155 protein-coding genes, 5 tRNA genes and 4 pseudogenes (2 of these 164 running past the window's edge) are annotated in these 115,343 nt (G+C 26.3%); 58 read left to right on the top strand and 106 right to left on the bottom strand.

From position 1 onward, the window contains the following. The 7 genes from AACK86_RS01445 to AACK86_RS01415 form a co-directional block, all read right to left on the bottom strand. Positions 1-2,655, bottom strand: the 5' portion of a protein-coding gene (locus AACK86_RS01445; protein WP_338982184.1) for a DNA polymerase III subunit alpha. 393 nt of this gene lie to the left of the window's left edge; the window shows 2,655 of its 3,048 coding nt (coding positions 1-2,655); its start codon is at positions 2,653-2,655; its stop codon lies beyond the left edge, outside the window. After that, positions 2,656-3,828: a tRNA uracil 4-sulfurtransferase ThiI gene (gene thiI, locus AACK86_RS01440; RefSeq protein WP_338982183.1), complete on the bottom strand. Its 1,173-nt coding sequence runs from the start codon at positions 3,826-3,828 to the stop codon at positions 2,656-2,658. 22 nt (positions 3,829-3,850) lie between these two features. Next, positions 3,851-5,581: a septation ring formation regulator EzrA gene (locus AACK86_RS01435; RefSeq protein ID WP_338982182.1), complete on the bottom strand. Its 1,731-nt coding sequence runs from the start codon at positions 5,579-5,581 to the stop codon at positions 3,851-3,853. An 83-nt stretch (positions 5,582-5,664) separates the two neighbouring features. Then, positions 5,665-7,359 (bottom strand): ABC transporter permease, encoded by a 1,695-nt coding sequence (locus tag AACK86_RS01430; RefSeq protein WP_338982181.1) that lies wholly within the window; start codon positions 7,357-7,359, stop codon positions 5,665-5,667. A 14-nt stretch (positions 7,360-7,373) separates the two neighbouring features. Then, positions 7,374-8,285, bottom strand: a complete 912-nt coding sequence (locus tag AACK86_RS01425; protein WP_338982180.1) for an ABC transporter ATP-binding protein — start codon at positions 8,283-8,285, stop codon at positions 7,374-7,376. A gap of 157 nt (positions 8,286-8,442) precedes the next feature. Then, the gene (locus AACK86_RS01420; protein ID WP_338982179.1) at positions 8,443-9,585 is read right to left on the bottom strand and encodes a DEAD/DEAH box helicase; all 1,143 of its coding nucleotides are present in this window, start codon (positions 9,583-9,585) and stop codon (positions 8,443-8,445) included. Between the two features lie 364 nt (positions 9,586-9,949). Next, positions 9,950-10,090, bottom strand: coding sequence for a hypothetical protein (locus AACK86_RS01415; RefSeq protein ID WP_422398206.1), 141 nt, complete (start codon positions 10,088-10,090; stop codon positions 9,950-9,952). 85 nt (positions 10,091-10,175) lie between these two features. Between AACK86_RS01415 and AACK86_RS06840 the strand changes: the two genes are divergently transcribed. Beyond that, on the top strand, positions 10,176-10,367 hold the full coding sequence (locus AACK86_RS06840) for a hypothetical protein (RefSeq protein ID WP_422398205.1): 192 nt from the start codon (positions 10,176-10,178) through the stop codon (positions 10,365-10,367). Positions 10,368-10,612: 245 nt separating this feature from the next. After that, the gene (locus AACK86_RS06835; protein ID WP_422398306.1) at positions 10,613-11,005 is read left to right on the top strand and encodes a transposase family protein; all 393 of its coding nucleotides are present in this window, start codon (positions 10,613-10,615) and stop codon (positions 11,003-11,005) included. Between the two features lie 153 nt (positions 11,006-11,158). Here AACK86_RS06835 and AACK86_RS01405 read toward each other — a convergent pair whose 3' ends face one another. Together AACK86_RS01405 and AACK86_RS01400 are read right to left on the bottom strand one after the other, a co-directional pair. Further along, positions 11,159-11,932 (bottom strand): rolling circle replication-associated protein, encoded by a 774-nt coding sequence (locus AACK86_RS01405; RefSeq protein ID WP_338982178.1) that lies wholly within the window; start codon positions 11,930-11,932, stop codon positions 11,159-11,161. Positions 11,933-12,064: 132 nt separating this feature from the next. Beyond that, complete coding sequence (locus AACK86_RS01400) at positions 12,065-12,364, bottom strand: hypothetical protein (protein WP_338982177.1); 300 nt, start codon at positions 12,362-12,364, stop codon at positions 12,065-12,067. A 302-nt stretch (positions 12,365-12,666) separates the two neighbouring features. Here AACK86_RS01400 and AACK86_RS06830 point away from each other — a divergent pair, with 302 nt between their 5' ends. The 3 genes from AACK86_RS06830 to rpsD all read left to right on the top strand — a co-directional run bounded on the left by AACK86_RS06830 (position 12,667) and on the right by rpsD (position 14,587). Next, positions 12,667-12,990 (top strand): helix-turn-helix domain-containing protein, encoded by a 324-nt coding sequence (locus AACK86_RS06830; protein WP_422398262.1) that lies wholly within the window; start codon positions 12,667-12,669, stop codon positions 12,988-12,990. A 112-nt stretch (positions 12,991-13,102) separates the two neighbouring features. Continuing rightward, the gene (locus AACK86_RS06825; protein ID WP_422398317.1) at positions 13,103-13,495 is read left to right on the top strand and encodes a transposase; all 393 of its coding nucleotides are present in this window, start codon (positions 13,103-13,105) and stop codon (positions 13,493-13,495) included. Between the two features lie 477 nt (positions 13,496-13,972). After that, positions 13,973-14,587: a 30S ribosomal protein S4 gene (gene rpsD, locus AACK86_RS01390; RefSeq protein WP_338982176.1), complete on the top strand. Its 615-nt coding sequence runs from the start codon at positions 13,973-13,975 to the stop codon at positions 14,585-14,587. 76 nt (positions 14,588-14,663) lie between these two features. Here rpsD and AACK86_RS01385 read toward each other — a convergent pair whose 3' ends face one another. The 10 genes and pseudogenes from AACK86_RS01385 to AACK86_RS01345 form a co-directional block, all read right to left on the bottom strand. After that, positions 14,664-15,569, bottom strand: a complete 906-nt coding sequence (locus tag AACK86_RS01385) for an ankyrin repeat domain-containing protein (RefSeq protein ID WP_338982175.1) — start codon at positions 15,567-15,569, stop codon at positions 14,664-14,666. 15 nt (positions 15,570-15,584) lie between these two features. Continuing rightward, a pseudogene (locus tag AACK86_RS06820) lies at positions 15,585-15,695 on the bottom strand (hypothetical protein); the annotation flags it as partial. A gap of 54 nt (positions 15,696-15,749) precedes the next feature. Beyond that, a complete protein-coding gene (locus AACK86_RS01380) occupies positions 15,750-16,466 on the bottom strand; it encodes an ankyrin repeat domain-containing protein (RefSeq protein ID WP_338982174.1) in 717 nt (238 codons plus the stop codon). Then, positions 16,441-16,827 carry a hypothetical protein gene (locus AACK86_RS01375; RefSeq protein WP_338982173.1) on the bottom strand — a complete coding sequence of 129 codons (387 nt, stop codon included), beginning with the start codon at positions 16,825-16,827 and terminating at the stop codon, positions 16,441-16,443. Before AACK86_RS01375 ends, AACK86_RS01380 begins: the two co-directional genes overlap by 26 nt. 94 nt (positions 16,828-16,921) lie before the next feature. After that, entirely contained in the window at positions 16,922-17,179 is a 258-nt protein-coding gene (locus tag AACK86_RS01370; RefSeq protein WP_338982172.1) for a hypothetical protein, read from the bottom strand. Between the two features lie 260 nt (positions 17,180-17,439). Beyond that, positions 17,440-17,946 carry a hypothetical protein gene (locus AACK86_RS01365; protein ID WP_338982171.1) on the bottom strand — a complete coding sequence of 169 codons (507 nt, stop codon included), beginning with the start codon at positions 17,944-17,946 and terminating at the stop codon, positions 17,440-17,442. A gap of 198 nt (positions 17,947-18,144) precedes the next feature. After that, positions 18,145-18,414, bottom strand: a complete 270-nt coding sequence (locus AACK86_RS01360) for a hypothetical protein (RefSeq protein ID WP_338982170.1) — start codon at positions 18,412-18,414, stop codon at positions 18,145-18,147. A 335-nt stretch (positions 18,415-18,749) separates the two neighbouring features. After that, positions 18,750-19,997: a tyrosine--tRNA ligase gene (gene tyrS, locus AACK86_RS01355; protein WP_338982169.1), complete on the bottom strand. Its 1,248-nt coding sequence runs from the start codon at positions 19,995-19,997 to the stop codon at positions 18,750-18,752. 18 nt (positions 19,998-20,015) lie between these two features. Next, positions 20,016-20,654: a hypothetical protein gene (locus AACK86_RS01350; RefSeq protein WP_338982168.1), complete on the bottom strand. Its 639-nt coding sequence runs from the start codon at positions 20,652-20,654 to the stop codon at positions 20,016-20,018. Positions 20,655-20,710: 56 nt separating this feature from the next. After that, positions 20,711-21,763 (bottom strand): nicotinate phosphoribosyltransferase, encoded by a 1,053-nt coding sequence (locus AACK86_RS01345; protein WP_338982167.1) that lies wholly within the window; start codon positions 21,761-21,763, stop codon positions 20,711-20,713. A gap of 225 nt (positions 21,764-21,988) precedes the next feature. On the opposite strand from AACK86_RS01345, the gene AACK86_RS01340 reads away from it, so the two are divergent. Together AACK86_RS01340 and AACK86_RS01335 are read left to right on the top strand one after the other, a co-directional pair. Next, entirely contained in the window at positions 21,989-22,822 is an 834-nt protein-coding gene (locus AACK86_RS01340) for a DegV family protein (RefSeq protein WP_338982166.1), read from the top strand. An 11-nt stretch (positions 22,823-22,833) separates the two neighbouring features. Next, positions 22,834-23,694: a DegV family protein gene (locus AACK86_RS01335; protein ID WP_338982165.1), complete on the top strand. Its 861-nt coding sequence runs from the start codon at positions 22,834-22,836 to the stop codon at positions 23,692-23,694. A gap of 118 nt (positions 23,695-23,812) precedes the next feature. On the opposite strand, the gene AACK86_RS01330 is transcribed toward AACK86_RS01335, so the two are convergent. The 14 genes from AACK86_RS01330 to AACK86_RS01265 form a co-directional block, all read right to left on the bottom strand. Then, the gene (locus tag AACK86_RS01330; protein ID WP_338982164.1) at positions 23,813-25,552 is read right to left on the bottom strand and encodes a PTS transporter subunit EIIC; all 1,740 of its coding nucleotides are present in this window, start codon (positions 25,550-25,552) and stop codon (positions 23,813-23,815) included. Between the two features lie 28 nt (positions 25,553-25,580). Next, a complete protein-coding gene (locus AACK86_RS01325) occupies positions 25,581-26,378 on the bottom strand; it encodes a MurR/RpiR family transcriptional regulator (protein ID WP_338982163.1) in 798 nt (265 codons plus the stop codon). Positions 26,379-26,570: 192 nt separating this feature from the next. Then, positions 26,571-26,646, bottom strand: a tRNA-Trp gene (locus AACK86_RS01320). A gap of 65 nt (positions 26,647-26,711) precedes the next feature. Next, positions 26,712-27,164 (bottom strand): Fur family transcriptional regulator, encoded by a 453-nt coding sequence (locus AACK86_RS01315; RefSeq protein ID WP_338982162.1) that lies wholly within the window; start codon positions 27,162-27,164, stop codon positions 26,712-26,714. Between the two features lie 40 nt (positions 27,165-27,204). Continuing rightward, entirely contained in the window at positions 27,205-27,441 is a 237-nt protein-coding gene (locus tag AACK86_RS01310; RefSeq protein ID WP_338967767.1) for an acyl carrier protein, read from the bottom strand. An 18-nt stretch (positions 27,442-27,459) separates the two neighbouring features. Then, positions 27,460-28,887 (bottom strand): proline--tRNA ligase, encoded by a 1,428-nt coding sequence (gene proS / locus AACK86_RS01305; protein WP_338982161.1) that lies wholly within the window; start codon positions 28,885-28,887, stop codon positions 27,460-27,462. Next, a complete protein-coding gene (locus tag AACK86_RS01300) occupies positions 28,880-29,575 on the bottom strand; it encodes an acetyltransferase (RefSeq protein WP_338982160.1) in 696 nt (231 codons plus the stop codon). Before AACK86_RS01300 ends, proS begins: the two co-directional genes overlap by 8 nt. 15 nt (positions 29,576-29,590) lie before the next feature. Then, positions 29,591-31,111, bottom strand: a complete 1,521-nt coding sequence (cls, locus tag AACK86_RS01295) for a cardiolipin synthase (RefSeq protein WP_338982159.1) — start codon at positions 31,109-31,111, stop codon at positions 29,591-29,593. A 134-nt stretch (positions 31,112-31,245) separates the two neighbouring features. Then, positions 31,246-31,335: transfer RNA gene (locus AACK86_RS01290), tRNA-Ser, on the bottom strand. A gap of 67 nt (positions 31,336-31,402) precedes the next feature. Next, on the bottom strand, positions 31,403-31,990 hold the full coding sequence (gene tsaB, locus AACK86_RS01285; protein ID WP_338982158.1) for a tRNA (adenosine(37)-N6)-threonylcarbamoyltransferase complex dimerization subunit type 1 TsaB: 588 nt from the start codon (positions 31,988-31,990) through the stop codon (positions 31,403-31,405). Further along, positions 31,990-32,739, bottom strand: a complete 750-nt coding sequence (locus tag AACK86_RS01280; RefSeq protein ID WP_338982157.1) for a type III pantothenate kinase — start codon at positions 32,737-32,739, stop codon at positions 31,990-31,992. Before AACK86_RS01280 ends, tsaB begins: the two co-directional genes overlap by 1 nt. Before the next feature lie 15 nt (positions 32,740-32,754). Beyond that, entirely contained in the window at positions 32,755-33,330 is a 576-nt protein-coding gene (locus AACK86_RS01275; RefSeq protein WP_338982156.1) for a hypothetical protein, read from the bottom strand. Further along, entirely contained in the window at positions 33,317-33,796 is a 480-nt protein-coding gene (gene tsaE, locus AACK86_RS01270; protein WP_338982155.1) for a tRNA (adenosine(37)-N6)-threonylcarbamoyltransferase complex ATPase subunit type 1 TsaE, read from the bottom strand. The genes AACK86_RS01275 and tsaE overlap by 14 nt, the downstream gene beginning before the upstream one ends. 3 nt (positions 33,797-33,799) lie before the next feature. Beyond that, entirely contained in the window at positions 33,800-34,741 is a 942-nt protein-coding gene (locus AACK86_RS01265) for a bifunctional oligoribonuclease/PAP phosphatase NrnA (protein ID WP_338982154.1), read from the bottom strand. A 182-nt stretch (positions 34,742-34,923) separates the two neighbouring features. Between AACK86_RS01265 and AACK86_RS01260 the strand changes: the two genes are divergently transcribed. Further along, complete coding sequence (locus tag AACK86_RS01260; protein ID WP_338982153.1) at positions 34,924-35,202, top strand: hypothetical protein; 279 nt, start codon at positions 34,924-34,926, stop codon at positions 35,200-35,202. Between the two features lie 220 nt (positions 35,203-35,422). Here the strand turns inward: AACK86_RS01260 and AACK86_RS01255 are convergent, their stop codons facing one another. The 6 genes from AACK86_RS01255 to AACK86_RS01230 form a co-directional block, all read right to left on the bottom strand. After that, on the bottom strand, positions 35,423-35,653 hold the full coding sequence (locus tag AACK86_RS01255; protein WP_338982655.1) for a transposase family protein: 231 nt from the start codon (positions 35,651-35,653) through the stop codon (positions 35,423-35,425). 369 nt (positions 35,654-36,022) lie between these two features. Then, complete coding sequence (locus AACK86_RS01250) at positions 36,023-37,672, bottom strand: ABC transporter substrate-binding protein (RefSeq protein ID WP_338982152.1); 1,650 nt, start codon at positions 37,670-37,672, stop codon at positions 36,023-36,025. A 26-nt stretch (positions 37,673-37,698) separates the two neighbouring features. Further along, on the bottom strand, positions 37,699-38,709 hold the full coding sequence (locus AACK86_RS01245; RefSeq protein WP_338982151.1) for a carbohydrate ABC transporter permease: 1,011 nt from the start codon (positions 38,707-38,709) through the stop codon (positions 37,699-37,701). Positions 38,710-38,721: 12 nt separating this feature from the next. After that, positions 38,722-39,690 carry a sugar ABC transporter permease gene (locus AACK86_RS01240; protein ID WP_338982150.1) on the bottom strand — a complete coding sequence of 323 codons (969 nt, stop codon included), beginning with the start codon at positions 39,688-39,690 and terminating at the stop codon, positions 38,722-38,724. Then, complete coding sequence (locus AACK86_RS01235; protein ID WP_338982149.1) at positions 39,690-41,612, bottom strand: ATP-binding cassette domain-containing protein; 1,923 nt, start codon at positions 41,610-41,612, stop codon at positions 39,690-39,692. Before AACK86_RS01235 ends, AACK86_RS01240 begins: the two co-directional genes overlap by 1 nt. 164 nt (positions 41,613-41,776) lie before the next feature. Then, entirely contained in the window at positions 41,777-42,157 is a 381-nt protein-coding gene (locus tag AACK86_RS01230) for a hypothetical protein (protein ID WP_338982148.1), read from the bottom strand. A gap of 91 nt (positions 42,158-42,248) precedes the next feature. Between AACK86_RS01230 and AACK86_RS06815 the strand changes: the two genes are divergently transcribed. Beyond that, positions 42,249-42,470 carry a hypothetical protein gene (locus AACK86_RS06815; RefSeq protein WP_422398261.1) on the top strand — a complete coding sequence of 74 codons (222 nt, stop codon included), beginning with the start codon at positions 42,249-42,251 and terminating at the stop codon, positions 42,468-42,470. Positions 42,471-42,689: 219 nt separating this feature from the next. Next, a complete protein-coding gene (locus AACK86_RS06810; RefSeq protein WP_422398316.1) occupies positions 42,690-43,082 on the top strand; it encodes a transposase family protein in 393 nt (130 codons plus the stop codon). A 220-nt stretch (positions 43,083-43,302) separates the two neighbouring features. On the opposite strand, the gene AACK86_RS01220 is transcribed toward AACK86_RS06810, so the two are convergent. From AACK86_RS01220 to rplM, 12 genes are all read right to left on the bottom strand, one after another. Beyond that, the gene (locus tag AACK86_RS01220; RefSeq protein ID WP_338982147.1) at positions 43,303-43,701 is read right to left on the bottom strand and encodes a hypothetical protein; all 399 of its coding nucleotides are present in this window, start codon (positions 43,699-43,701) and stop codon (positions 43,303-43,305) included. A 249-nt stretch (positions 43,702-43,950) separates the two neighbouring features. After that, positions 43,951-44,343 (bottom strand): transposase family protein, encoded by a 393-nt coding sequence (locus AACK86_RS06805; RefSeq protein WP_422398315.1) that lies wholly within the window; start codon positions 44,341-44,343, stop codon positions 43,951-43,953. Continuing rightward, on the bottom strand, positions 44,328-44,780 hold the full coding sequence (locus tag AACK86_RS06800; RefSeq protein ID WP_338982632.1) for a transposase family protein: 453 nt from the start codon (positions 44,778-44,780) through the stop codon (positions 44,328-44,330). Before AACK86_RS06800 ends, AACK86_RS06805 begins: the two co-directional genes overlap by 16 nt. A gap of 145 nt (positions 44,781-44,925) precedes the next feature. Then, the gene (locus AACK86_RS01210; RefSeq protein WP_338982145.1) at positions 44,926-45,330 is read right to left on the bottom strand and encodes a hypothetical protein; all 405 of its coding nucleotides are present in this window, start codon (positions 45,328-45,330) and stop codon (positions 44,926-44,928) included. Positions 45,331-45,554: 224 nt separating this feature from the next. Then, positions 45,555-45,917: a ribosome hibernation-promoting factor, HPF/YfiA family gene (hpf, locus tag AACK86_RS01205; RefSeq protein WP_338982144.1), complete on the bottom strand. Its 363-nt coding sequence runs from the start codon at positions 45,915-45,917 to the stop codon at positions 45,555-45,557. Positions 45,918-46,403: 486 nt separating this feature from the next. After that, positions 46,404-47,153, bottom strand: a complete 750-nt coding sequence (locus tag AACK86_RS01200) for an IS5 family transposase (RefSeq protein ID WP_422398260.1) — start codon at positions 47,151-47,153, stop codon at positions 46,404-46,406. A gap of 100 nt (positions 47,154-47,253) precedes the next feature. Then, positions 47,254-47,571 carry a hypothetical protein gene (locus tag AACK86_RS01195; RefSeq protein WP_338982143.1) on the bottom strand — a complete coding sequence of 106 codons (318 nt, stop codon included), beginning with the start codon at positions 47,569-47,571 and terminating at the stop codon, positions 47,254-47,256. A 32-nt stretch (positions 47,572-47,603) separates the two neighbouring features. Continuing rightward, complete coding sequence (locus AACK86_RS01190; protein WP_338982142.1) at positions 47,604-48,653, bottom strand: YitT family protein; 1,050 nt, start codon at positions 48,651-48,653, stop codon at positions 47,604-47,606. 147 nt (positions 48,654-48,800) lie between these two features. Then, positions 48,801-48,876: transfer RNA gene (locus tag AACK86_RS01185), tRNA-Ala, on the bottom strand. A gap of 5 nt (positions 48,877-48,881) precedes the next feature. Further along, positions 48,882-48,958, bottom strand: a tRNA-Ile gene (locus tag AACK86_RS01180). Positions 48,959-48,997: 39 nt separating this feature from the next. Continuing rightward, positions 48,998-49,399, bottom strand: coding sequence for a 30S ribosomal protein S9 (gene rpsI, locus AACK86_RS01175; protein ID WP_338982141.1), 402 nt, complete (start codon positions 49,397-49,399; stop codon positions 48,998-49,000). A gap of 8 nt (positions 49,400-49,407) precedes the next feature. Continuing rightward, a complete protein-coding gene (rplM, locus tag AACK86_RS01170; RefSeq protein ID WP_338982140.1) occupies positions 49,408-49,854 on the bottom strand; it encodes a 50S ribosomal protein L13 in 447 nt (148 codons plus the stop codon). 157 nt (positions 49,855-50,011) lie between these two features. Here rplM and AACK86_RS06795 point away from each other — a divergent pair, with 157 nt between their 5' ends. The 3 genes from AACK86_RS06795 to AACK86_RS01160 all read left to right on the top strand — a co-directional run bounded on the left by AACK86_RS06795 (position 50,012) and on the right by AACK86_RS01160 (position 51,353). Then, a complete protein-coding gene (locus AACK86_RS06795) occupies positions 50,012-50,464 on the top strand; it encodes a transposase family protein (RefSeq protein ID WP_422398259.1) in 453 nt (150 codons plus the stop codon). Continuing rightward, positions 50,449-50,841 carry a transposase family protein gene (locus tag AACK86_RS06790; protein WP_422398314.1) on the top strand — a complete coding sequence of 131 codons (393 nt, stop codon included), beginning with the start codon at positions 50,449-50,451 and terminating at the stop codon, positions 50,839-50,841. Before AACK86_RS06795 ends, AACK86_RS06790 begins: the two co-directional genes overlap by 16 nt. A gap of 356 nt (positions 50,842-51,197) precedes the next feature. Further along, positions 51,198-51,353: a hypothetical protein gene (locus AACK86_RS01160; protein ID WP_338982138.1), complete on the top strand. Its 156-nt coding sequence runs from the start codon at positions 51,198-51,200 to the stop codon at positions 51,351-51,353. Positions 51,354-51,597: 244 nt separating this feature from the next. Here the strand turns inward: AACK86_RS01160 and AACK86_RS01155 are convergent, their stop codons facing one another. Further along, on the bottom strand, positions 51,598-51,744 hold the full coding sequence (locus AACK86_RS01155; RefSeq protein ID WP_338982137.1) for a hypothetical protein: 147 nt from the start codon (positions 51,742-51,744) through the stop codon (positions 51,598-51,600). A gap of 93 nt (positions 51,745-51,837) precedes the next feature. Between AACK86_RS01155 and AACK86_RS01150 the strand changes: the two genes are divergently transcribed. The 13 genes from AACK86_RS01150 to AACK86_RS01095 all read left to right on the top strand — a co-directional run bounded on the left by AACK86_RS01150 (position 51,838) and on the right by AACK86_RS01095 (position 62,876). Further along, positions 51,838-52,110: a hypothetical protein gene (locus AACK86_RS01150; RefSeq protein WP_338982136.1), complete on the top strand. Its 273-nt coding sequence runs from the start codon at positions 51,838-51,840 to the stop codon at positions 52,108-52,110. A 512-nt stretch (positions 52,111-52,622) separates the two neighbouring features. Then, on the top strand, positions 52,623-53,393 hold the full coding sequence (locus AACK86_RS01145; RefSeq protein ID WP_338982135.1) for a ParA family protein: 771 nt from the start codon (positions 52,623-52,625) through the stop codon (positions 53,391-53,393). A 2-nt stretch (positions 53,394-53,395) separates the two neighbouring features. Next, a complete protein-coding gene (locus tag AACK86_RS01140) occupies positions 53,396-53,656 on the top strand; it encodes a hypothetical protein (protein ID WP_338982134.1) in 261 nt (86 codons plus the stop codon). Beyond that, positions 53,643-53,945, top strand: coding sequence for a hypothetical protein (locus AACK86_RS01135; protein ID WP_338982133.1), 303 nt, complete (start codon positions 53,643-53,645; stop codon positions 53,943-53,945). Before AACK86_RS01140 ends, AACK86_RS01135 begins: the two co-directional genes overlap by 14 nt. 134 nt (positions 53,946-54,079) lie before the next feature. Continuing rightward, positions 54,080-54,982, top strand: a complete 903-nt coding sequence (locus AACK86_RS01130; protein WP_338982132.1) for a hypothetical protein — start codon at positions 54,080-54,082, stop codon at positions 54,980-54,982. 354 nt (positions 54,983-55,336) lie between these two features. Further along, on the top strand, positions 55,337-56,974 hold the full coding sequence (locus AACK86_RS01125) for an adhesin (RefSeq protein ID WP_338982131.1): 1,638 nt from the start codon (positions 55,337-55,339) through the stop codon (positions 56,972-56,974). A 72-nt stretch (positions 56,975-57,046) separates the two neighbouring features. Beyond that, positions 57,047-57,169 (top strand): hypothetical protein, encoded by a 123-nt coding sequence (locus AACK86_RS01120; protein ID WP_338982130.1) that lies wholly within the window; start codon positions 57,047-57,049, stop codon positions 57,167-57,169. A gap of 164 nt (positions 57,170-57,333) precedes the next feature. Next, positions 57,334-57,603, top strand: a complete 270-nt coding sequence (locus AACK86_RS01115; RefSeq protein WP_338982129.1) for an Mbov_0395 family pilin-like conjugal transfer protein — start codon at positions 57,334-57,336, stop codon at positions 57,601-57,603. A gap of 12 nt (positions 57,604-57,615) precedes the next feature. Further along, positions 57,616-60,993, top strand: coding sequence for a hypothetical protein (locus tag AACK86_RS01110; protein WP_338982128.1), 3,378 nt, complete (start codon positions 57,616-57,618; stop codon positions 60,991-60,993). A gap of 65 nt (positions 60,994-61,058) precedes the next feature. Further along, on the top strand, positions 61,059-61,511 hold the full coding sequence (locus AACK86_RS06785) for a transposase family protein (protein ID WP_338982632.1): 453 nt from the start codon (positions 61,059-61,061) through the stop codon (positions 61,509-61,511). Beyond that, a complete protein-coding gene (locus AACK86_RS06780) occupies positions 61,496-61,888 on the top strand; it encodes a transposase family protein (protein WP_422398306.1) in 393 nt (130 codons plus the stop codon). Before AACK86_RS06785 ends, AACK86_RS06780 begins: the two co-directional genes overlap by 16 nt. 182 nt (positions 61,889-62,070) lie before the next feature. Further along, positions 62,071-62,475 (top strand): hypothetical protein, encoded by a 405-nt coding sequence (locus tag AACK86_RS01100; RefSeq protein ID WP_338982127.1) that lies wholly within the window; start codon positions 62,071-62,073, stop codon positions 62,473-62,475. 251 nt (positions 62,476-62,726) lie between these two features. Then, positions 62,727-62,876, top strand: a complete 150-nt coding sequence (locus AACK86_RS01095; RefSeq protein ID WP_338982126.1) for a hypothetical protein — start codon at positions 62,727-62,729, stop codon at positions 62,874-62,876. 180 nt (positions 62,877-63,056) lie between these two features. Here AACK86_RS01095 and AACK86_RS06775 read toward each other — a convergent pair whose 3' ends face one another. Both AACK86_RS06775 and AACK86_RS06770 read right to left on the bottom strand, forming a co-directional pair. Then, positions 63,057-63,449, bottom strand: a complete 393-nt coding sequence (locus tag AACK86_RS06775) for a transposase family protein (RefSeq protein WP_338982644.1) — start codon at positions 63,447-63,449, stop codon at positions 63,057-63,059. After that, complete coding sequence (locus AACK86_RS06770; RefSeq protein WP_422398243.1) at positions 63,434-63,886, bottom strand: transposase family protein; 453 nt, start codon at positions 63,884-63,886, stop codon at positions 63,434-63,436. Before AACK86_RS06770 ends, AACK86_RS06775 begins: the two co-directional genes overlap by 16 nt. Before the next feature lie 99 nt (positions 63,887-63,985). Here AACK86_RS06770 and AACK86_RS01085 point away from each other — a divergent pair, with 99 nt between their 5' ends. The 5 genes from AACK86_RS01085 (at position 63,986) to AACK86_RS01065 (ending at position 67,793) form a co-directional block, all read left to right on the top strand. Further along, on the top strand, positions 63,986-65,251 hold the full coding sequence (locus AACK86_RS01085; protein WP_338982125.1) for a hypothetical protein: 1,266 nt from the start codon (positions 63,986-63,988) through the stop codon (positions 65,249-65,251). Beyond that, positions 65,169-65,792, top strand: coding sequence for a hypothetical protein (locus AACK86_RS01080; RefSeq protein WP_338982124.1), 624 nt, complete (start codon positions 65,169-65,171; stop codon positions 65,790-65,792). Before AACK86_RS01085 ends, AACK86_RS01080 begins: the two co-directional genes overlap by 83 nt. A 14-nt stretch (positions 65,793-65,806) precedes the next feature. Beyond that, positions 65,807-66,073 (top strand): Mbov_0395 family pilin-like conjugal transfer protein, encoded by a 267-nt coding sequence (locus AACK86_RS01075; protein WP_338982123.1) that lies wholly within the window; start codon positions 65,807-65,809, stop codon positions 66,071-66,073. 11 nt (positions 66,074-66,084) lie between these two features. Continuing rightward, positions 66,085-67,557 carry an Mbov_0396 family ICE element transmembrane protein gene (locus AACK86_RS01070; protein WP_338982122.1) on the top strand — a complete coding sequence of 491 codons (1,473 nt, stop codon included), beginning with the start codon at positions 66,085-66,087 and terminating at the stop codon, positions 67,555-67,557. An 80-nt stretch (positions 67,558-67,637) separates the two neighbouring features. Next, the gene (locus AACK86_RS01065; RefSeq protein ID WP_338982121.1) at positions 67,638-67,793 is read left to right on the top strand and encodes a hypothetical protein; all 156 of its coding nucleotides are present in this window, start codon (positions 67,638-67,640) and stop codon (positions 67,791-67,793) included. Between the two features lie 166 nt (positions 67,794-67,959). On the opposite strand, the gene AACK86_RS06765 is transcribed toward AACK86_RS01065, so the two are convergent. Both AACK86_RS06765 and AACK86_RS06760 read right to left on the bottom strand, forming a co-directional pair. Further along, the gene (locus AACK86_RS06765; RefSeq protein ID WP_422398306.1) at positions 67,960-68,352 is read right to left on the bottom strand and encodes a transposase family protein; all 393 of its coding nucleotides are present in this window, start codon (positions 68,350-68,352) and stop codon (positions 67,960-67,962) included. After that, positions 68,337-68,789 carry a transposase family protein gene (locus AACK86_RS06760; RefSeq protein ID WP_422398258.1) on the bottom strand — a complete coding sequence of 151 codons (453 nt, stop codon included), beginning with the start codon at positions 68,787-68,789 and terminating at the stop codon, positions 68,337-68,339. Before AACK86_RS06760 ends, AACK86_RS06765 begins: the two co-directional genes overlap by 16 nt. A gap of 629 nt (positions 68,790-69,418) precedes the next feature. Between AACK86_RS06760 and AACK86_RS01055 the strand changes: the two genes are divergently transcribed. Then, positions 69,419-69,649 (top strand): hypothetical protein, encoded by a 231-nt coding sequence (locus AACK86_RS01055; protein ID WP_338982119.1) that lies wholly within the window; start codon positions 69,419-69,421, stop codon positions 69,647-69,649. A gap of 153 nt (positions 69,650-69,802) precedes the next feature. Here AACK86_RS01055 and AACK86_RS01050 read toward each other — a convergent pair. Then, a protein-coding gene (locus AACK86_RS01050) for an IS5 family transposase (protein WP_338982118.1) occupies positions 69,803-70,632 on the bottom strand; the annotation gives its coding sequence in 2 pieces (ribosomal slippage) (positions 69,803-70,236 and positions 70,236-70,632; 831 coding nt in all). 124 nt (positions 70,633-70,756) lie between these two features. On the opposite strand from AACK86_RS01050, the gene AACK86_RS01045 reads away from it, so the two are divergent. Both AACK86_RS01045 and AACK86_RS01040 read left to right on the top strand, forming a co-directional pair. Continuing rightward, positions 70,757-72,595 carry a VirB4 family type IV secretion system protein gene (locus tag AACK86_RS01045; protein WP_338982117.1) on the top strand — a complete coding sequence of 613 codons (1,839 nt, stop codon included), beginning with the start codon at positions 70,757-70,759 and terminating at the stop codon, positions 72,593-72,595. A gap of 153 nt (positions 72,596-72,748) precedes the next feature. Next, positions 72,749-73,578: pseudogene (locus tag AACK86_RS01040) on the top strand (IS5 family transposase). A gap of 218 nt (positions 73,579-73,796) precedes the next feature. On the opposite strand, the gene AACK86_RS01035 reads toward AACK86_RS01040, so the two are convergent. The 7 genes from AACK86_RS01035 to AACK86_RS01010 all read right to left on the bottom strand — a co-directional run bounded on the left by AACK86_RS01035 (position 73,797) and on the right by AACK86_RS01010 (position 78,800). Further along, positions 73,797-74,132 (bottom strand): hypothetical protein, encoded by a 336-nt coding sequence (locus tag AACK86_RS01035; protein WP_338982115.1) that lies wholly within the window; start codon positions 74,130-74,132, stop codon positions 73,797-73,799. Positions 74,133-74,137: 5 nt separating this feature from the next. Then, positions 74,138-75,061 (bottom strand): energy-coupling factor transporter transmembrane protein EcfT, encoded by a 924-nt coding sequence (locus tag AACK86_RS01030; protein ID WP_338982114.1) that lies wholly within the window; start codon positions 75,059-75,061, stop codon positions 74,138-74,140. A gap of 13 nt (positions 75,062-75,074) precedes the next feature. Continuing rightward, positions 75,075-75,971: an energy-coupling factor transporter ATPase gene (locus AACK86_RS01025; protein WP_338982113.1), complete on the bottom strand. Its 897-nt coding sequence runs from the start codon at positions 75,969-75,971 to the stop codon at positions 75,075-75,077. Continuing rightward, positions 75,956-76,831 (bottom strand): energy-coupling factor transporter ATPase, encoded by an 876-nt coding sequence (locus AACK86_RS01020; RefSeq protein ID WP_338982112.1) that lies wholly within the window; start codon positions 76,829-76,831, stop codon positions 75,956-75,958. Before AACK86_RS01020 ends, AACK86_RS01025 begins: the two co-directional genes overlap by 16 nt. A gap of 456 nt (positions 76,832-77,287) precedes the next feature. Then, the gene (locus tag AACK86_RS06755) at positions 77,288-77,638 is read right to left on the bottom strand and encodes a transposase family protein (RefSeq protein WP_422398313.1); all 351 of its coding nucleotides are present in this window, start codon (positions 77,636-77,638) and stop codon (positions 77,288-77,290) included. Between the two features lie 26 nt (positions 77,639-77,664). Beyond that, a complete protein-coding gene (locus AACK86_RS06750; protein ID WP_422398257.1) occupies positions 77,665-78,117 on the bottom strand; it encodes a transposase family protein in 453 nt (150 codons plus the stop codon). A gap of 353 nt (positions 78,118-78,470) precedes the next feature. Further along, positions 78,471-78,800 (bottom strand): hypothetical protein, encoded by a 330-nt coding sequence (locus tag AACK86_RS01010; protein ID WP_338982111.1) that lies wholly within the window; start codon positions 78,798-78,800, stop codon positions 78,471-78,473. A gap of 389 nt (positions 78,801-79,189) precedes the next feature. Between AACK86_RS01010 and AACK86_RS06745 the strand changes: the two genes are divergently transcribed. Together AACK86_RS06745 and AACK86_RS06740 are read left to right on the top strand one after the other, a co-directional pair. Then, on the top strand, positions 79,190-79,642 hold the full coding sequence (locus AACK86_RS06745) for a transposase family protein (RefSeq protein WP_338982632.1): 453 nt from the start codon (positions 79,190-79,192) through the stop codon (positions 79,640-79,642). Then, positions 79,627-80,019 carry a transposase family protein gene (locus AACK86_RS06740; protein ID WP_422398306.1) on the top strand — a complete coding sequence of 131 codons (393 nt, stop codon included), beginning with the start codon at positions 79,627-79,629 and terminating at the stop codon, positions 80,017-80,019. The genes AACK86_RS06745 and AACK86_RS06740 overlap by 16 nt, the downstream gene beginning before the upstream one ends. A 401-nt stretch (positions 80,020-80,420) precedes the next feature. On the opposite strand, the gene rplQ is transcribed toward AACK86_RS06740, so the two are convergent. The 29 genes from rplQ to rpsJ form a co-directional block, all read right to left on the bottom strand. After that, positions 80,421-80,780 carry a 50S ribosomal protein L17 gene (rplQ, locus tag AACK86_RS01000; RefSeq protein WP_338968237.1) on the bottom strand — a complete coding sequence of 120 codons (360 nt, stop codon included), beginning with the start codon at positions 80,778-80,780 and terminating at the stop codon, positions 80,421-80,423. A gap of 15 nt (positions 80,781-80,795) precedes the next feature. Further along, complete coding sequence (locus AACK86_RS00995) at positions 80,796-81,746, bottom strand: DNA-directed RNA polymerase subunit alpha (RefSeq protein ID WP_338982110.1); 951 nt, start codon at positions 81,744-81,746, stop codon at positions 80,796-80,798. A gap of 3 nt (positions 81,747-81,749) precedes the next feature. Beyond that, positions 81,750-82,139, bottom strand: coding sequence for a 30S ribosomal protein S11 (gene rpsK / locus AACK86_RS00990; protein ID WP_338982109.1), 390 nt, complete (start codon positions 82,137-82,139; stop codon positions 81,750-81,752). 20 nt (positions 82,140-82,159) lie between these two features. Continuing rightward, positions 82,160-82,528: a 30S ribosomal protein S13 gene (gene rpsM, locus AACK86_RS00985; RefSeq protein ID WP_338982108.1), complete on the bottom strand. Its 369-nt coding sequence runs from the start codon at positions 82,526-82,528 to the stop codon at positions 82,160-82,162. Positions 82,529-82,544: 16 nt separating this feature from the next. Beyond that, positions 82,545-82,658 (bottom strand): 50S ribosomal protein L36, encoded by a 114-nt coding sequence (gene rpmJ / locus AACK86_RS00980; protein ID WP_215825765.1) that lies wholly within the window; start codon positions 82,656-82,658, stop codon positions 82,545-82,547. A gap of 26 nt (positions 82,659-82,684) precedes the next feature. Next, positions 82,685-82,918: a translation initiation factor IF-1 gene (infA, locus tag AACK86_RS00975; protein WP_338982107.1), complete on the bottom strand. Its 234-nt coding sequence runs from the start codon at positions 82,916-82,918 to the stop codon at positions 82,685-82,687. Further along, entirely contained in the window at positions 82,919-83,689 is a 771-nt protein-coding gene (gene map, locus AACK86_RS00970; protein ID WP_338982106.1) for a type I methionyl aminopeptidase, read from the bottom strand. A gap of 5 nt (positions 83,690-83,694) precedes the next feature. Beyond that, on the bottom strand, positions 83,695-84,336 hold the full coding sequence (locus AACK86_RS00965; RefSeq protein ID WP_338982105.1) for an adenylate kinase: 642 nt from the start codon (positions 84,334-84,336) through the stop codon (positions 83,695-83,697). 18 nt (positions 84,337-84,354) lie between these two features. Then, on the bottom strand, positions 84,355-85,734 hold the full coding sequence (gene secY / locus AACK86_RS00960) for a preprotein translocase subunit SecY (RefSeq protein WP_422398312.1): 1,380 nt from the start codon (positions 85,732-85,734) through the stop codon (positions 84,355-84,357). Then, on the bottom strand, positions 85,731-86,168 hold the full coding sequence (gene rplO / locus AACK86_RS00955; protein WP_338982103.1) for a 50S ribosomal protein L15: 438 nt from the start codon (positions 86,166-86,168) through the stop codon (positions 85,731-85,733). The genes secY and rplO overlap by 4 nt, the downstream gene beginning before the upstream one ends. Positions 86,169-86,170: 2 nt before the next feature. After that, on the bottom strand, positions 86,171-86,800 hold the full coding sequence (gene rpsE / locus AACK86_RS00950; protein ID WP_338982102.1) for a 30S ribosomal protein S5: 630 nt from the start codon (positions 86,798-86,800) through the stop codon (positions 86,171-86,173). 18 nt (positions 86,801-86,818) lie between these two features. Then, positions 86,819-87,175 carry a 50S ribosomal protein L18 gene (gene rplR / locus AACK86_RS00945; protein ID WP_422398256.1) on the bottom strand — a complete coding sequence of 119 codons (357 nt, stop codon included), beginning with the start codon at positions 87,173-87,175 and terminating at the stop codon, positions 86,819-86,821. 34 nt (positions 87,176-87,209) lie between these two features. Continuing rightward, positions 87,210-87,752: a 50S ribosomal protein L6 gene (gene rplF / locus AACK86_RS00940; RefSeq protein ID WP_338982101.1), complete on the bottom strand. Its 543-nt coding sequence runs from the start codon at positions 87,750-87,752 to the stop codon at positions 87,210-87,212. Between the two features lie 11 nt (positions 87,753-87,763). Beyond that, positions 87,764-88,165, bottom strand: a complete 402-nt coding sequence (rpsH, locus tag AACK86_RS00935) for a 30S ribosomal protein S8 (protein WP_338982100.1) — start codon at positions 88,163-88,165, stop codon at positions 87,764-87,766. A 17-nt stretch (positions 88,166-88,182) separates the two neighbouring features. Continuing rightward, positions 88,183-88,368 (bottom strand): type Z 30S ribosomal protein S14, encoded by a 186-nt coding sequence (locus tag AACK86_RS00930; protein WP_338968263.1) that lies wholly within the window; start codon positions 88,366-88,368, stop codon positions 88,183-88,185. 16 nt (positions 88,369-88,384) lie between these two features. Further along, positions 88,385-88,924, bottom strand: coding sequence for a 50S ribosomal protein L5 (rplE, locus tag AACK86_RS00925; protein WP_338982099.1), 540 nt, complete (start codon positions 88,922-88,924; stop codon positions 88,385-88,387). Positions 88,925-88,943: 19 nt separating this feature from the next. Beyond that, the gene (gene rplX, locus AACK86_RS00920) at positions 88,944-89,255 is read right to left on the bottom strand and encodes a 50S ribosomal protein L24 (RefSeq protein ID WP_338982098.1); all 312 of its coding nucleotides are present in this window, start codon (positions 89,253-89,255) and stop codon (positions 88,944-88,946) included. A gap of 1 nt (position 89,256) precedes the next feature. Next, complete coding sequence (gene rplN, locus AACK86_RS00915) at positions 89,257-89,625, bottom strand: 50S ribosomal protein L14 (protein ID WP_338968266.1); 369 nt, start codon at positions 89,623-89,625, stop codon at positions 89,257-89,259. A 17-nt stretch (positions 89,626-89,642) separates the two neighbouring features. Next, positions 89,643-89,906 carry a 30S ribosomal protein S17 gene (gene rpsQ, locus AACK86_RS00910; protein ID WP_338982097.1) on the bottom strand — a complete coding sequence of 88 codons (264 nt, stop codon included), beginning with the start codon at positions 89,904-89,906 and terminating at the stop codon, positions 89,643-89,645. Next, entirely contained in the window at positions 89,890-90,465 is a 576-nt protein-coding gene (gene rpmC, locus AACK86_RS00905; protein ID WP_338982096.1) for a 50S ribosomal protein L29, read from the bottom strand. Before rpmC ends, rpsQ begins: the two co-directional genes overlap by 17 nt. Continuing rightward, entirely contained in the window at positions 90,465-90,947 is a 483-nt protein-coding gene (gene rplP / locus AACK86_RS00900) for a 50S ribosomal protein L16 (protein ID WP_338982095.1), read from the bottom strand. The genes rpmC and rplP overlap by 1 nt, the downstream gene beginning before the upstream one ends. Positions 90,948-90,949: 2 nt before the next feature. Next, on the bottom strand, positions 90,950-91,627 hold the full coding sequence (rpsC, locus tag AACK86_RS00895) for a 30S ribosomal protein S3 (RefSeq protein ID WP_338982094.1): 678 nt from the start codon (positions 91,625-91,627) through the stop codon (positions 90,950-90,952). After that, the gene (rplV, locus tag AACK86_RS00890) at positions 91,627-91,974 is read right to left on the bottom strand and encodes a 50S ribosomal protein L22 (protein WP_338982093.1); all 348 of its coding nucleotides are present in this window, start codon (positions 91,972-91,974) and stop codon (positions 91,627-91,629) included. Before rplV ends, rpsC begins: the two co-directional genes overlap by 1 nt. A 15-nt stretch (positions 91,975-91,989) precedes the next feature. After that, positions 91,990-92,262: a 30S ribosomal protein S19 gene (gene rpsS, locus AACK86_RS00885; protein ID WP_215825748.1), complete on the bottom strand. Its 273-nt coding sequence runs from the start codon at positions 92,260-92,262 to the stop codon at positions 91,990-91,992. 30 nt (positions 92,263-92,292) lie between these two features. Continuing rightward, a complete protein-coding gene (gene rplB / locus AACK86_RS00880) occupies positions 92,293-93,129 on the bottom strand; it encodes a 50S ribosomal protein L2 (RefSeq protein ID WP_338982092.1) in 837 nt (278 codons plus the stop codon). 18 nt (positions 93,130-93,147) lie between these two features. Then, complete coding sequence (gene rplW / locus AACK86_RS00875; RefSeq protein WP_215825746.1) at positions 93,148-93,435, bottom strand: 50S ribosomal protein L23; 288 nt, start codon at positions 93,433-93,435, stop codon at positions 93,148-93,150. Next, positions 93,435-94,061, bottom strand: a complete 627-nt coding sequence (gene rplD / locus AACK86_RS00870) for a 50S ribosomal protein L4 (protein WP_338982091.1) — start codon at positions 94,059-94,061, stop codon at positions 93,435-93,437. Before rplD ends, rplW begins: the two co-directional genes overlap by 1 nt. A 19-nt stretch (positions 94,062-94,080) precedes the next feature. Then, entirely contained in the window at positions 94,081-94,788 is a 708-nt protein-coding gene (gene rplC, locus AACK86_RS00865; RefSeq protein ID WP_338982090.1) for a 50S ribosomal protein L3, read from the bottom strand. 77 nt (positions 94,789-94,865) lie between these two features. Further along, positions 94,866-95,183 carry a 30S ribosomal protein S10 gene (gene rpsJ / locus AACK86_RS00860; protein WP_338982089.1) on the bottom strand — a complete coding sequence of 106 codons (318 nt, stop codon included), beginning with the start codon at positions 95,181-95,183 and terminating at the stop codon, positions 94,866-94,868. A 345-nt stretch (positions 95,184-95,528) separates the two neighbouring features. Between rpsJ and AACK86_RS06735 the strand changes: the two genes are divergently transcribed. Together AACK86_RS06735 and AACK86_RS06730 are read left to right on the top strand one after the other, a co-directional pair. Continuing rightward, positions 95,529-95,981, top strand: coding sequence for a transposase family protein (locus tag AACK86_RS06735; protein ID WP_422398203.1), 453 nt, complete (start codon positions 95,529-95,531; stop codon positions 95,979-95,981). Beyond that, positions 95,966-96,358, top strand: coding sequence for a transposase family protein (locus tag AACK86_RS06730; protein ID WP_422398306.1), 393 nt, complete (start codon positions 95,966-95,968; stop codon positions 96,356-96,358). Before AACK86_RS06735 ends, AACK86_RS06730 begins: the two co-directional genes overlap by 16 nt. 323 nt (positions 96,359-96,681) lie before the next feature. Here AACK86_RS06730 and AACK86_RS00850 read toward each other — a convergent pair whose 3' ends face one another. The 3 genes and pseudogenes from AACK86_RS00850 to AACK86_RS00840 all read right to left on the bottom strand — a co-directional run bounded on the left by AACK86_RS00850 (position 96,682) and on the right by AACK86_RS00840 (position 99,037). Then, a complete protein-coding gene (locus AACK86_RS00850; RefSeq protein ID WP_338982088.1) occupies positions 96,682-96,999 on the bottom strand; it encodes a hypothetical protein in 318 nt (105 codons plus the stop codon). Positions 97,000-97,624: 625 nt separating this feature from the next. After that, positions 97,625-97,948 (bottom strand): transposase family protein, encoded by a 324-nt coding sequence (locus tag AACK86_RS00845; RefSeq protein WP_422398311.1) that lies wholly within the window; start codon positions 97,946-97,948, stop codon positions 97,625-97,627. 259 nt (positions 97,949-98,207) lie between these two features. Then, positions 98,208-99,037, bottom strand: a pseudogene (locus AACK86_RS00840) (IS5 family transposase). A 255-nt stretch (positions 99,038-99,292) separates the two neighbouring features. Here AACK86_RS00840 and AACK86_RS00835 point away from each other — a divergent pair. From AACK86_RS00835 to AACK86_RS00815, 5 genes are all read left to right on the top strand, one after another. Beyond that, complete coding sequence (locus AACK86_RS00835; RefSeq protein WP_338982087.1) at positions 99,293-99,835, top strand: hypothetical protein; 543 nt, start codon at positions 99,293-99,295, stop codon at positions 99,833-99,835. Between the two features lie 29 nt (positions 99,836-99,864). Then, positions 99,865-100,395 (top strand): hypothetical protein, encoded by a 531-nt coding sequence (locus AACK86_RS00830; RefSeq protein ID WP_338982086.1) that lies wholly within the window; start codon positions 99,865-99,867, stop codon positions 100,393-100,395. 37 nt (positions 100,396-100,432) lie between these two features. Further along, positions 100,433-100,876 (top strand): hypothetical protein, encoded by a 444-nt coding sequence (locus AACK86_RS00825; RefSeq protein WP_338982085.1) that lies wholly within the window; start codon positions 100,433-100,435, stop codon positions 100,874-100,876. A 128-nt stretch (positions 100,877-101,004) separates the two neighbouring features. After that, a tRNA-Trp gene (locus AACK86_RS00820) sits at positions 101,005-101,079 on the top strand. Between the two features lie 154 nt (positions 101,080-101,233). Continuing rightward, positions 101,234-101,929: a hypothetical protein gene (locus tag AACK86_RS00815; protein ID WP_338982084.1), complete on the top strand. Its 696-nt coding sequence runs from the start codon at positions 101,234-101,236 to the stop codon at positions 101,927-101,929. 349 nt (positions 101,930-102,278) lie between these two features. Here the strand turns inward: AACK86_RS00815 and AACK86_RS06725 are convergent, their stop codons facing one another. From AACK86_RS06725 to AACK86_RS06715, 3 genes are read right to left on the bottom strand one after another with little or no spacing between them, the layout of a single operon-like run. Further along, positions 102,279-102,407 carry a hypothetical protein gene (locus tag AACK86_RS06725; protein WP_422398255.1) on the bottom strand — a complete coding sequence of 43 codons (129 nt, stop codon included), beginning with the start codon at positions 102,405-102,407 and terminating at the stop codon, positions 102,279-102,281. Then, positions 102,349-102,672: a transposase family protein gene (locus AACK86_RS06720; protein ID WP_422398311.1), complete on the bottom strand. Its 324-nt coding sequence runs from the start codon at positions 102,670-102,672 to the stop codon at positions 102,349-102,351. Before AACK86_RS06720 ends, AACK86_RS06725 begins: the two co-directional genes overlap by 59 nt. Further along, positions 102,657-103,109 carry a transposase family protein gene (locus AACK86_RS06715; RefSeq protein ID WP_338982632.1) on the bottom strand — a complete coding sequence of 151 codons (453 nt, stop codon included), beginning with the start codon at positions 103,107-103,109 and terminating at the stop codon, positions 102,657-102,659. Before AACK86_RS06715 ends, AACK86_RS06720 begins: the two co-directional genes overlap by 16 nt. A gap of 372 nt (positions 103,110-103,481) precedes the next feature. Here AACK86_RS06715 and AACK86_RS00805 point away from each other — a divergent pair, with 372 nt between their 5' ends. From AACK86_RS00805 to AACK86_RS00770, 8 genes are all read left to right on the top strand, one after another. Beyond that, entirely contained in the window at positions 103,482-103,631 is a 150-nt protein-coding gene (locus AACK86_RS00805; protein WP_338982083.1) for a hypothetical protein, read from the top strand. A 385-nt stretch (positions 103,632-104,016) separates the two neighbouring features. Next, complete coding sequence (infC, locus tag AACK86_RS00800; protein WP_338982082.1) at positions 104,017-104,622, top strand: translation initiation factor IF-3; 606 nt, start codon at positions 104,017-104,019, stop codon at positions 104,620-104,622. Further along, positions 104,567-104,773, top strand: coding sequence for a 50S ribosomal protein L35 (rpmI, locus tag AACK86_RS00795; RefSeq protein ID WP_338982081.1), 207 nt, complete (start codon positions 104,567-104,569; stop codon positions 104,771-104,773). Before infC ends, rpmI begins: the two co-directional genes overlap by 56 nt. Before the next feature lie 15 nt (positions 104,774-104,788). Continuing rightward, positions 104,789-105,154 carry a 50S ribosomal protein L20 gene (rplT, locus tag AACK86_RS00790; protein ID WP_338982080.1) on the top strand — a complete coding sequence of 122 codons (366 nt, stop codon included), beginning with the start codon at positions 104,789-104,791 and terminating at the stop codon, positions 105,152-105,154. A gap of 120 nt (positions 105,155-105,274) precedes the next feature. Further along, the gene (locus tag AACK86_RS00785; protein ID WP_338982079.1) at positions 105,275-105,772 is read left to right on the top strand and encodes a dUTP diphosphatase; all 498 of its coding nucleotides are present in this window, start codon (positions 105,275-105,277) and stop codon (positions 105,770-105,772) included. A 13-nt stretch (positions 105,773-105,785) separates the two neighbouring features. Further along, positions 105,786-106,721 (top strand): hypothetical protein, encoded by a 936-nt coding sequence (locus tag AACK86_RS00780; RefSeq protein WP_338982078.1) that lies wholly within the window; start codon positions 105,786-105,788, stop codon positions 106,719-106,721. A 21-nt stretch (positions 106,722-106,742) separates the two neighbouring features. Further along, positions 106,743-107,423, top strand: a complete 681-nt coding sequence (locus tag AACK86_RS00775; protein ID WP_338982077.1) for a SprT family zinc-dependent metalloprotease — start codon at positions 106,743-106,745, stop codon at positions 107,421-107,423. A gap of 273 nt (positions 107,424-107,696) precedes the next feature. Continuing rightward, entirely contained in the window at positions 107,697-107,846 is a 150-nt protein-coding gene (locus AACK86_RS00770) for a hypothetical protein (protein ID WP_338982076.1), read from the top strand. A 33-nt stretch (positions 107,847-107,879) separates the two neighbouring features. Here the strand turns inward: AACK86_RS00770 and AACK86_RS00765 are convergent, their stop codons facing one another. Next, the gene (locus AACK86_RS00765; RefSeq protein ID WP_338982075.1) at positions 107,880-108,053 is read right to left on the bottom strand and encodes a hypothetical protein; all 174 of its coding nucleotides are present in this window, start codon (positions 108,051-108,053) and stop codon (positions 107,880-107,882) included. A gap of 37 nt (positions 108,054-108,090) precedes the next feature. On the opposite strand from AACK86_RS00765, the gene AACK86_RS00760 reads away from it, so the two are divergent. Beyond that, positions 108,091-109,443, top strand: coding sequence for a hypothetical protein (locus AACK86_RS00760; RefSeq protein WP_338982074.1), 1,353 nt, complete (start codon positions 108,091-108,093; stop codon positions 109,441-109,443). Between the two features lie 30 nt (positions 109,444-109,473). Next, positions 109,474-109,878, top strand: a complete 405-nt coding sequence (locus tag AACK86_RS00755) for a hypothetical protein (RefSeq protein ID WP_338982073.1) — start codon at positions 109,474-109,476, stop codon at positions 109,876-109,878. Between the two features lie 153 nt (positions 109,879-110,031). On the opposite strand, the gene AACK86_RS00750 is transcribed toward AACK86_RS00755, so the two are convergent. The 5 genes from AACK86_RS00750 to AACK86_RS00735 all read right to left on the bottom strand — a co-directional run bounded on the left by AACK86_RS00750 (position 110,032) and on the right by AACK86_RS00735 (position 111,928). Further along, positions 110,032-110,424: a transposase family protein gene (locus AACK86_RS00750; RefSeq protein WP_338982650.1), complete on the bottom strand. Its 393-nt coding sequence runs from the start codon at positions 110,422-110,424 to the stop codon at positions 110,032-110,034. Then, positions 110,409-110,543: a hypothetical protein gene (locus tag AACK86_RS00745; RefSeq protein WP_338982072.1), complete on the bottom strand. Its 135-nt coding sequence runs from the start codon at positions 110,541-110,543 to the stop codon at positions 110,409-110,411. Before AACK86_RS00745 ends, AACK86_RS00750 begins: the two co-directional genes overlap by 16 nt. 154 nt (positions 110,544-110,697) lie before the next feature. After that, complete coding sequence (locus AACK86_RS06710) at positions 110,698-111,090, bottom strand: transposase family protein (protein ID WP_338982644.1); 393 nt, start codon at positions 111,088-111,090, stop codon at positions 110,698-110,700. Beyond that, the gene (locus AACK86_RS06705) at positions 111,075-111,527 is read right to left on the bottom strand and encodes a transposase family protein (protein ID WP_338982632.1); all 453 of its coding nucleotides are present in this window, start codon (positions 111,525-111,527) and stop codon (positions 111,075-111,077) included. Before AACK86_RS06705 ends, AACK86_RS06710 begins: the two co-directional genes overlap by 16 nt. A 65-nt stretch (positions 111,528-111,592) precedes the next feature. After that, on the bottom strand, positions 111,593-111,928 hold the full coding sequence (locus AACK86_RS00735) for a transposase family protein (protein ID WP_338982071.1): 336 nt from the start codon (positions 111,926-111,928) through the stop codon (positions 111,593-111,595). 70 nt (positions 111,929-111,998) lie between these two features. Between AACK86_RS00735 and AACK86_RS00730 the strand changes: the two genes are divergently transcribed. From AACK86_RS00730 to AACK86_RS00715, 5 genes and pseudogenes are all read left to right on the top strand, one after another. Continuing rightward, positions 111,999-112,745, top strand: a complete 747-nt coding sequence (locus tag AACK86_RS00730) for a hypothetical protein (RefSeq protein ID WP_338982070.1) — start codon at positions 111,999-112,001, stop codon at positions 112,743-112,745. A 30-nt stretch (positions 112,746-112,775) separates the two neighbouring features. Then, positions 112,776-113,186, top strand: a complete 411-nt coding sequence (locus AACK86_RS00725) for a hypothetical protein (RefSeq protein ID WP_338982068.1) — start codon at positions 112,776-112,778, stop codon at positions 113,184-113,186. A gap of 19 nt (positions 113,187-113,205) precedes the next feature. After that, positions 113,206-113,658, top strand: coding sequence for a transposase family protein (locus AACK86_RS06700; protein ID WP_422398254.1), 453 nt, complete (start codon positions 113,206-113,208; stop codon positions 113,656-113,658). After that, positions 113,643-114,035 carry a transposase family protein gene (locus tag AACK86_RS06695; RefSeq protein ID WP_422398306.1) on the top strand — a complete coding sequence of 131 codons (393 nt, stop codon included), beginning with the start codon at positions 113,643-113,645 and terminating at the stop codon, positions 114,033-114,035. Before AACK86_RS06700 ends, AACK86_RS06695 begins: the two co-directional genes overlap by 16 nt. Before the next feature lie 166 nt (positions 114,036-114,201). Further along, positions 114,202-114,510 (top strand): annotated as a pseudogene (locus AACK86_RS00715) (transposase family protein); the annotation flags it as partial. Positions 114,511-114,977: 467 nt separating this feature from the next. Here the strand turns inward: AACK86_RS00715 and AACK86_RS00710 are convergent. After that, positions 114,978-115,343, bottom strand: partial view of a formate/nitrite transporter family protein gene (locus AACK86_RS00710; RefSeq protein WP_338982066.1) — the 3' portion only. It continues 573 nt past the right edge of the window; the window shows 366 of its 939 coding nt (coding positions 574-939); the start codon falls outside the window, past its right edge; the stop codon is at positions 114,978-114,980.

The following is a 115,343-nucleotide window of genomic DNA, read 5'->3' as shown; positions in this document are numbered from 1 at the left end:
TTCTTGTTTTAAACTAGGTATTGCTAGCAAATCATAATTTAGGGTGATATTATCATTCCTTGTTACCTGAATTAATTGTGCATAGCGAAAAGCTAGTGTCATATTTAATTTCATCGTTTTTCGTGAGATTTTAAATTCATCTAAAGCTCCCGCAGCAATTAATGCTTCTAATATGCTTATATTTAAACCTTTAAGCACCATTCTAGCCACAAAGGAGAAATAATCAGTATATTGTCCATTAGTTTCTCTTTCAACATATATTGCTTCATAAATTGCCATTCCCACTTGCTTAATTATCGTTAATGGCACTCTAATCATATGATTCTCAATAATAAAATTTTCTGTTGAAAAATTAACTGACGGTGGCAATATTTTTAGATGATATCTTTGACATTCTTTAAGATACTGTTCAACTTTATTAGCACTAGCAATCACACTAGTTAATAACGCACACATAAATTGTAATGCATAATTAACTTTCAAATAAGCCATTCAATAACCTAATAATGAATATGACACCGCATGACTCCGATTAAACCCATAACTAGCAAACTGATTAATATCATCATAAATTTGCTTAACAGTTTTTTCATCATAACCATTAGCAACACCTGAAGCAATAAATTCTTTACTTAATAAAGTCATCTCATTCTGATTTTTTTTACTAATTGCTCTTCTTAAAATATCAGCTTTTGCTAACGAAAAATTAGCAATTTTTTGGGCAATTAAAATAATTTGTTCTTGATAAACAATAATTCCATAAGTTGTTTTTAATATTGGTTCTAAATCAGGATGTAAATACCAAACCGCTTCTTGCTTTAATCTTCTTTTAATATATGTCTTAACATGTTCTTGCGGACCAGGACGAAATAATGAACTTGTAACAACAATATCTTCTAAACTTTTGGGTTGCATGGTTATTAAAATTTGTTGCATTCCTTTAGACTCTAACTGAAAAATCCCCGCCGTATATCCTTCACTTAATAATTGATATGTTTTACTATCATTTAAGGGTATTTTATCTAAACTAATCATCATTGATAAATTTTTATTAATTATATTAAGAATTTGCTTTAAAATTGTTAAATTTCTTAAACCTAAAAGATCCATTTTTAGTAATCCTAATGATTCTAAATGATTCATTGAATATTGCGTTAAATAGATATTATTATAACCTTTTTGAATTGGAACAATTTGCATTATTGGTAATTGTGATAAAACAACACCAGCCGCATGCGTTCCAAATTGTCGAGGTAAACCAATAATTTTTTTTGCTAATAAAAATAACTGTGGATATTGTGTCATATATACTTGTAAAATTTCAATTTTACTAACAGCTAATGATAAATCTAAATTTAAATCTAATGGCACGGCTTTACTGATTTTATCAATAATATCTAAAGGAATATTTAATACTCTTCCCATATCTTTAAGAGCAATTTTACAAGTAATGGTTTGAAAAGTAATAATTTGGGCGACATTATTTTTACCATATTTTTTAACTAAATATTTTATTACTTCTTCGCGCCGATCATCTTGAAAATCAATATCAATATCTGGCATTGATATTCTTTGCGGATTTAAAAATCTTTCAAAAATTAAATCATATTTTATTGGGTCAACAGTAGAAATTTGTAATAAAAATGCTACCAAACTACCTGCAACAGACCCTCTTCCCGGACCAACCATAATATTTTGCTCACGAGCATATTTAACATAATCATAAACAATAAGAAAATAATTAGCAAAACCCATTTCACAAATAATTGATAATTCATAAGATAATCGTTGTTGATAACGATAATCATTATTAATTTCCTTATTATTTTGTAATTGTTGTAAACATAAGTTTTGCAAATATTCATTGCTATTCACACCAATTGGTATCGGATATTGTAACATATTTTCTTTAATATTAAATTGTAATTGTAAATTAACATTATTAATTAACTGTTCCAAATTAGTTATTAATATTTGTTCATATTCACAATAAATATCAAATGATAATAAATAATGATAATTACTAAAATCATTAATGTTAGTTTCTGATAACGCTTTTTGTTCCTTAATAGCTTCAATTAACTGTAATGTTTGATTATCATCTGGTTGTAAATATTTCACTAAATTACAAGGAACAACTAATTGTTGCTTATCAATTCAATATTGAATATTACTAAAATTATCCTGATTAATTCCCATATATGTGCGAGCCTTTTTTTGAATTCTTGTTAAATATTCCGCTTGCATTGTTAAAGACATTGCTAAAGTATTTTGTGGTTTAAAAATAACAATAATCTCATTTAAATGTTCTAATAATTGTTCACAACTAATTGTTGAATTATTAGAAATAGCAATTATTGAAGAAATAAGACAAAGTTGTTCATAACCTTGCTGATTTTTAGCAATAACAATTAATTCTAATTTCAAATTACGAGCAACATCTAACACATCAATATCAATACCAATAATTGGTTTAATATTATATTTTTGACATTGTTCATAAAATCGTATTGCCCCAAACATTGTATTCTTATCAGTTAATGCTAAAACCGAAAGATTATTTTTAATTGCAAACTTAAAATAATCTTTTAACTTTAACGGTGAACTTAATAGTGAATACTCACTATGAACATTTAAATTAATAATTATTTTCACCTACTTTTTTTCAAGAAAATTAATTTCTTGTTTTATATTATTATTTTCAACTGTTAATGCTAAAATCTCTTCTCATAAAATGCTTTGTTCTTGTTTCTTAGCAATAGCAATTATTGGTTTAATTACTGGATTTTGAGGAACAAATAATGAACAACAATCTATAAAAGGAATAATTGATGTTTCATAAGTATTAATATTTTTAGCAATATTAATAATTTCATTTTTATCATAAGTAATTAATGGTCGCAAAATTACCATATCACTAACATCAGCAATAACTGATAAACTTTCAATTGTTTGTGATGCTACTTGTCCTAAAGAATCACCAGTTGCTAAAATTTTAATACGCAATTTTCTTCCTAAATAATTAGCAATGCGCATAAACATTCGGCGCATAATTGTAATCTGATACGATGGTTGTAAACTACTAAAATTGCATATATATAATTTTGAAGCAACATTACCGCCATAAACTCCTAAGGTTTTAACTAAATTAATAACTTTTTGTAATGATTCATTTTTAGTATATGGTGGAGTTATAAAATGTAAATAATGAACTTCCAATCCGCGTTTCATTAATAAATAAGCACTAACTGGTGAATCAATCCCACCACTCATAAGTAATAATACTTTTCCAGCAATACCAACAGGATAACCTTTTAATCCCGTAATTTTATTTAACATAATAAAAGCATTATCAATTTGAATTTCTAAATATATCGTTAATTGTGGATTTATTAAATCAACTTGACAATCTTTTTTATAATCTAAAATTAATCCAGCAATAACATTAATTATTTCTAACGAAGTACAATGAAATTTTTTATCAATCCGATTAACATCTAATTTAAATGATTTAAATTCTAAATTGCTAATCAATATCAAAATTTCCTTCTGAATAACATTTAAATCTTTAATAACTTGTTTAGAAAAAGAAAACGAAGTAATTCCAAAAGTATTTCTAATAATATTAGTAATTTGTTCAATTTCAATAAGATTAGTTTGATGTTCATTTAAATAAATCAACATCCGACTATGTGTTGCAACAATATTTAAATATTTAAATGCGATTAACTTAGCTTTTAAATTTTTTTCTAACTGATTAATAAATAAATACCGATTCTTACCTTTAGTTGATAATTCACCATAGCGAATTAAAATAGTATCATTCATTTTTAATTATTCCTACTCTCTATTACCTTTTTTGCAATCTTTTATGTAATCGTTGTTCATACGAATACTCTAATGCTTGTAATACTAACTGTAATGCATCTTCATAATTAGCACTGTTATAAATTAGTTGTGCACTTTTAATTTTATTATTAACACTATCATCAATAGCACAAAATTTATAACCATAGACAATTGCTCGTTGAATTAGTTGATCAATGATGGCAATATTTTTGATTTTACTATGTAATTTATAAATATTATCTTTTAATAAATATAACTTGCGTAATAACCGCTTTTGTTTTTGTAAATCATCACTAATACTAATTAATTCTTTAAGTTCCGAAAATGAGTTATAAACATCACTAATCCGGTCTTTGAAAGTATAAGCAATTTTTTGATAAGTAATTTTATTTAGCTTAGCATTTAATTGCATTAATAGGATTCCTAAATGTGAAAGTAACTGTTTTAATTGCTTTTCTTCTTCAGTTTTTTGCGTTATTAATTTGTATACTTGTTCTAAATAAACTTGAGTTTTTAAAGCATTTTCTAAAATTTTTACCTGTAATTTAACCAATTGATGATAAGCATTAGTTTTTGTTTGATTCATAATCACAATTAATTCATTCATTTGGGAACTTAAATTCTTAACTAATTTTTGACTATTATTAATTATTTCTTTTTCCATTGGCAAAAATAAATAAATAGTTTCAATTTGTAGTAATTCTTTTTTTAAATTTTCAAAACTATTTTCAATTAATTCAACTATTTTAATGGTTGGCTCATAGTAAGTTGAAAAAATTGTTTTTAAATCTTTTTCTTTCTGTGATTGATAATTAAAATTAGCTAGCAAAACGAGAATTTTTTCAACTCTGACTTGTCCCTTTTTATATTGTAAATTATCTAACAATTTTTTAACTTGTTGAACTTGAAGATTAACATCATCAAATAAATTCACAAACTGCTCTTGCAAAATAATATCATTGCCTTTATTCATATATAAAGTAGTCATTTGTTTTAATTGCTTGGGAATAACTTTATGTACAATCGTTAATAACTTCGGAATCTTATCTAAAATTTCTGTAAAGGAAATTAAACCAACAGCAATCTTATCAAGAATTTGATATGACTTCAAAAATACTCCTTTAGTTAATTCAATTTCAAAGTTATATAACATATTTTGTAAAACATTAACTAAATAATCTAATTTTTCAGGATTTATTGCCACATGAATTTGTAATTTAGTAGCATTATTAACTAACTGATTAAAAAAACTTTTATATAATGATGCCTGCTCGCGTTGAGTTAATTCAATTTTAAGAGCATTTTCATAATCTAATAATAAGTCGCGTGATTTTTTATTTAACTTATTAATTTTTGCTAATAATTGTTTTAACTTATATAAACTAAATTTCTTAATATCTTGCTGATCTTGTTTTAAAATTATTAATAATTCATTTATTAATGCTAATAGTTCTTGACTATGCTTTTCATAAAGAAAAGTTCAATATGGTAAAATTGTTTCAAATTCATGATGATAACTAGCAATTTCTGATAACCGATATAATCTTTGACGCAGTGGCAATAATTTAATTATTTCTAAACAATTAATGATTTTACCTTCTAAAAATTTTCTTTGATGCAAAATAAATAATAATATTTGTCATATGATAAGAGAAAATATTAACAGAAAAATTAAACCGGTTATTAATCAATGATATCAATTTCATTCTTTTAAACTAATAAATAATCTCATTATTTACAATCCTCGCATCTGCATTTCAGTTTTAATTATAACATAAATTTTATTACATAAAATGAAGCAACCCTATTGAAAACCTAAACAATATCTCGGCGTTTAATAACTAAAACTGAACTGATATTTAATAGCATTGCAAATATCCCATAACCAATAGCTACTGCTGTTGAATTTAAAATGTGATTAATCTTTTGAACTTCAATCCGTCCTTTATTATTTGTTATAATTTCAAAATCACGATATGAATTTAAATAATTTTTTTGTTTATCAAAATCAATATATGAATTACCTGTGGGGCTAAAAAAGAAATCATTAAATCCTAAAAATGTTGTTCACATTTGATTTCAATGTTCAAAAAGATTAAGAAAACTAATAATCCGATATGTCTTCATTAATGATTGATAATCATCCCAATTTTTATTTATTGATAATGATTGATTAGTTAATAATTTCAAATGACGAACTTTCACTAAAATATTATTATCTAATTCTTGAATTGCAAAATATACCTTATTACTAAACAAATCATTATATTTTTCAGATAATTTTTCATCAAATTCATAATTATAATTCTCTCTAAAAACAGTAAATGGCCCTCAATCAGACAGTTTTTTGCCGTTAACTTCAATATATGTTTTACTAGTAGTTGCATTATTTTTGTCAATATCTAATTCCATTAACGAAACATTTTTATCTTTAGTTAGTTCAACAACTTGTGGTGATAAATCATTATTAATAAGTTGTATTAGTTCATATTGATATTCATTACTAGCATCTAATTGTTCTAATGTTTTAAAATATGTTTTAAATTGAATATGCAATTCAACATCTTTATTCTTTACGTCCTTTGTAAGTTCTCCTGTTCATCGTGTAACACTACCCTTAGCAGTAAATGTCTTAATTTCATCAGTATATAAATCAAATTTTTTATACATTGCTCTTCTTTTATCATCAAGTTCTGTTAATCTTGCTGTAAGTTGTTCATATTCATATTCATTATAAAAATTAAAAATCTCGGTTACTAATTTAAAGTAGCGAATTTTAATATTAGTTTGGTTATTTTCAGGTTTTTTAACAGCATCATTAAATAAGATTATTTCTTTAATACTACTAATATCAAAACTGTCGGTACCAATATTAACTGTTTGTTTATTACTAATTTCTTTAATTAAAGAATATGGTAACCCACCTAATAAAAACATACTGCTAAAAACAACTAATATTAAAAAAACAATATTTGATGAAAATATTAAAGCTGTTAATATTGAACCTGCTAACACAACAAAACTAAGAAATAATGAGAAAAGCATTAATTTTGTTATCATATTTAAAAGGAAAATAAACTGGGCATGTTTATTACTAATAGCACTAATAACATAACCTAATAAAATAGTTATTCCTAAATTAATCGCAATAAATAAAAAAACTACAAATAATAAACTTAAATATTTAGAAAATAGTATTTTAAATCGTGAATAAGGTTTAGAAATTAATAACAAAAATGTTCCATCAGTTATTTCTTCACTAATAATTCGAACTACATTTAAAACGATAAAAAGAAATAATAATAAATTTAAAAATACTAAAATAATATATTGAAAATTTACTAAAAAATTATCATTATCATCTCCTAATTGAATAAAAAGAACTATTGTTGTTATTATAAGACTTAACAAAGTAATAATTTCAATTACTAATGTTAACAAGGAAACTAATATTTTTCTTAAAGCAAAATTAAAAATCGGTAAAAAATTATTACTTGATAAAATTTTCATATTTTATTCCTTTCTTACAAATTAAATTTTTCATTGGTTAAAGTATTATAAAAGAAATCTAAATCAATCGTATATGGCTCAATCCGATAAATAATTAGATTATATTCAATGGCATAAAGAAATATCTTATTAATTTCTAACGAATTTTTTAATTTAAAGAAAAGATCATTGCTTTCTTCTCTAAAAAAATAGTCAATATCATTATCTTTAAAAAATATCACCATAGCTTCATTATCCTCACATTCAATAACAAATGAATTTGTTAATTGAAAACCACTAATTGGTCCACTATATAATAAATTACCCCGATAAATAATTGAACATTCATCAATAACATCCTTAACTTCATTTAATAAATGAGTTGAAAAAAAGACTGTTTTACCTTGATTAACTAGTGTTCTTAAATAACCTAAAATTTGTTTTCTTGTTGTTGTATCTAAATTTGCTTCTGGTTCATCTAAAATTAAAATATCCGGATTATGAATAATTCCCTGAATTACCATCACTTTCTTTTTCATACCGCTAGAAAAATCATTCATATTTTTATTACGAAATTCTCAAATATTAAACTCTTCCATTAATGATTGTAATCTTTGTTTAATCTGATTATTTTTTAAACCATTCATTTTAGCTAGTGATTTTAAAAACCGATAAGTTGTAATATTACGAGGAAATTTAGTAAACTCAGGAACATACCCAATAGTTTGTTTTGCTAACGGTTTTTTAGCATCTTGACCATTGATATAAATTTTACCGCCATCATAATTAATACCCCCAATTAATGATTTAATCGTAACTGTTTTCCCACTACCACTAGCACCAATAATCGCATGCATCTTGCCACTACTAACTTTAAGTGAAATATCATTAAGCTTAAAATTATGATATTTTTTTATTAATCGTTCAATAATAATTGAAAATTTCATCCGTTTCTCCTTGTTTATAAAAAGTATTTAACTTTGCTAATAATTTTAATGAATTTTGATAATTTTTGCAAATTTAATATTTAATTCTAGTTTATTCAATAGTAAAAAACATCATTAGTTAAAATGATGTTCTTATGTAATATTCTTAAATTCAGTATTAAGTATTGTAAGGATTAATCTTAATGTTTAAAGTTTGTTCTAATCTTTTAATATCAATTAATTCTTTTTTATTATTTACTAATGTAATTGCAATTCCGGTTTCACCAGCGCGTCCTGTTCTTCCAATACGATGCACATAACTTTCTTGTTCATGAGGTAAATCATAATTAAAAATATAATCAATCCCATCAACATCAATTCCCCGTGCTGCTACATCAGTAGCAATTAACACTTGAACTTTATTAGTTCTAAAAGCATTCATTGCTTTATTTCTTTCACTTTGTCGCTTATCACCATTAATAACAGCTGACTTGATGCCATTTTCTCATAATATTTTAGAAATTCTTTCAGTATATGCTTTTGTATTAGAAAAAACAATACTTAAATTTGGTTGAATTTTCAAAAATAAATCCACTAACGCACGATCTTTACTTGTATTTCTTGTATTAATAAAATATTGCTTAATATTATTTAATTCAGCAGCATTTCTTTTAATACTTATTTGAACCGGACTATTTTGATAGTTATTAGCAACTTCTAAAACAGCACGATTCATTGTTGCTGAAAACAATAATGTTTGATACTTTAATGTAATGCTAGTAAATATTTTATCAATATCTTGTTTGAATCCCATTTTTAACATTTCATCAGCTTCATCTAAAACTACAGTTTGAATATCATTCAATCTTAAAGTTCTGCGTTGAATATGATCAACAATTCTTCCCGGTGTCCCAACAACAATATTACTATTTTTTAAACTATAAATTTGTCTTCGTAAATCCGAACCACCAAATAATGCTGTCGCATTAACTCCTTCTAAATAAAAAGCATATTTTCTTACTTGATCTAAAACTTGTAATGCTAACTCTCTTGTTGGACAAACAATCATTGCTTGTACTCTTCGTAGTTTTGGATTTAAATTATTTAAGATTGGTAATACGAATGCAGCGGTTTTTCCTGTTCCTGTATGACTTTTTCCAATAATATCATAATTTTCTAATGCTAACGGAATTGTTTTCTTTTGAATTTCAGTAGGGTTAACATAACCCGCCTTTAAAATTGCTCGCTTTAAGTTATTATTTAAATTTAAGTCATCAAAACTTATATTATCTTCCTTTAAATTTAATTCATTAAAACTCATATTTTTTCCTCCTTGAATATAGTTGCATAAATAAATGGTGTTATGACATTTTTTTATTGTCAATTCATCACATATCAGCACCTATAAAGCAAGGGAATTGTAATGTACAGTATTTTATTTAACAACGTAATTATTATAAACTATTTTATCCAATACTACAACTAATATTATAAATTACCTTAAATAAACTTGTAATAGACTTCTTGCATAACCTATTAAAAAAATTACAAATATTTGTAAAAAGACAGTAATAGAAAAATATAATTTTAATTAATTATGTCTTTTATCTAAAAAATTAATATTTTGCCACAACAAAAAATGAATTTATTATTTAAATTCTTTAATTTTAAATAAATCTTTTATGTTAAATTAATAATTGCAAATTATAAATTGAGGCAATTAAATTAAATCTTAAACCAAATCTTTTTCTACGATTACGATATTTTTCTGTCATAATTTTAAATTTTTTAAGAATAGCAAAAATATTTTCAATAATAATTCTCATTTTTGAAACTAGTCTATTAGACTTTTTGCGATACCTTTTTTATTAAAATATTCTTATAAAATATAATTTATGAGGATATCAAAATATGAACAATAATAAATTTAATACTCTTAATGATAAAGAATGGTTAAGATTAACAGGAATAAAAAAATCCACTTTTAATAAAATGTTAGATATTTTACAAGTAGCTGAAATAGAAAAATTTAAAAAAGGTGGTAAAACTAATAAATTATCACTAGAAAATAGATTATTGATGACTTTATCATATTGACGATAATATCAGACTTATTTTCATCTTGGTAAAAATTTCGGAATTAGTGAAGCTAATTGTTATCGGAATATCAAGTGAATTGAAGATATTTTAATTAAAAACTCTGATTTTCAACAACTTGCTGGTAAAAAAGCACTAATAAATGATTATTTTAATGATAAAACTATTATTATTGATGCTACCGAAACTCCAATCCAACGCCCAAAAAAAGACAAAAACAATCTTATTCTGGTAAAAAGAAAAAACACACCATTAAAACACAAGTAATTATCGAACAAGAAACCAGAAAAATTATTGCAACAAGTTTTTCACTTGGGAAAAAACATGATTATGCTTTATTTAAAGAATCAAAAATCCCAATTTTAAAAAATACCAAATTAATAGTTGATAGTGGTTATCAAGGAATACAAAAAATTCACAATAATGTTCTAATACCTACAAAGAAAACAAAGAAAAACCATTTAAATAAAGCACAAAAACAACATAATAGACTAGTTTCAAAAATGAGAATTATTATTGAAAATATTTTTGCTATTCTTAAAAAATTTAAAATTATGACAGAAAAATATCGTAATCGTAGAAAAAGATTTGGTTTAAGATTTAATTTAATTGCCTCAATTTATAATTTGCAATTATTAATTTAACATAAAAGATTTATTTAAAATTAAAGAATTTAAATAATAAATTCGTTTTTTGTTGTGGCAAAATATTAATTTTTTAGATAAAAGACATAATTAATTAAAATTATATTTTTCTATTACTGTCTTTTTACAAATATTTGTAATTTTTTTAATAGGTTATGCAAGAAATCTAATATTTTTAAATTCATAGATTGCTCCGCACATTTTGGTTTTAAAGTTATTAACTGTTGATTTTAAGTATTTTACAAATTCAGAATTTACAGTTCGATTAACAATATTATTCAAAGTATCGGTAAATACTTGTTTTCTAGTAATGGGATTTTGACAGTTATATGAGAATTGATACGCCTTGATATTTAAGTCATACTGGTTTAATGACTTTTCGTTCAGGACATTTTTAGTTATATATTTAGAGCAATATTTTACAACCATTTCATTAGTGTTTTCAAGAACTCTAATATTTTTATTAATTCCATAAGGTCAAAATTGTAATATAATTTTATGTGGTATTTTTTTGGTGATTAAAATATGAAAATGAATAACGCCTCGTTTCTGATATTCATAGGTATACAAATACTTAATATTTTTATTTTTAACTTTAAATCAGTATTTTAATTTTTTAAAAAATTTATTTAAATCACGCTTACATTTTCTAATATCAAATTCATTAACATCAGCATAAGTAAGAGTTAAGAATGTAAGTTTTTTGCAGTCTCAAAAATTATGATATGCCTTCCTAATAACATTAGATTTTGCACGAATATTGCTATTAAGCAGTTTTGTATCACAATTACCCTTATTTTTTAAACCGCTAGCATTACGAATATTTGCTTTGATGTGTTCTAAAGGCATAACAATATTGCGAATATATTGACCGTAATAAATGGTTTTCATATAAAAATCAGTCGGATTTTGAAGTTGTAAATTCATATTTTATACTCCAGTTTTAGATTTTCGCCAGTTGTGTTATTTAATCAAGTAATAGTCGGCTTCGCCGACTAACCCGCTAGCGGGCGGGGCATACGCCTTCCGCACCGCTTCGCAGACCGAAGTGATTATCAATTAACTGGACAAGTTTTTTTGATTTTTTGATAATTCAATTTTTTGCAAGTTAACTATTTTGGGGGTTTTTTCAAAAGTTAATTCGCAACTAAAAAATGATTTAACGTTTTCTTTTAACAGTTTATAAATTTCTTGTTGTTCTAGATTGTTATCATCAATTCATAAAGCCTTTTGTTCGCCGGTAGACTCAAATAAGTCATTTTCATAACGCAAAAATTCGGCAGAATAACCTGACATCATAGAGCCATCTTTATTTTTAAATATTTTTCTTTTTATACTAACTAATTTAACTTTAAACATTATTATCTAAATTCCTTTTACTTTTATTTTTTAAAATTTTTTTAATATGATTAATAAATTTTTTCTCACAAGCAACATGCAAATATCGTTTATCACTAAATAGATGTAAACACCAGCGACATATTTTATAATTTATCTTTCCTTTCAAAATTTAAAAACCCTTTTCATCGCAAGAATTACAGATTCCAACTGTATTTTTATTACCAATGACATAGCTTTCGCTGTCGCATTCAATAGACTTCTTGCGATACCTTTTTTATTAAAATATTCTTATAAAATATAATTTATGAGGATATCAAAATATGAACAATAATAAATTTAATACGCTTAATGATAAAGAATGGTTAAGATTAACAGGAATAAAAAAATCCATTTTTAATAAAATGTTAGATATTTTACAAGTAGCTGAAATAGAAAAATTTAAAAAAGGTGGTAAAACTAATAAATTATCACTAGAAAATAGATTATTGATGACTTTATCATATTGACGAGAATATCAGACTTATTTTCATCTTGGTAAAAATTTCGGAATTAGTGAAGCTAATTGTTATCGGAATATCAAGTGAATTGAAGATATTTTAATTAAAAACTCTGATTTTCAACAACTTGCTGGTAAAAAGCACTAATAAATGATTATTTTAATGATAAAACTATTATTATTGATGCTACCGAAACTCCAATCCAACGCCCAAAAAAAGACAAAAACAATCTTATTCTGGTAAAAAGAAAAAACACACCATTAAAACACAAGTAATTATCGAACAAGAAACCAGAAAAATTATTGCAACAAGTTTTTCACTTGGGAAAAAACATGATTATGCTTTATTTAAAGAATCAAAAATCCCAATTTTAAAAAATACCAAATTAATAGTTGATAGTGGTTATCAAGGAATAAAAAAAATTCACAATAATGTTCTAATACCTACAAAGAAAACAAAGAAAAACCATTTAAATAAAGCACAAAAACAACATAATAGACTAGTTTCAAAAATGAGAATTATTATTGAAAATATTTTTGCTATTCTTAAAAAATTTAAAATTATGACAGAAAAATATCGTAATCGTAGAAAAAGATTTGGTTTAAGATTTAATTTAATTGCCTCAATTTATAATTTGCAATTATTAATTTAACATAAAAGATTTATTTAAAATTAAAGAATTTAAATAATAAATTCATTTTTTGTTGTGGCAAAATATTAATTTTTTAGATAAAAGACATAATTAATTAAAATTATATTTTTCTATTACTGTCTTTTTACAAATATTTGTAATTTTTTTAATAGGTTATGCAAGAAGTCTAATACAAAATATTACTGCCAAAAGAAAACACCCCCTAAAAGTTTGTAGAAAACAAAATCTTGTCATATGTATATGGTTTCTACATTACCTTAAATAAACTTGTATTGACATTTAAGAAAGTAATTTATATAATAATTAAAGACAATTAAATCACAGCTTTTAAACATAATTAAGTTACAAATAGATTGCTTAATCTTTTACTTTAAGTAGTCTTTGCTGCGATGGCGAATAGTAATCTATCTTAATTAGAGTTTAATTTAAACTCACTGATTTTATAATGTCAAATATATTGATAAGGGAGTTTTTATTATGTCAAGATATACAGGAGCTATTTTTAGAATTGCAAGAAGAGTTGGATTTTCAATTTTAGAAACTGGAAAAGAATTTGCTAAAGGAAAAAAACGCACAACTGCTCCGGGACAACACGGAACAAGAAGAAGAAAATTATCTAACTATGGTTTACAACAACAAGAAAAACAAAAAGTAAGATATATGTATGGTTTAAATGAAAAACAATTTCGAAATACATTTTTAAAAGCTAAAAAAATGAGTGGTGTTACGGGAACTAACTTTTTAATTTTATTAGAATCTCGTTTAGATAACATTGTTTATCGCTTAGGTTTAGCAAGAACAAGAAGTGCAGCCCGCCAATTAGTTAATCATAGTCATATATTAGTAAATAATAAGAAAGTTAATATCCCTTCTTATCGTGTATCAATTAATGATAAGATTACAATTAAAGAAAATTATAAGAACAATCCAAAAATCTTAGAAGCAATTGAATTAAATGCTGGAACATTGGAATTTGTTAGTTTTGATCGCAAAAAAATTGTTGGAACTTACCTTCGTTATCCTGAAAGAAATGAATTAAATTCGGAAATTAATGAATCTTTAATTGTTGAATGATATAACCGTATTATTTAATAATAAATTAAGTATAATTAAAGATAAGTAAAAAGACTTAGAGTGATAATCCTCTAAGTCTTTTTAATATTTAAAGCTATAAAAGAGCTTCTCTTTCTCTATCATTTCTTTCTCTATCTTCTAACATCTGCTTTATTAAATCATCATTCTTTTTTTCGTTTTGGTTTTGTTCTGACATTTCTTCATCTATAAAAGTATATTCTGATAAATTTGGTAAAGGACAACTTGGTTCTGACTGGATATTTATTTGAGTATTACTATTCTTTGTAACACCTGATGTTCCTGCCTCGTCTAAATCTCTTTGTGAAATTTCATTAACTTTAAATCTCTTAGAATTTCTACTATCTGTTGCCACTTTTATTTTTTGCTTGTAACTTCTTTTATGATTAAATAAAACTTCTTGTTGCTGCTGAATATTTTTTTCCACTGAACAGATATTAGCATCATTTTTATTAATATTCTTATTAGCTTGTTCTCACAGCAAATTTCTTATTTCAAAATTATTAAAATATTCTCCAAGTTCAAATGGTGTGGCTTCATTTAATCCTCTAATATTAATATTAGCGTTTGCTTCTAAGAGAATAGTAGTTGTTATGACATCACTATTATAAACTGCTCAATGTAACGGCGTAAGACCACAATAATCTTGAACATTAATATTAGCACGATTTTCTAGTACTATCTTCACCATTTTAAAATCTTTGCCCATACTTGCTAAGTGTAATGGCGTATCAAGATTATTATTTCTAATATTGATATCAGCCCGATTTCTTAATAAAAATGTTGCTGTTGTAATCGCACCAGTAATTATTGCAATATGCAATGGCGCTCCAATATTATTAATAACATTAACATTAGCCCCTTCACTAATTAATAATTGCATTGCTGAAATATTATTTACAAATGTTGCTTCATGAATTGGCATACTCCCCATCGTATTAGTAGTATTTACATTAACACCTTGTTGAATTAACATTTTCATAAATGTTAATCCGGCAAAATTGCGACTTGAGATATGTAACGGGGCATTATTATCACTAAATAGAATATCTGGATTAGCACCCCTTTCAATAAATAATTCTGCTAATTCAAAGTCATTTTCATTTATTGCTAAATGTAGAGGCGTATCACCACTAGAAGTAGAACAATTAATATCAGCGCCCTACTGAATAAATAACTTAATCATTCTTAAATCATCATCAAGTAAAGCTAAATAAATTGGTGATTGATTTTCAGAATCTAGTATTGTCACATCAGCAGCATTGGTTACTAATAAATGGACCGCATCATAATTAGCACAACCCACAGCAATATTAAGGGCTGTCTCTTCATTATCATTTTGGGCATTAATATCAGTAGCATATGCTAATAAGCACCGAGCTAATGGTAAAACATTAGTGCTCCACATTGCAAGATGAAGTGGGGTTTCACTATTTTCATTTTGTAAATTAGGATTTGCACCATTTTCTAGTAAAAGTTGTACTAATAAAAGATTATCGTGATGGAGAGCAAGATGAAGTGGCAGATCCTCTTCAGATTCTTCATCAGGTAAATTTGAGTCAGCACCAGCTTCTAATAATAAACTAGTTAATACTAAATTATTATTATCAACAGCATTATAAAGGGCTGTCAGATTGCCATTATCTTGAACATCAACATTGGCACCATTGGCAAGTAATAATTCAGTTAATCTAATATTATTAGTAAGCGTAGCTAGATGAAGCGATGTTTCATTATTGGGTGTCTGAAAATTAACATTACTACTATCACATTGTAACAATAACTGTGTTAGCGGGACATTACCTTCTAAGATAGCAAAATGCAGTGGAATATATCCGCCTTCAACATCATTATTAGCATTTTCTCATAATTTTGACATAATTAAAATGGCTTTGCTCTTGAATTGATAATTCTATTGGCATTATAGCAATTCCTAAAATATTACTAAGATTTTCACTAACAAAAATAATTTGTGAATTTCTTGTTTGCTGATCAATATTTTCTCAATTATTAAAACAATTTTGTTGAAAAATTCGTAATTGATCTTGTAAAAATGCTAAATTAGTCGCATCAGCATATCTTTCTTGCATATGTTGTAAAGTTAACGGATTACTCAGTTGCTCTTCAATTTGTTGTAATTGCATATTTCTATTAGTATTTAGTTCTAATATTTGACATAAAAATTGCGGAATTCTTACTATAAACCCATTTATTTGCATTAAAAATATCTCATTATTCATCCTTAAAACTTCCTATTCATTTAGCTAATTTTGAATTATTATTCACTTATTTTGTTATATTGGTTTTTGATGATTCTGCTCTTTCTTTTCGTTTTTATTGTTTTTGATTGCTATCTATTCCTGAAATACAAAGTTTTTCTTGCGAACTTCAATGACCAAAATCAATGAAATCAATCTTAGAATCTCGCTTATTTTTCTTATCATTAGCACCGATTGGCACTTCTTGATAAACAGGTTGCATTAACTTTAAATTATCTTCCTGTTTAGAAAATAATTCTTCTTTAACTTTATTTTGATGCGATATTAATGGCATTATGTATAAACGACTCCTTGTTCCATTCACTGTAAACATTCAGCTTTTGAATAAATTGATGAATTAAGAAAACTCACATTTTTACTAGCAATGTAATCAGAGGTTTTACTTAAAAATTTAACTATTTGTTCAAACTCAGGTTCAAAAGATTTTTTTCAAGCATCAGTTAATAAAATTTAATAACTTTCAATTAATAAATGATTTCTATCAGGTCATCTTTGACAATATTTTTTGTCTTTCAATAACTTTAAACCTTCAAAAATTCTTTTACTATTAATTTCTTCACTTAAATTAATGCTTTAACTATTTTCTAAATTATTTATTAATTGAATAATTTCATCTTTTTCCCTATCATCCTTAGGTATATAGTAATGCTTTAAAAACAAATTTAATTTATTCGCTGTTGCCATTAAAAGTTCATTATCAGTTTTATGTGAATAATCTTTGTTTCAAATCTGATATAATTTTTTAATTTCATTTTTTCCTAATTCATTTAAATTACTGCCAATTTTTTCATTCTCAAAAAATAATTTAAAATTGTCTTCACTTTGATATTGTAAATATAATTTACTTAGTTTTTTACCAATACTTTCATATAAATTTGCATAATCAGAAACACTTTTAATATAATTATCAAATAGATTATCAATTTCATCTAAACTAACAACTTTTTTTAACTTAGACTGTGGGACTGCTCGGCGCTTATTAACAGGTTCTTTTGGAAAACAACTAACATTATTTTTAACAACTTTATTTTTTGTTACAACTGACAGAGAATCTTCTGATAATTTATTATTTGTTGTCAATAAAATTGATGGCGAATCATTTTTTATATCATTAGCAATACTTGCTTTAAGAAAATTATTATCGTTATTTAATTTAGTAAGTACCTCGGTATTTCTTAAAAATTCACATCCCTTTTCTTAGGTTCAATTTTGACCACTTTGTTTAAAAATTTTTTCTTTATAATCAAAATAATAATTCTTGTTAATAAAACTAGTAAACTATTTATTTAATTCCGCTAAAGAACCTAAATTATCAAAAAATTCATCAATATCTTTTTTATTATAAACAAAGCTATAATAAAATTCTTTGCTCTTAGCAACCGCTTGCGTAACAAAATTATAACTTGTTATCATTTCAAGTTTTTCTTTAAATTCTAAAATATTATTATTTTCAACTAAACTAACTAAATTATCAATATTTTTTTTAGAAATGTTAACATTACGATTTTTACTCATACAAGAAAGATAAACTAAAAGTTCAGGAAGCATATTATTATCCCCATTTTTAGTTTGTAAACATATCATTTTAAAAAAACTTCGCTTTTAATATAATATCGTCTTTAATATTTTCATTGATATCTTCCTTAATTTGATTAGTAATAACAGCTTTAATATCTTGTGGCATAATGCTCCTCCATTTTTAAGAAATTTTCTTTAAACAAATTACTAAAAAAATAAAGAAGCTTAATATTAAGTTTCTTTATTTTTTATTGCATAATACATTTCTAACTGCTAAATCTTATTTAAAATTATATACAAATTATGAAATAAAATATTTAAAAAAACAAGATAAATTTTTATGAAAAAACTTACTGTTTTAAAAATTAATGACTATTAACTTCAACAATATAATAATGTTGTTTACCTTTACGAATAAAAATTATCTTATCATATAGCAATTTATCTTTAGATAATAAATAGTTTTCATCATTAATAAGTTGCTCATTAACATAAATAGCATTACTCTTTAATAGTTCCCGAACTTGAGTTTTAGAACTACATACTTCAAGTAATAAAAGTAAATCAATAAGTTTATGTTCTTGACTAACAGTTATTCACGGAACAGCATTTTTCATTTGTTGAATTTCACTCATTTGTAACTGCATAACTTTTTGTGAAAATAATGCTTCACTAATATTAATCGCCACCATAACTTCTTGTTGGGAATGAACAAAAGCAACAATTTCTTTTGCTAATACCTTTTGGGCATATCTTTTAGCCTTATTAACATTATGTTTTGCCATTATTTGCAAAATATCATCTAATGATAACAAAGTTAATCATTTTAAAAGTTTTTCAACATCAGCATCATTTTGATTAACAAAAAACTGATACAAAATATATGGGGATGTTAAATTAGCGTCTAACCAAATTGTTCCTTGCTCAGTTTTTCCAAACTTAACACCATTACTTTGCGTTAATAATTCAATCGTTAACCCACTTGCTAAATGATTATCTTGCTCTTTTTTACGAATCAATTCAATTCCAGCAGTAATATTTCCCCATTGGTCACTACCACCAATTTGAACTAAACATTGATAATTCTTATATAAATACCAAAAATCATATGCTTGTAAAAGCATATAAGAAAATTCAGTATAAGAAATTCCTGTTGCAAGTCTTGTTTTAATTGATTCCTTATCAAGCATATAATTAATCGTAAACTCTTTCCCCAAATCTCTTAAATAATCAATTAAATTTAATTTTGATATTCAATCATCATTATTTAAAACTTTAATATTATGATCTAATAATTTATCTAATTGTAAAGCAAGCACATCACTATTTAATCTTACTGTTTTAGCATCTAATAATTTTCTTTCTTCAACTTTAAAACTTGGATCACCAATCATTGCCGTCGCCCCGCCAATAACAGCAAGCGGTTTAAAACCCGCTAATGAAAAGCGATATAATAAAACAATTTGTAATAAATGCCCCACATGCAATGATGTTGCTGTTGGATCAATACCACAATAAACACTAGCATTACTATTGTTAGCCTGTTTTATTTTTTCACTATTAGTAACTTGTTTTAAAAGTCCTCGGGCTTGCAATTCTTCTAAAAATTCCATTTCTTACCATTCTTTCTCTTATTTTTGTTTTTCATCAATTAAATTAACAATGCTCCGATTTTTTTCAGTAATTTGCTGTTGATCATAAAATTTACTAGCGCGTTGATGAATATCATTAAAACGATTAACATAACTTTGTGCCCGAATATAACTAGTATCATCATAATGTGCATCATTAGTTCCTAAATTAATACTGTTATCACTTTTTCGATTAATAAAATCAATTGGAATTGGATTAACATTTCTTGTCATATTTCTTCCTTCAACATATATTGAAAAATCTTGATATTTTTGAATTTTACGATTAATAATTTCTTGCTGAACATGCTCATTAACATATTCTTCAATTGAACTATAAGTCTTTGTTGTTCTAACTAATGATTGCGGTCTAATACTATAAATATTATTTACTAATGAAAAATCTTTTGGTTTATCACTAGCAATATTTTCTTTCTTAGCATTAGAACCTGTAATTGGTGAAATAATCTCTGTTGGTTCATAACCATATACTTGCTTTTGTTGCATTCAATTTCTTTGTTTACGACGATTTTCAGCAATTTTTGACTCTGCAATTTTTTGCTGATGACTATTTTCTTCATAAAGTTTTGATAATGGACCATTTAATCCATATTTAATTTTAAAATCATTAGTATTCATTATGACCCTCCTTTTAAAAGAAGCATGCGTTCTTTTAAATTATAACATAATCAAAATTAGATTTTTTGTACTAACTTATCATTTTCAATATTTTCACGACCAACTTTAGCAAAATTTTTATTATTTAATTGCACTAAATCACCAGTAAAATGAATATCAAACTTACCAATAGTCGCTCCCACACCATAAAAATCTACGGGGGTATTATCACTAACAAATCAACTAATTTTTGCTTTATCAAATCCAGAACTAACAATAATTTTTACATTATTAAAACCTTCATCATCCATTGCTTTTCTTAAAGCCTTAATTAAAATTGGATTTATACCCATAATATTTTCATTATAATATTTCCCTTGATTTTCTTTAACAGTAAAATATTTATCAACTAAACTAATGCTAGTATCAACCCGAACAGCACTAAGGCGATTTTGAAAATGACGACATACTTTTAAACTAGTATTAATAACATCATTATCAAAATCAACTAATGCTACTAACTTATCATTAGGAAATAATTCACTATAAGCTTCTAAAGATTTAATAATATCACCATTAAAACCATGAATTAAAGCGTGGGGCATTGTTCCAACCAATATTTCTTGATTATTTCATCATTCAGTTTGTGCTCGCGTAACTTGTGATTTAATACCAGCAATATATGCAGCATAACCATCACCTTGTTGATTAAGATAGTCATCATTACGATCAAACATAAAGATAAGTGGTTTATCATTACTAACTTTTAAAATCTCATTACAATTAGTAGCAACACTACTTCTTCTTGCTAAAATGCCATCAATAATTCCTTCTAAGTAACCAAATAAATGATAAGGACCGGTTATTTTTAAAACCGGAATATTAGCTTTAATAATATCACCATCATTTAAAGCATAAACAGATATTTTTTCTAATGGCGTTACAAATTCTTTCAATAATGCCACAACTTCATCAATACCACAAAGCATAACATTATCTTGTCTTTGAAAAAATTGCATCGTAACAATATTATTAGGAAAATACTTTTTAAGAATTTTTTGGGTTTTTAAAAAATAAATCGCACTGTAATAACCTTCTTTAATACGAACATCAAATTTAAATTTTGTCATTTAAATAGCCTCAAATCTCTTATATAATTATTAGTTTTAATATATTAATTTTACTACTTAATAAATATTGTAATATAGTTTTTAAGAAAATTTCTTTTTTGATTACAAATTTTGCTATTCTTATAACCAGATTATCCTTTATTATTTCTTTTCTTGAATAATATTATATCAAAGTTTATAATTGATTAATAAACAAAATAGAGATTTTTGTGAGGTGTAAAATTAATGAAGCAATACATTATCTTAGTGGACTCAGCAACTGGTTATGATGAAGAACAAGCAAAAGAACATAATCTAGCATTTGTCCCTTTAATGATAAATGTTAACAATAAAACTATTGCTGACAATAATAAAGAAATTACTATTGATAAATTTTATAAAATTTTAGAAACTGAGCTAATCAAAACCAGTCAAACGCCACCAGGAATTTTAAAAGAAAAATGAGATGAACTACTACAAGAATATGAACAAATTCTTTTCTTTCCGATTTCTTCCCATCTATCGGGACAATATCAAAGTGCAATATTACTAGCTCAAGATAATGCTTATAAAGACAAAGTATATATAATTGATAGCGAAGCAGTTGGCGACATTAATAAAGAAATGATTAACCGCGCCAAACTATTTTTGCAGGAACGACCTATTAATGAATTACAAGGTTTTATTGATGAACAGAAAACAAAATATTGTGCCTTCATTCTTCCGTATCAATTAGATACATTGGTTCGTGGGGGCAGAATTAGCAGTGCTGCTGCTACCCTAGCTAATTTATTGAAAATTAAACCAATACTAGAATTTAATGGTTTTATTGATAAATTTGATAAAACCAGAACATTTAAAAAAGCAATTAAAGAGGTTTTAAAAGAAATCAAAAAGCGCTATGGCAGTGCTGGAGAATTAACAATTATGCATTCATTATGTGATATGGAATTAAAAGAAGAAGTAATTAAAATCATTACTAAAGAAAAATTTACAATTAAGCATATGAATTTAATATCTAATGTTATTGCTGCTCACACTGGAAATAATACATTTGTACTCGTATATTGAATAAAGTAAAGGAGAAAAAAATGTCCAACACAAAAAAGAAAATTGCTATTATTGTTGACTCATCTAGCAACCTTGACCCTACAACCCTAAAAGAAAAGAATATTAATATCATTCCTTTATTAATAAGTTTTGAAGATAGAACTGAAATTGAAGATACCACTAGTGATATTAAAAAATCTAATTTTTATGTTCGTGTTAAAAATGGTGAATATACTAAAACTAGTCAATCATCACCAGGGAAACTAATGAGCTTATGGCGAAAACTATTAACTGAAGGAAATGATGAAATTATCTTTATTCCGATTGCTAAAGGATTATCTGGTCAATACCAAAATGCCTATATGCTATCACAAGAAAATGAATTTAAAAACCGCGTTCATATTATTGATACTAACGGCGCTGCTACATTTAATAGTACATTAGCAATTAAAGCTAGTGAAATTGTAGCTAATGGTGGCAACATTAATGATATTAATAAAATGGTAACCCAAGTTAAAAAAAATAGTTTAATTTATATTATCCCTGAAGATATCTCGCGACTTTCTAAAGGTGGCCGTGCCAAATCTGTTGTTGCTTCCCTAATAAGTTTAATCCGCGTTAAAGTCATTATTAAATTCGGTGAAATATCAGAAAAAAGTGGAATTGCCAGAACCTTAAACAACGCTATTGAAAGCGTAATCACAAAAATTAAAGAATTTATTAAAAATGAAAATTACATCTTAGAAATTCTTACATCACAATGTGATAAAAAAATCACCACAATTATTAACAAAATTATAACCAACCACCCTGAACTTAAAATCAAAAAAACATTCCTCCCTAACTGCTTTGTCAGTCACGCCGGTGTTAATTCAGTAGGAATTATTGTTGTTAAACAATAAATAAAATTAACAAAGAAAAAGGTAGCAACGCTACCTTTTTTATTTACATCACTAACAATAACAATAATGCCAAATTACCTTCTTTTAATGCTTTTAAAATAAAAACTATTTTCTATTTTTAAAGATTAGTTGCCAACAACACTTCTGATGATTGAACCATTTTTTTTAACTCATCAACAATAAATTGAGCATCATTGCCAACAACCAGTTGTAAATCCTTATCTGAAATCATTTTCGGATTAAGCTTATTAACAATTTTTCTTACTTTAAATCTGACTTTATTTAATTGTTCAATTTTTCCAGCATCAACATTTTTAACAACAATTCTTATCCTTGTAACACAATTATCAGCACTAATAATATTATCTTTACCTAAAATATGCAAAATTTCTTTCGCTAATAACTCATAAGAAGAAAATGGTAAACTATTATCCAAATTATCTATTTCACTAACATTTTCCTCGCGACCTAATGTCTTATAATTAAACTTCTTAATCAAATAACTAAAAGAAAAGTAATAAGCTCCCCCACTTAAAATACCAATTGGTAATATTCAAGCCGGATTTGCCAGCACTTGGGCAACACCTGACTCCCAAGTTATTTTAGCAATTTTCATTGATTGATAAAAACTTAAAACATAATCAATAAAACCAGCAGAAAAACCAAAACCAATCCGAATTCCTAAACCAACAGTAATTGCAGAAATAATGCCTGATAAGACAATATGAACAAAAAATAATACGGGGGCTGCATAAATAAAACTAAATTCTAACGGTTCAGTAATACCAGTTAAAAATGAAACGGACGCAGCTCCAAGTAATAATGCCATAACTTTTTTTCTTTGTTCAGGATGAGCACATTTAATGATCGCCAAGGCAGCAGCAGGTAATCCAAACATCATAATGGGGAAAAACCCACTTTGAAATAATCCAGCACCAACAACTAAATCATTACTAAGAAACGCAGGAATATCACCATTAATAACTGTTCCATTCTGTGAAGTAACAAAAGGGTGTTGTCAAAAAAAATAAATATTAAAAACACGCATTAAACCGCTAGCATTTAATGTTCTATTAAACATTGTATAAACACTAGCAACCCCTCATTGAATATTACGCGTTGAGTTGTCAAATTTTTCAGGAATAATAGTTTGCCCAAAACTTAAAAGTCCTAACTGAAGTCAAGGTCAAATTATTGCCACTAAAATAGCAACTGGTAAAGAAACTAAAATAACAACTAATGGTACAAATCTTCTTCCCGAAAAAAATGACAAAGCAGTTGGCAACTTAATGAATTGAAAACGATTATAACAAGTAGCTGCTAATATACCAGCAATAATGCCACTCAAAACCCCCATATCAATAGAATAAATAGCTTTATTTTCTTTAAGTTGATATAAAAGTTTTGATTTATTTTCTAAGTTAACATCTAATAAAATTGTTGAATAAACAATTTTTGGTAATATCGTCATTAGACCAATTAATATTGTATAAGCAAAAAAACCAATAAGAGCTGCTTCACCACGATTATCTTTAGCAAAACCAAAAGCCACGCCAATAGCAAAAAGAACAGAAAGATTATTAAAAGTACTGCTACCAATAACCTGCAATACTGAACCAATATATCAAATAACACCGTTCTCAGTAATTCCAAAATCTTTAGTCATCATTAATCCGCCCACACGACTCAATATTGCCGCGATAGGTAAAATAGCAATCGGAAACATTAATGATTTAGCAAGTTTTTGTAATCCTGAATTTGTTTTATTACGAAAATGCTTTAAAGTATTTTTTAGTTGAAAATTATTAGATGTTAGCTTAAATTTTTTAAAATTACTAAAAATATGTTTAAATTCCATTTAAATTTATTCCTACCTTTATTTTAATTTATAACTTAAAATTAATTATTTTTGCATACAAGAAATCTAATAATTGCATTAATAATTGCAATCTAATTGAAAAAACACTTCATAATTGTTCTTCTTCAGATTTAACTAAAAAGTAAGATTTAAAACTTTTAACTAATTTTGTTTCTTTGCTAAAAATACCAATTGAATAAGCTATATCTTTTACTTCTTCAATTATTTCACTAATTAAATTATTTGTACCACTTAATGATAGGCAAATAATAACATCATCGGCAGTAACTAATGGCAAGTACGAATAAATAACATTAATATCATTGTCACAAATAACATTTTTATTTACTCATCTTAATCTTTGTGCGAAAGAAATAGCGGGATAATATGAAATTCCAAAACCAAAAATAAAGATTGTTTTGGCATCAATAATTTTTTTAACAATTAAATCACTATCTTTATTAATAAAATCTAAATATAAGCAATTATTATCCTCATCTCTTACTTTCATATATTCATTAAAAAAATAGGTAACATTATCTTTCAATTGCAAATTAGCATTAACTTGTCGTCCTGAATTTTTAATTCTTTGATTAACAAGTTTTAATTGATACTTCAATTCAGTTCAACCACTTAGATTTAATTTTTGACAAAAGCGAATTATTGAACTAGAAGAAGTAAAACATGCATCGGCAACACTTGTTAATGTTCAGTCATCAATTTGTTCTAAGTTATTTAAAATAAATGTACCTATACTGGCATTAATAACACTGTCTTCATTAAATTTTATATGCTTTAACTTCTTAATAAAATCAAAATATTCCAAAATAGCCTCCTTATTTCATTTATATTGTCTCCCTGATAATTTTTTAATTATATCGCAAAAAACATTTCATCAGGTAAATTTTGGTAAAATTTCCAAAAAATGGAATATTCTTCATTAAGAATAACCATTTGTACGATGATTACCAATAATGGTTATTTTTATGTTGCTATCATCGTTAATAACTAATTTTATTGGCAGGGGTAGCAGGACTTGAACCCACAACACGCGGTTTTGAAGACCGCTGTTCTACCAATTGAACTATACCCCTACAATAAATATATTCTATCAAAGTTATTAAAAATGACAAAGTAAATTATAAAGAAATTTTAAAGATTACTTATTACCTTCTTGATTTTTTTCCTGACAAGATATACAAATTCCGTGTGCTTCCAATTTATAATGTACAGATTTAAAATCAGCATTTTGTAATTTTTCTTCTAATTTTTTCAAATTATCTTGAAAATCTTCATCACTTAAATGCATATCTTCACTAGGATGAATAACCTTATGACAAGTTTCACAAACTAAATGAACTAAGATAGGATTTGATAGTTCAAAAACAATATCTCGGCCATTAAAAACATTAAGATAAATTAATTCTTCTTGCAAAAACAAATCTAAAGTATTATAAACTGACATGAAATTAATATTTTTATGTTCATCATTTTCTTTTTTCAATTCTCTAATAATGCCATTAATATTCAGATGTTGTTTCTTTAATAATAATTTTAATATTGCTAATCTAATATTAGTTAAACGATGCCCTTTATTTTTTAATACTTGCATTAATTTCTCATAATCTCATTTCACAATTTTAACGCCCTTTTTAACTATTACTATTTACTACTTCTTCAATAATAATTATTAAATCCTGAACAGTATTAATATCACTTAACTTATTATCAGGAATCCGAAATTTATATTCTTCTTCTGCTAAAATAATTAAATCCATCAATTCTAAAGAGTCCAAACCTAAATTACGGAAATTAGTTTCTAATGATATTTTTACTTTAATACCCTTTTTTTCTTTCAATAATTTAGCAATTTCAGCTAATCAATTCATTTAAATTTTTCCTCCTTTTTAATATGCCCGTGCAAAGTAAAAATGACCTTTTGCTCTTTGATTACATTTAAAACATTTAGAATTTTCTTCAACTTGCTTTTCTAAATCTTGACAACGACTAACAGTACTAGTTAACTGTTTAATTTCTGCTTCACACTCAATACGATTACAAAATCAAGCACCAAAAAATCCCGTTTTTGTTTTTAATTGTTGTTCATATTCATTAAAACTATTAACAATAAATATTTGCGCTTCTAATCGCTTTAACGACTTTGCATATAAATCATTTTGCATTTGTTCCATATTAGTTTTCAAATATGATTCCACATCATTAATCTTAACCATTAATTTTGTTTTTGTGTCTCTTCGCATAATTAATACTTTATCAGTTTCTAACTCCCGAATCCCAATTTCAATGCGAAAACAAACTCCTTGAATTTCACTATTACTTAACTTATACCCCAATGACTTTAAAGAATTATTAATAACAACACGATATTTAGTTTTTAATTGTTGATAAATTCTATTAACTTGTTGTCTTACTTGTTCATCATCTTGAATCGGAATTATTCCTACTTGAATTGGTGCTACCATTGGTGGTAATACTACTCCGCTATTATCACTATGAGACATAATTAAAGCCCCAATAACTCTTGTTGACATCCCTCATGAAGTTTGATAACCATATTCTTCTTTATTATTAGCATTAGTAAACTTAATATCAAAATTTTTAGAAAAATTTTGGGCAAAATAATGACTAGTTGCTGATTGTAATGCTTGCCCATCTAACATTAATGCTTCTAAACTATATGTATCAACAGCACCCGCAAACTTTTCGTGAAGACTTTTTTTACCATTAAGAACAGCAATGGCTAAAACTTCTTTAAAAAATTTAACATATAAATTCATCATTTCTACCGTTCAATTTTGTGCTTCTTCCATATTATTATGAACACTATGACCTTCTTGCCACAAAAATTCTGTTGTTCTTAAAAAAGGTCTTGTTGTTTTTTCTCAACGAATAACATTCGCTCATTGATTATATTTTAATGGTAAGTCCTTATAACTAGAAATATTTTTTGAAAAATATGTGCCAAACAAAACTTCAGAAGTTGGTCTAATAACCAACGGTTCATCTAAATTTTTATCACCAACTTTGGTAACAATAGCACATTCAGGGGCAAAACCTTGAATATGTTCTTTCTCTTGATTTAATAAACTCTCAGGAATTAATAAAGGCATATAAACATCTTGAATTTCGGCTTCTAAAAATCTGATTTCTAAGTTTTTCACAATATTTTTTCAAATTGCATAACCATGCGGTTTTAAAATTGGTGCTCCCTTAACTACTCCATAATTAATTAGATTACCATTTACAATCAAATCAGTATATCATTGACTAAAATTTTCCTCCAACGATGTAATTTTATTAAGATTTTTATTCATTAACTTTTAACTCCTTTCCTTTAATTTCTTCAATAATACCTTTATCACCATAAAATATTTTAATATCAATTTGTTGATGAGAAACATATTGTTGTAATCTTTTGTATATTTCCATATTTTTAATTAAAATTGCTCTAATAGCATTAACACTAATTGGTTCATTAACGATAACTCGTTGCAAATTATTATTAAACTCTCAATCTTTTTTAGTATTTTCATATAATTTCACTAAATCAATGTAAAAAATTGCCACCGTAGTTAAATCAATCTTATTTTCTAAGCATCAACTTCAAAATTGATGACGACTACTAGTAGATAATTCTAATTCAAGATTATCATCTTTTTCTAAATATGTTCAAACAATATACTTTTCATTTTCTTTAAGTTTCTTAGATTTTACCGGTTTAATTCCTTGCTCTAAAATATAAAAAATATTAGCAATGGAACTATAAAAATAAAAATGATCAACCTTTTGTAATAATAATTGCTTAATAATTCTTTTAGTAGCATTTCGGGTTCATCCAAAATGAATATCAACTTTATTAACTGTTTGAACACTTTTTGAAAATAAATGTTTAAAAAAACCTCGTCTTTCTTTAACTTCGGGTTTTTTTTCTAAACTTACAGGAGAATCTTGTTTTTCTAACTGCTTAGCAATTTTTTTATTAATTTTTTTCGTTTTGTGCATTATTATTTTCCTTTCCTAAAATAAGGGATCAAAAATTTTAACAATTGGCAAAATCATTATCCGATAAAATCAGTTTTTTTTCTTTAACGGTGATGTCGTTAAAAGAATACTTCTTTCAATATCTCATAAATAATTCTTTTCTAGTTGCTTATTAGCATCACCATAAAGAATAACAATAGTTTGATGATCGTGATAAAGACTACGAAAATCTAAATTAGTTGATCCAATAATGACTAAATTATCATCAATTAATGCTGTTTTTGAATGATTAAAAATCTTACTCATTTCATAAATTTTTATCCCCGAATTAAATAATTCATCATAATATGAACGACTAATATCAAGAATAAAAAATTTATCAGTTTTTCCTGGCATTAATAATCGCACATCAACACCTGACTTAGCAGCATTTTTTAATGCAGTCACAATATCATCAGTCGGGATAAAATACGGCGTCGATAACCAAATACGACTTTTAGCACTAGAAATAACTTTAACATAAATATCCTTTTGAATCGTTTCATAAGTAGTGGGACCATCATCAATAACCTGAACAATATTAGTAGTTTTACCATCATATGGTTCATTTTTTAACAAGTTCTTATCAAACACTAGCGACTCGCCAGTTGTAAAATATCAATCCTGTAAAAATATTAACTCTAAACTACGAACAGCACTACCTTGCAAACGAACTTGACTATCGCGTCAAAAACCATATTTAGAACTTAAATGACAATAAGCATCACCAACATTAATGCCTCCCGTATAACCAATCTTGCCATCAATAATAACATCTTTACGATGATTACGATAATTATTACGACCACTAATAAAAGGTAAATTTATTGGTGAAAATCTTTTTAAATGAACACCAGCTCGCTTCAATTTCTGAATTGTATCATGATAAACCGTAAAAAAACTTCCAGCATGATCATAAATTAAGCGAATATTAACACCTTGATAAGTTTTTTTAATTAATAACTGTGTCAAATATTTTAAAACTTCACCATCATCTAAAATAAAATAATTAATATGAATATAATTTTCAGCACTTTCTAAGTCTTTAAATAATAACGAAAACTTTTCAATTCCATTAGTTATTAAATCAACTTTCGTATGATTATATAATGGTCTTTGTGATATATTAGTAGTTAAATGTAAAATACTTCGTTCTTCTTGAATTTGATTTTTTAAAAAGTTATTCGTATAATTAAAATCCTCTTTAGCATAAAAATCTTGATATTTTTTTAAATAAAACTTTTGTGCTTTAGTATAACGATAAGTTCGGCCAAAAATAATAAAGATTATAATACCAACAATTGGTAAAGCATACACAGCAATAATTCAAGAAATTTTTGTTCGTGCTGGTCGATTGGAAACAAAAATAATTAATGCTGTTAAAGTTCCAAATGAAATTGTTACGACACCAATAATTCATAATCAATCAATATATTTAGCAATAATAAAAATACAAGTCACCAATAAAAGTACTAAAAGAACAAAAGTAATTGCTAAACGCATTTTTTTATTTAACATTAATTTAATTCCACCTTATAAATAAAATATTGTTTTTTAAATATGTATTAATTTTATCTTAATATCACAAAAAACAACTTTACTTTACTTATTGTAAAGTTGTTAACAACAAATATCAAATTATTTAAAATTAATGGCGGAGCAGACGAGATTCGAACTCGTGCGCCAATTGCTTGACCTAACTCCTTAGCAGGGAGCCCTCTTAACCACTTGAGTACTGCTCCATAGTGATTAACACACATAAATAATTATATCTAAAATTTAAAAAAATAACATCCAAAATTTTTATTTTTATTCATAATGTTTTTTAAGATGTAATTCCTTTAAATATAATGGTTCTAAATCATCAACATTAGTTACTTTTTTACATAAATGTTTAATTTGTAAAAAATTTTCTACTACATCAACCCGATGATAATGTTCAATTAACTTAAATTTTTTTCATTCTTTTTTCAATAATAATAAATTATTTCTTGTAACCACTTGTTCCAAAACTATCGGATGAAAATTATCATAAACCGCAACAAAAAATTGATCAGTTTTAGCATTAATAACACTAATTGCCTGCTTGTTACCAACTTGCAATAATAAACTATTCGTAACAAAAACTTGCAATGTCTCATTAACAGCTTTCATTGTTTTCGCAATTGTAATCCCCACCCGAATTCCAGTATAACTTCCCGGACCAACAGTTAAATATAAACTATCAATATCAAATCAACTTAATTTATGATTAGTTAACATTTCATCTATTAAAACTGTTGCCTTCTCAGTGTGTTTTTGATGATTTCAAATTTGTAAACTATCTAATAAAACACGATCATCTTGTAAAATAATTACTAAATATCCATTTGTTGTATCTAAAAATAATGTTTTCATTATTTCTCACCTTCATTTAATGTTCATAAAATATTTAAACCAGTAAAAATTAAATCATTAATAAATTGATAATCTTGCAAAATATTTTTAACAAAAAAATAATTACCACCTAATATTATTACTACTGAATCTTTTAATTGTTTTTGATAAGTTTCCACAATACCTTTAATTGCCATCGCATGCCCATAAATAATACCAACGCTTAAACAATCTTTAGTATTCTTAGCAATCATTTCTGGTGGCAAAAATCAAGGATCTTTTTTCAATAAAGCTGCTTTTTCAATTAAAGCTTCACCACTTGTTAGTAATCCTGGCAATATTGCACCACCAATAAACGAATTATCTTTAATACACGAAATCGTTGTTGCTGTCCCCATATCAATAATAATTATATTACGATTTGGATAAACACTAACAGCCCCCACCGCTGCTGCTATTAAATCAGCACCTAAAGTAATAACATCATCTAAAACAAATTTTAAATTTGTTTTTAACACACTATCAACAAGCAAATAATTCCAACAATATTTTTCAACTAATAATTCAATTACCGAATTAAATTGTGGTTTAACACTACTAACAATACATCGTTGAATTTTTAATAAAAATTGTTCAAGAACTTCTTCCATACAAGAAAATAATTTATCAACATTAATATTACTAGATAATTGCTCATAAAATATTTTTTGATTTTCTTGATAAACGCCTAAATGAATTAAACTATTACCAATATCAACTAATAACTTCATAAATTTCCTCCTTTGCTAACCTATTTTATTAATAACCTTAACAATTGGTAAAATAACTAAAGTTGTAATCATAAGTTCTGGTAAATAATTTGTTGCTAATGCTAATCAACTAATATATTGCAACACATTAAGATCAGGAAAAAACGCATCTCCTAAAAAATAAATCATTGCTAAAGTTACCAAAGAATTAGTACTAATAACAAAAAATGATCAAATGATAATTGTTAATCAATAACGAAATTCAGAACGCAATACTAAAAATTGTAATATTATCCCTGAAACAATACCAACTAATAATCTTGGTACAATACTAAATAATGGATTTTGAAAAACTACTGCCAAAGGTCCACCCATAACAAATGATGCTAAAAAAGAACTTAGTCCTAATAATAATCCTGAGATAACACCAACAATAAATGGATTCCACTTTAAAATTTTAATTCAAATAATACTAATAATCATTACCACACAAGGAACTAAAGTAATACTAATAACACTAATTTGAATATAACCTAGAAATGGCGTAAAAGTAAATAATAGTAGTAAGGCTACACTAAGAGCTAAATAACTAATTGCCTTAACATTTAACATTTAAATCATTGTCCTGTAAAAATTTAATTACTTGCGTTGCAAGAAGACCCTTACCACTCAAATTAATTTCTCGGGTAGTATCATCAATTATCTTCCATTGTAAGATTAACGCATTATTAAAATCAATAATTTGTAAAACATTTTCATATCATTCAATAATATTTAAATTATTATTAAATGCTTCTTCATACATTTCTAAATCTTCATCATTATTTAAACGATAAGCATCCATATGAATTAATTTAAATGATTGTTTTGGAATTACATACTCATTCATAATAACAAATGTTGGCGAATTAACTACCGCTGAAATTTGCAAGGAATTTGCTAAATATCTTGTAAATGTTGTTTTCCCAACCGCCAATGCTCCTTGCAACAAAATAAAACCTGGCCTAGCATATTTAGCAATAATAGCTCCCAATGCTTCTGTTTGTGCCTCATTATGAGTTATAAACTGCAAATTCACCACTTATTTTGGTTCTCCTCTACTAATCACTTCATCTAAATCACTAATAATATTTTTAACATCATTAAAATCATTAATTCGTGCTCCTGCAGCAAAATTATGACCACCACCATTATATTTGCTAGCAACAGTATTAACAAAAAATTTATTTGATCGTAGTTCAACACGAATATTATGATTTTCATCCTCACAAAAAAATACTCAAATTGGTTTATTTTTAATATTAGCTAATAAATTAACCTTACTAGCAACAGTATTATGATTAATACCTAATTTCTTTAATGTTTTGTTATCAAATACTAAATATAAAACTCCCTTCGTTGAAGTTTGATAATTTTCATAAACAAAACTCATAAATTTTAAATCTTCTTCACTAACTTGATACATTTCACGATATAATTGATCTAAATCAAACCCTTTTGTTAATAAAAAACTAGCAAGACTAAATGTTCTGGCATTAGTTCGTGAATAAAGAAAACGACCACTATCAGTTACCATCCCATGATAAATAATTCTTGCTGCTAACGGCGTAACTTTTAAATTACATTCCTTAACTCATAAAGCAATCATTTCACTAGCTGAACCAAATTGTTCATCAACTCAAATAATATCACCATAAGGTTCAACATTGGGATGATGGTCAATCTTAATAATAGTTTTTGCTAATTTATATCGGTCATCATCAACTCGTGCTAAATTACCACAATCACCAATAATAACTAAACTATCTTTAAACTCATCATCACGAACTGTATCCATAGCCCCAATAAAGTTTAAATAATCACTATTCGTTCCCGCTGCTAGGACAATCTTATCAGGTCAATTAGTTTTAATTATTTCTTTTAAACCTAACTGCACACCATAAGCATCACCATCAGGAATAATATGACGAAGCAATATAATTCGGTTATGTTCCTTAATTAACTGCAAAATCTTATCTTTCATATTTTTACCTTCCTAAAATAACTTATTAAGGTAATTTTATAACAAATTCTCTTAATTTTAAAATAATAAATAATTTTAACATATTTTAATAAAATCATTGACTACTTAATTTTTATATTTCATAATGTAATTATTAAAAATTTAAAAATAAATCCATAATTTATTTATAGTGAGGTGTAAAAATGTATAAATCATTACAAATAGCAATAATGTTCTTATTTTCTTTTTCAACACCGTTATTACTTGCAAGTTGTAGTGGCAACAACATTAGTAATAAAATTGACCAAGAAACTGATAATCCAAATAAAAATGATTTAATTAGTAAAATTAAAGATAGCATTAATAACAAATTTCAAGATTTTAATGACAAAAATAATAATGTTTTTATCGCTGAAAAATTACATATCAGTGACACAAATATTCAAAAAATAATGAATCAATTAGTAAACGAAAAAAACTAACACTAACATTATTTTACCCACGAGCAACGATTTAAGTAAGCAATTATTAAATAGACTTCTTGCATAACCTATTAAAAAAATTACAAATATTTGTAAAAAGACAGTAATAGAAAAATATAATTTTAATTAATTATGTCTTTTATCTAAAAAATTAATATTTTGCCACAACAAAAAATGAATTTATTATTTAAATTCTTTAATTTTAAATAAATCTTTTATGTTAAATTAATAATTGCAAATTATAAATTGAGGCAATTAAATTAAATCTTAAACCAAATCTTTTTCTACGATTACGATATTTTTCTGTCATAATTTTAAATTTTTTAAGAATAGCAAAAATATTTTCAATAATAATTCTCATTTTTGAAACTAGTCTATTATGTTGTTTTTGTGCTTTATTTAAATGGTTTTTCTTTGTTTTCTTTGTAGGTATTAGAACATTATTGTGAATTTTTTGTATTCCTTGATAACCACTATCAACTATTAGTTTGGTATTTTTTAAAATTGAGATTTTTGATTCTTTAGACTTCTTGCGATACCTTTTTTATTAAAATATTCTTATAAAATATAATTTATGAGGATATCAAAATATGAAAAATAATAAATTTAATACTCTTAATGATAAAGAATGGTTAAGAGTAGATTAATATAAAATAATAAATAGTTTAAACCTATAACCCCCTTAATTAATAACCTTAATTTTATTATAGCATACAGAAATTTACTAGAATTATGTTTTACTATATTTTAATTTAAAAAAATGTAACTAAATATATTTAGTTACATTTTTAAAATATTTTAGTAAAAAATATCTAAAACCTTATTTTTCAATAATAAATTCATTAATCCCATCATCTTTGGTTTGCGTTTTAAGAATATTTAAAAATTCTTTCTCCGTTAATGGTCTTTCAGGATATGATGCATTTAACAAATCTTGATAAAAAATATTTAATGACTTTAACACCGTTTGACGAAATATTGCACCTCATTGCGTTAATGGTGGCGAAGCGGTTGTTATTTTCTTAACATTCATCAATTGTCATACTTGCGCAATAACCTGTAAATAAGATTCTGATGGAGCATCATGTAATTTTTGACCATAAGAAGAACCACTTTCATAGGAAGCTTTATTAATCGGCAAATATCCCGAATCAAAAGCATAAACTTCATTAGCTTCTTGTGATGTTACATATTTAATAAATGCTTCGGAAATTTTATCTTTAATCGGATCATTCATTTTAAACATCGCAATTCCTGGACCTTGTTGAATAGCATACTTACCACCTGTAGAAAATGGTAACGGTAGCGCTCAAATATCCTCAGGTTTAAGTCGCTTTCCCTGTAACAAAAACTGAACTCCTGATGTTGAACCAATACCGACTAAAGCTTTAGATTGATTAAACAAAGTACTAGAAAATGTCCCATATGCTGATGTTGCTGTTGGTACTTTAACATGCAATCCTGTATTACGCTTAATATAATTAAACGTACGATTAGCTAAATCTTTTAACTTTTGAAGACCGCTTAAATGTTTCTTCAATATTTCAAGAGAGTTTCCTTTTAAGTTTAAAACAAATTCACCACTACTATTTTCATAATAAAGAAATTCATTAGATTTTGCTTCAGAATTTAATACCTCATTATTAGCATATTGCGCATATAATCCATTAGGCAAATCATCCATCGCTACTGCATACACTTCATTAAGATTGCTTAAATTAGCTAAATTTTTTAATAAGTGACTAGTTACTTGCACTAAACTAAGATAACTACTTCAAGTAATAATTCCCGCTTTCATTGCTTCCAAAGAATTTCACTCTTTTAAAACATTAAGTTGGTCTCGAAATTCACTTCAATCAATACTTTTATTAACTTTTCATTGTCCATTCATTCCTTGATAATTACTTAAATTATCGCCAAGTGGTAATAACAAATTTGCTTGCGGGGTTAAACCCTCAATTTTAGCAAATACTTCTAACAATAATTTCTTATTAATAAACATTAAATCTAATGACTTTCCAATTGGAACTGTATATTGTTTACCCTTATACATTGTTTCTTGTCAATAAGAATCAATAATGCTTGGTTTATCAATACAAGGACTAAGATCGGGAATCTCAACATCAACTAACTGTTCTTGTAAAGTTTTAGAGTATTTAACAACCTCATCAGCATAACTAGTAAACAAATTAGGTAGCTTTCTCACACCATAATAACCAGCATTAACTTCCTTCTCAACACCATTATTTTGAACAAATTTTAAAATTATTTTGCGATGATCAAATTCCGAGTTATCAGCATTGACCTTATTAAAATTATTAATAACCTTTTCTAAAGCATTTCATTGAAATTGACCTTTTTTAAAATAAGTTGTCATAATGACATTTCGTTCAGGATGACTACAAGCAAAAGTTGTTAAAATCGCACCTAATCAAATTTTTGCTGTTAGCATTACCTTAATTTTTTTCATTAATTGTTATTCCTTCCTATTAATTCCTAGCCCTTAGTTCCACTACTATCTTTTGTAATACTATTAATAATGCGTTTCTTAGTAAGCAAATATAAAACAATCATTGGCAAAATAGAAATAACAGCAGATGCCATTTTTAAATGTTGTGGATCTCTTAGCGTACTTGGATTATTAGGTCCTGGTTCTGTTACTTGAATTAATTCTCATAATAACATTGGTAACGTTACTCATTTTGAATCAGCATCTAAAACTGTTACGGGTCATAATACTGCATTCCAACTAGCAATAAAAGATATTAATCCCGCTGTTCATAATACTGGTTGAACTAATGGCAACGCTACTTTTCAAAAGAATTTAAAAGTTGATAACCCATCAACCTTACTAGCACTAACAATTGATTTCGGAATCCCTTCAAATGCTTGGCGTAACATAAAAATTGTAAAAGCCGAAGCAATAAATGGAATTACTAATGCTTCTAAGGTATTATCTCATACAATCCGTAACATTAGCAAATACTGCCCAATCATAATCGCTTCCCCAGGAATCATTAATGTTGATAACAACAAAATAAATATTGCTTCGCGAAACTTTGTCCGATAATGCGCTAAAGCAAATCCCGCTAAAGCACAAATAAATAATTTCAATATTGTGGAAAGAAATGCTACTAAAAACGAATTAAATAAATACTTGCCAACATTAATTTGTGAATTTTCTAAAAGATATGTATACCACTTAAAAGTTCAAATTTCAGGTCATAATCCTTGTGGTTTTGTTGGATCTAAATCAGCATCAGTTTTAAATGAAGTAATAATCATTCAGTAAAATGGAAAAACAACAATAATAGCCATCACTAATAAAAATAAGAACCGAACTGCAATGCTAATTCATTTTTCTCAACCTTTATTTCCCGCAATTTGTTGTGTAAAATTAGTTTTGCGCACAACAGTTTGACGACTGACTCAAGTTTTAAATCACAAATCAATTTTATTGCAACGCATCTTTAACAATTCATTAATTTTCTTGCCCAAATTATTCATCAATAAAATCTCCTAACTATATTTTCTTGATAATTGTTTACTAATAATTCGCGTTACAATTGTAATTAATAAAATAATTATCATTAAGATTATTGAAGCTGCCGCAGCTTCATTGTAACTAGCATTCATTCGGCGTTGAAAAATTCAAAAAACAACTGTTTGAATCTGATAAGTAGATGCTTGAATATAATTAGCATATAATCCTAAAGGAAATATTTTAAACGAATCAATTAACCCAATAGTAAATAAGTAAATTAACATCGGAATAACTAAAGGTACTGTCACTTTAAATAACTGCTTACTTTTACGCATCCCATCAATAGCAGCAGCTTGATAATATTGATTATTTATTTTTAATAACGCTGTTGTTAACATAATGACATTAAAGGGTAATGATTTTCATATTCCATAAATAATTAAAACTCAAATCGCATAATTAGCATCATTTAATCAAGGTCGTTTTTCCAAACCAAAAAGCGCAAATAAAGTATTCATCACTCCTTCAGGACTAAAAATAAAAGCAAAAGTCATAGCAACAGCCATCGCACTAGTAACATATGGCAAAAAGAAAATACCTTGCAAAAAATTAAAAATTCGTTTTGACATAATGCTAGTTAATGACTTAGCAACTATTAATGAAATAATTAATGATAAAGGTACAACTGCTGTTGAATAAATTAAAGAATTTTTTAAAGCGATTTGAAATTCACGATTTTTTCATACTAATTCAAAATGTTTTCATGAAAATTTAAAAGCAATTTCCGGACCACCATTAACAGCTGTTCTAGCAACAATAAAAATTGCATAAAACATAAATATTCCTAATAATGCTAATGCGGGTGTTAATCAAATTAATGAAATAAGAGTACTATCGCGTTTTTGAGCACTATTAGGTTTTTTGTAATATCGCTTTAAATAATTAAAAAAATTTTGGGAATATTTTGTTTGTAAAGATTTTTCAATCAGTTTTTTACTAGCCATTAAATAACCTCCACTGTTAATTCAGTTTCTGGATCAAATAAAAAAATCGTCTTTTTAACAAAATTAATTTTTACCTTTTCACCGTGTTCATAAAACTTATCTTCATCCATATCATAAACTGCTTTAACATATTCATTATTTCTAATCTTAATAGTGACAAAGGCACTCCGACCTAATTCTTCAAACAAAGAAATTTCACCAATTAAAGGTTCTTTATTAACAACCTTAGCATTTAAGGCATCACTATTTAATTTTAAATCTTCAGGTCGAATCCCAATAGTAATATAACCAGATTTAGCTTTTATGGCTTTACCAATCTTAATTTCATCAATTCAAATATTATGTTGCTTATCAATTACGCCATTAAAAAAGTTCATTGTCGGATTACCAATAAATTGTGCAACAAATTTATTAACTGGTTGATTATAAACTTCATGTGGTGTTCCAACTTGTTGTAATACCCCTTGCTTCATAATATAAATATAATCAGATATTGACATTGCTTCTTCTTGATCATGCGTTACAAAAATTGCTGTCATTTGTGATTTTTGTTGAAAACGCCGAATTCACTCTCTTGTTGTTACTCGTAACTTGGCATCTAAATTAGATAACGGTTCATCCAACAATAAAATATCTGGAACTTTAACAATTGCTCTCGCAATTGCTACTCTTTGCTGTTGACCACCAGATAAATTACCTGGTCGTTTCTTTAATTGATTAGTAATTTCTACTTGCTGAGCAACAATATTAACACTCTTATTAACTTCTTTTCTAAATGAAGTTAATTGTTGTTTTAATGCTTGTAGTTCAGTATTTAACTGCTCAGCAGTTTTCATTGTTATTAATGCGGGTAACAACTGATAATATTCATTAGCAATTGCTGTTAAATTTATTAACATCTCATCATAAGCTGCTAATAAATTATTACCAATTTTCTTTTGATATTTATCAAGTCCCTTTTGTTCTTCTTTATCTCATAATTGCCGATGTTTCTTAAAAAAACTCACATACTTACTATGACTCAAACTATATTGTAAAGCATGATCTTTTTTTTGTTGTTGTTTAAAATTTTTAACTAATTCATTATATGCTTTTTGATGATCTTTCATTACTATTTTTAAAGCATTTAACTTGCTTTTAGCAGGATTTAAATAATTATATTTCATTTGCAATAAAAACTTATTAATTGCAAAATCAATTTCCCGAGTTTTAAAATTCTTATTTGTTGCTTTAAAACTACTTAAATTATTATTAATAGTTATTTTTAACTGTGAAATATTACGATAAATTAAATTTAAAAAATCACAATATTTAATATGAACCGCTAATCTTGACTGATCATATCACTGACTATGAATCCGATTACGAAGTGTTTCTAAATGCTTTTCATTATAAATTATTGCTGCTTCACGCTTATGAAATTTAAAAATACCTGCTAAATAATCAGCAATCATTTCATTAACTAACTTATCATAAGTTTCTAAATACTCCGAAAGTAATTTTGCAATCTGATCTTTAAATCCCTGTTTTTCAACATTTAAACCACTATCTTGCAAATCTTTAATTAATAACCGAATATTAGTATTACTGTTTCTAACAGTGCGTTTAAATTTTTTATCTTGATATAAAGGCAAAGCAATATTTTTAAAAACATTTAAATGCGGATATAAAGCATAATTTTGGAATATTAAACCAATATTACGATTTTGTGGTGACCGTTTGGTTACATCTTTGCCATTAAAAATAATTTGTCCCTGACTAACTTGTAATAATCCCGCAATGGCATAAAGAGTTGTTGATTTTCCACAACCAGACGGTCCTAACAAAGTAACTAATTGTCCTGTTTTCACATGCATATTAAAATTATTGACCGCTAATGTTTCACCATAATCAATACTAATATTTTTTAAAATAACACCCATTTAAAACTCCCTGAAATATTAATTTCTATAAGCAATTATATTAGAAAACACCAATTTTTAAAAGGATTTATAAAATTATTTTTAAAAAGAAAAATACACTTATATTTGTAAATTTATTTCAAAATTAATATGATTAAGATTTAAATATTAATAACGACTAAAATCTAACTTACTACTTTTTTAGTAAAATTATATTTAACAGTTTTGGATGCTGTTCCTTTTCCTTCTAATGCCTCAACAGTAATATCAACAGCGGCAGTAGTACCAGTTACATCAATTTCGCCAGGATCACTTATATCAATCTGGGCAATCGCTTCATTAATTTGCAATCCTATCTTAATGACTATATCATATACAATTATAGCGCCCAAGTCATGCGAAACTCACCATTTATCATCAACATCTTTTATTTCCACAGTATCTGGTAACGCATTAATACGAGCATCAATACTTTTTAAACTACAAGATACGGTCGGTATTATTGTCACCAATGTCATAGGTGTTAATGTTAAGGTTGCTAAAAATGATATAAAACTTTTTTTCATATTTAATTCTCCTTTGCATGTATTAGACTTCTTGCGATACCTTTTTTATTAAAATATTCTTATAAAATATAATTTATGAGGATATCAAAATATGAACAATAATAAATTTAATACTCTTAACGATAAAGAATGGTTAAGATTAACAGGAATAAAAAAATCCACTTTTAATAAAATGTTAGATATTTTACAAGTAGCTGAAATAGAAAAATTTAAAAAAGGTGGTAAAACTAATAAATTATCACTAGAAAATAGATTATTGATGACTTTATCATACATATTGACGAGAATATCAGACTTATTTTCATCTTGGTAAAAATTTCGGAATTAGTGAAGCTAATTGTTATCGCAATATCAAGTGAATTGAAGATATTTTAATTAAAAACTCTGATTTTCAACAACTTGCTGGTAAAAAAGCACTAATAAATGATTATTTTAATGATAAAACTATTATTATTGATGCTACCGAAACTCCAATCCAACGCCCAAAAAAAGACAAAAACAATCTTGTTCTGGTAAAAAGAAAAAACACACCATTAAAACACAAGTAATTATCGAACAAGAAACCAGAAAAATTATTGCAACAAGTTTTTCACTTGGGAAAAAACATGATTATGCTTTATTTAAAGAATCAAAAATCCCAATTTTAAAAAATACCAAATTAATAGTTGATAGTGGTTATCAAGGAATACAAAAAATTCACAATAATGTTCTAACACCTACAAAGAAAACAAAGAAAAACCATTTAAATAAAGCACAAAAACAACATAATAGACTAGTTTCAAAAATGAGAATTATTATTGAAAATATTTTTGCTATTCTTAAAAAATTTAAAATTATGACAGAAAAATATCGTAATCGTAGAAAAAGATTTGGTTTAAGATTTAATTTAATTGCCTCAATTTATAATTTGCAATTATTAATTTAACATAAAAGATTTATTTAAAATTAAAGAATTTAAATAATAAATTCATTTTTTGTTGTGGCAAAATATTAATTTTTTAGATAAAAGACATAATTAATTAAAATTATATTTTTCTATTACTGTCTTTTTACAAATATTTGTAATTTTTTTAATAGGTTATGCAAGAAGTCTATTGTTATATAAGTTATATTACTGGGAAATCACTAATTTTACAAGATATTAGTTAAAAAAATTGTTTATCTGCTTTCCTTGTAAAAATATATTTAACTTCTTTTTTTGCTTTCCCTTTATTTGGCATTGCTCGCACAGTAATCGTTAACTCCACATCATTATGGGATGTATCAAACGGAGAACTTTCATCAAAGTTTAAATTAGTTTTGGCTTCATTTAAATCCATTCCAAGTTTTTCCATCAAATCCATAACAACATACAATTGCAAACCAAAAGAATTTCACTTAGACTGAGGAATATCTTTAATTTCCACAGTATCAGGTAAACTACTAATCTGACTATCTAAACTTCCTGACTTTTTCATCTCAGTACTACTACAACTTACTAAGGGCATCACAATAATTATTGGTGTTAATGTCAAACTTGCTAAAAACGGTATAAGTCACTTCATAAAAAATTAATCCCTCTTTCCAAGTTTTGTTATATAAATATTTTACTAATAAATATTAGTTTTTCAAGGAATTTAATTAATAGACTTCTTGCATAACCTATTAAAAAAATTACAAATATTTGTAAAAAGACAGTAATAGAAAAATATAATTTTAATTAATTATGTCTTTTATCTAAAAAATTAATATTTTGCCACAACAAAAAATGAATTTATTATTTAAATTCTTTAATTTTAAATAAATCTTTTATGTTAAATTAATAATTGCAAATTATAAATTGAGGCAATTAAATTAAATCTTAAACCAAATCTTTTTCTACGATTACGATATTTTTCTGTCATAATTTTAAATTTTTTAAGAATAGCAAAAATATTTTCAATAATAATTCTCATTTTTGAAACTAGTCTATTATGTTGTTTTTGTGCTTTATTTAAATGGTTTTTCTTTGTTTTCTTTGTAGGTGTTAGAACATTATTGTGAATTTTTTGTATTCCTTGATAACCACTATCAACTATTAATTTGGTATTTTTTAAAATTGGGATTTTTGATTCTTTAAATAAAGCATAATCATGTTTTTCCCCAAGTGAAAAACTTGTTGCAATAATTTTTCTGGTTTCTTGTTCGATAATTACTTGTGTTTTAATGGTGTGTTTTTTCTTTTTACCAGAATAAGATTGTTTTTGTCTTTTTTTGGGCGTTGGATTGGAGTTTCGGTAGCATCAATAATAATAGTTTTATCATTAAAATAATCATTTATTAGTGCTTTTTTACCAGCAAGTTGTTGAAAATCAGAGTTTTTAATTAAAATATCTTCAATTCACTTGATATTGCGATAACAATTAGCTTCACTAATTCCGAAATTTTTACCAAGATGAAAATAAGTCTGATATTCTCGTCAATATGATAAAGTCATCAATAATCTATTTTCTAGTGATAATTTATTAGTTTTACCACCTTTTTTAAATTTTTCTATTTCAGCTACTTGTAAAATATCTAACATTTTATTAAAAGTGGATTTTTTTATTCCTGTTAATCTTAACCATTCTTTATCATTAAGAGTATTAAATTTATTATTGTTCATATTTTGATATCCTCATAAATTATATTTTATAAGAATATTTTAATAAAAAAGGTATCGCAAGAAGTCTAATAAATAATTTTTATAAAAAAATACACTTACAGTTGTAAGTGTATTTTCTTAAGACTTTTTCTAAATTACGATATTACTATGCTGCTGTTTGAGTAACTTTAATTGTAAATTCTTTTGAAAATGTTCCATCAGCAGCATCTTTTGCTTTTACACTAAATTTAACATCAGCACTTTTAGTTGCTCCGGGAGCTGCTGGAAGGTCTCCAACTAATGCTGCCACAGCCGCTTTAGCGGTCGCATCCGCCGCTGTAACTTTCGCATCAACTTTTGCCTGAATTAATGCAAGAATAGCGTCACCTTTTCATCCTGCTGCGTCAGCAACTGCTACAGCATCAGCATCTTCAAACTTAATCGCATCAATTGCTTTATCAGTAACTGTAGTCGCTGCGGCTTTTTTTGTGCCACAACCAATAATTGGTAATGCTACGATAGCAGGAAGTCCTGCTAAAGCTGTTATTAATCTTAATCCTGATAATTTCATATTTAATTCTCCCTTTTTATTTATTTTACTACATATGTTATTTTACTTTGAAATTTTATTTTTACAATAACTTCTTTGGTTATTTTTATACAAAATAAAAATTTAATTTCCAAATACTAATTTATTAAATTAACCCATCACCTCCACTAAGATTTAAATCTATGGGTTAATTATAGCAATAAATTTTTAAAATAAAAGATATTTTATGTAATTTAATAATGGCATTAGATATCCTCATCTAATGTTAAATCAACCGGAAATTCTACTTTCGTAAATTTTTCTTTACCTCGTGGAATTCAACGGTCTTTCATTCTTCGTAATTGTTCTTCTAACTTATGACGCACCTCATCAATGGCAACATATAAATCAATATACTGACCTTCAGCTTGTAAATGATTACTCTTTCCTTTTAAATCAAGCACAACACGAACTCGACTTAAATTTTCTTTATAAGTTCTTACTTCAACATGAATGGTATCATCAAGATTAATAATTTTATATTTACTAATTTTTTCTAAACTATTAATAATGCGTTCACGAATTGCCTCAGTTACTTCAATATTTTTACCACGAATAACGAATTGCATTTATAAACCTCCTTATTCATATTATATTATTTTTTATTGCATTTAGTAAAAAAATAATATAAGTATAAACCAAAACTAACAAAATAAAGAATATAACCTAAAAACGGTAGAAAATAAACTACTTGTAAATTAATAGCGTGGAAAATATAAACATAATTTCAGTCACTAATTTCACGATTTTTTTGAACAATAAATAAAATTAACAAAATAAAACCAATTAAAACGATAATTGTTAAAAAAGATATTGTAGAAATAATGCGCTTTTTTGGAAACCCCTTTCATCATATAAAAAATCCCAGCTAAACTATAAACAATAATAGACTTCTTGCATAACCTATTAAAAAAATTACAAATATTTGTAAAAAGACAGTAATAGAAAAATATAATTTTAATTAATTATGTCTTTTATCTAAAAAATTAATATTTTGCCACAACAAAAAATGAATTTATTATTTAAATTCTTTAATTTTAAATAAATCTTTTATGTTAAATTAATAATTGCAAATTATAAATTGAGGCAATTAAATTAAATCTTAAACCAAATCTTTTTCTACGATTACGATATTTTTCTGTCATAATTTTAAATTTTTTAAGAATAGCAAAAATATTTTCAATAATAATTCTCATTTTTGAAACTAGTCTATTATGTTGTTTTTGTGCTTTATTTAAATGGTTTTTCTTTGTTTTCTTTGTAGGTATTAGAACATTATTGTGAATTTTTTGTATTCCTTGATAACCACTATCAACTATTAATTTGGTATTTTTTAAAATTGGGATTTTTGATTCTTTAAATAAAGCATAATCATGTTTTTTCCCAAGTGAAAAACTTGTTGCAATAATTTTTCTGGTTTCTTGTTCGATAATTACTTGTGTTTTAATGGTGTGTTTTTTTCTTTTTACCAGAATAAGATTGTTTTTGTCTTTTTTTGGGCGTTGGATTGGAGTTTCGGTAGCATCAATAATAATAGTTTTATCATTAAAATAATCATTTATTAGTGCTTTTTTACCAGCAAGTTGTTGAAAATCAGAGTTTTTAATTAAAATATCTTCAATTCACTTGATATTCCGATAACAATTAGCTTCACTAATTCCGAAATTTTTACCAAGATGAAAATAAGTCTGATATTCTCGTCAATATGATAAAGTCATCAATAATCTATTTTCTAGTGATAATTTATTAGTTTTACCACCTTTTTTAAATTTTTCTATTTCAGCTACTTGTAAAATATCTAACATTTTATTAAAAGTGGATTTTTTTATTCCTGTTAATCTTAACCATTCTTTATCATTAAGAGTATTAAATTTATTATTGTTAATATTTTGATATCCTCATAAATTATATTTTATAAGAATATTTTAATAAAAAAGGTATCGCAAGAAGTCTAATATTAATTATTAGCACAACCAAAGCTAAAAACTCTGGTGATGTCATTAATCTTTGAAAAAAAAGACTATTACCAGAAGTAAAAAATACCATTGCTAATAACGATGTTAAATTATTTCTTAAAACAAATTCATCTTTACCATGAATATTAGTAGCCTTTTCCGTTAAAATAACAATTGGTAACGAAAAAATTATTAAAATAATCGCAATTGCCATCGTAATAAATTTCCAATCAACTATTTTTAAAAATCTTAGAAAACCTTGCTTCATTGGTCAACTCCTTGGCATTAGCATTTTAAATATTAATTAAACCTTTGAATATTAAAGGTACCATAAACCATCGTCACGGGAATAACAACAATAAACGCTTTATTATCAATTCTTGTTACATTATATTTAACTTTTTTATATTCTATTAAAGAAATTGTCGCAAAAATTGTTCCCGAAACCTTACCACTCTTAATATCACTAGAACTAATTAAAGTAGTATCATGAGGATATTCATGAGTTTTAAAATATTCACAAACATCTAATGGTAATTTTGTAAAAATCATTACATTAATTAATTTAAATTTTGGATAAATAAAATTAGTAACAACAGTACTAATCGTTGCAAAAATAATTGATACATATAAAGTAAAATTTTTAAAAAAAGCATAAATTAAATTATCTTCATTTTTTTGCACAAAATATTTAATTAAAATTGCTAAAACAATAATTGCATAATTCATATATTTTTGAAATTTACCAACACCTTGTTTTTTTCATACTGCTAAATAAGCAGCTAAAAAATCTGAACCACCAGAACTACCACCTGCAATAAAAGCAATTGCGATAGCAAAACCTCAAATAATTGAGCCAATAAAAGCATAAATAAAAGCCGCTAAAGTCATCACTGCTTTTCCCGTATCAGTATCCTTAGGTAAAATTAATTCTTCCATAATTTTTAATTGATCTAAAATGGGAATTGCTCGTAAAATAAAGTTTCATGCTGTTTGCATTAACATAAAAAATAAAGTATAAACAGTAAAATATCGGCCAACTTTAAAATATCCAAAAATTACAAAAGGAATATTTAACATTAAAACAACAATGTAAAACCACATCGCTTGTTCTTTAGGCGATGAAAAAATTGAATAAACAATAATTTGCGATATCCCACTAAAACCACCATTGTAAAAACCTACGGGATTAATAAAATAATTAAAAGTTAAAGTTAATAGTAATGCTGCTAATGTTAGCAATAACAAACTTCTCATAATGCTAGTAAATTTAGTATTATGAATTTTTTGAAAAAATAATTTCACTTGCTTGGAAAAACTAGGCTTTTTAAACTTTACTCTTTTTTTCATTACAACAAGTCTCCCAAATACATTACATCTAGTAATAAAACAATTTTAACAATAAATAAATCGTTGTAAATGATTTTAACAAAAAAACTTAATTTTATTTATTATTCAAACAATAAAATTAAGTTTAAGTCATTAATGAAATTAAAATGGTGGACCCGAACGGGATTGAACCGCCGACCCCCTGCGTGCAAGGCAGGTGCTCTCCCAGCTGAGCTACGGGCCCATCAATGGTGGGACTAAGTGGACTTGAACCACCGACCTCACGCTTATCAAGCGTGCGCTCTAACCAACTGAGCTATAGTCCCAATTAAAGCATATATTTGAGATATATGCTAAAATATAAATTATCTTTTTGAATATTGCTTTCCTGCTCGGGGACCATTTAATCCATACTTATCTCTTTCTTTAATTCGTGAATCACGAGTTATTAAACCTTTTTGTCTTAACTTCATCCGATAATCAGGTGAAAATTTTAATAATGCTCTTGCAATACCTAATCTCGTAGCTCCAGCTTGACCGCTAAAACCACCACCATTAACTTTAACATTAATATCAAAACTTTCTTTCATATCCGTTTCTAATAATGGCTGTTCTAACTCTTGGATTAATGTTGCATAAGGAAAAAAAATAAGTGCCGGTTTATTATTAATAGTAATATTCCCTTTTCCTGAAGTTAATACTACTTGCGCTACTGATGTTTTTCTTCTACCCGTAGCACGATAAATAATTTCTTTTTTTATTTTCATTAATTCGATTAACTCCCTTCTTCTTGTAATACTAATAGTTTTGGCATTTGAGCACTATGAGGGTGCTTTTCACTATCATAAACAAATAAATTTTTAGCTTGTTTTCTTCCCAAACTAGTATGGGGTAACATTCCTTTAATAGTTCTTTCAACCATCTCAATTGGATACTTATCTTGCATTACCTTAGCTGTTCGCACTCTCATACCACCAACAAAACCAGAGTGATTATAATATTTTTTATTATTCAGCTTATTACCACTTAATATTACTTTATGAGCATTAATAATAATAATATTATCACCACAATCAACATGGCTAGTAAATGTTGGTTTATGTTTACCTCTTAAAATACTTGCTACTTTTGTTGCTAAGCGTCCTAAAATTAAACCGCTGGCATCAATAATGTATCATGTTTTTTTCACATCTTGTGAATTAATCATTGTCGTTTGTCGCATTTATATCTCTCCCTTTGCATTTGCTCTTGTACCGAAGTTATAATGCATAAAAGCAATAAAATTATATAACAAATGTTTCGCTAATGCAATAGACTTCTTGCGATACCTTTTTTATTAAAATATTCTTATAAAATATAATTTATGAGGATATCAAAATATGAAAAATAATAAATTTAATACTCTTAATGATAAAGAATGGTTAAGATTAACAGGAATAAAAAAATCCACTTTTAATAAAATGTTAGATATTTTACAAGTAGCTGAAATAGAAAAATTTAAAAAAGGTGGTAAAACTAATAAATTATCACTAGAAAATAGATTATTGATGACTTTATCATATTGACGAGAATATCAGACTTATTTTCATCTTGGTAAAAATTTCGGAATTAGTGAAGCTAATTGTTATCGGAATATCAAGTGAATTGAAGATATTTTAATTAAAAACTCTGATTTTCAACAACTTGCTGGCAAAAAAGCACTAATAAATGATTATTTTAATGATAAAACTATTATTATTGATGCTACCGAAACTCCAATCCAACGCCCAAAAAAAGACAAAAACAATCTTATTCTGGTAAAAAGAAACAACACACCATTAAAACACAAGTAATTATCGAACAAGAAACCAGAAAAATTATTGCAACAAGTTTTTCACTTGGGAAAAAACATGATTATGCTTTATTTAAAGAATCAAAAATCTCAATTTTAAAAAATACCAAATTAATAGTTGATAGTGGTTATCAAGGAATACAAAAAATTCACAATAATGTTCTAATACCTACAAAGAAAACAAAGAAAAACCATTTAAATAAAGCACAAAAACAACATAATAGACTAGTTTTAAAAATGAGAATTATTATTGAAAATATTTTTGCTATTCTTAAAAAATTTAAAATTATGACAGAAAAATATCGTAATCGTAGAAAAAGATTTGGTTTAAGATTTAATTTAATTGCCTCAATTTATAATTTGCAATTATTAATTTAATATAAAAGATTTATTTAAAATTAAAGAATTTAAATAACAAATTCATTTTTTTGTTGTGGCAAAATATTAATTTTTTAGATAAAAGACATAATTAATTAAAATTATATTTTTCTATTACTGTCTTTTTACAAATATTTGTAATTTTTTTAATAGGTTATGCAAGAAGTCTATTATTTACAAGACAATTAACAATATATTACGACCAAGTCAAAATATGAATTTTTAATATTAAAAATTAGAAAATCTTGTATAATTTTTATATGAATAATTACTGTTTTTAAGGACAGTGTTATATTTAACGTGGTGCCGGAACAACACATCTTTGGCTCGCCAAGCACCCGAAACTGCGATAAACAATGGAGGCTGAAATTATGGGTGAACAAGAAAAAATATTGATTATGATAAACCGTTGGGGATATTTAAACACCGAACAAGTTTCTTTATTAGTTAATAAGAAAAAACGAGCAACCGAAGAACTTTTAAAAACATTACATAAAAAAGGGTTAATATAAATTGATAAGCACACCCATCGAAATATTTATTAAGCCATAAAGGGAATACATTTGTTGGTAGTGAACACAAAAAAAGTGTTAAAATAAACTGTTATGAACTCCCTCACCAAGATATGTTAATTAAATGACTGGTTGTACAAAATGATATTGAGCATTATCAAACCGAGCGGGAGTTAAAAATGGGGAATGGTAATCTCAACGCCTGCCCGGATTTAATTATCACAAAAACTGAGGATAGTGAAATTTATGTTGAATTTGAACGCACCAGAAAATCACCCGAACGGTTTAAAAACAAACTAATTAACTTGCGACCATAACTGGTTGATGGCGGTAAAATTCACTGAGTTATTCCTGCCCCGTCACTAGCTAGTTGATTAGCAACACAAATCAATATTATTAGTGCCTTTCCAACCCAACACACCTACGAAATTTGAAACAAAAAGGAGTAAAATGATTTAAAATAACATTAGTAGGAGATAAAAAAATGTATACTTGTGAAAAATGTAACAAAACATATCAAACCGAAGCAATACCGCATTTTTTAGAAACTTATTTTTGTGATGATTGTTTTGTCAATGGACAAAGAGAAATAATACAAGAACAAATAATGTTAATGGGTGATAATTTAGACCAAACAACATTGCAAGAAAAATTAAACGAAATTTATAGCAACCACAATAAAAATGCTTTAAAATTTTTAGACAAAAATAAAGCATTAATTAAAAAGGCAAAAAAAATAACAAAAAGTAAAAAATAAAGGTTGTGGGTTGATATATTTTGTTTGACTTAAATTGAAATGACGTTATTGGTTCTAAATTTGAAGATGATAATTTTTTAATTATTAATCCGTTATTTTTACAATCAAAACATCAAATTACCGATATTATATTCCGATCTCAGAACGGCAATTTGAGTATTTTGATAATAAATTAAATGAATTAAATAAACGAAATGCAAGTGAAATTATTAATGCTTTGCTTAATAAAAATAAATATTTAATTAGTATTCTTGTGCAATATTTAGATCAATTTAAACCAAGCAATCTTAACTAACCTCCTCTTTAAACACTTATAAAATAAGGGTTTTTTTTGTTTTTGCTGATAAAACGTCGCCTGTAGTGCTACAAAATTTATTTTCACGGGGAAAAAAAGGTAATAAAAATTATATAATTGATTAATTTTATTAAATAAGTATAAAAATAAGTATCATAATACATAAATAAGTATAATAAAATGTATTTAAATACTTATCAGAAAGGAAAAATAAAATATGAAGATTATTACAATAGGAGCGTTAAAGGGCGGGGTTGGCAAAACAAATTTTACTTTTAATTTAGCAGGTTATTTATCAATAAAAGAAAATAAGAAAATATTATTAATTGATCTTGACCCGCAAGGAAATTTAACCCAATGTCTTCAATTGGATATATTTGAGCCACTAGCTATGAATATGTTTATAAATCAGGAAAAAAACATTAAAGAATTAATTTTAAAAACGGAAATTAATAATTTGGATATAATCCCAACTAATATTGGAATGTCAAGTTTAGAAGTAAAGTTATTTAATGAAATATCTAGAGAAACTAAATTTATGAAATATATTAATAAAAACAAAGATTATTTATCAAATAAATATGATTATATTTTAATTGATACAAACCCAAGTTTAAATATTACTAATATTAATGCTTATGCAGTAGCTGATAGTATTATATTAGTTTCAGATAACTCTGTGCATTCATTAAGAGCTTTAGAAATAGTAGGAAATATGTGGGAACAAATCTCATTAGATTTAGAAATTGATAACAATATTAAAGCTGTAATATTAAATAATTTTGACACATTTTCAATTTCCAAAGATTTTATTAACGAAATAAAAGAAAGCAATTTAAAAACAATTATCATACTACAAGAAATTAGAAAAAAACAAGTTTTTAAAGCGAGTGAGATTACTGGAATTCCAGTTATTAAAACTTTAAAAAAAGAAGAAAACCCATATTTTAATATTGTGGATCAATTAAAACAAAAAGGAGTTTTATAGTTATGGCGGAACGAAAAAGTATATTTTCTCAAAGTAAAATAGGAACAATAAGTAAAGATGTTTCACAAACACTTTTAAATAAATCTGAGTTAATCAATACCGAAAATAAAATAACATCTTCTTTAAAATTAATTAAAGGCGGAAAAAAGCAACATGTTAATTTAACCTTATTGCCTGAAAAATATCAAAAAGTAAAACAAATAGCTTTAGAAAATAAATTATCAATCTCCGCATTATTTGAACAATTAATTGACCAGTTATAAATATCTAATAACTATTAAAAAAGTAGAAAACACCGACTATAAAATTGCTGTTGATAAATTAGTTGCTGGTGATTTAACTAGTGGCAAAGATGTAACAGCCCAATCAGTTGATGATTGTTTTTCCGTAAATTTATGTTCGCCGCCAGTAAAAAGGTTTGTGGTGATACCGTTTTATTTTAGAACCAATCCGCAAGAAAAAAAACAAAGCCTTTTCAATCCAACACACTTATGAATTATGAAACAACAAGGAGTAAAATGATGAAAAAAGACAAGAAAAAAACAAAATTAGTTTATATTAGTACATTTTTAATTTTATTAATAGTCTTTCCTTTAATCAGTTTTATTTTGTATTTATTGTATTTTGTTTTTTTCACTCCAAAATCAATTTCACAACCAAACCCTCCGAATAAAAACAATATTAATTTGATAAATAAAACATATAAACCAAATCCGTTTTTATTTCAAGATAGAGGTTATAAAGGAACGTGAGCTTATAATAAAGATAATAAATATTATAAATATAATCAAAATGATTACTATGGAACTTATAATAATTTAACAAAAACAGAACAAAATTTAACTAATGCTTTTTTAAGTACAGCAGATAATAAAAATTTATCTTTTTATAAACAAAAAACATTTAATTCCGTTGAAGAATTATTTGTTTTCTTACACCCAGGTGTAAGAAAAACTTTAAAAGAACTAATAAATAATAGTAATATTTGCCAAAAATATCGAGATAATTTAAAACAACTTATTTTACTATTTTATAATTTTGTTGCCAATGTCTTAGATAAAAAATCTACTGATAGTATTTTGTCTGGAATAATAATAAATAAAAATCTTAGTTCATTTGGTCAAACAACAAGAAATAATAGAACTATTCAAATAGCGCCTGCTTCATTAGAATGTATTTATGAAGAAACTATAATTAATGAATGAAAAAAGGGCGGGAAATCAACTAATAATTTTTTTCATACTTTAATTCATGAATTAGGTCATATAATTCATTATTATTATGAATTTAATAATATTGATCTTGTTTTTCATCTAAAAGAATTTTTAAAAAGTAAAATTAGTAACTTTGATAATTTAGATATCGATATAGAAAAAACTTTTAAATCTTTTGCTTTTAGTAGTTATTCCTTAACTAGTAAATATGAATTTATAGCAGAAGGATTTTCATACTGATTTTTAGCAAGTAACGATTTAAAAACAAAAGGATGAGAATTATGACAAGAATATTTTAAAAACTATTTAATACAAATCAAAAATCAACATTTAAAAAAAAATAAAATTAAATATACCATTTTAGATATAAATTAATTTTCTTTTTGGATTCGCAACCCTTTTAGGGCACTCTGTAAGAAAGTGTATTAATGAAAAATATCAAAAAGTTATTGATAACAAAAAACACCTTTAAAATACATGCAACTTTTATTTTTGTTAGGTATTGCTTTGAAGAAGCAAAAAAGAAATAATTCAAACCGAAAATAAAAAAGTATAATCATCTTGTAATTAAATAAAAAAATGGAAACACAATTACACGAAAGACCTGTGTTTCCATAGAAAATTATATCAAAAACTTAATGATTTATTTGGTTTTTTAACATAATTAACTATGGGAATACCAGCAGTGTGATATTCTCATTTTTATTATTTAAGAAAGGAAAGAACAATATGAAGAAATTACTCATTTTATTATCAATATCAACTTTAACAGCAAGTTTGCCGGCTCCATTGCTTGCTAAAACACCGTTAGGACGAGATATTGATAAAACAACAGTAGAACTAATTAGAAACAAAAGAGAAAGTGAACAAACATATGAATTAAAACTTAAAAAAGGTAAATTTTTAATTGAAAAAATGACTAATGTTAAAAAAACATATGATTTTTCTTTAAAAATAGAATCTATTCCTAAAAAAGATGTTAGTGATTGAACACAAAAATTTATAACATTCCAAAATCAAGCAGATAATGAATATGTTGAAATCAGTAAATGAATGTTTTTCAATGAAAATTCTAATGTTTACAATAATCTTATAAACTCAAATTTTGACTTAAAAAAACAAACTAAATTTGATTTTAATAAAAACATTACTTTAAATCTCCTTAAACATAACGGCTCTAAATCCTTTATGATTGAAATAGTAAATATTGAAATTGAAAGAGATAGTAAAGACAATTTAGAGTGAGTAAAACAACAAAGTCAGTTTAATTTAAGTGATAACTCTAAAAAGAAAACTTGAACTCATCCGGACTTAATTACGGTTGATGGAGTTTTAAACATTGCGATTGCTAACCCGAACATTGATAAAGTTATCTTTGATAATGTCCAACAAAGTCAAACAAATAAGCAATGAACCATCAATGTTAAACCTGAAATCGCACCCAGAGACCACCGTTTACAAGTAAGTTTTACTTTGGACGGAAAACCATACACTAGTGAAATTACGGTCTCGATTCAAGCTAAAATTGAGGCACCAGCACCAGGGGTTAAACAAAATTTAAGGGCGTTAGTCAAAAACACTGAATTAGAAAATTTGTTCGATAACAATAATGAAACGATTATGGCCGCAATTAACCAAAAAAACGCCAATGCTATTGATGATACTTCGCAACTGGAAATTACCAACAAAGAAGGCAGTAAAGCAACTTTAACCGCCAAACCAGACAGTACAAGTTATGCCGGTTCGGTTGAGGTAACTTATAATGTTGTCCCAGCAACCATTGTTGATTTGCAGATTGAATTACAACCAATCACCAGCGAAGCCATCGTTGTGAAAGATTATGTGGGACAAATTGATCCAACTAACATCCCTAACCCCGTTCAGACATTTTTCTATGCTAACAGCGAAAGCACCATCACGATTAAAAAACCCACAGCAAGAATTGTCATAACTGGGTTCGTATATGGTTGTGATGCGCAATGAAATAAAACAGTCCAGTCAATTAACATCGATGAAACAAATGGGATTAAACTTGATGGGTCCCAGTTAGATACAAAAAACGGCAAGTATGTTGTGGAATTAGGTGACAACTTAGGGCATACCAATAACCTTTATTTACAAATTGCGCCCGAGAAAGCAATCAAAAATTATTTTGATACCGATAATGGCAAACAATTTGCAATATGAGCCCAAGCCAATGGTCATGATAATATTCGTGGTACTTCGGCTCGGCGACTAAATAACTTATTTGCCGCAATCCAAACTTGACCCCCCCAAGCTAATGGTTCAGAAAACACAAATATTTTTGACCCAAAAACAGCAAATAACAATCTACCAAATAATAACAAAAGCGGACTAACGGGGTAAGCGATTATTGGTGTCATCATTGGTGCTTTATCAGGACTACTTGCTTTTGGGTGATTATTGAAAAAATTTGTCGTGACACCATTGATCTTAGAGCCAATCCGCAAGAAAAAAGTCGAGGCCTTCCAACGCCAAACAGCCAAAGACATCGCCCAAATGAAAGCCGAAGAAAAAGAAGAGCAAGAAAAAAACAAATAAGATGAACTGAACAATATTCTTTGCCATTATTATTCTTGCGTTTATTTTTTGGAAACCTGCAATATGATTGTTGAAAAAAATTAATTTTTTGATTGGTACGGTTTGGGGAATAATTACCGCAATAAACCAAGTGAGAGGAAGAAAAAATAAAGGAGAAGAAAAATATGATGTTTCTAGCAACAACGAGTAATTTACAAGAAATTGGCAACAAAATTATTTCCGTCGGCATGCCAATTTTAATTAGTTTAGCGGTAGTAATTGCCATTATTATTATGGTTGCTTATTATGGAATTGGTGGTAAATTTGCCAAAAACGCCGAACAACGCAAAGAAACCATTGCTCGCATCACATGAGTCGGCGTTTGTTTGGGAATTGTGATTTTAGCAAGTTCACTTGTTTTAGGTTTAAAAGATGTTATTTTAGGAATTAGTTAAAGGGGGATAAAAATGTTACAAAAGAAAAAAGGATTACTTATTATTGCCGCGATAATTGGTTCCGGAACTTTAATTGGTTTTGGTGCTTGAGGAACAATTATATTTGCAGTTACTTTCACTGTTGATAGTAGAGAATCTTTAAATAAACTAATTACTAATAAAAATCTAGGCACTATTGAAACAAATGGTCAACAATTAACTGGAGATATGATTAATGCTAAATTACCAACAAGTATTGATAAATCACAAGTTGATATAAAAATTGACCAAGACAATAAAGCTACAATTAAACCAATAAAAAATTCAACAAAATACAAAGGTGAAGTTATAGTTACTTATAATTTAGATACTAAACAAACATTAGAAACAACATTACCACAAGTTCAAAGAAATCTAGGCACTATTGAAACAAATGGTCAACAATTAACTGGAGATATGATTAATGCTAAATTACCAACAAGTATTGATAAATCACAAGTTGATATAAAAATTGACCAAGACAATAAAGCTACAATTAAACCAATAAAAAATTCAACAAAATACAAAGGTGAAGTTATAGTTACTTATAATTTAGATACTAAACAAACATTAGAAACAACATTACCACAAGTTCAAAGAAATCTAGGCACTATTGAAACAAATGGTCAACAATTAACTGGAGATATGATTAATGCTAAATTACCAACAAGTATTGATAAATCACAAGTTGATATAAAAATTGACCAAGACAATAAAGCTACAATTAAACCAATAAAAAATTCAACAAAATACAAAGGTGAAGTTATAGTTACTTATAATTTAGATACTAAACAAACATTAGAAACAACATTACCACAAGTTCAAAGAAATCTAGGCACTATTGAAACAAATGGTCAACAATTAACTGGAGATATGATTAATGCTAAATTACCAACAAGTATTGATAAATCACAAGTTGATATAAAAATTGACCAAGACAATAAAGCTACAATTAAACCAATAAAAAATTCAACAAAATACAAAGGTGAAGTTATAGTTACTTATAATTTAGATACTAAACAAACATTAGAAACAACATTACCACAAGTTCAAAGAAATCTAGGCACTATTGAAACAAATGGTCAACAATTAACTGGAGATATGATTAATGCTAAATTACCAACAAGTATTGATAAATCACAAGTTGATATAAAAATTGACCAAGACAATAAAGCTACAATTAAACCAATAAAAAATTCAACAAAATACAAAGGTGAAGTTATAGTTACTTATAATTTAGATACTAAACAAACATTAGAAACAACATTACCACAAGTTCAAAGAAATCTAGGCACTATTGAAACAAATGGTCAACAATTAACTGGAGATATGATTAATGCTAAATTACCAACAAGTATTGATAAATCACAAGTTGATATAAAAATTGACCAAGACAATAAAGCTACAATTAAACCAATAAAAAATTCAACAAAATACAAAGGTGAAGTTATAGTTACTTATAATTTAGATACTAAACAAACATTAGAAACAACATTACCACAAGTTCAAAGAAATCTAGGCACTATTGAAACAAATGGTCAACAATTAACTGGAGATATGATTAATGCTAAATTACCAACAAGTATTGATAAATCACAAGTTGATATAAAAATTGACCAAGACAATAAAGCTACAATTAAACCAATAAAAAATTCAACAAAATACAAAGGTGAAGTTATAGTTACTTATAATTTAGATACTAAACAAACATTAGAAACAACATTACCACAAGTTCAAAGAAATCTAGGCACTATTGAAACAAATGGTCAACAATTAACTGGAGATATGATTAATGCTAAATTACCAACAAGTATTGATAAATCACAAGTTGATATAAAAATTGACCAAGACAATAAAGCTACAATTAAACCAATAAAAAATTCAACAAAATACAAAGGTGAAGTTATAGTTACTTATAATTTAGATACTAAACAAACATTAGAAACAACATTACCACAAGTTCAAAGAAATCTAGGCACTATTGAAACAAATGGTCAACAATTAACTGGAGATATGATTAATGCTAAATTACCAACAAGTATTGATAAATCACAAGTTGATATAAAAATTGACCAAGACAATAAAGCTACAATTAAACCAATAAAAAATTCAACAAAATACAAAGGTGAAGTTATAGTTACTTATAATTTAGATACTAAACAAACATTAGAAACAACATTACCACAAGTTCAAAGAAATCTAGGCACTATTGAAACAAATGGTCAACAATTAACTGGAGATATGATTAATGCTAAATTACCAACAAGTATTGATAAATCACAAGTTGATATAAAAATTGACCAAGACAATAAAGCTACAATTAAACCAATAAAAAATTCAACAAAATACAAAGGTGAAGTTATAGTTACTTATAATTTAGATACTAAACAAACATTAGAAACAACATTACCACAAGTTCAAAGAAATCTAGGCACTATTGAAACAAATGGTCAACAATTAACTGGAGATATGATTAATGCTAAATTACCAACAAGTATTGATAAATCACAAGTTGATATAAAAATTGACCAAGACAATAAAGCTACAATTAAACCAATAAAAAATTCAACAAAATACAAAGGTGAAGTTATAGTTACTTATAATTTAGATACTAAACAAACATTAGAAACAACATTACCACAAGTTCAAAGAAATCTAGGCACTATTGAAACAAATGGTCAACAATTAACTGGAGATATGATTAATGCTAAATTACCAACAAGTATTGATAAATCACAAGTTGATATAAAAATTGACCAAGACAATAAAGCTACAATTAAACCAATAAAAAATTCAACAAAATACAAAGGTGAAGTTATAGTTACTTATAATTTAGATACTAAACAAACATTAGAAACAACATTACCACAAGTTCAAAGAAATCTAGGCACTATTGAAACAAATGGTCAACAATTAACTGGAGATATGATTAATGCTAAATTACCAACAAGTATTGATAAATCACAAGTTGATATAAAAATTGACCAAGACAATAAAGCTACAATTAAACCAATAAAAAATTCAACAAAATACAAAGGTGAAGTTATAGTTACTTATAATTTAGATACTAAACAAACATTAGAAACAACATTACCACAAGTTCAAAGAAATCTAGGCACTATTGAAACAAATGGTCAACAATTAACTGGAGATATGATTAATGCTAAATTACCAACAAGTATTGATAAATCACAAGTTGATATAAAAATTGACCAAGACAATAAAGCTACAATTAAACCAATAAAAAATTCAACAAAATACAAAGGTGAAGTTATAGTTACTTATAATTTAGATACTAAACAAACATTAGAAACAACATTACCACAAGTTCAAAGAAATCTAGGCACTATTGAAACAAATGGTCAACAATAGACTTCTTGCGATACCTTTTTTATTAAAATATTCTTATAAAATATAATTTATGAGGATATCAAAATATGAACAATAATAAATTTAATACTCTTAATGATAAAGAATGATTAAGATTAACAGGAATAAAAAAATCCACTTTTAATAAAATGTTAGATATTTTACAAGTAGCTGAAATAGAAAAATTTAAAAAAGGTGGTAAAACTAATAAATTATCACTAGAAAATAGATTATTGATGACTTTATCATATTGACGAGAATATCAGACTTATTTTCATCTTGGTAAAAATTTCGGAATTAGTGAAGCTAATTGTTATCGCAATATCAAGTGAATTGAAGATATTTTAATTAAAAACTCTGATTTTCAACAACTTGCTGGTAAAAAAGCACTAATAAATGATTATTTTAATGATAAAACTATTATTATTGATGCTACCGAAACTCCAATCCAACGCCCAAAAAAAGACAAAAACAATCTTATTCTGGTAAAAAGAAAAAACACACCATTAAAACACAAGTAATTATCGAACAAGAAACCAGAAAAATTATTGCAACAAGTTTTTCACTTGGGAAAAAACATGATTATGCTTTATTTAAAGAATCAAAAATCCCAATTTTAAAAAATACCAAATTAATAGTTGATAGTGGTTATCAAGGAATACAAAAAATTCACAATAATGTTCTAATACCTACAAAGAAAACAAAGAAAAACCATTTAAATAAAGCACAAAAACAACATAATAGACTAGTTTCAAAAATGAGAATTATTATTGAAAATATTTTTGCTATTCTTAAAAAATTTAAAATTATGACAGAAAAATATCGTAATCGTAGAAAAAGATTTGGTTTAAGATTTAATTTAATTGCCTCAATTTATAATTTGCAATTATTAATTTAACATAAAAGATTTATTTAAAATTAAAGAATTTAAATAATAAATTCGTTTTTTGTTGTGGCAAAATATTAATTTTTTAGATAAAAGACATAATTAATTAAAATTATATTTTTCTATTACTGTCTTTTTACAAATATTTGTAATTTTTTTAATAGGTTATGCAAGAAGTCTAATTAACTGGAGATATGATTAATGCTAAATTACCAACAAGTATTGATAAATCACAAGTTGATATAAAAATTGACCAAGACAATAAAGCTACAATTAAACCAATAAAAAATTCAACAAAATACAAAGGTGAAGTTATAGTTACTTATAATTTAGATACTAAACAAACATTAGAAACAACATTACCACAAGTTCAAAGAAATCTAGGCACTATTGAAACAAATGGTCAACAATTAACTGGAGATATGATTAATGCTAAATTACCAACAAGTATTGATAAATCACAAGTTGATATAAAAATTGACCAAGACAATAAAGCTACAATTAAACCAATAAAAAATTCAACAAAATACAAAGGTGAAGTTATAGTTACTTATAATTTAGATACTAAACAAACATTAGAAACAAAAGAAGTAAAATAACTGTTACGAACAAAGAAGATGATCTTAATAGAATTATTAACAACGTAGAAAATGATTATTGTTTTCTATGTCATAATCGTTTAATTTTACAAATTGATAAAGTTGAATTAAACGATATAATTTTTTTCAAAGATACTCACCCAAATAGTCGTGATGCTTTATTTAATAAAATTTTTAAAACAATAAATCAATTTAAAAAAGAAAATAATTCTGGCGATAACAACAACTCTGATTATATAAGTGATCGTGATTTGACAATTATTACAAATGTTTTTGTTGATAATTTTGAAGAAATTAGAAAAACTTTTGAAAAAGATGTAAACAAAGGATTAATAATTCGTACTAATAGAGATTCATATTGACCGTCAAATGATGACTGATGAGGAGTTCATTCAGAATAGTTAATTTTTTAATAGACTTCTTGCATAACCTATTAAAAAATTACAAATATTTGTAAAAAGACAGTAATAGAAAAATATAATTTTAATTAATTATGTCTTTTATCTAAAAAATTAATATTTTGCCACAACAAAAAATGAATTTATTATTTAAATTCTTTAATTTTAAATAAATCTTTTATGTTAAATTAATAATTGCAAATTATAAATTGAGGCAATTAAATTAAATCTTAAACCAAATCTTTTTCTACGATTACGATATTTTTCTGTCATAATTTTAAATTTTTTAAGAATAGCAAAAATATTTTCAATAATAATTCTCATTTTTGAAACTAGTCTATTATGTTGTTTTTGTGCTTTATTTAAATGGTTTTTCTTTGTTTTCTTTGTAGGTATTAGAACATTATTGTGAATTTTTTGTATTCCTTGATAACCACTATCAACTATTAATTTGGTATTTTTTAAAATTGAGATTTTTGATTCTTTAAATAAAGCATAATCATGTTTTTTCCCAAGTGAAAAACTTGTTGCAATAATTTTTCTGGTTTCTTGTTCGATAATTACTTGTGTTTTAATGGTGTGTTTTTTCTTTTTACCAGAATAAGATTGTTTTTGTCTTTTTTTGGGCGTTGGATTGGAGTTTCGGTAGCATCAATAATAATAGTTTTATCATTAAAATAATCATTTATTAGTGCTTTTTTACCAGCAAGTTGTTGAAAATCAGAGTTTTTAATTAAAATATCTTCAATTCACTTGATATTCCGATAACAATTAGCTTCACTAATTCCGAAATTTTTACCAAGATGAAAATAAGTCTGATATTCTCGTCAATATGATAAAGTCATCAATAATCTATTTTCTAGTGATAATTTATTAGTTTTACCACCTTTTTTAAATTTTTCTATTTCAGCTACTTGTAAAATATCTAACATTTTATTAAAAGTGGATTTTTTTATTCCTGTTAATCTTAACCATTCTTTATCATTAAGAGTATTAAATTTATTATTTTTCATATTTTGATATCCTCATAAATTATATTTTATAAGAATATTTTAATAAAAAAGGTATCGCAAGAAGTCTAATATAAAATTCACGAGAGGAAATTAATTAGTATGAAAAAATTACTCAGTTTATTAACAATATCAACTTTAACCGCAAGCGTTCCTGCTCCGTTGCTTGCCAACACAACAGCAGAAAAATCTAAACGAAAAACCAATCCTAATCAATGTGGAAATAGTTGTAGGTTAGAGTTTGATAGTATTCAAAATAGTGTTTTAATTTTAATTGATGATGAGTTTATTCTTGATTTTACTAAAAGTGATATTTTATTGCCGAACAATTTGTTATCACAAAAACAATTTTTTTTACCGCTTGAGCAAAAAACAAGAGAAATAATTAATTTTTATAAACAGAATGGTACTCATAAAAAAATAAATGATTATCGTTTAGATGATGAAATTTATGAAGTAGATAATTATTTTGTTGGTGAAATTTCTAATGTTAAAATTTTATTTGGAAAATATAGTAATTATTACCGTATAACTTCATTCTCAGCGGAAATACCCCCTTTTCAATCATTAGAGTGATTAAAACAACAAAGTCAGTTTACTTTAGTGGATAGCACAAAAACTACGACTTGAACGCGAAGCGACTTAATTACGGTTGATGGAGCGTTAAACATTGCGATTGCTAACCCAAACATTGATAAAGTTGTTTTTGACAATGTTTTACAACCCCAAACAAATAAAAACTGAACCATCAATGTTAAACCTGAAACCGCACCCAGAGACCATCATTTACAAGTAAATTTTACTTTGGATGGAAAACCATACACTAGTGAAATTACGGTCTGGATGCAGGCGAAAATTGATGCCCCAGCACCAATTATCAAAGAAAATTTAAGTGATGTGATTAAATTTGGTGATGAAAATAATCTAGCAAATATTTTAGATAACAACGACAATACTATCATCTCGGCAATTACTCAAAAAAATTCGCTTCAAGTTGATTTTTCACAACTGGAAATTACTAACAAGGAAAACAACAAAGCAACTTTAACGGCAAAACCAGACAGTACAAGTTATGCCGGTTCGGTTGAGGTAATCTATAATGTTGTCCCAGCAACCATTGTTGATTTAAAAATTGATTTAAAACCAACATCAACCGAAGCCATAGTTGTGCAAGATTATGTGGGTCAAATTGATCCTAGCACAATCACCAACGCCACGCAGACTTTTTATTACGCAAATAGTGAAAGTACCATCACCCTTAAAAAAACCCACAACAAGCAGTGTCATGACGGGGGCGGTGTATGGTTGCAATGCGCAATGAAACAAAACATCCCAATCGAGTACCATTGATGAAACAAATGGGATTAAACTGGATGGTTCACAGTTAGCAACCAGTAATGGTCAATATGTTGTGGAATTATCGGACAACTTAGGGCACACTAAAAACATCTATTTACAAATAGCTCCTAAACAAGCCATCACCAACTATTTTGATACTGATAATGGCAAACAATTTGAAGAATGAGCCAAAGCCAATGGCCATGATAATATTCGCGGTGCTTCTGCTCGGCAAATAAATAACTTATTTGTCGAAAGCCAAACTTGACCGCCACAAGCTAATGGTTCAGAAAACGCTAACAGTTTTAACCCACAAACAGCAAATAGTAACCCGTCTAATAATAACCAAAAGGGAATAACGGGATGAGCGATTATTGGAATTATTGTTGGGACTTTATCAGGATTGTTACTTCTTGGGTGACTATTTAAAAAATTTGTCGTGACGCCGCTGATTTTAGAACCAATCCGCAAGAAAAAAGCGAAAGCATTTGCTGAACAAACAGCCAAAGACATCGCCCAAATGAAAGCCGACGAAGCCGAAGAAGAAGCCAAACGAAAAGGCGAAAAATAAAGGAGGAGAAAAATATGATGTTTCCAGCAACAACAAGTAATTTACAAGAAATCGGCAACAAAATCATTTCCGTTGGCATGCCAATGCTAATTAGTTTAGCGGCAGTAATTGCCATTATTATGGTTGCTTATTATGGAATTGGTGGTAAATTTGCCAAAAACGCCGAACAACGCAAAGAAACCATTGCTCGCATCACATGAGTCGGCTTTTGTTTGGGAATTGTGATTTTAGCAAGTTCACTTGTTTTAGGTTTAAAAGATGTTATTTTAGGAATTAGTTAAAGGTGGGAAAAATGTTACAAAAGAAAAAAGGATTAAAAAATCCTTTCATCGTTGGCAAATCAGCAAAAATCAAACCAACATCAATAAATAACATCATAGCTATTGTTAACAATGTAATTAAGAAAATGGCGATGTTTCTTATTATAACATTCTTGCCCTTGATGTTAATAGCAGTTATTATTGTGGTAATTATTGCTGCGATTATGGCTATTTTTGTTCCTGACACAATAAATAATTTTACTACTGCACATGCACATGCGTCTGAATTACTGATAAAGAGCAGTCAACTAGCTAGTGATAGCGGTAGCGACGCACCGAGTTGACTGTTAAGTTCAATTATGAATGCGGTGTTTGCTATTTTATATCTTATTTTCATTAAACCATTGCTTTGGCTTTTAAATAAATTTCAAGACATAATTTATTTTATGTCGGGCGGAAATTTAGCAAATCGTTTGCTTTTTGAAAATAATAATCCTAATGGCGCGCCAATGTTATTTATTGTAATGGTTGCTATTGCCGGAATAATATTAGCGTTGTTGCTTGCTGGACAAATGATTGAAATAATGTTGGCTGATGAAAAAAACATTAAGTTAAAATCAACATTACGAAATATGATTTTATTATTTATAGCTATTCCCACAATCCCAATTATTTTTTTCACTTTAAATATTATTGTTAATTTGTTAACCCAAGCAATTATGCAAGCAACTAATTTTAATATGCAAAATATCGGCTTGTTTATTTTCAATTCTTCATTTGATAACGGAATGCACAATTTTGATTATGTGCCAGCGAGTTGAACATTTGCCGATAGCGGGCATTTTAATTATTTGATGTGTTTGTTTTCAGAGGGCTTTATGATATATATCTTTTTATTAATTAGTTTATTTTTATTTTGACGAACTGCCGAACTATTAATTCTTTATGTTTTATCGCCAATTGTGATTGTGTCGGCAATCCAACATGAGGGGCGAAGATTTAGAAACTGAAAAGAATTAGCTGTTGCTCGCTTTCTGAGTTTTAATATGGTTTTTTTAGCGTATAGTTTGTTTTTATGAAGTATTACGGTTTTTGCTGAAATCGGAAATGCAATCCCCGACCCAACTACAAGACCAATTTTTACTTTACTAGGAGTTTTTGCTTTTGGCATTGTGGTTGTCAAATCACCACAATTATTGTCATCGCTTATGGGTGGTAATACATCATTGGGTGATGGGGTTGGCAACATTATGGGGTTAAAAGTAGCAACCAGTGCCTTTATGTCTGGTGGAGTAATGGTTACGAGTGGAGTAAGAACAAGTTATAGTTTAAGTAAAAAAACTGCTAGTGGATTAGGGTTTGCTCGTGCCATTCATCAAGGTGCCAAAGACTACGGTTTTAAAAATATTGCTAAAGCACAAATGAAAACTGCATTCACGGGCGATTATGTCAAAGGAAACACCAAAGCCACTGCAAAAATCAATCAATGATTTAATGATAAATAATTTTGCAATCATTGTCTGCAACGCATTTAAAGGCAAGAAATATGGCAATTAAACACAGTGATTGAATAACAGTAAACATTATGGCACACCGTAAACTCAAACGAGAAACTGAGAAAGAAAATTTATTTTCTATTCCTTTTCATAAGGGTTTGTCAGTTTGGATTAGTAAAAAATGTATTCATGGTTCACGAAAAGACAAATCGCTTGCCGTTGGCATAAAGGCGAATGATGAATAGACTTCTTGCATAACCTATTAAAAAAATTACAAATATTTGTAAAAAGACAGTAATAGAAAAATATAATTTTAATTAATTATGTCTTTTATCTAAAAAATTAATATTTTGCCACAACAAAAAATGAATTTATTATTTAAATTCTTTAATTTTAAATAAATCTTTTATGTTAAATTAATAATTGCAAATTATAAATTGAGGCAATTAAATTAAATCTTAAACCAAATCTTTTTCTACGATTACGATATTTTTCTGTCATAATTTTAAATTTTTTAAGAATAGCAAAAATATTTTCAATAATAATTCTCATTTTTGAAACTAGTCTATTATGTTGTTTTTGTGCTTTATTTAAATGGTTTTTCTTTGTTTTCTTTGTAGGTATTAGAACATTATTGTGAATTTTTTGTATTCCTTGATAACCACTATCAACTATTAATTTGGTATTTTTTAAAATTGGGATTTTTGATTCTTTAAATAAAGCATAATCATGTTTTTTCCCAAGTGAAAAACTTGTTGCAATAATTTTTCTGGTTTCTTGTTCGATAATTACTTGTGTTTTAATGGTGTGTTTTTTCTTTTTACCAGAATAAGATTGTTTTTGTCTTTTTTTGGGCGTTGGATTGGAGTTTCGGTAGCATCAATAATAATAGTTTTATCATTAAAATAATCATTTATTAGTGCTTTTTTACCAGCAAGTTGTTGAAAATCAGAGTTTTTAATTAAAATATCTTCAATTCACTTGATATTCCGATAACAATTAGCTTCACTAATTCCGAAATTTTTACCAAGATGAAAATAAGTCTGATATTCTCGTCAATATGATAAAGTCATCAATAATCTATTTTCTAGTGATAATTTATTAGTTTTACCACCTTTTTTAAATTTTTCTATTTCAGCTACTTGTAAAATATCTAACATTTTATTAAAAGTGGATTTTTTTATTCCTGTTATTCTTAACCATTCTTTATCATTAAGAGTATTAAATTTATTATTGTTCATATTTTGATATCCTCATAAATTATATTTTATAAGAATATTTTAATAAAAAAGGTATCGCAAGAAGTCTAATATATTATTTGAATATATGACAATAAGGCTAAAATACATGTCAAAAGCGAAATTTGACAAGGTCAATTTTTAGTCAATTTGTTTCAAAAAGAATGATGCAAAACAAGTAAAAAAGAACAAAATTAACTAAGAAACGTTGAGCAATAAGGGAGACGAATAACTGTGGACGGCAACAAAACACGCATTATCACAAAACGAGCAAGTAAAATTCGTTTTAGTATTTCCAATGCTCTTGGCGGAATTGGAAAAGTAGAAATTGCAATCATAGTAATTGATTTTTTTATTACAGCATTGATATTTTCTTTTTTATTTAAATATCAACTAATTGCTAGTGTTATTATTACTATTTTTATGTGATTAACAAGTTTAATTTTAATGTTTCCGACTAAAATGGTACTAAGTTATATAATGCTATTTGAATTGCATTCAAATATATTTTTGTTAAAAAACATAATAATGATGTTTTAAAAATAAGTAAAATTAAAAAAATTGAAGATAATATTATTAATTTTGAAAACAAAATTGCGATTGTATATCGTATTGAAGCAAGAGATATATCATTGGCTAATCAACAAGAGCGTGATATTCCCATTTATAAATTAGCTAGTATTTTTAAAACAATAGATATTGATTTTGAAATTTGTAAAATCCAAGCCCCTTATGAATTTAACCACCAAATTCAACATATTGATAATTTTTTAAATAAAGAAAAAACTGAATTTAAAAAAACGCAGTTAAAAAACTGAAAAAATTGATTTTTGTATTTACAATATAATAGACTTCTTGCATAACCTATTAAAAAAATTACAAATATTTGTAAAAAGACAGTAATAGAAAAATATAATTTTAATTAATTATGTCTTTTATCTAAAAAATTAATATTTTGCCACAACAAAAAACGAATTTATTATTTAAATTCTTTAATTTTAAATAAATCTTTTATGTTAAATTAATAATTGCAAATTATAAATTGAGGCAATTAAATTAAATCTTAAACCAAATCTTTTTCTACGATTACGATATTTTTCTGTCATAATTTTAAATTTTTTAAGAATAGCAAAAATATTTTCAATAATAATTCTCATTTTTGAAACTAGTCTATTATGTTGTTTTTGTGCTTTATTTAAATGGTTTTTCTTTGTTTTCTTTGTAGGTATTAGAACATTATTGTGAATTTTTTGTATTCCTTGATAACCACTATCAACTATTAATTTGGTATTTTTTAAAATTGGGATTTTTGATTCTTTAAATAAAGCATAATCATGTTTTTTCCCAAGTGAAAAACTTGTTGCAATAATTTTTCTGGTTTCTTGTTCGATAATTACTTGTGTTTTAATGGTGTGTTTTTTCTTTTTACCAGAATAAGATTGTTTTTGTCTTTTTTTGGGCGTTGGATTGGAGTTTCGGTAGCATCAATAATAATAGTTTTATCATTAAAATAATCATTTATTAGTGCTTTTTTACCAGCAAGTTGTTGAAAATCAGAGTTTTTAATTAAAATATCTTCAATTCACTTGATATTCCGATAACAATTAGATTCACTAATTCCGAAATTTTTACCAAGATGAAAATAAGTCTGATATTCTCGTCAATATGATAAAGTCATCAATAATCTATTTTCTAGTGATAATTTATTAGTTTTACCACCTTTTTTAAATTTTTCTATTTCAGCTACTTGTAAAATATCTAACATTTTATTAAAAGTGGATTTTTTTATTCCTGTTAATCTTAACCATTCTTTATCATTAAGAGTATTAAATTTATTATTGTTCATATTTTGATATCCTCATAAATTATATTTTATAAGAATATTTTAATAAAAAAGGTATCGCAAGAAGTCTAATAATCAAAAATTAAAAACAGTTTACTTTTTAATAATTAACGGAAATAATGTTACTTTGGTAAATCAAAAACTCCGTTATATTATTAATGAACATGATAATAACATTAAATTTATCAAAGCAACTTTTGAAGAAACAAGTTTATTAGTTCAACGAAAAATTATTCCAACAAATAATATTGTTGATAAACCACAAAAAATTAGACAATTTTCTAATTATGTTGCAATAGATAAACAATTTATTTCTTATTTAACTATATCCCAATATCCGTTGTTGGTGCCCGATACTTGACTGGGTTTTCTTACAAATTTAAGTAATGTTAATGTCAATATTAAAGTTCATCATATTTCCGAACAAGAAGCTTTAAAATTACTTGATAGTGCAATTAACCGCGCTGAAATACAAACAACAAGCAAAACAAGTGAAGAAATCAAATATCAATCATATTTAGAACACTTTACTGAGTTAATGAATATGTTTCAAAACGGGGGAGAAACCTTGAAAATGGTTTCAATTATTTTTACTTGTTTTGGCGATACTAAAAAGGAATTAGATAATATTAGAACGATGTTAATTAGTGAAATGACGAAAAAGAGTTTTATACCCGATGAGTTAAAATTTCAACAACTACAAACATATAATTTTATTTGAAACCATGATACTAAAAACACCGCTGAATTGTGACAAGAAATGCCCGTTATTTCTTTGGCAAGTAGTTATCCGTTTGTGATAGCTCCCTTAAATGACAAGCAAGGGTTATTGTTAGGGACGAATGATATTGATGAACCAATAAGTTTTGATATTAAACACCGCAATAGTTATCGAAACAGTAGTAATGTTTTTATTGTTGGAATGACGGGTAGCGGTAAAACATTTAACGCTAAAAAGCAATTAAATTGATTATATTGTAATAACACAAAGTTATATATTATTGACCCCGAACGCGAATACCACAATCTCACCAAATATTACGGCGGAGAAATTATTCCTATTGGAAAATCTGACAAAGCTAGAATAAATCCGTTAGAGATTTTTTCAGATGATTTATTAGAACATATTTCCTTACTAGAACAGTGATTTAAAATCTTGTATTATTCTTTAACTGATATTGATTTAAGTTTATTACAACAAACACTTTTAAAACTATACAAAGATTTTAAAATTACTGACAAGACAGAATTAAATAAGTTAACTGCTAGTGATTATCCTACCCTTTCGCATTTGTTTGATTTAATTGAAAAACAAGAACAAGAGGAAAAAACAAAATCAAATTTATACAATGTTTTATGAAAACTTGCAAAAGGTGCTGATGGACATTTATGAAATGGAATAAGCACATTGTCTCTAAAAAGTGATTTAATTGTTTTTGATACCCATGAATTAACTTCAAACAAAAACCGACAAAACGCTCAATTATTTTTAATGTTAGCGTTTTTAGATAAAATTATCAAACAAAATAAAGCTAAAAACGAAACACTACCAATTGCAGAGCAACAATGAATTTGTATTGCAATTGATGAAGCCCACTTATTAATTAATGAAAATAATACGCTAGCGTTAAATTTTTTGTTTGAAATGACAAAACGAATTCGAAAATATAACGGAATTTTATATATTATGACACAAAACATCAATGAATTTATGGGAAATAAAAATATTAAAACCCAAGCCCAAGGAATTATTAACAACTGTTTATATCAATTTGTTCATCATTTAGCAGCGAGCGATTTACAAGATTATGATAATTTAATTTCAGCAAGTGGCAGATTAAATGAATATCAAAAATCAACAATTGCTAGTTCACCAACCGGGACATGCTTATTTTCCATTGGTTCTAGTCAACGAATGTTATTAACTGTTGAAGCAAGTGATATTGAACAAGAAGATTTTAGTTAGGAACTAAATTTATGAATAAAATAAAAAAATTATTTAATAAATTTAATAAATTTGAAAAAATGGTTTTCCTGTCTTTTTCAATTATTAGACTTCTTGCGATACCTTTTTTATTAAAATATTCTTATAAAATATAATTTATGAGGATATCAAAATATGAACAATAATAAATTTAATACTCTTAATGATAAAGAATGGTTAAGATTAACAGGAATAAAAAAATCCACTTTTAATAAAATGTTAGATATTTTACAAGTAGCTGAAATAGAAAAATTTAAAAAAGGTGGTAAAACTAATAAATTATCACTAGAAAATAGATTATTGATGACTTTATCATATTGACGAGAATATCAGACTTATTTTTATCTTGGTAAAAATTTCGGAATTAGTGAAGCTAATTGTTATCGGAATATCAAGTGAATTGAAGATATTTTAATTAAAAACTCTGATTTTCAACAACTTGCTGGTAAAAAAGCACTAATAAATGATTATTTTAATGATAAAACTATTATTATTGATGCTACCAAAACTCCAATCCAACGCCCAAAAAAAGACAAAAGCAATCTTATTCTGGTAAAAAGAAAAAACACATCATTAAAACACAAGTAATTATCGAACAAGAAACCAGAAAAATTGTTGCAACAAGTTTTTCACTTGGGAAAAAACATGATTATGCTTTATTTAAAGAATCAAAAATCCCAATTTTAAAAAATACCAAATTAATAGTTGATAGTGGTTATCAAGGAATACAAAAAATTCACAATAATGTTCTAATACCTACAAAGAAAACAAAGAAAAACCATTTAAATAAAGCACAAAAACAACATAATAGACTAGTTTCAAAAACGAGAATTATTATTGAAAATATTTTTGCTATTCTTAAAAAATTTAAAATTATGACAGAAAAATATCGTAATCGTAGAAAAAGATTTGGTTTAAGATTTAATTTAATTGCCTCAATTTATAATTTGCAATTATTAATTTAACATAAAAGATTTATTTAAAATTAAAGAATTTAAATAATAAATTCGTTTTTTGTTGTGGCAAAATATTAATTTTTTAGATAAAAGACATAATTAATTAAAATTATATTTTTCTATTACTGTCTTTTTACAAATATTTGTAATTTTTTTAATAGGTTATGCAAGAAGTCTATTATCTTTTAATAAAGAAAAATTAGAAAAATTAGCACTAATAATTTGTCTTAATGATATGTTTTCAAAACACATTTTTTTCGCACATGAAAATCATTAGCAACAATGCAACAATTAGTAATATAAATATCATTAGGTAATTTATTATTTAAAATTCATTGTAATTGTTTTGGTTCTAAGACAATATTAAATGATAATTTAACTTTTTGGTCATAACTATGAACTTTTTTATCGGTACGATTTTCTACTTGAATTTTAAACTCACAATTAAAAGCACTAGTAATAACTGCCATTAATGAACCTTCAACAGTAATTTTATTATTTTGACGGGGCCATCCCCAATATTTGCTACCATCATAACTAATGGATAATAAATAAGAAACCATTATTTTTAATATTCTATTAAGCGTCAAACAAACTGATCAACATAACGCATCGGCTTTCAAACATCACAATGATTTAATCAATCACTACCAATATTAGTAGATAACACCACCACTAATGCTAAAAAACAAAGAATTAAAATTAAAATGAATACATCTAAAAATCCAATCCGATATTGACGAAATCGCGTTCTTTTTTGATGGGGGTCATAACCCCGAGCATCCATTGCATAAGCCATATCCTCAGCTTTTTGAAATGATGATACTAGTAAAGGAATAATTAAAGAAACAATGGACTTAATTTTATCTTTAAATTTACCATTTTTAGAATCCATCCCTCTTGATGCTTGTGCTTTTTTAATTCGCATTGCTTCTTCAAATAAAGTTGGTAACATTCTTAATGCCATTGAAATGATAATTGAAATAATATGAACAGGAATTTTAATTAACTTCAAAGGTCACATTAAATCTTCCAAAGCTAATGTTAAATCCAATGGCTTTGTTGTTGATGTCAAAATCGTTGTTACTAAAACCATCAAATAAATTCTTAAAGAAATATATAATGCAGTTAAAATCGCTTTTCAAGACACAATAAGAATCTTAAACTTAGCTGGTTGATATATGAGACCCACTGTCTCTCAGCGTGGTTGTTTATCCGCATCAAATTCTGGTTTAATAAGAAAGAAATTTAATACTAATAATACTAAAGTTACAAAAATAACAAACTTAAATAAAGAAAATAATAATCGCAATGGTAATTTAGAAATAAAGAAAATACTAATAATTACTGTTCCTGTTAAAATATAACCTGTAAAACCAGTATTAATAAAAACCGCTGCAATTAAAGCAATTATTGATAGGATTTTAATTCTAGGGTCAAGGCGATGAACAAGAGAATTATATGGTAAATACCGCCCAAATGATATATTCATAAATTAACTCCTTCTACTTACTATTAATTCTTTGTGCTAATTGCGTTACTAAATCTTCAACAGTCCGAGCATTGATATTACTAGTATCAAAACCATTATCTTTTAACTTTTGTAAAAAATGAAAAATTTTTGGTGGTTCAATATTAATTTCTTTAATTAATTGATCATTAGCAAAAAGACTAACGGGATCACTTTGATGATACAATTGACCATTTTTTAAAACAACAACTTCATCGGCATATTGCAAAACATGATCCATATTATGAGTAACAAGAATAATGCGTTTTTTATCTTGTTTATTAAACTTAAAAAATAACTTCATTAACTCTTCTTCCCCATCAGGATCTAACCCAGCTGTTGGTTCATCTAAAATTAAAGTATGACCTTCAATCGCCAAAATTCCAGCAATTGCTACTCTTCTTTTTTGACCACCAGATAAATCAAAAGGCGAACGCGTTAAATATTCTTGACCTAATCCCACAAGTTCTAAATACTTAGCAGCTTTAAGTCGGACTTCATCCTTTTTAATCCCAAAGTTTAAAGGACCAAACATAATATCTTTTTCAATTGTTTCTTCAAATAATTGATATTCTGGAAATTGAAAAACTAATCCTACTGATTTTCGTAATAATTTTTGCTTTTTAATTTTTCTTTGCTTTGCTTTAATGAGAAAATCACCAACAATAATTTGCCCAGCTGTTGGAATTAATAATCCATTCATATGTTGAATTAAAGTTGATTTTCCACTACCAGTTGAACCAACAACCGCCGTAATAATAGAATCCTTTATTCATAGATTAACATTTTTTAAGGCTTGAAATTGAAATGGACTTTTAGGAGCATAAATATAACTAACATTATTAAATTTAATTAAATTTGATGGATTATCAATAATTATTTTTTTTGACATATTTGTTGTACCAATTCCTCTTCATATAATGTTTCATCAATGTTAACACCATACTTTTTTAATCCATAAGATACTTTTAAAATAAAAGGAATATCTAAATGAATACTTCTTAAAAAATCAACTTCTTTTAAAATTTCTTCTGGTTTACCAAAACGAACAACTTTTCCTTTATTCATTACTAATAGCTTATCAGCATTAATAATTTCATCCATATCATGGGTAATTGAAATAATTGTTTTCTCACGCGATTCTTTTAATTGCACCATAATTTCTTTTACTTCTCTTTTTCCCTTAGGGTCTAACATACTAGTAGCTTCATCAAAAATAATTAATTCTGGAGTTAATGCTAAAGCCGAAGCAATCGCTACGCGTTGTTTTTGACCACCTGATAATAATAATGGTTCGTGATCTAAATAACTTTCCATTCCTACCATTTGTGAATATTTCGTAATAATATCCGGCATCAATTTTGGGTCAACACATTTATTTTCTAAACCAAAAGCAATATCATCACGAACTGTTGAACCAATAAATTGATTATCCGGATTTTGAAAAACAATTCCTAATTTATGCGAAATTAATTGACTATTTTCTTTAGTTACTAAATTACCAAATACTTCAATACTACCTTTTTGCGCTTTTAAAACGCCAATAATAATTTTTGATAAAGTTGATTTCCCACTACCATTATGACCAATAATAGTTATATACTCGCCGTGATTGATACTAAAACTAACACCATCTACCGCATTAGGATAACTCATACGATATTTAAATTCAATATCTTGTACTTTTAAAGCAATATTATTTTTTCTTGTTAATATTCCCAATTTTTCATGGGCTTTTTTTTTCTTTCTCATTAATATACTCCCAAATATCTAAATAATTAATATTTAACTATTTAATTTTAACACACTAATAAAAGAATGTTAAATAGGAAACATTAAGCAAACATTAATCGCTACTAAATAAAAAATAATTTATTAATATTTATAATTGATTTTCAACTTCGTTTTTTTTGCTTTCTATTTTTCAACATTCGTTTTTCACTTTGTTGATTTTTTTTGCTTTTTTTATTAACTTCTTTTCATTTTTCTTATTTTCTTGTTTACGCTTTTTACTTATTATTTTTAATTCACTTCTTAATTAGACTTCTTGCATAACCTATTAAAAAAATTACAAATATTTGTAAAAAGACAGTAATAGAAAAATATAATTTTAATTAATTATGTCTTTTATCTAAAAAATTAATATTTTGCCACAACAAAAAATGAATTTATTATTTAAATTCTTTAATTTTAAATAAATCTTTTATGTTAAATTAATAATTGCAAATTATAAATTGAGGCAATTAAATTAAATCTTAAACCAAATCTTTTTCTACGATTACGATATTTTTCTGTCATAATTTTAAATTTTTTAAGAATAGCAAAAATATTTTCAATAATAATTTTCATTTTTGAAACTAGTCTATTATGTTGTTTTTGTGCTTTATTTAAATGGTTTTTCTTTGTTTTCTTTGTAGGTATTAGAACATTATTGTGAATTTTTTGTATTCCTTGATAACCACTATCAACTATTAATTTGGTATTTTTTAAAATTGAGATTTTTGATTCTTTAAATAAAGCATAATCATGTTTTTTCCCAAGTGAAAAACTTGTTGCAATAATTTTTCTGGTTTCTTGTTCGATAATTAATTATGTTTTAATGGTGTGTTTTTTCTTTTTACCAGAATAAGATTGTTTTTGTCTTTTTTTGAGCGTTGGATTGGAGTTTCGGTAGCATCAATAATAATAGTTTTATCATTAAAATAATCATTTATTAGTGCTTTTTTACCAGCAAGTTGTTGAAAATCAGAGTTTTTAATTAAAATATCTTCAATTCACTTGATATTCCGATAACAATTAGCTTCACTAATTCCGAAATTTTTACCAAGATGAAAATAAGTCTGATATTCTCGTCAATATGATAAAATCATCAATAATCTATTTTCTAGTGATAATTTATTAGTTTTACCACCTTTTTTAAATTTTTCTATTTCAGCTACTTGTAAAATATCTAACATTTTATTAAAAGTGGATTTTTTTATTCCTGTTAATCTTAACCATTCTTTATCATTAAGAGTATTAAATTTATTATTGTTCATATTTTGATATCCTCATAAATTATATTTTATAAGAATATTTTAATAAAAAAGGTATCGCAAGAAGTCTATTGTTTTAATTGTTCATAGCATTTTTGCTTTGCCTCTTGATTTTGAACTCTTTCTCTTTTTTTAATTATCTTTAACTTTTTTATTATTCATCCATATGTTTCATTACCTTTCAATTGATTTAAAAAAACTAATTAAAATAGTTTTGATTATCAATATAAGAAAAAACTATTTTCAAAATTAAACTTTTTTATTGCAAAGTACATTCCTGAACTGCTCGATTTTACTTAATTAATTTCTCTAAAATTATTATGCAATAAAATAACAAAAGAATAAACTATAAAATATTATGTACCTTCATGGATTTTAACAATAACATATGCTACGGTTTTTAGTGTTTCATAAATTGTCGTAATAATTAAATATAAAATTCGAACTAAGTAAATTCATTTAATTAGTTTAGCTTCATTAGCAGTTAATAATGATCGCGCAAACTTATATACGGGTTGCATTGCCCAAATATAAAAATATATCGGAATACTAATTGCTAAAATAAAACAAATACTAGCAACGATACCAATAGCAATTATTGCTTGATGTGGATTAGCATTACAAAATAATGCTTGACTATTAAGAATTAATAAAACTAAATTAACAATAAAAAATGATGTTACCACTAATGCTAAATTAACAATTAACGATCATCCAAAACTAAGAAATAGCTTTCTTCCTTGCGAAGTAGAATATGCTACTTCCCCGCTTTAGCTAAAGTATATAAACTACTACGATGATAAGTTCAAGGTAACATTTTAACTATTAAATGATGTGGTTGTTGCTTTTTGTAATGAAAAGGCGTTAATTGAAAAAATTGACTTTTAATTTCATAACTAGTAGTTTTTTGAACTTTTTTGCCAACAAAACCAAACTTCTTTAAATAAGCATCAACAAATTATTTTCCCGTTAAATTAGCACTGTTAGTATTTCTAATAATTGATGAATAGATTTCTTGCGATACCTTTTTTATTAAAATATTCTTATAAAATATAATTTATGAGGATATCAAAATATGAACAATAATAAATTTAATACTCTTAATGATAAAGAATGGTTAAGATTAACAGGAATAAAAAAATCCACTTTTAATAAAATGTTAGATATTTTACAAGTAGCTGAAATAGAAAAATTTAAAAAAGGTGGTAAAACTAATAAATTATCACTAGAAAATAGATTATTGATGACTTTATCATATTGACGAGAATATCAGACTTATTTTCATCTTGGTAAAAATTTCGGAATTAGTGAAGCTAATTGTTATCGCAATATCAAGTGAATTGAAGATATTTTAATTAAAAACTCTGATTTTCAACAACTTGCTGGTAAAAAAGCACTAATAAATGATTATTTTAATGATAAAACTATTATTATTGATGCTACCGAAACTCCAATCCAACGCCCAAAAAAAGACAAAAACAATCTTATTCTGGTAAAAAGAAAAAACACACCATTAAAACACAAGTAATTATCGAACAAGAAACCAGAAAAATTATTGCAACAAGTTTTTCACTTGGGAAAAAACATGATTATGCTTTATTTAAAGAATCAAAAATCCCAATTTTAAAAAATACCAAATTAATAGTTGATAGTGGTTATCAAGGAATACAAAAAATTCACAATAATGTTCTAATACCTACAAAGAAAACAAAGAAAAACCATTTAAATAAAGCACAAAAACAACATAATAGACTAGTTTCAAAAATGAGAATTATTATTGAAAATATTTTTGCTATTCTTAAAAAATTTAAAATTATGACAGAAAAATATCGTAATCGTAGAAAAAGATTTGGTTTAAGATTTAATTTAATTGCCTCAATTTATAATTTGCAATTATTAATTTAACATAAAAGATTTATTTAAAATTAAAGAATTTAAATAATAAATTCATTTTTTGTTGTGGCAAAATATTAATTTTTTAGATAAAAGACATAATTAATTAAAATTATATTTTTCTATTACTGTCTTTTTACAAATATTTGTAATTTTTTTAATAGGTTATGCAAGAAGTTTAATATATTCAAGTAGCCAATCAAGTTATTAATAAAATTCCAACTAAAATCCCAAAAACTATTAATGCTATTAATAGTCCTATGGGAATATTGCTAGAGATATTTATTTCTAAAAATAATGTTTTTAATTGCATATTATTCTCCTTTAATAAAATTATGACAATATTTTATCATATATTGCAACAACAAAAAATAACCTCAGTATTTATTGAGGTTATTAATCGGATTTATTATTTAAACTAATTCAATATAAACCATTGGGGCATTATCGCCTTTACGGTCATCAGTTTTTAAAAGTCTCGTATAGCCGCCAGATCTTTCATTATATCGCTTAGCAATATCAGTAAATAATTTTTGTAAAACTGTTTCTGTTTCATTAACATCAATATTTCGTAAAATACTTGATGCTTGTCTTCTAGCATGCAAATCTTGTCTTTTTGCTAAGGTAATTAATTTATCAATTGTTTTTCTTAATTCTTTAGCTCGTTTTTCAGTTACAAGCAATCTTTCATGAACAACTAATTCTGTTGCTAAATTACGCATTAATCCTTGTCTTCAGCTAGTATTTTTACCGCGTTTTTGAATAAATGACATATTTTGTTCCTCCTTTTATTCTCGTTTAAAAGTTAGCCCTAATGCTAATAATTTATCTTTAATTTCATTAAAGGATTTTCTTCCTAAATTTTTCGTTGCTAAAATATCATTTTCTGTTTTATCAGTTAAATCACCAATCGTAACAATTTCTGCTCGTTTTAAACAATTATATGAACGCACCGTTAAGTCTAATTCTTCAATTGGTTTTTCTAATTCATCTGTTTCTTGTTTTTCAGAAATAGAAATAATTTCTAATGATTGCGCTTGCTCACTTAAACTAACAAAATGTTCTAAATGAGCAATTAAAATCTTCGCAGCAATCGCAATTGCTTCTACAGGAGTAACAGAACCATCGGTTGTTAATTCTAAAGCTAATTGCTCTAAATCAGCACTTTTTCCCACTTTAGTTGGTTCAACACTATATTTAACATTAACAATTGGTGAATAATTAGAATCCATAGGAATAATCCCAATATTAGTAATTAAGCGTTTATTATCATCAAATGATTTATAACCACGAGAATTTTGAGCATACATTGTCATTTCTAATTTACCACCTTTAGCAACAGTAGCAATTAAATAATCACCATTTAATATTTCAACTCCTAACGGACAAACAATCATTGAAGCTAATACTTCACCAGCTACAGCATCTACTTTTAGTGAGACACTTTCTTCTTCTTTAAAAAAAGTACTATCAATTTTTAAAATAATACCTTTTAAATTTAAAATAATTTGAGCAACATTTTCAACAACCCCTTTAATTGTTGAAAACTCATGACTAGCTCCTTTAATATCAACACCATAAATTGAAGCTCCCGGTGTTGCTGCTAATAAAGTTCTTCGTAAAGCGTTACCAATAGTATTACCAAATCCTCTTTCTAATGGTTCTACTATAAAGCAACCGAAATTTTTACTAGTACTTTCAGTTTGTAATTTAAAATTTGGTCTAATAAATTGTTTCATTTATTAACCTCTTGGCCTTTTAGGGGGACGACATCCATTATGAGGAATCGGTGTTACATCTTTAATACTTGTAATTTCCAAACCAGCTGCTTGTAAGCTTCTAACAGCAGCATCTCTTCCAGGACCAGGTCCTTTACACTGAACTTCAATCGTTCTCATTCCATGTTCAATTGATGCCTTAGCAACTTGTTCTGCTACCATTTGTGCAGCATAAGGGGTTGATTTCTTTGTTCCTTTAAAACCAATTGCACCAGCCGCACATCAAGCAATAACATTCCCTAATTCATCAGTCATTGTTACAATTGTATTATTAAATGTTGAATGAACATGAGAGATTCCTTTTAAAATATTCTTTTTTTGTCTTTTCTTTGCAACTTTTTCTATTTTTGCCATCGTGTTACCTCCACTTCTTACTATTTTTTCTTATTAGCAACTGTTTGCCTGCGATCTCTTTTTGTTCTGGCATTTTGTTTAGTAGATTGACCATGAACTGGTAAACCTTTACGATGACGAATACCACGATAACAACCAATTTCCATTAATCGTTTAATATTTAATTGAGTTTCGCGTCGCAACTCACCTTCTACTTTATAATCTTTAGATATTTCTGCTCTAATATTTGTTAGTTGCTCTTCTGTTAATTGCTTAACACGAATATTTTCATCAACACTACATTGTTTTAAAATCTTTTGAGCATTTGATAAACCAATCCCATAAACATATGTTAAAGCAATAACAACTCTTTTATCATTAGGGATTTCTACTCCTGCAATTCTTGCCATATTTAACCTCCTATTTTTAACCTTGTCTTTGTTTGTGCTTTGGAGTCTTACAAATTACTCGCACACATTTTTTTCTATTAATTATTTGACATTTATCACAAATTTTTTTAACTGATGATCTTACTTTCATTTAATTTTTCTCCTTTTACTATTTTTTTACTTATGACGATAAGTAATCCGCCCACGTTTTAAATCATATGGAGAGAGTTCAATAATTACTTTATCACCTGGTAAAATCCTAATGAAATTCATGCGAATTTTACCAGAAACGTGAGCTAAAATAACCGCATTGTTTTCTAGTTTTACCTTAAACTCAGTATTAGGTAAACATTCAATAACAATTCCTTCCACTTCAATAATATTTTTAGTTTCTTTTTCTTTGGTGGTCATTTAATTCCCTTCTTCCATTAAGTGTGGATTAGCAGTTAAAACTTCATATCCCTTTGCGGTTACTAGAATTGTATGTTCAAAATGAGCTGAATATGTACCATCAAGGGACACAACTGTTCAATTATCACTTAAAACTCTAGTTTCGTCAGTACCAATTTGTACCATTGGTTCAATACAAATTGTCATTCCTGCCACTAGTTTTAAGCCATAGTCATATTTACCATAATTAGGAACATATGGTTCTTCATGTAATTGCTTACCAATCCCATGTCCCGTATAATTTTTTGGTAAATGATACCCTTGTTGCTCAACAAATTGTTGAATTGTTGCGCCAATAGTACCAATTCTAACACCAGGAGCAATAATTGCTATTGCCTTATTTAAGGCTTCTTCCGTTACAGTAATCAACTTTTGATATTCCGCTTTAATTTGACCAACACCAACAGTAATCGCCGCATCCGCAAAGTATCCATCAACAACAGCACCAGCATCAATTGATACTAAATCACCTGTCTTAATAATTTGATTATTAGCAATTCCATGAATTAATTCATTGTTAATAGAAACACAAATATGATTAGGAAAACCATAATAACCTTTAAACGCTGTTTTAGCATTACTTTCCTTTAACACTCTGGTTGCTATTATATCAAGGTCGCGTTTTTTTATTCCGGGAATAATTGCCTTTTTAATTTCAGCTAACATTTTAGCAACTACTTTTCCCGCAGCACGCATTGCTTTAATTTCCAACTCATTTTTAACAGTAACCATTTATTTTACACACTATCTAAAATACTTTTAATACCATTAAATACTAATTTACTTGACTGATTAGCATCAACAACATGTAATAAGTTTTCTTCTTGATAATACTCTACTAAAGGTAAAGTCTCATTCAAATAAGTTTGAATTCTAATTTTAGCTTTTTCTTTCGTATCATCATCGCGCTGAATTAATGATGCACCATCATCATCACATTGCATCGTAATTTTAGGTTTATTAACTAATTTGTTATATGTTCGATTACAAGTAGGACAAACTAAGCGATTGGTAATCCGATCAATTAAATGTTCTAAGTCAGCTTCTAAATAAATAACAAAATCAATTTGTTGTTGTTTTTTTTCTAAAATCTCTTGCAACGCATGCGCTTGTTTAAGCGTTCTTGGAAAACCATCAAGAATAAATTCTTCGCTTAAATTATCAATGGTTTCTCGTACAAGATAAATGACCTGTTCATCGGGTACTAATTTTCCTGCATCTAAATATTCTTTAGTTTTTAATCCCAATGGTGAATTATTTCTTATCGCTTGACGAATAATATCTCCTGTTGATAAATGTATCAAACGATATGCCTCACATAACTTTTGTGACTGAGTTCCTTTACCACTTCCGGGTGCTCCTAAAAAGATTAAATTCATTTTAAATACCACTCTCTTTTATCATATATTTTTACTTTGATTTTCATCCCTTTTAAATTGAATATAAGATTGTTGAGTCAGATGTCCTTGAACTTGACGAATAACTTCAATTGCAACACCAACCATAATAATAACTCCTGTTCCACCAATTGCTAACATTGGCGGTAAATTTGTTAATTTAGAAATTAATGTTGGCAATATGGCAACAAAAGCTAAAAAGATACTACCAACAACACTTAAACGATTTAAAGTTGATTTAATATATTTCTCAGTTTCTTTTCCTGGTTGAATTCCAGGAATAAATGTGCCATTCTTTTGAAAATTCTCTGCCATTTGTTCAGGATTAATTTGTACTTGAGAATATAAGAAAGTAAAGAGAATAATTAAAATTGCAAAAATGCTCATTCCTGACCATGAATTTAATGACAAATAAGTTTCAGTAAAATTAGTAAACCCTGTTCCTTCGGGATTATTAGCTTTAACAATTTGGGCAATTGTTAAAGGTGCTGTTATAATTGCTGAAGCAAAAATCACGGGAATAACACCAGCCGAATTAATTTTTAACGGCAAATACGGTACTTTTTCACTTTTTAACGCTAACCCCCTTCCCGTCTGTTGAATCGGAATTCTTCTTTCTGATTCAGCAAAGAATACAACCATTAAAATTACTAAAAGAAATCCAACCATATAAAGTAAAAACTTTAAAAACCCACTAAAAACAACTATTGCTTCACTTTGACCACCAACTCAAAATTGAAAAGTTTTAGCAATATTAAATGGTAAACTAGAAGCAATTCCTGCAAAAATAACTAAAGAAACACCATTACCAATTCCACGAATTGTAATTTGATCAGCTAGTCAAAGAATTAAGAATGTCCCTCCCAAAAGCAATGTTGGTACCAAAATATAATAAAACACTGCCGATGTAGCAATATTTCCAGCATCTGCTTCTTGCCATTTAAGACTAATAATTTTTTGTTGTGCTAAGGTCATAATTGTCGCAAAACCTTGCATAATGCCAAATGGCAATGTTAATCATTTAGTTAATGTATCTAATTTTCGTTTCCCTTTTTCTCCTGATTTGGCTCAACGAGATAATCCTGGAACTAAATCAGTAGATAATAATTGGACAATAATAGAAGCAGTAATGTATGGTGATAACCCTAAAGCGAAAAGTGAAAATCGATCAATAGAGCCCCCACCTAACATTGCAATCAAATTAAAAAATTCTCTTGAATCCTTATTAGATTCATTAAGGTTTTTATTTATATTAACCCCTGGAACAGTAATTAATGCTCCCAAACGAATAATAAATAAAACCAATAATGTAAAAGCTAATTTTAATAAAATATCTTTATTATTACGATAAAATCTTTTAATGGTTGTTATCACTATTAAATCACCTCGGTTTTACCATTAGCCTTCTCAATAGCATCTTTAGCAACTTTTGAAAACTTATGAGCTTTAATAACTAATGCTTTACTAATTTTACCATTAGCAAGAATTTTTACTAACGATTTTTCACTATTAATTAATTTTTTCCTTTTTAAAACTTGGGGAGTAATTTCAGTTACATCTAATTGTTCTAAAGCACTTAAGTTAACAATTTCATATCGTTTCTTTGTAAAATTGGTAAAACCGATTTTAGGAATTCTACGAAATAAAGGCGTTTGTCCCCCTTCAAATCCAGGACGAACACCACCACCACTTCTAGCATTTTGACCTTTATGTCCTTTACCAGAAGTTTTTCCATGTCCTGAAGATGTTCCTCTTCCAAGGCGTTTTTTATCTTTACGAGATTTTTTAGTATATTTAAGTTCATGTAATTTCATAATTATTGTTCCCTTGCTAGTGATTTTTCACTAACTTTTTCTTTAATTTTTCGTAAACTATAAACTTGTTCTTTAGTTCGCATTTGTTTTAAACCATCCATTGCTGCTCTAATCATAATAAGTGAGGTATTAGAACCTAATGACTTAACATAAATATCTTGAACACCAGATACTTCAATTAAAGTCCGAACTGGACCACCAGCAATAATTCCCGTACCTTTTCTAGCAGGTTTAATTAGTACTCGTCCCCCACCATAATGACCAATAACATCATGAGGAACAGTAACGCCCACCATTGGAATCATAAAAGTATTTTTCTTAGCAGCTTTTGCTGCTTTTTTAATAGCATCAGGTACTTCATTAGCTTTACCAGTAGCAAACCCAACTTTTCCCTTATGGTTACCCACAATAACTACTACTGAGAAACGAAAATGTCGCCCCCCTTTAGTTACTTTAGTTACCCTTCTTACTTTAACGACCTTTTCTTCAAACTCTTCAACTGGTTTTTGAAAATTAGCATTTGATTTTTTAGTTCATCGTTTTTTATTTCGTTCACCATCACTACCTCGATTAGCAAAATTAGGCTTAGTTGGTGACGTCGTTAAATTTTGTTGATCTTTTTTTTCTTGCATTAACATACTTCTCCTCTACTAAAATTTCAATCCATGTTCTCTTGCAGCCTCCGCAAACGCAGCAATTTTCCCGTGATACAAGTAACCCCCACGATCAAAGACCACAGTGGTAATATTGTTTTCTAAAGCTTTCTTTGCTAGTATTTCTCCCAGAAGAGTAGCACTATCTTTATTTAAATTACTCTTACCTGCACCTGTCATTTGCAAAGTTGAGTAAGAAACTAGTGTCCGGTGCTGACTATCATCAATAATTTGTGCATAAAGATTCCTATTAGAACGAAATACATTAAGTCGGGGTCTTAATTCAGAACCAGTTATTTTTTTACGAATGCGAAAATGTCTAATTTTTCTTGCTTCATAGCGATTTGATTTCATTTTTAACTCCTTTGAAAGTAATCTAGACTATTGTCTATTTACCTGCTGATTTCCCTTCCTTACGAATAATGTATTCATTATCATATTGAATTCCTTTAGCTTTATACGGCTCTATTCGTCGAAAAGCACGAATATCGGCTGCTACTTGTCCAACTAATTCTTTACTAATTCCTGAAATAATAAGTTCTGTTGGTTTAGGACAACCAACTGTTATTCCCTCAGGGATAGTATATTGAATCGGATGTGAAAACCCTAAACTTAAATTTAGTTTATCACCCTGAATATTAGCACGATATCCCACCCCATTAATTAATAATCTTTTACTAAAACCAGTAGTAACACCTGTTAACATTCCTTCTAACAATGAATTAGTAGTTCCATGTAATTGCTTAGTATGTTTTTGTTCATTCGGTCTAATAGTTTTAATCGTTTGGTTTTCAACGATAATAGTAATTTTTTGTGGTAATTGTTTATTGAGTGTTCCTTTAGGTCCTTTAATAGTTACGATATTATTTTTTGCAATATTTATTTCAACGCCATCTTTTACAGATAGAATGCGATTACCAATTCTTGACATAATTTATCACCCTATCAAACAAAGGCAAGAACTTCGCCACCTAAACGATTTTCTCTTGCTTTTGCATCAGTCATAACTCCAAGTGATGTCGAAATAATTGCAATTCCTAAACCATTTAAAACCTTTGGAATCTCACTATTTTTAACATATACTCTAAGACCTGGCTTAGATATTCTCTTTAAACCTCAAATTACCCTTTGGCTTGCTTTATATTTTAATAAAATATCAATTTTGCTATGAGTTCCATCTTTGGGTTTCTCATTAATTTTAAAATCGGTAATATACCCTTCTTCTTTCAGAATTTGGGCAATTTGCAATTTTATATTAGAATTCGGAATGCTTACCTTTTTAAATTGTCGCTGATTAGCATTGCGAATTCTTGTTAGCATATCGCTAATTGGATCTGTCATCATATTTTACTAACTACCTCCTATCATGAAGCTTTCTTAAGCCCAGGGATTTGCCCTTTATTGCCAAATTCACGAATACATATACGACATAATTGAAACTTTTTTAATACTGACTTTGGTCGGCCACAATTTTGACAACGAGTGTATGCACGAACTGCAAACTTAGGAGTTTTTAATTGTTTTACTTTTAATGATTTTTTTGCCATCAGTTTCTTTCCTCTCCTATTTCTTAAATGGTGCACCCATTTTTTTTAGTAAAGAAAATGATTCATTTTGATTATTACTAGACATTACAATAGTAATACTCATTCCTCTTGTTTTTACAACTTTGTCGTAATCAATTTCAGGAAAAATCAATTGTTCTTTAATTCCTAATGTGTAGTTACCGTATTTATCAAAACCAGCTTTATTTAAACCACGAAAATCACGAACCCGAGGTAAATTAATATTAAATAATTTATAAAGAAAGTCATACATTTTAGTACCCCGTAAAGTTACTTTACACCCAACTGGCATTCCTTCTCGTAACTTAAAACCAGCAATTGATTTTTTTGCTCTAGTTATTACTGGTTTTTGTCCTGTAATTAAGTACAATTCTCGCATTACTATTTCAATATTTTTACTGTTACTAACAGCATCACCAATACCAACATTAACAACTACTTTGATAATTTTAGAAGCTTGCATTGTAGAAGTAAAACTATATTCTTGCATCATTTCCTGAATAATTTCATCTTGATATTTTTTTTGTAAATAATTCATCAAATTTTAACTCCTTAAATTAAATTCTTGTCTTGGTTTTACGAGCAATCCGATATTTTTTACCATCTTTAATCTCATAACCAATTTTAGTTGTTTTAGTTTTATCTTTACTATCTAGTAAAGCAACATTGGAAAGATGAATGCTTGCAGGAATTTCTTTAATTCCCCCTTCATTATTTTGGGTTGGTTTTTGGTTTTTTTTAATTGTAATGCCTTCAATTTCCACACGAAGTTTTTTCTTTAAAATATTAGTAACTGGTCCTTTAAAACCACGGTGTTTACCAGCAATAACTAATACTTGGTCACCTTTTTTAATTTTTATTTTTATCATCTTATATCACCTCAGTTGCTAAAGAAGCAATTTTATTAAATCCTGCTTCTTTTACTTCTCTAGCAATCGGACCAAAAATTCTTGTTCCTCTTGGCATTTTATCATCTCTAATAAGAACAGCTGCATTTTCCGAAAACTTAATATATGTACCATCACTTCTGCGAACAGCTTTTTTAGTACGAACAATAACAGCTTTAACAACTTGTCCCTTTTTAACAGTTCCCCCCGGTGTTGCTTGTTTAACTGAACAAACAATAACATCACCAACACTTGTAAATTTACGAACCGAACCACCTAAGTTCCGAATTACTAAAATTACTTTTGCTCCTGTATTATCAGCGACCCTTAATTGAGACTCAGTTTGAATCATAATCTATACTTCCTTTTCTATAAAATAATTGCTTTTTCAACAATTTTTACTAAACGAAAGCGTTTAGTTGCTGATAATGGTCTTGTTTCCATAATTAAAACACGATCACCCTCTTGGGAAGAATTGTCTTGATCATGAGCTTTAAACTTTTTTGAATATTTAACGCGTTTTTTATATATAGGATGATTTTTATATGTTTCTACTAAAACAGTAATTGTCTTCTCCATTTTACTAGAAACAACAATACCCGTATAAACCTTACGGTTATTTCTTTCCATCATTATCGCCTCGCTTTTCATCAGTTTTTGCTTTAGGGGTTATTGTTGCTGATTTAGATTTAGTAACTTTTGCTATTTTAACAGTATCTTCTTCTTTACTATCTTTACTTGTTATCGACTTAGAAACTTTTTTTTCTTTAATAACTGGTGCTACACCATCTTTAACTTTTTTAATTTCTTTTGCCACTAATTTTTGATTTTCCAGTTCAATTTGTTCAGTAACAACATCATCTTGCTTTTCAACAACTAATTTCTTTTCTTTAAGTTTAGGTTTTGCTTTCTCCTCAACAACTTTAGTTTTTTGATCAATTTCTTTTTTTAATGTTTCAGAAATAACAACTTTTTGTTGATTCAATGGTTTAACAATTTCACCAGCATCTTTTCTCATTTGTAAATGCGTTAATATTCTAGCAACTTCTCTTCGTAATTCTTTAATTCGATGGGGTTTTTCTAATTGTCCGGTTGCTGATTGAAATCTTAAGGCAAACAATTCTGCTTTTAATTCTTCAGCACGATGTTGTAAATCATTAATGCTTTTATCTTCAAATATTTTCTTTGCCATTATTCTTCACCTCGTTTAACGATTTTACATTTGATTGGCAATTTATGCATTGCCAGTATTAACGCTTCTCTTGCTACTTCTTCAGTAACACCAGCAACTTCAAACATAATTCGTCCTTTTTTAACAACAGCAACAAACTCTTCAGGAGACCCTTTTCCAGAACCCATTCGCACTTCAAGCGGCTTTTTAGTTTTCGCCATCTGAGGAAAAATGTTAATTCAAACTTTTCCCCCTCGTTTCATATATCTTGTCGCTGCAATTCTTGCTGCTTCAATTTGTTTTGAAGTAATTCAAAGACCTTGTAATTCAGGTTTTTTTTGTACTTGATCAGTATTAACAACAGTACTTCTTTTAGGTCTAACCAATTTTCCAACTGCTTGTAATCCAAATTCACCAAACGAAACCTTAGTTCCTCTTGTTGCTTTACCTTCATAAGAAACACGATGCGGACGGCGATATTTAGTTCGTTTTGGCATTAACATAATTACTTCGCCTCCTTAACAGAATTTTTCTTTTCTGGTAAAATTTCACCCTTATAAATTCAAACCTTAATTCCAATCAAACCATAAGTTGTCAATGCTGATGCTTTAGCATAATCAATATCACTTCGCAAAGTTGCCAAAGGAACACTTCCTTCAGCATAACCGTCACTACGAGCCATATCAACACCGCCAAGTCTTCCCGACACTAAAGTTTTAATTCCCTTCGCCCCAGCTTTCATTGCTTTACGGATTGCTAATTTTTGTATCGTTCTAAACGATGCCCGATTAACAATTTGTTGCGCCATATTTTCAGCAACAAGTTGGGCATTCAAATCAGGAACTTTAATATCAACAACATTAATCTTAATGTCTAATTTACTTTTAGTTGTCAAACCAATTGCACGCCGAATAGCTTTAATAATATTTTCAATATTTGAACCCTCTTGGCCTAAGACAACACCCGGACGCGAAGAATGAATGAACAGCGTAATATTTTCTTTCGTGCGTTCAATTTCAATTTTAGCAATTGCTGCATTTTTTCACTTTTTCAAAATTACTTTACGAATTTTAATATCAGAATGTAATCAATTAGCAAAATTTTTATCTTTAGCATATCATCTTGAGTCTCAGTCTTTATTAATACCAAGTCGTAATCCATGTGGACTTGCCTTTTGTCCCATTATTGATTACCTCCCTTTTTGTCTGTTACGACAATTGTAATGTGACTAGTTCTTTTTAATATTTTATAAGCTTGTCCATGATCTGATGGTCGAAACCGTTTTAAAGTTGCACCCTCATTCACTAAAACCTCTTTAATTAATAATGCATCTCCATCCATCGCATAATTATTTACCGCATTAGCAATAGCGGATTTTAGAAGTTTAAGTACTGGCTCACTAGCTTTTTTATTAGTATTCATTAAAATCGCTAAAGCATCAGTAACTGGTTTTCTTCTTATTAATTCAGCAATTAATTGCACCTTTCTGGGGGCAATTCTAATTGTTCTTAAAATAGCTTTTGCTTCCATATTTTAAACTCCTTACTATTTCTTCTTCTTATCATTTCCGTGCCCACCAAACGATCTTGTTGGTGCAAATTCACCAAATTTATGACCAACCATATCTTCAGTTACAAAAACCGGAACATGCTTTCTACCATCATGAACAGCAACTGTATGATTAATGAAGGCAGGAGAAATAGTAGAGCGACGCGATCAAGTTTTCATTACTTCTCTTTTATTATTACTATTCAACAACTCAACTTTTTTCAATAAATGTGACGCAATATATGGTCCTTTTTTTAATGATCTTCCCATCCTTAACGATTTCCTTTCATAAGCATTACCCTATTTTTTCTTTCTTCTAATAATTAATTTTGTTGAAGCCTTACGAGGATTACGAGTTTTCATCCCCAATGTCTTCTTACCTCAAGGTGTTACAGGAGCTACTCTTCCAATCGGCGCTTTTCCTTCACCACCACCATGTGGATGATCATTAGGATTCATAACTGAACCTCTAACCGTCGGACGAATTCCTCTTCAACGATTTCTTCCTGCTTTTCCTCAATTAACTAAGTTCCGATCTTCATTACCAACTTCACCAATTGTTGCTCGACAAGATGCTAATATCTTGCGAACCTCACCAGAATTTAAACGAATCGTAACATAACGACCACTTTCATCTTTTCCTAATAATTGAGCACTAGTTCCCGCACTTCTAGCTAATTGACCACCTTTTAAAGGTCGCAATTCAATATTATGAACTACTGTTCCCTCAGGCATTTTTCCCATTGGCATACTATTACCAACTTTAATATCCACCAGAGAACCACTAACAATTTCCATTCCTACTTCAAGAGTTTTAGGTGCTAAAATATATCTTTTTTCACCATCAAGATAATTAATTAATGAAATAAACGCATTACGATTAGGATCATACTCAATACTTGCTACTTTACCAATAATATTGTCTTTATCACGTTTAAAGTCAATAATACGATATTTTCTTTTATGACCGCCACCTTTATGACGCGTAGTAATAATTCCCCGATTATTCCGACCAGATTTCCTATTTAATGTAGTTAATAATGATTTCTCTGGTTTATCAGTTGTTAAAACTGAATAATCAAGAGTTGTCATATTACGACGACCATTAGTAACTGGTTTATATTTCTTTATTGCCATAACTCTTACTCCTTAATATTATTCGTTATTAAATAACTCTAATTTTTCACCTGGTTTTAAAGTAAAAATCGCTCTTTTACTAGCATTAGTTAATCCTTCAAACCGTCCCATTTTTTTAGCTTTCGGTTTCTTTTTAATAATATTTACCTTAAGAACTTTAACTTCAAAAATAGTTTCAAATGCTTTTTTAATTTGTGTCTTATTAGCCTTATAATTAACTTCAAAAGTATATTTACCATCAACATTAATTTTTAAATATGACTTTTCTGTTAAGACTGGCTTTTTAATTACTTCGGTAATATGCATTATGCCAATACCCCCTCAATGTTTACTAACGCCTCTAAAGTTATTAATAACTTATTAGCATGCAATAAATCATAAATATTTAAACTACTAGCAGCAATGACATTAAATTTTGCAATATTACTTGCTGATTTAGCAATCACTTCATCAGCTACACTAGTAATTAATAATGTTTTATTATCCACTAACTTTAAATTTTGACAAATTTGTAAAACTGCCTTTGTTGAATATTTTTCTAAACTAATAGTATCAACAATAATAAGTTCATTATTTTGTGCTTTTAAAGATAACGCCGATTTTAATGCTAACTTTCTTACTTTTCGATTAACATGCAATTTATAATTTTTCTCAACTGTCGGACCAAATACAATTCCCCCGCCTTTTCATTGTGGCGAACGAATTGAACCTTGTCTGGCTCGTCCTGTTCCCTTTTGCTTTCATGGTTTTTTACCACCACCACTAACTTCACCACGAGTTTTAGTTTGATGTGTTCCCTGTCTTCAAGACGCTTGTTGAGCAATTGTCGCATCAAACATTGCTTGTTGATGAGGCGTAATATTTCAAACTTTCTCATTTAAACTAACATCTTTAACAACATTACCATTAATATCTAATACTTGTAACTTCATCATTTTTTCTCCTTAATAATTATGCTGTTGGGGCACTGCTAGTAACATCTACTGTAGTAGTTTCAACAGGTGGTTTATTGTTAACTAAGTTTGGTGGTGTTTTTGTTTTTAAGCCCTTAACTGCTTCAGTAATAACAACAAACTGTTTTTTAGGTCCCGGAATTGAACCTTTAACTAATAGCGCATTCTTAGCAACATCAATATGAATTACTTGCAAATTTTGCATTGTAACTTGTTGATGTCCCATTCTTCCTGGCATCTTTTTTCCTTTAAAAATTCGGTTCGGAGCAATCGCACCCATTGAACCAATTTCACGATGAAATCCAGAACCATGAGCCATGGGCCCTCTTGAATAATTATGACGTTTAATAACTCCTGCAAAGCCTTTACCCTTGCTAATGGCTCGCACATCCACTAATTCACCCGGAGTGAAAATATCACAATTAATAATATCTCCCATATTAAACCCTGACATTTCACGAATCTCTTTACTAAACCTTTTCGGAGTTGTCTTAGCTTTTTTAAAATGTCCTGTCAATGGTTTATTAACTAAATTAGCTCTTTTATCTTCTACCGCTAACTGCAATGAAGTATAACCATTTTCCTCTACTGTTTTAACATCAGTAACAACATTAGGTTGCACTTCAATAACTGTTACGGGAATTATCTTTCCTTCAACAGTAAAGACCTGACTCATAGCAATTTTTCTGCCTAAAATTCCTTTCATAAGAATTTTACCGTCCTTTCCAACTTATCATTATTGTGTATATCATTGCCTTTTAAAATATATTTCTAAAAGGTTGACTAGGTAATTGCATTTAATTTAATCTCAATATCCACACCACTCGGTAGTTGTAATCTTGATAAACTATTTACAGTTTTTGGCGTTGGATTAATAATATCAACGATTCTATTATGAGTTCGAATTTCAAACTGTTCACGAGCATCTTTATGTTTATGAACAGATCGTAAAACAGTATAAATTTCTCTTTTGGTTGGCAAAGGAATCGGTCCCTTAATTTTTGCTCCCGTCAATTGCGCTGCTTGAACAATTTTAAAAATTGACTGGTCAACAGTTTTGCTATCATAACCACATAAACGAATTCTAATTTTTTGAGCCATAACACGGTCTCCTTCCTGAATTAAAAATTACTTTTGCTACAACGCTTCTTGGCGTATCAATAATGGTACATATAATATACACAGTTAAATATTATACACTATTCCTTAGCAATTACAAATATATTTAACACGCTGGTTGCGACTTCAATTCAAATATTTCTAATTCATTAAAAAGCAAATATTTTCATCGCCCACTATCTTAATAACGCTACATCCTTCTCTTAAAACAAGTTATTATTCAACACCTGAAAATTACTTTTAATATCTCCCTCATCATTAGACTTCTTGCGATACCTTTTTTATTAAAATATTCTTATAAAATATAATTTATGAGGATATCAAAATATGAACAATAATAAATTTAATACTCTTAATGATAAAGAATGGTTAAGATTAACAGGAATAAAAAAATCCACTTTTAATAAAATGTTAGATATTTTACAAGTAGCTGAAACAGAAAAATTTAAAAAAGGTGGTAAAACTAATAAATTATCACTAGAAAATAGATTATTGATGACTTTATCATATTGACGAGAATATCAGACTTATTTTCATCTTGGTAAAAATTTCGGAATTAGTGAAGCTAATTGTTATCGCAATATCAAGTGAATTGAAGATATTTTAATTAAAAACTCTGATTTTCAACAACTTGCTGGTAAAAAAGCACTAATAAATGATTATTTTAATGATAAAACTATTATTATTGATGCTACCGAAACTCCAATCCAACGCCCAAAAAAAGACAAAAACAATCTTATTCTGGTAAAAAGAAAAAACACACCATTAAAACACAAGTAATTATCGAACAAGAAACCAGAAAAATTATTGCAACAAGTTTTTCACTTGGGAAAAAACATGATTATGCTTTATTTAAAGAATCAAAAATCCCAATTTTAAAAAATACCAAATTAATAGTTGATAGTGGTTATCAAGGAATACAAAAAATTCACAATAATGTTCTAATACCTACAAAGAAAACAAAGAAAAACCATTTAAATAAAGCACAAAAACAACATAATAGACTAGTTTCAAAAATGAGAATTATTATTGAAAATATTTTTGCTATTCTTAAAAAATTTAAAATTATGACAGAAAAATATCGTAATCGTAGAAAAAGATTTGGTTTAAGATTTAATTTAATTGCCTCAATTTATAATTTGCAATTATTAATTTAACATAAAAGATTTATTTAAAATTAAAGAATTTAAATAATAAATTCATTTTTTGTTGTGGCAAAATATTAATTTTTTAGATAAAAGACATAATTAATTAAAATTATATTTTTCTATTACTGTCTTTTTACAAATATTTGTAATTTTTTTAATAGGTTATGCAAGAAGTCTATTCAACAACTTAAATTGCAACTTCCTAATCATAACAATTCTCACCCTCAATCCAGCACTTAAAAAAGCATCTCTAGAGATGCTTTTTTGTTGTCTTAGTCTTCTGACATTTAACAGAAGGAACTACTTAATATTTCTATTTCTTAATTATAAATTTATTTTTTATTTCCATTAATTAATTGCTTATAAATTTTGTAATCTTTAGCTAAAATAATCTTTTCATGAAATAAATTATTTCTAAAATTAATTAACTCTGTTGGTAATTCTTCATTTTTTTCTTTTTCTTTTAATTTTTGAATTAATCTAGTTATTTCTTTAATTTTATGAATGCAATTAATCTTATTATTTTCTTTTAAAATATAAAATGAATAAGAGTGAATATTTTGATAATCAATTCTTATTTGTTTATTTCCTTCAACGGTTTTTACAGCACTATTTTTATTACAGTTATTAATGAAATCAATTATTTTCAAAGGATTTAATTTAGTGAAATTAAAATTGTCTATAACTATCTTAAGTTTTTCAGAAATATCAAAAGTTAAACTGTTATTAACAAAGGTTACATTTTTTTAAAATTCGCATAATTTTCAAGTTTTATTACTTTAATTTTTTCACTTAAACAATTAAAAATATCTTTTTCTGAAAATTGATCTTGTTTTTCAATTGAAAATAAATCTGATAAATTTTTTTCAACAAATTTGTGATAAAAACTAGCATTATAACTTTGATATTTTATATGTCTTATTCTACTTAACTTTTCTCTTCTATTCTTTATATCTTCAACAATTAGTTTATATAAATCTTCAATAGTATCAATATTTTTAATATTAAAGTCATTACTAGATTTCAAGTCAAATATTATACTTCTTGCATAACCTATTAAAAAAATTACAAATATTTGTAAAAAGACAGTAATAGAAAAATATAATTTTAATTAATTATGTCTTTTATCTAAAAAATTAATATTTTGCCACAACAAAAAATGAATTTATTATTTAAATTCTTTAATTTTAAATAAATCTTTTATGTTAAATTAATAATTGAAAATTATAAATTGAGGCAATTAAATTAAATCTTAAACGAAATCTTTTTCTACGATTACGATATTTTTTCTGTCATAATTTTAAATTTTTTAAGAATAGCAAAAATATTTTCAATAATAATTCTCATTTTTGAAACTAGTCTATTATGTTGTTTTTGTGCTTTATTTAAATGGTTTTTCTTTGTTTTCTTTGTAGGTATTAGAACATTATTGTGAATTTTTTGTATTCCTTGATAACCACTATCAACTATTAATTTGGTATTTTTTAAAATTGGGATTTTTGATTCTTTAAATAAAGCATAATCATGTTTTTTCCCAAGTGAAAAACTTGTTGCAATAATTTTTCTGGTTTCTTGTTCGATAATTACTTGTGTTTTAATGGTGTGTTTTTTCTTTTTACCAGAATAAGATTGTTTTTGTCTTTTTTTGGGCTTTTGGGCGTTGGATTGGAGTTTCGGTAGCATCAATAATAGACTTCTTGCATAACCTATTAAAAAAATTACAAATATTTGTAAAAAGACAGTAATAGAAAAATATAATTTTAATTAATTATGTCTTTTATCTAAAAAATTAATATTTTGCCACAACAAAAAATGAATTTATTATTTAAATTCTTTAATTTTAAATAAATCTTTTATGTTAAATTAATAATTGCAAATTATAAATTGAGGCAATTAAATTAAATCTTAAACCAAATCTTTTTCTACGATTACGATATTTTTCTGTCATAATTTTAAATTTTTTAAGAATAGCAAAAATATTTTCAATAATAATTCTCATTTTTGAAACTAGTCTATTATGTTGTTTTTGTGCTTTATTTAAATGGTTTTTCTTTGTTTTCTTTGTAGGTATTAGAACATTATTGTGAATTTTTTGTATTCCTTGATAACCACTATCAACTATTAATTTGGTATTTTTTAAAATTGGGATTTTTGATTCTTTAAATAAAGCATAATCATGTTTTTTTCCAAGTGAAAAACTTGTTGCAATAATTTTTCTGGTTTCTTGTTCGATAATTACTTGTGTTTTAATGGTGTGTTTTTTCTTTTTACCAGAATAAGATTGTTTTTGTCTTTTTTTGGGCGTTGGATTGGAGTTTCGGTAGCATCAATAATAATAGTTTTATCATTAAAATAATCATTTATTAGTGCTTTTTTACCAGCAAGTTGTTGAAAATCAGAGTTTTTAATTAAAATATCTTCAATTCACTTGATATTCCGATAACAATTAGCTTCACTAATTCCGAAATTTTTACCAAGATGAAAATAAGTCTAATATTCTCGTCAATATGATAAAGTCATCAATAATCTATTTTCTAGTGATAATTTATTAGTTTTACCACCTTTTTTAAATTTTTCTATTTCAGCTACTTGTAAAATATCTAACATTTTACTAAAAGTGGATTTTTTTATTCCTGTTAATCTTAACCATTCTTTATCATTAAGAGTATTAAATTTATTATTGTTCATATTTTGATATCCTCATAAATTATATTTTATAAGAATATTTTAATAAAAAAGGTATCGCAAGAAGTCTAATAAACAAAATCATAGTCTATTTTCACAAATTGTTGATACCTTTGACCACGAAATTAGTGATGAAAATTACCAACAAATTAAAAAAATTTAGAAAATTTTAAAAAATTCTTAAATAATATCAAAGACGCAACAGTAATAAACAATTTTAAGAAAATTGAAAAAGTTAAAGTTGCCTTAATTAAAGCTTTGATGTCAGTTAAACATATTATTAGTTCTACTGACAATACAGAATATCAACTAACCGCTTCAGAAATATCAGAAGATGAATTACAACAAAAAAGAAACCAATATTTTAAAGCAATTAAAGATAATTTCAATCAAATTGAAGAAATTTTCTTAAAACTATTTAATAAATATCAAAATGATTTTAATGCTTACGATAAACTTAACTTTGCTAGTAAAAATGCTAATATTACAAATAAAGATTTTTGAACCAATGAAACTGAACTCTCAGATTTTGAAGTAAAAATTAATCAAGTGAGTTCTTTTATTAACGAATGAATCGGATACTTTAATAAAAAAGATACCGAAAATAAATGAATAAAAGAAAAAGAAAAAATAATAAAAGAAAAAGATCAATTAATAGCAGCAAGAGATGAACTAATAACAGAAAACCATAAATTAATAAACGACAAGGATACAACTGAAGAAGAAAAAGAAAAATTAATAAGAGATAAAGAGCAATTAGAAAAAGATAAAGAGAAATTAGAACAAGATAAAAAACATTAGACAACCACAACAATAAATTGGCTGTTGTATTGAAAATTCAAAAACTTATTGAAGATTATAATGAAAAAAATTCCCTACCATATAACTTTGCGAAAGGTGAAACCAAAATTAGTGAACTTCAAAACACTGCTGAAAGGATAATACAAATAAAATTTAATAACCTACTAGATAATAGCCGAGCAACTATTGATCCACACAAACTTCTTTCAGCAGGTAATTTTTTTCATAACGAAGAATTATTTGATTGAAACCAAGAAATTAAAGAAAACTTTATTGTAAAATCAAAAATAACATTAAAGTTTAGTGATGATAATGAATTTATTGATTACCAATTGCCTTACATAAAAATTATTTTTGATAGTAGTCGTTATAATCAAATTAAGCAACAAAAATTAGACTATGAAAAAATAATTACTGATCTTAATAAAAAAGTTAAAGAAAATTCAGGTAAGTATGAAAAAGTAACTCATATCGAAAAAAATGAATTTATTAACTATTGATATGATGAAGAAGAAAAACAAATATATTACAAAAGTGATAACAAAAAAAAGAATCATTAATATCAATATCCCTCAATTAAAAGCACCAAATATCAAAATGGATTCAATTAAAATCAAGGAAGTAAATGTTGGTTATGATACCAACAAAGATTCTGTCCATTATGAAAGTATTTGAAGTCAAGAAACTAGTCAAGGTATTAAACAACTAAATATTATTAAAAATCATTTTCAACAACAAAAAGCTTTTGCAGTAACATGAAATACTAGTTCTAATCTTTTTGGTGTTAGTTATGTTTGAGGTAACGCTTATTCTGGTGATTTAGACTGAGGCAAAGGTCAATCAATGGATGAATTCTTTTCTGAAGGGCATGTTAACCAAAAACATTATTTCTATCAAAAAAACTTTTGATTTAACATTACCTATGAAGTAGAAGAACTAATTGATAATGAAAATATCAAGACAAAAATAAAAGATTATGAAAACTTCATTAATGAAATTAATAACGAGATTAAAAATCTTAAAAATATCATTAAATCTTAATATTTAAATAATGTTGTCACATTGCGCTAAGAATTATGTTCTTAGCATAATTTTTAATTACTCAATAATAAAATAATAGATTAATTAAAAAATTAACTAAAAGTCCTTTATAATTAGGATATAACATTGAGGGTATAGTTCAATGGTAGAACGTTAGTCTCCAAAACTAAATGTTGTGGGTTCGAGTCCTACTACCCTCGCCAATTATTAAATTACTCTAATTTTGATTGACATTACATATTATCCAATTTATAATTATTATAAATAATTAGTACTAAAAATTATTATCAATTAAAATTATGGAGAAAAAATATGCTCAAAGAAAAACATATTATATTTAAAATTACCATTTCATCAATGGCATTAGGGTTAGCACTAGCATTATCAATGTTAGAAATTCCTATTCCCTTACCTAATTTACCAGCAGCCAACTTTGAAATTGGTGATACCCTAATTTTATTAGTTATACCATTAATTAGTCCTTGATTTGCAATGCTAATTGGTGCAATTAAACCTTGATTACATATGATAATTCCCCACCACATTGCTCACGGTAATATTGTTGTTAGTTCCACAATGGGAATGATGTTAAATGCCCTCGTTATTGGACTATATTTTCTATTAAACTGAATATGGAAAAGATTATTTCACAAAGAAAACATTTATACTAAATGCACCACTATTCTTATTTGTTGTTTAACAACTGCACTATTTGCTGCTGTAAATGCTCAATTGTGAGCTGCTGATGCTTTAGGTTTTCATACACACAGTCATCCAATGACAATATATCCAATAATAATAATTAATAAGTGTAAAAATTTTTCTCTTCATGACCCAATCAAAGAAATATCCGAGGAACCACTAAAAACACAAATGCTAATTTTTTATGGCATTTACGGTGGTTTCATTTTTGTAAAATATCTCATCACCTTTGGTGTAATGTTAATTCTGGAAAAGCCAATCTTACGATATGCTGAATCAGCTCACTATTCTTATCACCAACGAGAAAAAGAAAAAGCAGAAGAAAAGAAACACAAGAAAGTAAATAAATAAAAAATGTAGAATTATGTTGATGTTCATAATTCTACATTTTTAGTTTTTACAAAAACGGATATAAACCGTTCCCTTCATCCCACGAATTTGTTCAAGTATCATAACATCTTCATCGTGAACGATTTGATATTAACTGCTTTGTACAATCAGTATAACGAGCTTTTACAATATCATATTTATCAGACTTCTTGCATAACCTATTAAAAAAATTACAAATATTTGTAAAAAGACAGTAATAGAAAAATATAATTTTAATTAATTATGTCTTTTATCTAAAAAATTAATATTTTGCCACAACAAAAAATGAATTTATTATTTAAATTCTTTAATTTTAAATAAATCTTTTATGTTAAATTAATAATTGCAAATTATAAATTGAGGCAATTAAATTAAATCTTAAACGAAATCTTTTTCTACGATTACGATATTTTTTCTGTCATAATTTTAAATTTTTTAAGAATAGCAAAAATATTTTCAATAATAATTCTCATTTTTGAAACTAGTCTATTATGTTGTTTTTGTGCTTTATTTAAATGGTTTTTCTTTGTTTTCTTTGTAGGTATTAGAACATTATTGTGAATTTTTTGTATTCCTTGATAACCACTATCAACTATTAATTTGGTATTTTTTAAAATTGGGATTTTTGATTCTTTAAATAAAGCATAATCATGTTTTTTCCCAAGTGAAAAACTTGTTGCAATAATTTTTCTGGTTTCTTGTTCGATAATTACTTGTGTTTTAATGGTGTGTTTTTTCTTTTTACCAGAATAAGATTGTTTTTGTCTTTTTTTGGGCGTTGGATTGGAGTTTCGGTAGCATCAATAATAATAGTTTTATCATTAAAATAATCATTTATTAGTGCTTTTTTACCAGCAAGTTGTTGAAAATCAGAGTTTTTAATTAAAATATCTTCAATTCACTTGATATTCCGATAACAATTAGCTTCACTAATTCCGAAATTTTTACCAAGATGAAAATAAGTCTGATATTCTCGTCAATATGATAAAGTCATCAATAATCTATTTTCTAGTGATAATTTATTAGTTTTACCACCTTTTTTAAATTTTTCTATTTCAGCTACTTGTAAAATATCTAACATTTTATTAAAAGTGGATTTTTTTATTCCTGTTAATCTTAACCATTCTTTATCATTAAGAGTATTAAATTTATTATTGTTCATATTTTGATATCCTCATAAATTATATTTTATAAGAATATTTTAATAAAAAAGGTATTGCAAGAAGTCTATTATATCCAGAAACTGATGCCAATAAAAAATTAACTGTTAATAAAGATACTGTTGATTACGAAGTTACTATTAATGGTGAAAAATATCAAGTTAGAGGACAATTAATTAATATTAAAGTTGACCCTAATTATTAAGCGTTTAAATGATTTAGCAAAAGAAATTAATAATATGGAAGTAGATTTAGGACTGCTATGTATAAGACCTAAAGATGTATTAGTTAAACAAATAATTCAGCAATTAGAATAAAGAGGATTTACTAACTTAGATGATGTTACGATTGAATCATTAGATGTTCCTAATGTCTTGAAAAAAACTTTAGATTTAGTAGGTGGGTTTTTAGGTAATAAAAAATATGCTAAGGTTCGTGTTAAAGTTACAATTGGTGGTTATGAAAAAATTGTTGTTGTAAAATATGCTGTTGTTGTTGATCCTACCTTATGTATTTTTGGTTAAAGTGCAAAACGACAAACTAGGAGTTGAAAAATATTAGCTAAAAATTTTAATAACGGTTACTTAATTTAATGGGTACCGTTATTATTTATGTTATAATAACTTTTGTAAGTAGAAAATTTAAAACGATTTCCACAATAGTTTTTGATTTTCTACTTTCTTTTTGTTTTTTTATAAGTTTAATATTTTTTTGCATTTTTATTTATTTATGTTATTATTTATAGGAACATAAATAAAAGAAAATAGTGTTACACTCACCTGATAGCAATATATTATCGTTATGGGTAAACAGCTAATAATAATTTTAGATTTTAAATCTAAATATTTTAATTATGAGTGTGTATTAGTACAGAATTTTTCTATGTTGTTATAGGAGGTTTTCTATTTTATGAAACATAAGCCAAATACTGATTTTATTAACCAAAATATTCGTTTTCGTGAAGTTTTAGTTATTGATCAAGATGGCAATCAATTAGGTGTGATGTCATGAAATGATGCTTTAAGAACTGCTAAAGAGCAAGGACTAGATTTGTTTGTTGTTGCACCTAATGCTAATCCGCCAGTGTCGAAAATTTTAGATTATGGCAGATATAAGTATGAAGAGCAAAAAAAAGATAAAGATAATAAAAAAAAGCAACGAATTATTCAAAACAAAGAAATGCGTTTAACACCTAATATTGGTGAGCATGATTTGCAATTCAAAGCTAAGAAGGTAATAGAATTTTTAAAAGATGGTGATCGGGTTAAAATATCTTTAAAGTTTCGAGGTAGGGAATCACATCGTAAAGAGTTTGGTTATGAAACATTAATGCGGTTTTATGATTTAGTAAAAGAGTATTGTAAAATTGAAAAAACACCAAAGTTAACTGGTCAGTTTTATGATATGTATTTAATTGCTAGAAAAGATAAGACTTTAAATAAAGAAAAGGAGCAAGAAAATGAGCAAAAAAACACCAAAAATGAAAACAAAAAAAGCATTAAAGAAACGAATTAAAATTACTGGAACTGGTCAATGAATGCGAGACCGTGCTTTTACTTCTCATTTAGCGGAAAGTAAGTCAACTAAACAAAAACGACATTTAAGCAAAAAAGGAACAGTACATAAAACTGATTACCGAAGATTAAAAAATTTACTACTTAGTTAGAAAGGAAATATAATAATGGCAAGAGTTAAAGGAGGCGTTACTACTAAGAAACGTCGTAAAAAGGTTTTAAAACAAGCTAAAGGTTATTTTGGTTCAAAAAATACATTATTTAGAACTGCTAAAGAACAAGTAATGAAGTCTTTAGCATATGCTTATCGTGATCGTAAAAAGCGTAAATGCGAGTTTCGAAGTTTATGAATTACACGAATTAATGGTGCTGCTAGAGAATGTGATATGTCTTATTCACAATTTATTAATGGTTTACATAAAGCGAATGTTGATATTAATCGAAAAATGTTATCGGAAATGGCAATTCATCAACCAGCTGAATTTAAAAAATTAGTTGATTTATCTAAATCAGCATTAGAAAAAAAAGATTAATTTTATCTAGTAATAATTTATAAGTTATTACTAGGTTTTTTTTATTTTTTTATTTGCAACTTGAAAAAATATAATTATAATAAATAAAACAATATAAGTTAGGGATGGGTGAAACATATTTTGGATTTACAATTATGAAAACAAATTATTAATTTGCAAAAAAAGTTAGATGCAAGAATTTTAGAAGAAAAAAAATTATTAGTTGAAAAAACAATTGATAAACGATTTTTATCTTTATTAGTAGAATTATCGGAATTTAGTAATGAATTACGATGCTTTAAATATTGATCAAATCGTATGACATATAAGTCAAAAGAATTAGTTTTAGATGAATTTATTGATTGTCTGCATTTTCTTATTAGTATTGGATTAAGTTTTAATATTGATTTAGAAGCATATTCTTATGAATTAAAGCAAGAACAAGATTTAACATTGTTAATATTAGAAACTTTTAATCATACGATTGCTTTTTGAAAAAATATTACTAATGATTATGCTAACATTTTAAATCATTTTTTTACAATTGCTAATGTTTTGCAGTTTAGTTTTCAAGATATTTTTCAAGCCTATTTAAATAAAAATGAGATTAATCATCAACGAATAAGTAATAACTATTAAGGGAGAAGTAAAGATGTTTTTATCATTATATGATTTTTTTAATCCAGCAGGAAGTTCTGGTGAAGTTATTACTAAAATTGGTGTTACTTGACAATATTGATTACCAGTTATTTTATCATTAATTGCTTTGGGTTGTTTGTTTATTTTTAAAACAGAATATGTTAAGTTAGCACAAAATAAATTATTTTTAAGAATTCTTGGTATTTTTCAAATTTTCTTATATTTTCTTTATTATTTTTTACATTTTTTATATTTATATTATTTTAAAGAATCAGGAAAAAGCTTACGAGGTTGGCCTTGAATTTTCCCGTTTCATTTAAGTTCAATAACACAAATTATTAGTGGCATTTTATTAATTAAGGCTAATGATAAATTATTTAGTATTACTGCACCTTGAGTAGTAATTATGGTTTTTGCAAGTTTACTAATTCCTGCTGATAAATCGTATGGACCGCAACATTTTTCTTACTGGTTATATTATGTTTTACATGTTATTATTATTTTTACTTATTTATTTTTATATATGTATGGTATTATGCAATATCATCGTGATTATTTATTATGAAGTTTTATTAGTTTAATTATATTTAGTTTAATGGCTTTAAGTTTTAATGCTCTTTCATTAGTTATTGCGAAAAATGAAAATGAAATAACTAATTTATTATTTATTGGTCGTGATGGTTATCCATTATGAGGTAGTGGTAATAACGCTGTTACTACTGCTAATATTTTTGATCGAACTGGTCGTTTGTGACCATTAGGTTATATTTTTATATTTACTTTTGGGATATTTTTTACATCTTTAGGTTATTTAATTTTAACGAAGGTGCAACCTTATTATTGTAAAAAAGGAAATAAATTTGTTCCTTTAAAAAGAGTAAAACAACCGTGGGATTTTAAAGTTTTGGGAATAATGTTTAAAAACATTAAAACAATATTTAAAAAGTAGTAGTATGAGGATGGTTATTAGATGCTTAAAAAGCAATTAGTTTATGAAAATGTGGCGTTGGATTATTATTTGCAACAAGGTAAAAGATTATCAGTAAGATATTGTTCATCGGATATTATTGTCAATGCTCCCTTAGGAATGAAAGAACAATATATTGAGGATTTTCTTATTATTAATTGAAAAAAAATACAAAAAATTATTAATAAACCAACAAAGATTTTAATTAATTTGCGTCAAAAACCATATTTTGTTTATTTCTTAGATAAGAAATATGAGGTGCAAATTAATTATTTTGCTAATAACAATAAAGTTATTTTTGTCGCAACAACTATTGTTCTTAATTTAAAAAGCAATGATGCGATGCAACTTGTGAAAAATTTTAATAAATTTCTTAGTAAGCAAGCTGAATTATATTTGGGTTCCCGAGTTGCATTACTTGCTAAAACAATGAATTTAAGTTATCAACAACTTAAGTTTAGAGTGATGCGTAGTAAATGAGGTGTTTGTCATTTTAACAAGCAAAAAATTGTTCTAAATTCCAAAATTATGCATTTTAATTTTGAGATTATTGACTATGTTATTATTCACGAGTTATCCCATTTACGAGAACCTAATCATAGTAAAGCATTTTGGGAATTAGTGGTGCACTTTTGCCCTAATTTTAAAGTTTGTCAGCAGATTTTAAAACAAGTTTTTTTGTAAAATTGTTCTGATTGTAAAATCAATAAAAGTAATTTGATGTTAGTGCTTAAAACAATTTAAATTTTATTAATAAATATTGAATATATATTTTTTAAATATGATAAAATAATTTTGAAGTTAGCAACACCGGTATTTAATTTAAAATTAATAATTTATATGTTACATAATAAGTGAATCATTTTTGATATTTTTTGTTTTAAAAAGGAGGAATTAGTTATAAAAAATAATTAATAAAAATTCTCATAAAAGGTTTTGATATATATGAAAATCCATTTGACATTATTAAGTAGTTTATTACTTAGTAGTCAGGGATTAGCAGTTATTATTAATCAAGTTAAGCAACAAGAAATTTGTAATGAAACTAAAATGGTATCAAAAACAGCTACCGATATTAAAAAAGAATTAACTTCTTTTTTTTGCTAAAACTTATGATTGAGGTTTTAGTACTTATAATATTTATGGTGATATTTTAGTAAAACTTAAAAAGGAATTAAAAACTATTAGTGAAAATTTTACTGTTCAATTTGCGATTGCTAAAAATACTGATCGGATTGCTATTAAAACGCTTAATAATAGTGTTTTTAGTTTAAAACTAGTTATTAGTGATAATTCTTTTGGTAATAATGACATTTATCAATATGATTTAAAAATACAAAATATTGCTAATATGTCGTGAATTAAACCTGATCTTTTTAATTTTTTTCATCAGAAATTTGATTATGATTTAGATAATACTAATACTTATCAAGTTGCTTTACTAAAAATTGAACAAGAATTAACGAAAATGCTTGCTAATAAATATAAAATGCAAATATCATTGCCAGAATTTACTGGTGAAAATAAATATTTAGAAGTCGGTGTCAATATTATTGATTTTCATTTTATTATTAGTGATATATCTTTTTATATGCCGATAACAATAGTTAATGTTAAAGATAATCGTTTAGCTAAGTTAGTTCAAATTGTTCAGTTTTTTAATGAACAATATGATTTTAATATTTATCAATTCACTGATATTAACACAGTATTTGATTTAATTAAAGATAAAATTAAAAATGTTTATGAAAATATTGATATGGCATTAATTAATAGTGAGCAAGAATTTAAAAGTGGTAGTGATATTTTAGAAATAAGAGTTAATTATTTTGGTCAAGTTTTAAATACTAAGGTGTTATTAAAAAATATTAAAAGTTATGAAGATGCAAAAAAAGAAATTAATTCTTTTTTTTATAAAACTTATGATTGTGGTTTTAATTCGAAAACTAATTATCAAACTGTTGCTAAGACATTACAAGAAAAGATGAGTTTAGTATTTAATGATCAATTAGCAAAACATATCGCTTTTGAGTTTCTGAATATTAAAGATAATTTGGAAATATTGGCTCATAATTTAAATGCTTCTGGTAATATGTCTATTGCTCTTAATGTTACGATTGGCAATTTTTATAAACTTTCGCAAATTCTTGATTTAGAAAATGTTGGTTGATTGGATCTTGAACTTAATAAAATTTCTGTTAATGTTAATATTGATATTAGCGGTAATCAAATTGCTGATACCCGAAATGGTGCCGATTATTATACTGAATATTTTAGTAAAAAATATGATATATTTGATGAAATTTATAAAAAAATTCATCAAATATATCACAATAGTGAATCACTTTTTAATTATTTTATTGATATTCAATTGGTATCAGGGAATTATTCTGTTGAAAGTAAGCAATATAAAATTGGTAAATATTTACAATTGCAATGTTCAATTAAAGATGATGTTATTTCTAAAATAAATAAAAATTTAAAATTAGGAAAAAGAGGTGAATTATATTTAGTAATAACTGATGAGTCAAAATCAACTTATCGTAATTGAGATTTTATTTTTAAATATTTTTATGCTCAATATGACTATATTGAACTAGCTAGTGGTAGCGATTGAATAAGCAAAGTTAATAATTGATATGGATTATCATTAGATTTTGCAAAATTAAATTTAAAATTTGATTTATATGAACCAGTTAGATAATTTTCATAGTTAATAAAGGAGTTTAAAAATATGAAAGGATGTTTATTAGCTATTGTTCAATTGTTAACAATTGTAAATTATAGTAATAATTTAATTTTTTTTGAAAATAATATTGTTGAACAATTTGATCGTTATGTGAATAATTTTAAGATTTCTAGTTTATTAGTAACAAAAACCGAAAAATTTAAAATGTTGCGAACCTTAGGTTCATATGGTCTTAGTGAAGAAGAAAAAGAATTTTTAAATCATTTAGAAAGCAAAGTAAATCAAACAGCAAATGTTATAAAAAGTAATCAATTTGATAGCTGAATTAATGATTCTAAGTATTTAAAATTTTGTAATCTTAAAGAAGTTTTAAACGACGCAAAAACCGGTAATTATGAATTTATTAGTGGTATTAATATCGTTAAGAACTATAATAGACTTCTTGCATAACCTATTAAAAAAATTACAAATATTTGTAAAAAGACAGTAATAGAAAAATATAATTTTAATTAATTATGTCTTTTATCTAAAAAATTAATATTTTGCCACAACAAAAAATGAATTTATTATTTAAATTCTTTAATTTTAAATAAATCTTTTATGTTAAATTAATAATTGCAAATTATAAATTGAGGCAATTAAATTAAATCTTAAACCAAATCTTTTTCTACGATTACGATATTTTTCTGTCATAATTTTAAATTTTTTAAGAATAGCAAAAATATTTTCAATAATAATTCTCATTTTTGAAACTAGTCTATTATGTTGTTTTTGTGCTTTATTTAAATGGTTTTTCTTTGTTTTCTTTGTAGGTATTAGAACATTATTGTGAATTTTTTGTATTCCTTGATAACCACTATCAACTATTAAATTGGTATTTTTTAAAATTGGGATTTTTGATTCTTTAAATAAAGCATAATTATGTTTTTTCCCAAGTGAAAAACTTGTTGCAATAATTTTTCTGGTTTCTTGTTCGATAATTACTTGTGTTTTAATGGTGTGTTTTTTCTTTTTACCAGAATAAGATTGTTTTTGTCTTTTTTTGGGCGTTGGATTGGAGTTTCGGTAGCATCAATAATAATAGTTTTATCATTAAAATAATAGACTTCTTGCATAACCTATTAAAAAATTACAAATATTTGTAAAAAGACAGTAATAGAAAAATATAATTTTAATTAATTATGTCTTTTATCTAAAAAATTAATATTTTGCCACAACAAAAAATGAATTTATTATTTAAATTCTTTAATTTTAAATAAATCTTTTATGTTAAATTAATAATTGCAAATTATAAATTGAGGCAATTAAATTAAATCTTAAACCAAATCTTTTTCTACGATTACGATATTTTTCTGTCATAATTTTAAATTTTTTAAGAATAGCAAAAATATTTTCAATAATAATTCTCATTTTTGAAACTAGTCTATTATGTTGTTTTTGTGCTTTATTTAAATGGTTTTTCTTTGTTTTCTTTGTAGGTATTAGAACATTATTGTGAATTTTTTGTATTCCTTGATAACCACTATCAACTATTAATTTGGTATTTTTTAAAATTGAGATTTTTGATTCTTTAAATAAAGCATAATCATGTTTTTTCCCAAGTGAAAAACTTGTTGCAATAATTTTTCTGGTTTCTTGTTCGATAATTACTTGTGTTTTAATGGTGTGTTTTTTCTTTTTACCAGAATAAGATTGTTTTTGTCTTTTTTTGGGCGTTGGATTGGAGTTTCGGTAGCATCAATAATAATAGTTTTATCATTAAAATAATCATTTATTAGTGCTTTTTTACCAGCAAGTTGTTGAAAATCAGAGTTTTTAATTAAAATATCTTCAATTCATTTGATATTGCGATAACAATTAGCTTCACTAATTCCGAAATTTTTACCAAGATGAAAATAAGTCTGATATTCTCGTCAATATGATAAAGTCATCAATAATCTATTTTCTAGTGATAATTTATTAGTTTTACCACCTTTTTTAAATTTTTCTATTTCAGCTACTTGTAAAATATCTAACATTTTATTAAAAGTGGATTTTTTTATTCCTGTTAATCTTAACCATTCTTTATCATTAAGAGTATTAAATTTATTATTGTTCATATTTTGATATCCTCATAAATTATATTTTATAAGAATATTTTAATAAAAAAGGTATCGCAAGAAGTCTAATCATTTATTAGTGCTTTTTTACCAGCAAGTTGTTGAAAATCAGAGTTTTTAATTAAAATATCTTCAATTCACTTGATATTCCGATAACAATTAGCTTCACTAATTCCGAAATTTTTACCAAGATGAAAATAAGTCTGATATTCTCGTCAATATGATAAAGTCATCAATAATCTATTTTCTAGTGATAATTTATTAGTTTTACCACCTTTTTTAAATTTTTCTATTTCAGCTACTTGTAAAATATCTAACATTTTATTAAAAGTGGATTTTTTTATTCCTGTTAATCTTAACCATTCTTTATCATTAAGAGTATTAAATTTATTATTGTTCATATTTTGATATCCTCATAAATTATATTTTATAAGAATATTTTAATAAAAAAGGTATCGCAAGAAGTCTAATATGATTTTAGAAGGAATATTAAAAGTATATAATTTCTTATCTCATTTTTTTTCTGATGATAATATTGCTCATATACTCTTAGGGATTTATATTAATAGTCCAAATTTAATTTTTCCAAAAAGTAAATGGGCAGAAGATATTATTGCTTTATTTGTCTCACCATCAATTGATAAACAACAATTTAGTTGTATTTTTATTGATGTTGTTAATTATTGAGAACAAGATTATAATGAATTTTATCATCGGGGTCATTATGCAGCCAATTACAATGATTATGGAATCATTGTTCATGAATTAGGTCATACATTAGCATTTTTATTACTAATGATTAGTAATCCTATTCACGCAACATCATTTAATCGTAATTTAAAAACGGTAGGAGATTGTAAGAAAATAAATAGTGAAATTACTTTCTTAGATACTAATTTTTCTAATTATGACCCTAAAACTACGTATGAATATATTTTTACAGAAATTTTATATCGGAAGATAGTTAATATTACTTCAACAGCGTCATCATTAGCAATTTCATCAGTTAAAAGAAGATTAGCATTATTTACAGCATTGCCAAGTAAATATGGTTGAAAATATAATGAATTGTTATCAACTTCAAATTATTTTGAAGGTGAATATTTTGCTGAGGCTTTTTCATATTGACTTTTAACACCAATAAATCAAAGGAATTATTATTGAGAGTTAATAAATGATTCATTTCAAGAAGCTTTTCAAAAAGCTAAGGGTTTATAAATTTTTCAAAAAATTATTAAGGAGGTATTTATGTGACAAGTTAAACTTGTAATTATTTTGCTTTTATCTTGCTTTACTATTAATAACTTTGCAAATGTTCAACAAGCAGTGAAGCAACAAAATAGTAATATTGTTGATGATGAATGATTTAAGGTTAAAGATGATTGAAATCAAATTGGTGTTCTTATTAAAACTAAATTACATTTTTATTATCAACTTGTTTTTAATATTATTAAAAATCCCAAAACATTATTAACTTATTCTGAAATTGATATGAGTAAAATAAATATTATTGGCTTTAGACATTTACTAGAAGAAAAACAATTGATAGTTAATTTGGAATATGGTAATAGTAAATACTATGATTTTTCTTTTATAATTTTAAAAAATAATAGACTTCTTGCGATACCTTTTTTATTAAAATATTCTTATAAAATATAATTTATGAGGATATCAAAATATGAACAATAATAAATTTAATACTCTTAATGATAAAGAATGGTTAAGATTAACAGGAATAAAAAAATCCACTTTTAATAAAATGTTAGATATTTTACAAGTAGCTGAAATAGAAAAATTTAAAAAAGGTGGTAAAACTAATAAATTATCACTAGAAAATAGATTATTGATGACTTTATCATATTGACGAGAATATCAGACTTATTTTCATCTTGGTAAAAATTTCGGAATTAGTGAAGCTAATTGTTATCGGAATATCAAGTGAATTGAAGATATTTTAATTAAAAACTCTGATTTTCAACAACTTGCTGGTAAAAAAGCACTAATAAATGATTATTTTAATGATAAAACTATTATTATTGATGCTACCGAAACTCCAATCCAACGCTCAAAAAAAGACAAAAACAATCTTATTCTGGTAAAAAGAAAAAACACACCATTAAAACACAAGTAATTATCGAACAAGAAACCAGAAAAATTATTGCAACAAGTTTTTCACTTGGGAAAAAACATGATTATGCTTTATTTAAAGAATCAAAAATCCCAATTTTAAAAAATACCAAATTAATAGTTGATAGTGGTTATCAAGGAATACAAAAAATTCACAATAATGTTCTAATACCTACAAAGAAAACAAAGAAAAACCATTTAAATAAAGCACAAAAACAACATAATAGACTAGTTTCAAAAATGAGAATTATTATTGAAAATATTTTTGCTATTCTTAAAAAATTTAAAATTATGACAGAAAAATATCGTAATCGTAGAAAAAGATTTGGTTTAAGATTTAATTTAATTGCCTCAATTTATAATTTGCAATTATTAATTTAACATAAAAGATTTATTTAAAATTAAAGAATTTAAATAATAAATTCATTTTTTGTTGTGGCAAAATATTAATTTTTTAGATAAAAGACATAATTAATTAAAATTATATTTTTCTATTACTGTCTTTTTACAAATATTTGTAATTTTTTTAATAGGTTATGCAAGAAGTCTATTTAAAGAATCAAAAATCCCAATTTTAAAAAATACCAAATTAATAGTTGATAGTGGTTATAAAGGAATACAAAAAATTCACAATAATGTTCTAATACCTACAAAGAAAACAAAGAAAAACCATTTAAATAAAGCACAAAAACAACATAATAGACTAGTTTCAAAAATGAGAATTATTATTGAAAATATTTTTGCTATTCTTAAAAAATTTAAAATTATGACAGAAAAATATCGTAATCGTAGAAAAAGATTTGGTTTAAGATTTAATTTAATTGCCTCAATTTATAATTTGCAATTATTAATTTAACATAAAAGATTTATTTAAAATTAAAGAATTTAAATAATAAATTCATTTTTTGTTGTGGCAAAATATTAATTTTTTAGATAAAAGACATAATTAATTAAAATTATATTTTTCTATTACTGTCTTTTTACAAATATTTGTAATTTTTTTAATAGGTTATGCAAGAAGTCTAATGTAATAATTAGTTAGCATTGCTAACCATTCAATTTATTCAATGTTATAATGAAGGAAATTAAAAGATTACTAAATATAATATTGAAATTAAAAGGACTACATAATGACTTGTCTTATTTGTGAAAAACTAATTAGCCCCGAAGAGCTAAAAGAATTAAAGGAGCAATATCATCACTTAATACAAATGCACGAAAATAAACTTTTACAAACTCATTTCCAATGTGCAGGTGATGGTATCATATACTAATAAAATGAACCGCGGATTACTCCGCGGTTCATTTTCATTGTACTTAATACTATAATTTAGTTCCTTTAAATTTTCCAGAAGCGATTTCTACATTAATTCGTTTATTAAATACTAATAAATAAACCATTGGTAATACCACACTACCGCCAATAAAATTACCTAACAATGTTGGCAGCATATTCATTATTGAAAATGTTCCAAAATCTTGACCAACCATACCATTATTTAAAAATAAACCAGTCATTCAAACATAAGCATTAGCAACAATATGTTGAAAACCAGAAATTCCAAACGCTAAAATTACAAAGAAACATAATAATACCCTAGTTGCTGAATTTTTAACAGACATATTCATTCAGAATAACCCCGCAATTAAAATATTACAATAAATACCACTAACAAAATTTTTTAAAAA

Source organism: Spiroplasma endosymbiont of Eupeodes luniger (assembly GCF_964019525.1).
In the GTDB taxonomy this organism is placed as follows: domain Bacteria; phylum Bacillota_I; class Bacilli_A; order Mycoplasmatales; family Nriv7; genus Nriv7.
Note: the sequence above shows the minus strand (reverse complement) of the source record. Positions and strands in the feature narration are given on the sequence as shown.